A 115,343-nucleotide genomic window follows, 5' to 3' on the forward strand; every position below is an offset into this window, starting at 1 on the left:
GAAAAACCCTCGTGAATCTGGCATGATATCGGTGCCTCGACTCTGACGTAATTTTTCATGATCAAGACCAGTCTGTTTGCTGACCAAGAGCGCGAAGCCAAGCTGAACAAGCTCGGCGATGCACTGGTGGTGATGGAGCGGCATGTCGACTTCGCCGCCCTGGCTGCCGAGGTCGACCTTGCGGCACCACGCCCTAGCCGCGAGCGCGGCGGCCGTCCGCCTTTCCCCACCGAATTGATGGTGCGCGTACTGTTGATCCAACAGCTGTTCAACTTGAGCGATGAGCAGATGAAATTCCAGCTGCTCGATCGCTTGAGCTTCCAGCGCTTTGCCGGCTTGCGCGCGAGTAGTCAGATCCCGGATCGGACGACGATCTGGACTTTCAAGGAGCGCTTGATCCAGGCCGGCGCCAGCGAGAGCGTATTCGATGCGGTCAATCGCCAACTGTCCCAGCACGGCTACATTGCGCGCGGCGGGCAGATGATCGACGCGAGCATTGTGCAGGCGCCGAAACAGTCGCTGAACAAGGAAGAGAAAACCCTGGTCATGCAAGGCGCGATACCGGCCGGCTGGAAGCCGGCCAAGCGGCGTCAGAAGGATACGCAAGCGCGCTGGACGAAGAAACACGGCAAGTCCTACTTCGGCTATAAGGTCTCGGTCAACGCCGACAAACGCTACAAGCTGGTGCGCAAGATCAAGGTCAGCACGGCCAGCGAACATGACACCACGCATTTCGAGGAGGTGCTCGATCCCTCCAACACGAATCGCAACATCCTGGCCGACAAGGGTTACGTCGACGGCGAGCGCGAAGCGCGGTTGAACAAGCAGGGCTGGCGCATGCACATCCAGCGCAAAGGTAGCAAGGACAAGCCGATTTCCGATGCCCAGCAGCGCCGCAACCATCGCATCGCCAAGACACGCGCACGCGTCGAACACGTGTTCGCGGGCATGGCCCAGATGGGCGGCAAGGCGTTGCGCTCCATTGGCCTGGCGCGCGCCACGCTGCACCTGAACTGGAAGGTCGCTGCCTACAACTTGCAGCGCCTCGTCTACTTGAAGGAGGCAGGTATCGAGGCGTTCTAACGCCCGAGGTCCGTTCGGGCCGCCGAATTTGAGCAACGTAGCCTGAAAAAGAGGTCGGGAAACAACGTCGCTCGCGCAATGCGGGCCACATTCAAACACCCCCGTTCGCAGGCAACCGCGAAATCACGGGTTATTCGAGGTGCCCGACAGTTGATTGTTGCTTCCAAAACGAAAAGGGCTGGGTTCTCCCGGCCCTTTGCGTTTAGCTGCTCATCCCGCCCTACGGCTTCCGGTAGTCAATTACCATCCTGCCCTTTCCCATCACCACGCCAACTTCGTCAACTTCGCGTAGGACCTTGATTAATAAACTCATGGTCGGGCAATTGGCTGGGTTCCTCGGCGGTCAAGCACACATCAGATTGCCCATCGGTCCGGAACGCTGCACGAACGATTCGGCCACCTCGTGTATGTGAGCGGCGGCACGGTGCTGAGGATGATGAGCGCGGTCAGCCTTAACGGCAGGTTTAGCACCATCACGGTCGATGGCGTGACGGTCACGCCAAGCTATACCGACCGCGCCCCGCACCTGCGCGTGGATGGCTGAGATGCGATAATTTCCATCCACTCAGCAACCGGACAGGAACCGCACCGTGAATGCCACTCTGCACAAGCTGCTAAGCGACATCGAACGCTTCGGCGAGGAAAACGACGCCGCCAACGACGAGCGCGGGCGCCGCATGCTCAACATCACGCGCGGCACCGGGCAGTTCCTGGCGCACGTCATCGGCGTCATGGGCGCGCGCGACATCCTGGAAATCGGCACCTCGAACGGTTACTCGACCCTGTGGCTGGCCGATGCCGTGGCACCGAACGGCGGCAAGGTCACCACGGTCGAGATGGCGCCGGCGAAGCTGCGCATGGCGCGCGAGAATTTCGCGGCATCCGGCCTGGGCCGCTACATCGATCAGGTCGAGGGCGATGCCGGCCAGCTGCTGGCGCGCTCGGGCGACAGCAGCTGCGATGTGCTGTTCCTCGATTCCGAGCGCACCGAATATGTCGGCTGGTGGCCCGACATCCGGCGCGTGCTGCGCCCGCACGGCATGCTGATCGTCGACAACGCCACCTCGCACGCGGCGGAGATGGCGCCCTTCATGCAGGCCGTCGCGGCCGAACCGGGTTTTTCCACCAGTCTCGTGACCGTCGGCAAGGGGGAATTTTTGGCCAGCCGCGAGGCGGACATGGCGCGCTACTGGGCCGGCTGGCGCGAACGCTGATCGTCGGGCGCGACCAGCCCATGCCCGGACACGTAGTCGGCCACGCGGCGCCCCACCGCCGATCCGGCGCGCTTGTCGAACTGCCAGTGCACGTCCAGGACGACTTGCTTGCGCTGCCCGCCTTGCAGTTTGAGCTTCGCCCCACTTTCTTCTTCGGCGCGTCGATGGCGCCGTCTACTTTCGTTGTCATACTTTGTCACATAAGCTGTACATCATGTCTTGCGCGGCAGCTTCGACCAGCAGAAGCGGATCGACGAAAGCGCCTCCCTCGCGCGGATCATGCCGGGCTGATTTGCGCACACTTCTTTGCGCACCGCACAGAGCCCTTGACCACAGGCGTTTGCATGCACCGTACGTACGCATGCGGGCGTGTATCAAGGTCCTGATCCGGGTCTACATGCTGTAGTCGCACCGCCCCTGTTTCCGAGCACGCGGTTGCCGCCGATACTCCAAACAGAAGCAGTCGAGTGCGGGCTTGCCTGTCTGGCCCTGGCCGCATCCTGCCTTGGGTATCGTACCGACCTGTCCACCCTGCGCGGACGCTTCCCCATCTCCCTCAACGGCACCAGCATGGTGAACCTGGCGGAGTATGCCCGGCGGCTGCACCTCTCCCATGCGCCCCCCTCACGCTGGAGGAACTGCCACAACTCAAGACCCCCGCTATCGTGCACTGGAATCTGAACCACTTCGTCGTCCTCAGTCGGGCCACCGGGAAGGCAGCGGTGACTCACGACCGAGCGCTCGGTGTGCGCCACCTGTCCTACGCCGAGGTGAGCCGGGAATTCACGGGCAACGCCCTTCAGCTTGAGCGTGCTATAGATTTCACTCCGGCCGACGAGCGGCGCGAGGTGTCGGTCAAGGCGCTGATAGGCACGCTGGACGGCTGGCGGCAATCCTTCGCCTTCCCGTCTGCCATCGCACTCACACTCGAACTGATCACTCTGGCCGCCCCACGCGTCAGCCAATTCATGATCGCCAACGTACTCATGTCCAACGACACCAGCTTGCACAACGCCGGACAACATTCACCCTTAGTACCTGAGAACACATATCCGCCACGTCGCCATTCGCCACCGACGAGCGCGGGCGCCGCATGCTCAACATCACGCGCGTCACGGCGCAGTTCATGGCGCACATGATCGGCGCCGTGGGCGCGCGCGACATCCCGGAAACCGGCACCGCGAACGCTTGCTCGACCCTGTCGCTGGCCGATGCGGTGGCACTGAACGGCGGCCAGGCCAGCACGGTCGGGATGGCGCCCTTCATGCAGGCCGTTGCCGCCAAGCCAGGCATTAACCCCAGCCGGCCCCCCGTCTACTGATGCACCCCTTTTTTGTCGGAACGCAGGTGTCCGCTGCGGTGGTTGCGCAAAAAGGAGTCGACGATCTCGCGCAGGATGTGCTGCGTGGAAGCCGGCAAGGAAACGATATCCTTGATCAGGGCCAGATTGGCGGTCGACAACAGCACTTCCGGGATAACGGAAATGACCATGTCGGCGTTTTCGGCTTCGCCGTAGCGCAGCCAGGCGGCATGCACTCTGAGCCAATTGGCCAGGATCAGCACCTTTTCCTGGGTGGGAATGGCTTCACCGTTGAGCCATTTGCGCGCCGCGTGCACCGTCACCGCAGAGCCATCGGCACGCAAGTTAAACGCGTACACGAACGCTGCGGGTGCGGTCGGCACGCCTGCCGCCAGCAGCGCGGTTTTGAGCCGGTCGCTGAAATTGATGCGCTCGTCGTTGGCAATTTTTGAAGTCATTTCTCATCGTAATGGAACGTCGGCCGGCAGTGCGCACGATTGCCCCTTCATGACAGCACGGCGCGCACGATGGCGGAACCTCTGGCGGGGCGCTCTGTCCAATCAGGGAGCATGGCCGTGTAGGAGTTCCGCTTGCAGCGCAACGAGGGGGCAGGAGTCATGTCGCCAGCCAGGGAGCCGTGGAACCATCATGACCCGCCAGATTGCCATGCAACATCAATATTCTTACGCGGTTCTCACGGCCCACTGCGCGAACCAGATCGCGCAGTTCATGGCCGAGTCGCGCCGCCAGAGCGGCGCGGAATCACGCTACCGGCGCGAACGCGCTTACGGGCTCTATCTTGGCTGGCGCTCGCTGGCCGGAGGGCACGCCGACCATGCCCTCTTCCTGCGCGACGACCGGCGCCTTGAAGCCCTGCTGAGCATGAGGCAGGCGCGCCAGCCATGAGTGGCGACAGCGCGTCTGGCCGCTCATGGGCTGTTCGGCATGCCGGCTCGGGACGAAGGGGGCAGCAAGCCCTGGTCGTACACGTAGTCGGCCACGCGCCGCCCCACCGCCGATCCGGCGCGATTGTCGAACTGCCAGTGCACGCCCAGGTAAATGCGGCTCTGGCCGTTTTCTTCTTCGGCCTGGCTCAGGTTGGCGAAGCTGCGCACCAGGCGCGGGCGCACCTGGCCGCTATTGTCGCGCGTGATGCCATTGAATTCATCGGACATGAAACTGAAGGCGATCGCGTCGGTGCCGTAAAAGCGGCGCAGGGTCTGGAACAGCGCGCTGCCCAAGCTGGCGTGGCCGGACGGGTAGGCGGGAAACGGCGGCGTGAAATCCGGGGCCGAGGTGTTGCTCGCCGGCGCGCCCAGCGGCGTCCATTGCGGATCGCCCCTGGTGGCCGGATTGCCGTGGCCCAGGCCGCTCGGGCCGCTGCCGGCCGACGCTTCGCGGATGCCGGTCACCGGACGCCAGAATTGCTCGGTGTACTTGGTGCCCCACACCGTCAGGCAGGTATCGGCCAGCGCCACGTTGACCAGGGCCAGCATGCGCGCCATCCGCATGCCGCCCAGGGCGCGCCGCTCGCCGATCTCGAGCGCGATCTGGTTGTACAGGCGCGGAGCCGTGCCGATCCGGGGCGAGCCGTCGTACGACCAGAAAATGCCGGCCACGGTTTGCGCCGGGGTGCGCCGGGTGGGCGTGGTCACGCCATCGCCGCCGAGCTGCCTGACTTCCTCGAACGCGGCGGCGTAGGCGCTGCTGGTGAGCGGCGGCGGCGGGCCGGGCCGGAAAGCGAGGGCCGCGGGCAGCACGAATGGGCGCACCGGCTGCCATACGGCGCCCAGCGCCAGCGGGTCGCGGCTGACCGGGTCGGGCCGCCATTTGCCGGGCGCATTGCTCGGAAAAAAGTCGACGCCGACGCTGCGGTCTTCGTAGGTGGCCGTACGCGACGGGTGCAGCGCCAGCACGGCGGCGGCCGCACGCCGGCCCGTCTCGGCGCCGTTGTCGCGCGCGCGCCCCGCCTGCACCCGGGCCATGCCGCGCTCGTAAGCATGCTCGAAGGTCGCCGCTTGCGCCGGGTACAGTGCCGCCAGGGTATCGCGCGCGGCACGCGCCAGCGCGGCGTCGGGCGCGCTGGCGGCCGGCGCCGGATGCATGCCGGTGTAGCTCGGATAGGCGCGTCCGATGGCGTTGAGGGCTTCGTACAGGGCCAGATGGAAGATCGCCAGCGCCCGCGCACTGCGCGCCGGCCCAAATTGCTCACGGTACGCGCGCATGGAACCGGGCGGCGGCGGGGTGTGGTCGAGCGCATTGGCGCGCAGCGCCGCCTCGCTCCACTGGCGCACATGCAGCGCCAGCCCTAGCGAGCTAAGCTGAGCCAGATGCGCCGGATCCGCGCCCGGCTGCGCACGGGGCGCGGACACGGCGCGCGCGTCCGGCTGCGCGGGCGCGGCCGGCACATGCCAGGCCAGCGCGGCCGTGAGAACAGCGCACATGGTGCGCCTGAACAAGGGTTGCATGGTGTCCTCCTTGAAATGGGTATAGGGGCACACGAACGGGTCCGAGCCCGGCGACAGCGCCGCGCCGCCCGAACGCCTGACGAATCCGTCAATGGGCCGGCGCTAGTGGACCAGGCGCGGGACCGGCGAAAGCTGTGCAAGCCAGTCCAGCACGCGCGGCCACACGACCAGATGCGCGCTGTCGCCCACCAGCGGACCAACGTGCTGCAGCGCCACCCCGACATCACCCAGGTACGGCAGCAGCACCTTGTGCGCGCTGCCGGCGGCGCCATGGAAGCCGAGCACGGTATCGGGCGGCGCGAGTGAACTGAACGGGCGGTAGAGCGTCAACAGGGGGGCCGTGACCTGGTGCGGGGCCAGCCTGACCCCGCCGAGCACCAGTTCTCCACGCATGAAACTGTTTTGAGCGAACAGCAGCGCGACCGCCTCGTCGAACAAGAGGCGCGGCATGGGCAATTCATCGAGCGCCCAGCGCTGCACGCGCAGATGGGTCGCCAGATGGTTGGGAGAGACAGCGCTGGCCAGGAAGTCGATACCGGGACCGGCATAGAAGGCGCCCGGCGCGGCGTTGGCGAAGATGGCGCTCAGGACCGAACCCGGAATCCGGCGCGACCGGTCGCGCGGCACGCTGGCCAGCAACGCCGTCCCGGCGATGCGCCGCACGACCGGCGCGGTCGAATTGAAGTTGACGGGCGCCTCGAACAGGGCCAGCGCGGCCACGCGTTCCGGCCGCCAGGCACTGTACAGCGCGGCAAGGATGCCGCCCAGCGAGTGGCCGCACAGGAATACCCGGCGGCACGCGCTGATCCGGGCGATGGCGTCGACGCAGGCATCGATCATCGGTCCCGAATAATCTGCCAGCCCGAGCGTGCCGCCGGTGCGCGGCGGCGCGCTCCACTCGATCACGTACACGCCGAACCCTTGCGCGAGCGCCTTGCGCACCACGCTGCGCTCGGGCGAGAGGTCCCAGATGTACCAGCGCTTGATCGGCGCCGGCACGATCAGCAACGGCGGACAGTGCGCCGTGCCCGCGCCATAACAGCGCAGGCGCAGCCCGGGGGCGCTGGCGACGACGTGCGACGGCGTCACGCGCGCCCCGAGGCCGAGGCGGTCCATGGCATTTCCTTGCCGCTGACGCAGGCGGTCGATGCCTTCAAACCAGTCTGACGTATTCATGCTCGCGATCCTCCTCACGTGGTTGTCGCGCTGCGCGGCGTGGCCAGCGATGGGAACAGTACGACTCCGACCATAACGCCGCTGGCCCGCGGCGTCCCACGATCCCGTCAATGGCAGGAGGCCGCAATCCCGGCGGAAATAGTTACCCTGTTTGCAGAACTTATGCGCGGCATGCTTGTCCAAACTGTTTCCGCGATCGTATGAGAAGCCATGAACGAGCCACTACACAAGCCCGAAGCGCGCATTGCACGTTTCATTCGCACCAACCTGCCGGCCATCCTGCAGCATTGGGACGAGTTTGCACGCACCATTCCGGCGGCGCGCCACATGCCGGCGGAGCGCCTGCGCGACCACGCCGCCGGCATCCTGGCGGCCATCGCCGACGATCTCGACCAGCCCCAGTCCGCGTCCGAGCAGGCCGACAAGGCACGCGGCCACGCCAAGCTCCATCAAGCCGACACCCAGGCCGAGCTGCACGGCACCGGCCGCATGAACGACGGCTTCAGCGCCAACGACACCGTTGCCGAGTTCCGCGCGCTGCGCGCCAGCGTCATGCGCCTGTGGGCCGATGCCGATCATGCCGCGGCTGAACTGGCCAACGACGACCTGATCCGTTTCAACGAATCCATCGACCAGGCCCTGAGCGAGTCGCTGCAAGCGTATTTCATCGAAAAAGATGAAGTCACGCATCGCTTCGACACCCTGCTCTCGTCCACTCCCGACCTGCAATACATCGTCGATGTCGACGGCAATATCCTGTATGCCAACCAGGCGCTGGCCCGGCTGCTCGGCACGCCCGCGAGCGAGCATCGGCTGGCCGATTTCTGCCCCGGCTACGCGGCCCAGCTCGGGCGCGACCTGCACGCCGTGGCCGAGACGCGCGCGACCGGCCGCGGCGAACTGGAGTGCATCCTGGCCGACGGCACAACGCACACCTACCGCTACATCCTGATGCCGGTCATCAACCAGGATGGGACGGTCGATGCGCTCACCGGCACGGCGCGCAACATTTCCGAACTCAAGGCGTCGGAAGCGCAAATCCTGCGCAACGCCTATTACGACAGCCTGACCGGCCTGCCCAACCGCATCCTGTTCCGCGAACGGCTCGAGCACGACGTGCGGCGCGCGGCCCGCACCGAATTCGCGCTGGCCCTGCTCTTCATCGACCTCGACGGCTTCAAGGAAGTCAACGACCGCTTCGGCCACGATACCGGCGACCTGCTGCTGCAACAGTGCGCGCAGCGCCTGCAGGCGTGCGTGCGCGCGACCGACACGGTGGCGCGCATCGGCGGCGACGAATTTACCGTCATTCTCAATGAAGTGAGCCGGATCGCGTTTGTCGAGGTGCTGGTGTGCCAGATCCTGGCCGAGCTGGCGCGCCCCTTCTCCATCGCGGGCAAGGAGGTGCGCGTGTCGGGCAGCATCGGCATCACCGTCTGTCCGCAGGATGCGCACCAGAGCGAGGACCTGCTGCGCAATGCCGACCAGGCCATGTTCGTGGCCAAGCACGCCGGGCGCAACCGCTTCAGCTACTTCACGCCCGACATCCGCGACTCGGCCTGGGCCCGGCTGCGGGTGATCGACGAGCTGCGCCAGGCGCTGGCGCGCTGCGAGCTGCAGGTGCATTACCAGCCGATCGTGGACCTGGCCAGCAACGCGATCGTCAAGGCCGAGGCGCTGGTGCGCTGGCGCCGGCCGGACGGCACTCTGGTGCTGCCGCAGCAGTTCATCGGGGTGGCCGAGGAAACCGGGCTGATCGGCGAGATCGATGCCTGGGTACTGTCGCAGGCGGTCCCCTGCGCGATGCGCCTGGGCGAACTGACGGGCGCGCCCTTCCAGATCAGCGTGAACAAGTCGCCGGCCGGCTTCATGAGCCGCCTGATCGGGCATACCTGGGACGAGGACATGGCCCTGCTCGACCGCGTCGGCGCGCGTATCGCGGTCGAAATCACCGAGGGCGTCTTGCTGGACGACTCGCCCGGCGTGCGCGACAAGCTGGCCCGGCTGCAGCGGGCCGGGGTCCAGTTCACGATCGACGACTTCGGCATCGGTTACTCGTCGATGGCCTACCTGAACAAGTTCAAGGTCGACTTCCTGAAAATCGACCAATCCTTCGTCAAGGACATGCTCACCACCAACCCCAACAGCCAGATCTTCGCCGAAACCATCATCGCGATGGCCCACAGGCTGGGCCTGAAAGTGATTGCCGAAGGCGTCGAGACGGTCGGCCAGCGCGACTGGCTCAGGCAAGCCGGCTGCGACTACGCGCAGGGTTTCCTGTTCTCGCCGGCCACCACCGAAGAGCGTTTCGCGCAGCTGCTGCAAGCCGGCGCGGCGTGAACCCGGCGCGCCGTCAGTGGACCGCTGGCAGCGGGTCGTGGCCGTGCTGCTGCGCGTGCGCAAGGGCCAGGTCGAGCGCCTCCATGAATTCGGCGATCTGGATGGGTTTGGTCAGATAGCGGAAAAATCCGGCATCCATGCCGCGCGCGATATCGCGCGGCATGGCATTGGCCGACAGGGCCAGCACCGGAATATGCGCGGTCTCGGGGTAGCCGCGCAACATGCGCAGGGCGCCGAAGCCGCTCAGATTGGGCAGGTTGATGTCCATCAGGATCACCGAGGGCTGGTAGGCGCGCGCCAGGGCAATGCCCAGATGGGCGTCGATGGCGGTGAGCAGTTTCAGGTCGGGACGGCGATCCATCAGCTGCTCGACCAGCAGCAGGTTGGCGGGATTGTCTTCCACATACAGCAGGGTGCGCAGCGCCACGCCGGGCGCCGGGCGGGCGCGCGCCAGCGCGGCGGCGTCGGACGCCGACAGCGGCGGCATGGCCGCGGGCGCGGCGCAGGCGGCGAACTCGACCCAAAAGCGCGAGCCGCGCCCGGGATCGCTCTCGACCCCGATGGTGCCGCCCATCAGCTCGACCAGCTGCTTGGTCACGACCAGGCCGATGCCGGTGCCCTCTTCCGCCCCGCTTTCCTGCCCCAGGCGATTAAACGGCTGGAACAGTTGCGCCATCTGTTCGCGGCCCAGCCCGGCGCCGGTATCGGTCACGGCAACCCTCACCATGCCGCCGGCGCGCGAGGAACAGTCCACATGGACCGAGCCCTCGGCGCTGTTGTACTTGATCGCGTTCGACAGCAGATTGATCAGCACCTGCTTGACGCGCACCCGGTCGGCGTTGATGTAGAACGGCGTGCCGGGCGTGGGGAACAGCAGGAAGATGCCGCGCGCGGCCGCTTGCGGCCCGACCAGCTCGTAGCAATCGTCGAGTACGTCGGTGAGCGACATCGGCTCGGTCGAAATCGATACCTTGCCCGACTCGATCTGGGCCAGGTCGAGGATTTCATTGATCAAGCGCAGCAGATACCAGCCACCCTTGAGGATCTGGTTGATCGAGCGCTGCTGCTTGACCGAGGGTGCCGGATCGTCCGAGGCCATCAGCTGGGCAAACCCGAGCACGCCGTTGAGCGGGGTGCGCAGTTCGTGGCTCATGCTCGACAGGAAATCGGATTTGGCCTGGTTGGCTTTTTCGGCGGCGGCCCTGGCCGCTTCCAGTTCGACATTGTTGGCCTGCATGGCTTGCTCGAAATGCTGGCGCTCGGTGACGTCGCGCGCGGCGGCGAACACGCCGCGCAGCTTGCGGTCGCGGTCGTGGAAGGTGGTGGCGTTGTACGATACCACCGTTTCCTTGCCGTCGCGGGCGCGCGCGGTCAGTTCGTAGTTAGTGACCTTGCCGGCCGCCAGCACCCGCTTGATGCCGGCCTCGGCGCGTCCCGGATCGGTGAAATAGTTCTTGAACGGCGCGCCGATCAGCTCGTCGCGGGTGCAGCCAGTCAATTTTTCCATTTGATGGTTCACATCGCTGATGATGCCGTGCGGATCGGTGGTCATCAGGGCATCGATATTCGATTCGATCAGCGAACGGGTGTAGAACTGCTGGTCGCGCAGGCTCTGGTCGAGCAGCGCCTGTTCGGCTTCGACCCGCTTGCGCGCGGTATTGTCGGTGCCGATCAGCAGATAGCCGATGATGGCGCCGTCGGCGTCGCGCAGGGCCGTCACCGACACCACGGCCGGGAAGCGGCTGCCATCCTTGCGGATGTAGGTCAGTTCGTAAATATCCTCGATCCCACGCGAGGCCTTGAACACCAGCGCCTCGAAACCGGGGGCGATCGGGGTGTCGAGTTCGTCGCTGAGGCTGGCGGCACGCGCCACCACTTCGTCCGGCTCGGAAATATCGGCCGGGGTGATGCGGTCGACCACGTCGGCGGCGGCGTAGCCGAGCATCTTTTCGGCACCGACATTGAAAATCTGGATCACGCCGCGCGCATCGGTGGCGATGCTGGAAAAATTGGCACTGTTAAAAATGGCGGCCTGCAGGGCGCCCGCCCGCACCAGGGCCTGCTCGGCATTCTTGCGCGCCGTATTGTCGGTACCGATCAGCAAATAGCCGATGATGGCGCCGCCGGCGTCGCGCAGGGCGGTCACCGACACCACCGCCGGCTGGCGGTTGCCGTTCTTGCAGATGTAGGTCAGCTCGTAAATGTCTTCGATGCCGCGCGAGGCCTTGAACACCAGGGCCTCGAAGCCGGGCGCGATCGGGGTGTCGAGCTCGGCGCTGAGGGCGGCGGCGCGCGCGATCACTTCCTGCGGATCGGAAAACGCGGCCGGGGTGATCAGATCGACCACGTCGGCCGCCGCGTAACCGAGCATGCGCTCGGCGCCGACATTGAAAATCTGGATCACGCCCTGGGCATCGGTGGCGATGCTGGAAAAATTGGCGCTGTTGAAAATGGCGTCCTGCAGCGCTTCCGACTTGATCAGGCGCTGCACCAGCGCGCGGCCGCTGTCGGGCCCAGGCTTGAGCACGGGCGGAAGGACGCGGCTGGGCCGGCGGCACAGCCACAGGCACAGCATCGTGAGCAGCGCGGCCGGGCCGAAGATCATGGCCGGATCGATCGACCGGGTCGGGCTGGCCAGCGCCAGCGCCCCGGCCGTGTACAAGGTCAGCAGCGCGAAACCGAAGCCGGTCAGCGCCAGATGGCGCTGCCATGCGGAAGGAGGAGAGAACATGATGACACCTTGAGCAAAAAACTATGAGCGCAAAACCCGGCTCATCAAGGTAGCGGCGAAGCCGCTGTGGTAGTTGCGCGCCGCCCTGGCCTAGCGCGGCCGCGCGGCGGCGGCGATGAAGCGGGAGACGGCGCTTGATGACACCAGCGCCAGCAAGGCGTCGGCGTCGAGCGGCTTGACCAGATACTGGCCGAAGCCGGCCGCGATGGCGCGCATGCGGTCTTCCACCTGGCCATAGCCGGAAATGGCGATGGCGAAGGGAATGTGCGCGCCCGAGGTCTTGCGCAGTTGCGTGATCAGCTGGTAGCCGTCCAGCCCGGGCAAGCCGATGTCGCAGATGAGCACGTCGAAGGCGCTCGCGCGCGCCAGCGCCAGCCCGGCCACGCCATCGTAGGCCGAGGTCACCAGGTGGCCCTCGCCCAGCAGCAGGCGGGTGAGCGTGTCGTTGGCGTCCGGATTATCTTCCACCAGCAGGATGCGGCGGCTGGCCGGCATCGGGCTGGGGCCCGGCAGCACGGCCACGACACCGTCCTCGGCCGCCAGCGGCAACGTCACGGTAAACACGCTGCCCAGTCCCAGGCCATCGCTGCTGCCGACCACCGTGCCGCCATGCAGCTCGACGATGTTGCGCACCACGTTCAGGCCGACCCCGAGCCCGCCCTCGGCCCGTGCCAGCGCGCGCGGCCCCTGGGTAAACAAGTCGAATACGCTGGCCAGCACGTCGGCGTCCATGCCGGCGCCATTGTCGCTGACGGTGACCACCGCAACACCGTCGTGGGCGCGCGCTGCCACCCGGATCAGGCCATGGTCGCCCGTGTACTTGGAGGCGTTGACCAGCAGGTTGGAAAACACTTGCGCCAGGCGCACCGCGTCGCCATCGACGATCAGTTGTTCCGGCAAGTCCAGCTGCACCTGCTGGTGCCGTTCCAGCAGCCTGACCTGGACCGTCTGCACGGAACGGCGCAGCAAGTCGACCAGCGGCGTCGGGCTGCGCAGCAGCGAAATCTTGCCGCTGCTGATGCGCGCCGCGTCGAGCAAGTCGTCCAGCAGGCGGGTCAGGTGCAGCACCTGGCGCTGGATGATCGCATGCAGGTTCAGCAGTTCGATGGATGGTTCGGGCAGCCGCACCAGCATGGCGTTGGCCAGGCTGATGGGCGCCAGCGGATTGCGCAACTCGTGCGCCAGCATGGCCAGGAATTCATTCTGGCGCCGGTGCGCTCCCTCGGCCGCGTCGCGCAGGGTGCGCGCCTCGAGCGTGGCCAGCACCAGGCTGCCGTTCGCTTCGCGCAGTTCATCGCCCAAGGCGGTCTGGACCAGCACAGCGGCGCGCAGGCTGGCCATCTCGCCGCTCAGTTGCGCCAGCATCGCGCGCAGGGTCGCCGGGTCGGCGCAATCGCCGTGCAGCGCCGCCTCAATGGTTGGCAGCAATGTCGGCGATCCTTCGGTACTGTCATGAATCGCCATCTGTCCCCCTATCCGGGTGGCATGATTGCCACGGCACATCCCGACAAGGAACCCTTGTACGGCAGCGCGCCGGGCTCGATGCGCAAGCCGCCGGCGTCGATGGTGTAGCGGCGCAGGTCGGTGCTGTGGGCGCTGCCGCGCACCTTGACTACCGTCATCACCTTGGCCAGGGTACCGTCCAGCTCCACATAACGCATGGCGACGATGGCATCGGCCAGGAACGCGGTGTCGGCCTGGCTGAAGCGCAGCTCGGTGAAGCGGTCGTCCAGACCCATCGTCACCACCACCGTCACGCCCAGGCGCGCCAGGCCGGCCAGGATGCGGAACACAGAGGACCGGTAGTCACTCTGGAACTCGGGCGCCAGATACAGGCCGACCTCGGACAGCGAATCGATCACCACGCGCGTGGCGCCGCTGCGTTCGACCGCGGCGATGAGGTCGTCCAGCACTTCCTCGACCGACAGGTCGAGCGAGCGGCTCTGGACCAGGGTCACGTCGCCGTTGCGGATCAGGGTATCGAGTTCGGCGTTGCGCAAATGCGCCGCCCCCTTCTCGAAGCAGGCGATCACGCCGCGTTCGCCCTGGCGCGCGCCGTGCGCCAGGAACGCCGTGCCGAGGATGGTCTTGCCCGAGCCGGAGGGACCGACCACCATCGCCGCGTGTCCGCGCGGCAAGCCGCCGCCCAGCAGGGCGTCGAGTTCCGCATTCCCCATGGCGACCCGTTCCCCTGCGCTGGCCTGGGCCGGCGTGGCGGCCAGCGGCGGCAGCATGCGCGGATAGACTTTCAGCCCGCGAGCGTCGATGCGGAAGGTGTGCGCGCCCAGCAAGTGCGCCTGGCCACGCATCTTGACCACGCGGATCTTGCGCACCGACGAGTTGCCGGCGATGTCGTTGCTCAGCGAAAGCATGCCATCGGCCACCGTCATGATCGGATTGGCTTCGATCTCGGCGTTGGCGTATTCGCCGATCAGAAACGTGGTCGCCTGCCAGCTGGTCATGCGGGTGCCAAGTTCCTGGATGAAATACTGAAGGTCGCTGACACCCTCATTGCCGTTTTTCGCCATCTGCACCACCGAGCGGAACGAATCGACGAACACCAGGCCGGGCGAAAACGCTTCGACTTCGCGCGTGATGCGTTCGAGCACGCCGCTGAAGTCGCCGGCGCGCAGGTCGTCGGCCAGGTTCACATAGCGGATGCTGTCGTCGATCTTGTCGATATCGAAAAAGTCGTACTGCTGCTGGTAGCGCAGCATTTTCAGGGGCGGTTCGCCAAGCACGGTGAAGAACAGGGCTTTTTTGTGCGGGCCGGCCAGCGCGAACATCATCTGATGGGCGAGCGTGGTTTTGCCGCTCCCCGGCGCGCCGGCGATGACGTTGAAGGAAAACTCGCTCAGCCCCCCGCCCAGCAGGGTGTCGAGCCCGGGCACGCCGGTCGGCTGGAGGCCCAGCTGCACTTTCAGATTCATGTACTCTTTCCGCCGGACCGCTCGGTCCATGCTGTATTCATCAGACGGACCGTGAGGGCCTCGCCTATCAGGCCCGACAGCAGCCTGGTAAAACTCTGGAGCATCGCCCGGTTGAAATCGGCACCCGCCTGGGGCGCCATCGATGCCAGCTGCGTGGCGAGTTGATCGAGCAGGTGGGCGGTCGAGCGCAACTCGTGCATGGCCGGGCTCGGATGCATGTCGGGAAACGTCACATGCCGGGCGCGGGCGTACATCGCGCACAGCGCGGTTTCGCCGATCAAGGGGCTGAGGTGGTTCGCCAGCCGCTCCCAGGCGCGCAGCGCAGCCTCGCGCGCCACGGCATCGCCGCCTGGCGGCGCGGCAAGCACCTCATCGATCATTTTTTGCCGCATCGCGTCGCTGGTTTCCATCGAAGGCCGAGTAAGTATTGGTAGTGTGCACATTTACGACTGGGCGTGACGCAGTATGGACGTTTCTGGGTTTCCGCGCAGGTTTATTAAGTTGCCTTATTCATATGCCATAAAAACAACAATGGCAAGCGCCGCTGTACGGTGCATGGCGCCGCCGCGCATTGTGCTAGGCTCGGACAGGCACCCGGAGGTCGCAACCCGGTGACGCGCCCGTGCCCGCCCTGCACCAGCCGGCGCCCCGCGCGCCGGCGCGACAGCACGGTCTTCCCGACTCACCGAAAGGACATTCCATGACATCACTTCCCCCCGGAGCGCAAGAACTGGCCGGCAAGATCCTTGCCGCCGCGACCGACCTGACCCTGGCCTCGATCCGCGACGATGGGTCGCCGCACGCCTCCACGGTGAGCTTCGCCGCCGATGGGCTGGTGCTGTACGTCGCCATTGCGCTCGACAGCCAGAAGGCGCACAACCTGCGCACCCATCCGCGCGTGGCGCTGACGGTCAACGCGCCCTATCGCAGCTGGAACGAGATCCGGGGCTTGTCGATCGATGCCGTGGCCGAGATGATTCACGAACCGGTGGAGGCGCAGCGCGCCGCTGCCGCCCTGCTCGCCAGATTCCCGGCATTCGCCAACGTGGTGGCCGATACGGCCGCGCTGCCGTGGCCGGGCATGCTGTTCGTGCGCATCACGCCGCTGGTGGTCGGCCTGCTCGACTACACGAAGGGATTCGGCCATACCGACTTTTTCGACCTGCGCGACGTACGCGACAAGGCGGGCAGCGCCTGAGCCAGGGGCGCCACCCCGGCCCTTGCGCGCGCGCCTACCTGGCGTTGCCGGCGGCCGCGATGAAGCGCGTGACCGCCTCCGAGGCGACCAGCGCCAGCAAGGCGTCGATGTCGAGCGGCTTGACCACGTACTGGCCGAAGCCGGCCGCGATGGCGCGCGTGCGGTTGTCCGGCCGGGCATAGCCGGAAATGGCGATCGCAAACGGGATGTGCGCCCCCGCCGTGCGGCGCAGCTGCGTGATCAGCTCGTAACCGTCCAGGCCGGGCAGGTTGATGTCGCAGATCAGCACATCGAAGACCTGGGTGCGCGCCAGCGACAGCCCGGCGATGCCGTCGTACGCGGCGGTGACGCTGTGGCCTTCGGCCAGCAGCAGCTGGCCCAGGGTATCGTTGGCGTCGAGATTGTCTTCGACCAGCAGGATGCGGCGGCTGGGCGGTGCCGCACGGCCGGCCGCCGCGGCCGTCCCGTCGGCGCCGCTCCACAGCGGCAGCGACACGGTAAACACGCTGCCCCGTCCCGGCCCGTCGCTGGCGCCCACGATCTTGCCTCCATGCAACTCCACGATATTGCGGGCCACGTTCAGGCCCACGCCCAGCCCGCCTTCGGCGCGGGCCGGCGCGCGCGCTCCCTGGGTGAACAGATCGAACATGGCGGCCAGTACTTCCGGCGCCATGCCGGCGCCGTTGTCGGCCACGGTCACCACGGCCCTGCCCTCATGGGCGCGCGCGGCCATGCGGATGATGCCGCCGTCGGCGGTGTACCTGGACGCGTTGACCAGCAGATTGGCGAACGCCTGCGCCAGCCGCGCCGGATCGGCGTGGACCGTGAGTTCTTCCGGCATGTCCAGCTGCAGCTGCTGGTGCCGTTCCAGGATGCGCACCTGCACCGTCTGCAGCGCGCGCCGCAGCAGCGCCACCAGCGGCGCCGGGCTGCGCGCGAGCGTCATGGTGCCGTCATTGAGGCTGGCGGCATCGAGCAGTTCGTCGAGCAGGTGGCTCAGGTGCTGTACCTGGCGGTGGATCACCGCGTGCACATTGAGCAGCCCGGCCGACGGCTCGGGCAGCTTGGCCAGCATGGTGTTGGCCAGGCTGACGGGGGCGAGCGGATTGCGCAGTTCGCGCACCAGCAGGGCCAGGAAGGTGTGCTGGCGCGCCGCGGCGCGCGCGGCCTCATCGCGCATGGTGGCGATCTCGGCGTCGCGCTGGCCCAGCAGAAGGCGCAAGTCGGCCACCTCGGCGGCAAGGGAGTGTGCCGCGGGTAGGGGCGATTCTGTGGTGCTGTGCTGCTTCGCCATGGCGTCCTTTTTTGCAAGCCGACATTGACGGCGGCAAGTCCGAGCAGTATGGCGGCAAAACGCCAAGCGCGTCGGCTTAATTGCACTATGCGGTGCGAACGCGGCGGGAATGACACCGCGCTCGCAGCCGGCGCCGACCTTAGGGATTTTTCCTGGCGGGACTGAGCGTTGGAAACAACTTGCCGAAGATGCCGTTCAAGACCTTGTCCGCACCCATGTCCTCGGCGGCGTTGGCGACCACCAGCGCGCCGCTGCCCCGCTCCGGGAACAGCACGGCGATGGCCAGCCAGTTGCCGTCCGAGCCCTGGTGGACCAGCGCCGGGCCCTGGCGGCCGGCGATCGACGCTTGCACGCCCCAGTCCAGGCCGGCGGGGCTGTCCGGCTGCGCGGTTTGCATCAGCTGGTAGGATGCGGGCGCAAGCAGCTTGCCCTGCCCCCTGGCGCCGGCCAGCTGGTCGAGATTGAAGCGTGCCCAGTCGGCCAGGCTCATATGCAGGAAACCGGCCGGCGCGAACATGGCCGGTGCGCCGTCATCGAACTTGGCCATGTCGAGCATCGGCTTGCCGTGCCGGTGGCCGCGGTTCTGGCCATTGCCGGTGTTGCCGAAGCCGGCGTGCCGCATCGCCAGCGGATCAAACACTTCCTTGCGCATCAGCGCTTCGTAGGTCTCGCCGGTGACTTTTTCAGCGATCGCGGCGGCAATCAGAAAGCCGGTATTGCTGTAAGCGAAGGCGGTGCCCGGGGCGGCTTCCGGTTTGTCCCTGAGCGCTTCGGCGATGTAGGCAAGGCGTTGTTGCCCGCTCGGGCGGGTGTCGGTGAAGAAATGTTCCACCCCTTTGAGATTGAGCAGGTCGCGCGGCAATCCGGCGCGATGGGACAGCAATTGCAGCAGCGTGACCTGGCGGTAGTCGGGCAGCATGTCCGCGGCCAGATCGGGCAGCATCTTCTCGAGCGGCGCATCCCACGCCAGCACGGCGCGCTCGGCCAGCCGCGCGATCATGGCCACCGTCATGACCTTGCCGGTGGAGCCGATCAGCCAGACATCGTCGGTGCCGGCGCGGCGCTGCCGGTCGTTGCGCTGCCGGCCGTGCACCGTTTGCGCGCTGATGGCGCAGTCGCGCAGGATGACGGCGCCGACCGCCGGCACCTTGCTGCCGGCCATGGCCGACTTGACGATGGCGTCGAGCTTGTCGGGCGCGGCCGCGCAAGCCGCGCTGGCGAGGGTCAATGCGGCGATAACGGCAATTTGTCGAAACAGCATAGGAGGCTCCACATTCTGGTGCGCCGCCGCGATGGGCCGCGCAGGGTGTTGATATCTGCCTGCCATGCAGGAGGAGTACGCAGATTACATTGCCACGAAGGAAATGGGCGGTGGCGGGCGACAGGCTGCTGTTTCAGAGGAACAGAGCGTCACGACGGCGCCGTGGAAATGGCCCCTTGGCCTGCCGGCCGGCGCCGCCATCGGTTAAACTGCGGGCATGAAAAATTTTGAACTCCGGCGCGACCGCTATGAGGTTTTCCGCCAATTCGACAATCCCCTGCTCAATATCAGCCTGACGCTGGAACTGCCGGATTTCCGTCCGTTTTGCAAACAGCGCGGCCTGCCGCCGTTTCACTTCTTCCTGTATTGCGTGCTGTCCGCGATCGAGACGGTCGATAACTTCATGTACCGCGTGCATGAAGATCAGGTCATCAAGATCGACGATTTCATCGGCTCGTTCACGGTGATCAATGAGGACAACAATCTCAATTTCGCGCGCTTTACCCGAAGCACCGACCTGCGCGAATTCATCGCGCGCAGCGTACGCGCCGGCCAGGAAGCGAAGGCCAGCCGCGCCTTGATCAATACCAACGCCGACCTGACCCCGCGCCAGGCCAGGGACAATATTTATATCACCTGCATGCCATGGTTCGAGATGCGCGCGATCGAGCATCCGATTTTCTGCCATCGCAGCACCGATATTCCCTCGCTCGCCTGGGGCAAGTTCAGCGCGCCGGCGGGAGACACGATGACGATGCCGTTTTCGGTGCAGGCGCATCACGGCTTTGTCGACGGCTATCACGTGCATGTGCTGGCGCAGGCCATCGCGAGCCGGGTTGCGGCGGTGATGGCCGCCGACGCAGGGGCGTGAGCACTTGGGACAATAAGGCGCCTGGACATCAGAGTTGAAGATGCCACCGAACGGGAATTCGCCACCCGCGCAGCAGGAGGCCATCGCCAGCCGATGGCCTCTTGAACCGCCAGGCTGTTACAGCTTGGTGTTGCCGCGATACCAGTCAAATCCGACCAGCCGCAGATCGGCCGTCTGCACCGCGCCCAGCGCGCCCGAACCGCTGCGGCTTTCGTCGATACTCTGGATGTTATCGATCGCCACAGTGTTATCGCGGTTATACACCGTGCTATGCAGGAGCACCGTGCCCGTATTCCAGTCGACACTGGTCAGGGTTCCCTGCTCGATCCTGTAGTTGCTCGAACCATACGGCACATAGATCATCAGGTATTTGCCTTTCTGGATCTGCAGCAGCTGGCGCCGGATTTGCTCTTTCCAGCCATCGAAAGGCGGTTCGGCATTCAGGTTGGCGCTTTCAGTTTTACTCCATTCCTCGGCCGCCGATAGCATGCCGGCATATTTGGAGCGGTCGATCGTGCGCAGCACTTCATCGGCAATGCGCACCTGCTCCGTGTAGGGCAGGTAGGGGGGAATATTGAACTCGTTGCGCCACTGCTCGGTGCGCACAATGTAATCGGCGTGCGTGCTGAACGTCGGCAGCGCTTCGCCCAGGCGGGTACGTTCCTGTTCGATCCAGTCCTCGGCTTCCTCGGCGATCTGCTCGTATTGATCGGTACCGGTATCGAACAGGGCGCGGTCCGCGATCTCCACCTTCAAATCGTAGGGAAAGTCTTCCGGAATATTGAACTCCGCGCACCACCTGGCCGACTGCGCCACGAAATCAGAAACCGACAGATCGAATGGATTGATATTCATGTACATGCTCTCCTGTTAGTGTAGTCAGTGTCATTTACCTGCTTCTACCCTTGTTTGACGCCGAGCTGTCATATCAGCTTCTTCCGTACTTGAAAAACTGCCGTAGATCGATTTACATTAAAAACAAGCTTACTCTTGAATTAACAATAAAACAAAGGCAATTTAACAAGCGGCCGGGCCAGCGCTTACAATCGCGCAAACCTCCTGGAGTCCCCTGAGGAATTGACCTGCAAGCTGTGCCGCCCGGCCCTGGCCTTGGCACTGGCCCTGCCGTCCGCGATGGCCACGGAAATAGCGTCGCCGGCCGGCGGATGGAACCGCTCGGGACTGGTAGACAAGAGCGATCAGGCAACGGTGGCCTACCCCAACTCACCCATCGACCGCGGCGCCCAGAGCAAACGCGGCATGATCAAGGGGCGCATCGCGGCCGCCGCCGGCAAGCGCGAGGCGCACCAGCGGGTGGTCAACGGCAATCCCCTGCGCCTGATGACGGATGAGCAGGGCCATTACGCGCGCCCTTACCTGTTCGGCGCCGGGTCGAACAGCGTGGAAGTCAAATCGCCCCAGGGCAAATCGTTCAGGCGCGTGCAGTTCTACGACATCAGCTCGGGCCGGCCCCTGCCGGCGTGCGCATTATCTGCGCCTGGGACGATACCGAAGCCGAGATCGACATGCACATCGTCACGCCCGACGGCCAGCACGCTTACTTCGGCCACCCGGTATTGACCAACGGCGGCGGCCTGGACGTCGACAGCGTGGATGGCCCCGGCCCCGAGATGTACACCATGACCGCGCCCTTGCGCGGGAACTACGACGTATATATCAATTACTGGGGCAAGCTGGGCGCGAACGGCTACCACTTCGACGAAAGCAAGCGCCAGATGCAGATGATCACCGCGCGCGTGACGCTGGTGTATAACGAAAACACCCCGCGCGAGAAACGCGAAGAGTTCGTGCTGCCCATGCGCAGCATCGGCGAACTGACGCTGGTCAAGTCGTTCAGAGCCTGATCTCGGTCCCGAGCAGCCTGAGAAATTGCGCCAGCCACTGCGGGTGCGCCGGCCATGCTGGCGCCGTGACGAAATTACCGTCCGTGACCGCCTGGTCGACCTCGATCTGCGCATACTCGCCGCCGGCCATGCGCACTTCCGGCGAACATGCGGGATAGGCGGAAATGCGCTTGCCGCGAATCACATCCGCGGCCGCCAGCAACTGCGCCCCATGGCAGACCGCCGCGATCGGCTTGTTCGCCTGCGCGAACTGCCTGACCAGTTCGATCACCCGCTCATTGAGGCGCAGGTATTCCGGGGCGCGTCCGCCGGCGATCATCAAGGCATCATAGTTGCCGGCGTCGGCCTCATCGAAGCTGGCGTTGAGCGCGAACAGATGGCCGGGTTTTTCCGTGTAGGTCTGGTCGCCCTCGAAATCGTGGATCGCGGTCTTGATCTTCTCGCCCGCTTTCTTGCCCGGACAAACCGCGTGCACGGTATGGCCGACCATCTGCAGCGCCTGGAACGGCACCATGGTCTCGTAATCTTCCGCAAAATCGCCCGTCAGAAACAAAATCTTCTTTCCAGCCATGCTTGTTCTCCTTGGTCAGTGGTGAAGTGATGTCTTGCCTGCTGTTTGCTTAATATCCAGATAATACGCCGGAATGCTGTGGTCTAATTTGCCCGGACACCTCAATAGGTGGAAAATCCACCATCTGAGGAGTAATACATGGCAACAAGAAAACGGAAGACATTCGATCCCAGCCTGAAGCTGGAAGTGGTTCGAATGATCAAAGAGCAGGGACAGAGCATTCAGAACGTCAGCGAGAGCATGAGCATCGGCCAGACCGCGATTCGCCGCTGGCTGACCCAGTACGGTGCTGAGCAGAGCGGCCAGCCGGGCATCGGCAAGCCACTCACTGCCGAGCAGCAGAGGATCCGGCAATTGGAGGCGGAAAATCTGCAGCTGAGACAGGATGTGACTATCTTAAAAAAGGCCTCGGCCTTCTTTGCCCGCGAAATGAAATGATGCATCAGCTCATTGTTCAACTGCAAAAGGAGGCCATTCCGGTTCAGAGCAGCTGCCGCATCCTCGACGTCAGCCGGTCCGGTTTTTACGCGTCGCAGCGCCGCTCCATCAAGCCAGTCGTCTGCAAGGAAACCGTGCACCTGAAGGCTTTGTTCATGGCAAGCCATCAGAGCTACGGCAGCCGTCGGTTGGTCACGGCCATGGCTGGCGAAGGCTTCCAAATCGGGCGTTACAAGGTGCGCAGTTTGATGCGTAAGGCGGCCTTGAAGCCCGTCTGGAAGCGAAAATTCGTTCACACGACAGACAGCAAGCACGACCTGCCTATTGCCGCCAATGTGCTCAATCGGCAGTTCAATCCAACGGCCCCAAATCTGGCATACGTCAGCGATATCACGTACATTCGCACCGCCGCAGGATGGTTGTACCTGGCCACAGTCCTGGACTTGTACGCGCGCAAGGTGGTCGGCTGGGCCATGGCACCGAGCATGCCTGCTAAGCTGGTCTGCGACGCATTGAACATGGCCATTCAACAGCGGCAACCGGCACCGGGACTCGTCGTCCATTCGGACCGAGGCAGCCAGTACGCGAGCGAGCTTTACCAGGATCTGCTGGCAGAACACGGCTTCGTTTGCAGCATGAGTCGTAAGGGAAATTGTTGGGACAACGCCGTTGCAGAGCGCTTCTTCTTGAACCTCAAGATGGAGCGTGTCTGGCAGCGCCAATATGCCAATCATGCCGAGGCCAAGGCCGACATCACCGACTACATCGTCGGCTTTTACAACTGCAAACGCATCAATTCAGCATTGGGCAATCTGTCGCCCGCCGTCTACGAACGGAAAATGGCAGTACGCGAACCTATCGTTGTGTCCGAAATAACTTGACCACAGCAGAATTCGATACGGCGCGGATGCTCAAGTGGCCCCATACTCCGGTATCGCCGCCGACATCGGCACAGCGGCGAGCTACGTGGCCGGCACCCTCCCATCGAATGAAGTGCTACAGTAAAATACGATATTCTGTTCAAGAGAGAATCCCATGACCCACCCAACTTCGTCGCCCACCAGCGGCACGCTCTCCCAAAGCGAACTCGCGGCCTTTGCCGACCGCGTCTGGGATGAAGAAATCGTTCCGGCTCTGGTCTCGTACATCGCCGTGCCGGCCAAAAGCCCCGCCTTCGATGCCCAGTGGGAAGCCAACGGCTATCTCGATCGGGTCGTGCGCGATGCCGAAGAGTGGATCAGGAGCAAAAAGATTCCAGGGCTGAAACTCGAAGTGCTGCGTGCGCCGAATCGCTCGCCCGTCATTTTCTTCGAGCTGCCGGCCACCAAGGCCGCTTCCAACGACACCATCCTGATCTACGGCCACCTCGACAAGCAGCCCGAATTCGACGGCTGGCGCGGCGACCTGGGTCCATGGACGCCCAAGTACGAAGACGGCAAGCTGTACGGACGCGGCGGTGCCGATGACGGCTACGCCGTATATGCCTCGCTCACGGCGATCATGGCGCTGGACCGTCAGAACATTCCTCGCCCGCGCTGCGTGGGCCTGATCGAAACCTGCGAGGAAAGCGGCTCGTACGACTTGCCGCCCTACCTCGAGATGCTGGGCGACCGCCTGGGCCAGGTGTCGCTGGTGGTCTGCCTCGATTCGGGCGCGGGCAACTACGACCAGTTGTGGCTGACCACGTCGCTGCGCGGCATGGTTTCGGGCACGCTCAAGGTGGAAGTGCTGACCGAGGGTATCCACTCGGGCGCCCATTCGGGTGTGGTGCCGTCGAGTTTCCGCGTCCTGCGCCATCTGCTGGACCGGCTCGAAGATGCGAAGACCGGGCGCCTGCTGCCGGAAAGCTTTCATTGCGAAATTCCGCACGTGCGCATCGAGGAAGCCAAAGCGACCGCCGCCATCTTGAAGGAAGAAGTGTACAAGCGCATGCCGTGGGCCTGCGGCGCCGATGGCGGCTCGGTGCTGCCGGTGACGACCGATCCGCTGGAAGCGATCTTGAACCGCACCTGGCGGCCGACCTTGTCGGTGGTGGGCGCGGAAGGCTTTCCGGAGTTCGCCAATGCCGGCAATGTGCTGCGCCCCTACTCCGCCTTCAAGCTGTCGCTGCGCATTCCGCCCCTGCTCGACGGCAATGCCGCCGCGCTGCAATTGAAAGCCTTGCTGGAGGATAACGCGCCCTACAATGCGCGCGTGTCGTTCGTGCCGGATGGCACGCCGGGATCGTACGGCGCCAGCGGCTGGAATACGCCGGAACTGAGCCCGTGGCTGTCCACCGCCGTGAACGCGGCCAGCGAAAGCCATTTCGGCACGCCGGTCGGCTATCTGGGCGAAGGCGGCACCATTCCACTGATGGGCTTGCTGCAGAAGAGCTTCCCGAAAGCCCAGATGATGGTGTGCGGCGTGTTGGGACCGAAGAGCAATGCGCACGGGCCGAACGAGTTCCTGCATGTGCCGTATGGAAAACGACTGACGGCGGCGGTGGCGCAGGTCATTGCGGCACATCCCTGAATCGTCGCGACGCGCCGGACAATGCGCCGGCGCGTCGTTCTTCCGAAGGCATATCACGGACAATATCGAGTGCGTGACCACGCGCGATCCGGATTGCGAGGTGCATGCCTCCTTCTCGACCGAGTAGACATCAAACCCGCCGGCAGCGAGCCGGCGGAGTCAAAGGCCAGCCCCCGCGGCCAGCGCATGGTGCATGACGCTGGCCGCGGCGATGCGGCTGCCGGGGCGATTAATGCATCGGCCCTGCCCCGCTCTCTTTCGATATCGTGCCGCGCCACGCGCCGGTTTCGCTGCCGCGCTTCTCCAGCATGTCCTTGAAGCGCTGCAGGTTGGAACGCGCCTGCATGCGAACGGCCCCGACCATGTCGCCCATGGTTTCCACCGCATCTTGCGGTTCGTAGTACATCTCGAGCGTGACGTTGGTGCGCCCGCCCGACAGCTCCTTGAACGTCACCGCGCCACCGTTCGGCGTGCCGGAGGTGCTGCGCCAGGCGATTTTTTTGTCCGGAATCTGCTCGGTGATTTCGGCATCCCACTCGATGACCTTGCCGAACACGTCCGCCTTCCAGTGCAGGCGCTTGTCGTCGAGCTGGCGCACTTCATGCACACTTTCCATAAACTGAGGAAATTGCTCGAACTGCGTGAACTGGTCGTAGACAGTGCGCACCGGAAGATCGACATCGATACTGACACGCGATTCACTGCCCTTGCCGCCAGACTTTTGCATTTGCTTGGCCAGCAACGTTCCACCGACCGCAACAGCCACCAACCCGAGAATACGGCTCAACATGGTTTTCCTCCTGATTGTCGATTGAGATAGTCAGCGCAGCCGGAGCAGCGTGTCACCAGGCGTCCTCTTGCGGACGACGCTCGCTGCTGCCAACTTGCGACGACCTTCCATGTTAATCCTGTCACCGGCGCGCATGAATAGGCGTTATCGCAGAACTGGTGTAGGAATACGCCTGCCTCCACTGTTTCATTTTATGCAGCAAGGCACGCCGGCCTAGGCGATGTCGGCGGTAATTTTTTCCGCAAGCAAGGGCATGTCCGGGCGAATCGCTTCGATCAGTTCGCTCAATGACGAACCGCAACCGAAAATGAGCATGTCGCCCGGGCTGCACATGCGCAAGGCAAAGCGGATCGCTTCGTGCGCGTCGAGCTTGCAATGGAGGCGGCCAGGCTCGGGCGACGCGCTCTGTGCGCCCTCCGAAATCAGGCGCGCCGTCTCGCCTTCCGGCCTGCCGCGGCTTTCGGACTCGTACACGACCACCGTATCGAAGCCTGCCGCGCAAACCTGGCCGATCTCGCGCAGGTCCTGGTCGCGCCGGTCGCCCGGCGCCGACACCACGCCCACGATCTGTCCGGCCGCCATGCCGCGCGCCATTTCGGACAAGGCGCCGTAAGCGGCGCAGTTGTGCGCGAAGTCGACTACGACCTGCACGCCGCCGATGTCGAACACGTTCGAGCGCAAGGGATTGTTTTTGCCATCGGATACGAAACTCGACAGGCCGGCGACGATGGTACTGTTGTCGAAGCCGGCAGCGGCGAGCGCGGCGGCGGCGGCGAGCGCATTGGCCACGTTGTAGCGCGCCACGCCGTTCATCGACACCGGCATGGCGCGTTCATCGAGCAGGCGCTGCTCTTCGCCCCCGTTGGCCAGCACCACGCTGCGCTGATGCAGGTACACGGCGCGGCCGCCATCGGCCAGATGCTTGCGCAGCACCGGATGGCTGTCGTCGAGCGAAAAGTACAGGATTTCGACGCTTGGAGCGATGCGGCTGGCCATGTCCACGCACAAAGGATCATGCGCGTTGAGCACCACGGCGCGCGAGGCGACGCGCGCCACCACCTCCTTGACCATGGCCAGCTCGTCCAGCGTGTCCACGCCGTCCAGGCCCAGATGGTCGGCCGAGACATTGAGCACCACGCTGATGTCGCAGCGGTCGAACGCCAGCCCGCGCTTGAGGATGCCGCCGCGCGCCGTTTCCAGCACCGCCAGGTCGACATCGGGCGCGCTCAGGAGCGACAGCGCCGAATGGTAGCCCGTGCAGTCCCCTTCCATGGTCAGCTCGCCGTTGATGTACACGCCTTCGGTCGTGGTCATGCCGGTGGTGAGGCCGGTCTTGCGCGCCGCGTGTTCGATCAGGCGCGTGGTGGTGGTCTTGCCGTTGGTGCCGGTGACGGCGATCAGGGGAATGCGGCCGTCGCTGCCGGCGAACATCGATTCGACGATGGCGTCGCCGGCGTCGCGCGGCGTGCCGGCCGATGGATACTGGTGCATGCGGATGCCGGGCGCGGCGTTGACTTCGATGATGCCGCCGCCCTGCGCGGCCAGCGGCTTGGCGATGTCTTCGCACACGATGTCGATGCCGGCCACGTCCAGGCCAATCGTCCTGGCGGCGCGGATGCAGATCTGGACCGTGGAGCGCGGCAGCAGGTCGGTCACGTCTTCGGCCGTTCCGCCGGTCGACAGATTGGCGTTGCCGCGAAGCTCGACCACGGTGCCGGCGGGGACCACCGAGTCGGCGTCCATGCCCTGCTTGTGCAGGACTTCAAGCGCGATGTCGTCGAGCGGAATCGTGGTCAGGATATTGGTGTGGCCCTCGCCGCGCGCCGGGCTGCTGTTTTCGACAGCGACCAGTTGGCGGATGGTCGACTCGCCGTCGCCCGTGACGTGCGGAGGGCGGCGCCATGAGGCCGCGGCGACCTTGTTGCCGGTCACGAGCACGCGGTAGTCGCGTCCCTTGAGGAAGCGCTCCACGATCACCGTGCGCGCATGTTCACGTGCATGGGCGAATGCCGTGCGTATCTCCTCTTCATTGCAGCAGCGCGTGGTAACGCCCTTGCCCTGATTGGCGTCGAGCGGCTTGACGGTGACCGGGCCCTCGATCCGGCTGGCCACGCGCACGGCGTCGTCGGCGCTGCGCACAGTGTCGCCTTCCGGCACCGGCAGGCCGGCCTGCTCCAGCAAGGTCTTGGTCAGCTGCTTGTCGCTGGCGATATCGACGGCAATGTAGTTGGTGCGGCCCGTGACCGTGGCCTGCAAGCGCTTCTGGCGGCTGCCCCAGCCAAGCTGGAACAGGTTGGCGGTATCAAGCAGGCGGATCAGCGGGATGCCGCGCCGCCTCGCCGCGGCCAGCACGGCGCCGGTACTGGTGCCGATCGCGCAGTCGGCCACGGTGTCCTTCAGTCCGGCCAGGCCGGCCTCGACATCCACGGCCGTCCGATTGAGCAGCGCATCGACCACGCGCAGGGCCAGGTCGAACGCCTGGCTGGCGACGCGCTCGAACTGGTAGCTGCAAACCACGCGGCACTGGCCCGGCTCCTTGCGCACGTTGCGCTTCTCCACGCTGCCGACCTCGCTGCCGGCCAGGCTTTGCAACTCAAGGGTAAGGTGCTCAAGCAGGTCGCCCAGATCGCCGTCCGCCGAATCGCGATAGTCGCGCAGCGATGGCAGCGGCGCCGTCAAGCGCTCATGCAGGCCGGCCATGGCGGCAGGGACGATATTCGCCAGCGGCCCCAGGTCGACCAGGGTGAGCATGCAGGGCGTGTCGGCAAACAGGTTGGGGCCGCGCAGGAAACGTTGTCGCAAAATGGTCATCATGATGGTTCTCGTTGTTCTGGTTGTATAAGGGCGTCGAAGAAATCTTGAAAAGGTGGGGGTACGCGGGTGCCTTCATCGGCTGCCGCATCGAAACGGGTGCCGGCGGGCAGCAGGTGCAGGCGCACGTCGATCAGCCTGGGCACGTCGCCGGTGTCCAGTTCGTCGATATTGCTGATCATGTTCAGGCCGTCGATCAAGGTCACCGCGCCATCGCCGATCACTTCCATGCCGATGCCGGGGCTGATCAGCAGCGCGGTGTCTTCATCGATGCCGACGCCGTACAGATCGGGACGCTCGGCAATGATCGACAGCAGGCGCGGCAGGCGCTTGCGCTGGGCAAAATGCTGGTCGATCACGATGCGCTCGACGAAACCTAGGCCCTCGCCGAGGCGGATCGCCCCTTTTTCGGGTGCGAGCTCGGCCTTGCCTTCGGCCAGCATGAAGCGCGACATGGCCGAGGCCCCGGCGCTGGTGCCGGCGATGCAGGCGCCCCGCGCGAAGGCTGTGGCGATTTCAGTGTGGATAGGCGTGCCGCCGATCATTTCCAACAGGCGTTTCTGGTCGCCGCCGGTCATGAAGATGCCCTTCGCTTCGCGGATGCGCGACAGCAGTTTTTCACTGGCGGCTTCCTTGGGAGAATCGAGATGCACGTGCGTCATGTGCGTCACGCCCAGTTCGGCGAAGGCGGCCCGGTACATCTCGAAGACCTGATCGCCGATCTCGCTGGCCGCCGTCATCACGGCCACTGGCCGCTCGACGCCGCCGCACAGCTCGACGAAGCGCGTGAGCACGCGCATGTCGTGCTGGCGGTCCTCGCTGCCGCCGACGATCAGGAGGTGGCCATGATGCGGCATGTTGGTGGCGTCATCCATGGCGCACCACCGCTTGCGGCATGGGCGCATTGCTGAACGCGCCGGCATCGGTGCGGCTGACCGCAATCAGTCCGACGCTGACATCGTCCGGAAACAGGCCGACCCCGCGCCGCAGCGCTTCGTCCAGCGTGGTACCGGAGGCGATCCAGTGGTAGACCGTGCTGGCCAGCATGTGACGCATGATGTGCTCACCGATGCCGGTGGCCGCCACCGCGCCATGCGGACCGGCGTAGAAGCCGCTGCCGATGATCGGGGTGTCGCCCACCCGCCCGAGCAGCGACGGCGCCGAGCCGCCGGTGGAGCCGGCCACGGCGAAGTGGCCATCCTGGTCGCGCACCACGGCGCCCACCGTGTCGCAACCGCTCCTGGCGGCGAATGCCGGCGAACAGGCATAGTTCCAGAAGCGCGCAAAATCGTTGTTGTCGACGCCGGGCATGGCTTGTCCATCGCCGGCGAGCTGGTCGACCATTTTTTTGTGGGCACGCCGCGCCGTGTCGCTGACCTCGCGATACGGCGCGTGACCCATGGCCCGTGCGAAGCGCTCGGCGCCCTCCCCGCTCAGCAGGCAATGCGGCGTGCGCGCCACGTCGCGCGCGACCAGCACGGGGTTCTTGACCGCGCGCAAGCCGGCCACGGCGCCGAGGCGGCCGCGTGTGTCCATCACGCAGGCGTCCATTTCGATGGTCGTGCCGTCAAGGCCAAGTGCGGCGCCCGTTCCGGCGTTGAAGCGGCTGTCGTTTTCCAGCGAGAGGACGGCGGCGATGGCGGCATCGAGCGCGTCGCCGTCCTGATCAAGCTGTTCGCGCGCAGCCTGGGCTGCCTGTACGCAGCCGTCGTCGAGTTCGCGTCCGGCACCCGCGCCACCGTGGACCACGATGGCACTGCCAGTGTTGATTGCGTTCATGGCTTCCTTTGTCATTTCATCATGTTCAGTTGTTTAACATTATGCAAATGACAAACTGCCGAGCGAAGTGGACGATGACGCGTGCGCATGTAAGAGCATTCCTACAGGCCATCTGGATCGCATGAGCGCGGGCGCTTTGGCGCGGATGAAAGCGGCCTAGGCAGGATGCTCGCGATCTGCGCCGATGCGCACGCGGGTATCGCTCAGGTACTCGTGAGGGGGGATTTCCAGATTGGTGGGCGCGGGAACGTTCTTGAACACGCGGCCCGCAAGGTCGAATCGGGAGCCGTGGCAGGGACAATAAAACCCGCCGTTCCAGCCGCTGCCCAGGTCCGCCGGCGCGACCTCGGGGCGGTACACGGGCACGCAACCGAGGTGGGTACAGATGCCGGTCGCAACCAGGAATGCGGGGCGGATCGAGCGGGTCGGGTTGGCCGCGTACGGCGGTTGCTATGGCCGCTCGGAGCGGGGATCGGCCACGCGCTCATCGTTGCCACGCAGCAGAGTGAGCATGGGCTTGGCCCGGTGCAGTATCCACACCGGCCGGCCGCGCCACTCGGTGGTGAACAAGGCGCCCGGGGCGATCTGCTTAATATCGACCTCGACCGGCGCGCCAGCGGCCTTGGCCGCTTCGCTCGGCGCCAGGCTTTCCATGAAGGGAACCGCGGCGGCAGCCAGCACGGCGCCGCCGCTCACGCCTGTCGCCCTGAGCAGCCATTTTCGACGGTACAGGTTCGCTATCGTCTGCTCGCGCATGGGCCTGGCTGTCGTACCTGCAACGCTTGAGCGTGGATGCGGCGAATCGGCCCACTCACATCCATGCAGCGAGTTGCTGCCTGATCTTCTCGAACCAGCCCATGCCGGACTTGCCGCCAGCGGTTTTCTTCTCAAGTTCGTCGATCTGCTGATACATGGGCTTGTAGTCCTTTTTATCGCCGTAACCAAGCAGCTCGGCAATTTTCAACTGGTCGCGCGCGGCCGCGATGCTCTGGGCGAGCTTGTCGTTTTCTTCCTTGCTGCGGTTGGCTTTTTCGGCAAGCGCCTGGGCGGTCTTGATCTGTTCTTCCGCGCGCAGCTTGGGCAGCGGCACCACCTCGGTGGTGATCACCAAGGTGTTGAGCATGGTGCGCAGCGCCGTTTTTGCTTCCTCGATCTTGCCGGCATCGATCAGTGGCGTGATGGCCTTGATCGCGGCCGGATAGGTTTCGAGGGGGATGTTCAGCGTACGGAACTCGACCTCGCTCGCGAGGCCCTGCATCAGTTGCCGCGCCTTTTGCACCTCGCCATCGCGCAACCGGTCACGCACCTCCTTCACGGCCGCCTTGACGGTGTCGTTCCTGGCCAGCAGATCGTGCGTGAGCACATCGGTGCGGATGGGCGCAAGGGCCAATTTGGGACTGCGCGCCAGGAGCAGCTCCAGCGTGCCGGTGGCGGACGCCAGTGCGGCGAGCGCATCCCGGTTGCGTTTCTCGTCCAGCGCCTTCAGGGCTTTTTCAGTTTGCGCAATCGCGGACTGGGCTTCCGCCATCAGCTCGCGCTGCTTTTGCAGGGCCGCGTCGGCGGTGCGTTTGTCGACCTGCGGCTGCACGGATTGGCTTGCCTGGGTCTGCGGTTCGGCCTTCGGCGGCGGTGCTTGGTTAGCGGCATGGATATACAAAGGAATTAACAGCCCGGCGACCAGCGTTGAGCCGCGCCGGGCAGGTCGATTCTGCGGGTCCATTTTCTCCTCCTTTCTGGAAAAGTGGGCGGATCGGTCGTTTCCGATCCTGGCTAGGTTTAGACCGCAGCGGCGCCCATCGGTTCCAGTCGCAGCATCGGAAAGGCGACGGCGCAGGATACTTTCCTGACAAATGATTGCGTAGAACGGCGCGGCGTTCGAACGGCAACCGAAGGCATGTGGCGAACCACCCGGGCAAATTCCCCGAGCGAGGTCGCTGCCCCGCGAGCGTGGACATTACGATGCCATTGAAATTAGCTAAAGATAACGACTGGCGTCTCGGGCTCAAAGCCCATACGGGATCGATGCGGCATCGGCCTGACGTACACCGACGTCGTCATTGAAGGTAACGTGAGCACGGAGCGTGTCAATGATTTTGAAACACCATATTGAACTTGTGAGAGTCTAAATCTCGGGTTTCAGGCGGCCTTTTTCTCAGTGGCCGGTGGGTTGATCCAGGCTGCAGTTGGCAGTCTTTGCGTCTGCGGCATGCGGTGCTTGAAACGATTCGGCGTGCGCTGGAAGGCGTCCGCCAGAGTGGCTTGGCGTTGTTTGCCCACTTCGGCCGCGCGGCCCGTGTGGACGCTCTCAGGCGTCATCATGGCGATGCCGGAATGGCGATGCTGGTGGTTGTACCACGTAAAGAACGTGGCGCAGTGAACGCGCGCATCGGCCAGCGATCCGAAGCGTGCAGGAAACCCCGGCTGGTACTTCATGGTCTTGAACTGCGCCTCCGAGTACGGATTGTCGTCGGAGACGTAGGGCCTGCTGTGGGACTTGACGATGCCCAGGTCTGACAGCAGCGTCGCTACCGGCTTGGAACGCATGCTGCTGCCCCGGTCGGCATGCAAGGTCAGCGTGCCTGGCATGATGTCTTCCTTCGCGGCGGTGTCGGCAATGAGTTGCTCTGCCAGTTCGGCGGTTTCCTGCTCGGCCACCATCCAGCCGACGACGTAGCGGCTGAAGATGTCGAGGATGACATACAGATGGAAACACGTTCCTCTGACCGGGCCCTTCAGTTTGGTGATATCCCAGCTCCAGACTTGATTGGGCACCACGGCCAGCAGCTCCGGTTTGGCGTATTCAGGATGACGCAACTGGTTGCGGCGCTCGCGCACGGCAGCACATCCTTGCAGCAAGCGGTACATGGTGCGCACCGAAGCCACGTAGCGTCCTTCGTCGAGCAACTGGGCGTGGATCGCTGCCGGCGCGCAATTGGCGAAACGAGGGCTGTTGAGCACGTCGAGCACGACGCGGCGCTCCAGCTCCGATAGCGCCAGCGGTGGCCGCCGCGCGGGTGCTGCGACGCAAGCAAGCGGCAGCGTGCAGACGCGGCGCGCGGCGCGGTCCCGATACAGGGCGCTGCGTGGCAAACGCAAGGCCCGACAGGCAGCGGCGACGCCGACGCGATCAGCCAGGTTGTTGGCGGCGTCGATCACTTCGGCTCGCTCAGTCTGTCGCTGGTACTCAGTCCCAGCAGAGTGGAAAGTTTTTTTTGGACGTCGATGATCAGGTCCGCCTTGACCAGTTTGGCACGCAGGCGCTCGACCTCTTTTTCCAGTTCCAGCACGCGCCGCGTTTGCGCGGCGGCGGGATCTGCTTTCGGCCCGCGCTTGCGCTCCAGTGCTGCCGCTTCTCCGACGGCTTGACGCTGCTTGCGCCATGTCGCCAAATGCGACGAGTAGATGCCCTCACGCCTGAGCAATGCGCCGATGTCACCTGGTGCCGCGCAGGCATCGGCGGCGGCCAGAATGCGCAATTTCTCGGCTGCGGAAAAGGCACGCCGCTTGGCCGTCGGGACTACCTCCGGATCGGGGCGCTGCACTTCGGAGGACGCTACGTCTTTCCTGTCATGGGAAGTTGCTGGGGTGCTGATTTTTTGCTTTCTGTTGTGCATGTTGGGAACCTACCGCTGTACTTTAAATTAATCGGGTAGGTGTCTCAAGTTATATTGACACAGGGGGGCAGCGGCGTGCACGCGCACGAATCGGCACAGTTAAAGCCGGCGATGACCCGGGCATGCGTGCGCACTATGGATGAGATGCCAGCTTGAGATCTTGCGCGAAGTGATAAAACCCTTGCGTGGCATACATTTTTAAGAGCCATTCAATCGGCAAGGCCGTCTCGCCGAAATAGGCTCCGGCCAGTTGCCCGAACACCGCGCCCACTGTATCGGAATCGTCGGCCAGGTTGACCGCGGCGAGAACCCCGTCACCGAAGGTGTCATGGTGGTGGAATGCCCAAAGCGCAGCTTCCAATGTGTGCACAACATATCCGCTGGATGAAATCTCGTTTCTTGACTTGATTTTATATGAACCTAAGGCTACCGCCTCGATGCTGGCTGTTAATGGATGGGCCTCCCAATAACCTTTAACGGGTGAATACAGACCAGTCAGCAAGCGTTCTTTGCTAACACCGTGCAAAGCACCATGAATCAAGGCGCCGAGATAGCGGCAGGCATCAATGGTCTCGGTGGCTTTATGCGTCGTCTGACTGCTCAATCCTGAGTAGTGGACTGCTTTTTCGAAGGAATCGAAATAGAATACCGGCACCGGCGCCAGCCGCATCAGGGAGCCGTTGCCAGCTGACTGGGCGGCGTCGCTGCCCGCATAGGCTTCTCCTGTTTGCAAAAAACGCTCGAGCGCTGCCCTGGTCGCATTTCCAATATCGAAGCAATTACCGGTCGGGCTGTAAGCGCCGTAGCGATACCAATAACTATAGCATTGCATCTGGTGCGCCGGATCGAATCCACGGCACGTAATCAGACTATATGCCAGGCAGCATGCCATGCTCGTATCATCTGTCCAATATCCAGGTGCCAGCTTGAATGGACCGCCGCCTTCTATTCCGCTGACAGTTTTCACATCCCGCTGGGAAAACTCGAGCGGCACACCGAGCGTGTCCCCTAAGGCTAAACCTAACAGCGCGCCACGGCAACGATCGGCCTGATCGCTTGAGTCTGCGCCATCAGCCGCAAGGTAGTCGAGAAATTGTGTGCGAGTTAAATTCTCTTCTCCATGGACATCGCGATAACTTAAGTAATGTGCCAGCCATGGCGCCTTTACTTTAGCGCCTTCGCAAAATTTATCCTGTAACGGGGAAAACCCCATGTCCGACGGGTATTTTTGCTGACGGGCCAGGAGGGCTTCTACTTCGCTTACCAATCTGGCCGATCTTTCCTCCTCTTCCGGCGATTTTAATGTAGTGTTTTTGGTCATTTTAGTATCTCTTCAAGAATGATTGTTGTGTTAGTCCGGGGACGGCATCGATTACCTTGGTTATCGCAAATTTTGTGCCTGGTTTAAACAGCACCTCGGCCTCACTCGCATATTGTGAGAGGGAGTTTACCAAGATGCCTGATTTCCCCTGTAAATAAATGGTTGTATTTCCAGGAAATACCCCAGAGAGTTCCTTCGACGTCGACAAAAAGGCCGGATCCGAAAACTCTCCAGTGCTTTTGAACAATCGATCGATATCCGCTCCGCTGAGCGTCAAATCCCGCCTGACCGTCCCTGCGAATTCATATCCGTTGTGAGCCATCTTGTCCATTCCTTTAGATGCCTCTTCCACGAGCGCTTCCCATTCCCCCGCCACGCCGCTGCGCAGCGCAGGGTTAATCTCGCTGTACAGATGAGAAGTATAGGCACGTATCGATAGATATTCATCATCAGTGAGCAACGCATCAAGCTTTGGATCTGCGCGCTTGGCGTTGAGAGCCTTGTCAACTTCCGCCTTGCCCCATTTACGTTCAAGAAGTTCTCTGAGCATCGCTGAGCGGGATGCTGTCGCTGCCACATGCACGCCACCATCCACAGGTCCGGCAGCAGAGCCGCCCGCTTTTCCCGCACCCGCCGCTTTGGCGGCATTCGCGGCCTTGGCGGCATCAGCGGCCTTGGCGGCATGAGCGGCCTTGGCGGCATGAGCGGCCTTGGCAGCATCGGCCGCCTTGGCGGCTTCAGCTGCCTTCGTTGCTTCGGCAGCCTTGAGCGCTTTGCTGCCCTTGATCCATCCCAGCGCCAGGGTACCGATCTCCGCCACCGCCCGCGTGCCGGCCTCCACATACTGCCCCTTGCCCCAGGGGTCCGTCACCGGCTTGACCATCGCCTCGCCTAAATTCAGCGCCCCCTCCCCCAGTATCCCCGGCGTGACATTGCCCAGTTTAATATTCTCAACCAGAATTTGCGCATCGAGCTGCGTGAGCAGTTTGCCGGCGTCAGTGTGGGTTAGCCGGATCAGCTTGGGGACCGCCTTGACGCCTTCATAGGCGAGCTCGCCGACGCTCATGACGAAATCCTTGCCAAAACCCAATATGCCCCGCGTTGCTTGCGCTGCGTAGTCGCCGACCGTGCCGGGCGTACCGCCGATTTTACCAATGAGGCCGTCCAATCCCGTATTGGCATCTTGGAAATTGACGTACTCGTCCAGTGCATTAAGATCGAGCTGCCCCGACGCAACCTGCGCTCGCGCCGCCTTGAGCTTTTCCAGTTTCTCGCTGGTGCGCTGACCCGGCTGCGCACCTGGATTCGATGCCACACTGCCGCTGCCCGGCGCCATACTCTTTTGCTCGGTGATGAGCTTGCCCATCGCGCCGCCTTTGCCCGATGCGTCGCAATTGATCGTGCAGCGGCTGTCGTGACGCGCGACCGGGATGTTGTTGACCTTGACATTGTCGTGCCCGTCCAGAATCTTGACGTGGCCACTGCCGAGCGAGGTGCCAGCTTCGATGTGTTTGCCCGCGTCGGATTGCACGGTCTTGAACACGTCGCCTAGGCGGTAGACCGGCGTGCTCCGGGCTTTGACATTGGGCGAGGCGTGCAGCTTGTCGTCGAGCGTGGCGAAACTGTCGAAGGCGACGATGGATTTGCCGACCTTGCATAAATCAGGCTCGGTGCAGACTGCTTTCCAGCCTTGCGCATGCGCTACATGACGGGTATGGCCTTGCGCTGCGCTCTTGTCCGGCGTCTTGTTACTTTTTTGTTTTAGCCTTTCCTGGTCGGCGATAAGTTTTTCCAAGTCGGCCTGGTTTTTTTCCAACTCCTTGATGCGCTTTTTGTTTTCGGCCAGTGCTCGGCCTTGAGCAATCTTATCCTCGACGCTGGTTTCTAATGCGGAATTCCCCTTGGGATCCTTGCCGTTGGGTTTCGATAGTTTAAGAACATCTCCGCTCATGCGTCTACCTCCGCTTTCGCAAAATGGCCAGTGAGCGTGCGGATTGTCGCAGCCAGCGAGATTTCCAAGGCGGCATCATCGCGCCGGAAGTGCGCGCGCCAAACCAGCGATGCCTGGCGACGGTCCAAGTCAAAGCGCACCGTGTCCAGTACCGGAAGGCTGACGCTATGTTCGCCACTGGCATAGCGAACCGCAGCCAAAATCTGCCAGCCCGGCAGGCGCATCTCCGCTCTCTCGGGCAACAGTCCCAGCAAGGTCACGCTCTCATCGCCGCGCAGATGCGGCGTCGCAACCAAGTCGGGGTGCGCGCTCTGGTAGTAGCGCGTATCGAAATCGGCCGGCAGCAGCGGATAGCGGGTGCGTCGCCAGAGGTCGTCGTAACGCCCTTGGTAGGCGGCTCTGGGCATCCACCAGCGGGCAAGCGGGCCGAATCCCTGTGCTGCGATGTGCTGTTGGGGATGCTTGATGGGCGCAGTTGCCGATTCGATCTGTGGTGCCTGCAATGTCTGTTGGGCGGCAATCCAGGCGTTGACATGACGCCTGGCCGGCTGGGAGAGATGTTTGAGCAAGGTTGTGTCCGGCAAGCCAGCCGCAACCGGCCGGGTTATCCGGGTGTTTGACGGCATCGGTCTCGCCATCTGGCGTCAGTTCAGCCGGAATATCGATGCATCCGCCATATGCCAGACGGTAGTCCAGCGGTACGTGCGCTACTAGCGTGGCAGTGTCGAGACGCCAGCCGAGCCAGCCCTTCCGGAATTGCCTCGGCCCATGCAAGCGCAGCATTTTGCGCACATGCCCCACTCGCAGGCCGGCAAGCCAGTCAGCTTGGGGGCGTCCGCCGGGTGCGTGCGCGTTGCCCAGAACGAGCAGGTCTGTGCCGGGCTTATAGGGCAGTAAATCGCCGTCTTCCTTGACGATGGCGTGCAGGGGATTGCTTTGCACCGGGCCGGCGAATGCGTCGCCGAAAACGATGGGACCTTGCACGTCGGCCAGGGACATTGCATCGCCGTTGGAAGCCAAGTCGAATGTAGCGCGGATAATAAGGATATCCAGCGGCTGGCCTTCGGGGCCTGTCTTTTCAAACCACAAATGGGGCACGCCGGTATGGTTGTTAATGATGGTCATGGCCATCCCGCTTGCTTTGTCATGTCATACGCCGGGCGTGCTGCGCCTTCCTTGATGGGCTTCATTGGCTTTTGGCCGGCTCGGCGTGAAACAAGACGTTCTCGAACGCCGTCTGACAGCCAGTCTGAGTCTCGCGGGCCAGTTCGTTCGATTGGGAGGTCGGCTATCATCACGGGAAGAAACTCCTTGATTAATACTTAAAATGAGACGAATCAACGTGCGTTGGATGGCACGAGGCGCTCTACAGAGCAAGGATGGCCCTACGAAACGGCGACGCATCCGTTCAATTTCTAATGCAGGTCATCATCCATGACCAAAGGATTGGAGTATTGCTTTTAAGCAAAATGATCAGATTTGTGTTGGGCTCTTGTGACGGCCGATAAATTGCGGCACAAAAAATATGAGCAGGAGAAAAAGGCTGACGTTCTAGGGAGATGATGACGATGACGACAGCTTTCCACGTAGTGATGGAAGGTCGCAAGACCGTCACGGCAGAGAACGTTACGGCGTATTACTAACCATATGGCGATTACGCGACGGAAGTTATACGTTTGGCGACATGATCGAAGTCTACGAAATTGAAGTATTGGCTGCGTTGCAGCCTTAAAGTCACCAAGGTGTGTGTCATTCGGTTTAGTGACATACCTGAAGAGGTATGACGTGGTGAAATTTTTGCCTGTCCCGAGGAATTCAGGGAATGCCACGTGCAGTGTCTGCCGCACCTTGACCTCCACCCCAACATGGAGTTCGTCACTCTGCATTTCCGATTCGTCAACGTTACTGCGGCGCAGCACGAGGATGGCGTGCATGGCAGTCGAGCAAATGGATAGTCAGCTCTGAGGCTGCTAGGTTGACACGGTACTGCCGCGATTTTGTCTGATGACCAACGAAAATGGGACACCTCCGATCTGAGACACTGCCAGCAGTACATTATAAAAAGCAACTTTTCACGATGCACCTCATGTGGTCTAATACTGCATGAGCCCACATCTAGGGAAGCGCTGATCTATTGACGATTCTGGCTGGCGGTGCAAAGTTTTTGATGCCGCGTTTCTGACGAGCCGCATCGGCGATATCTACACAGTTGAGGCGGCCAATTCTTCCGTTTCAAGGGCGTTTTTCTCGCCCTTTCATTGTCAGGACGGAGTTCGGGTTTCCGAGACCGTAAATTGCCGGCCCGCGAGTATCAAGTTCGCGAAGCCGAACAGGGTGAACAGTTGGGCAGTGTTTTTCTTCAAGCCGCGGTAGCGCGCTTTCCGATGACGAAAGAGGTTCTTGACGACATGGAACGGATGCTCAACTTTGGCCCGCACGCTTGCCTTCAAGTGCTCCAGCTTTTCCGTCATGCGGCCGAGTTTGTTGGCAGGCAGCGCCTTGCGTTTGGTTCTCTTCATTGCGACGTGCCAAGTCACTTTCGTTTCAAGATTCTCTTCGCGTTTTTCAACGCCCTGGTATCCCGCATCGCCCAGTACCGCCACTTCATCGCCGTGCAGCAATGCATGTGCCTGCGTCACATCAGCCACATTGGCGGCAGTGGCCACCACCGTGTGTACCAGTCCCGACTTCGCGTCAACACCAATATGCGCTTTGAGCCCGAAGTGCCAGTCGTTCCCCTTCTTCGTCTGGTGCATTTCGGGATCACGTTTTTTGTCCTTGTTCTTGGTCGATGGCGGCGCCGCTATCAGCGTGGCGTCCAGAATCGTGCCTTCGCGCATCATCAAACCCTGGGCCGCCAAATGCCCGTTGATCGTTTCGAAGATCTTGCGTGTGAGCTCGTTCTTCTCCAGCAAGCGGCGAAATTTCAACAGCGTCGTGGCGTCCGGCGCCTGCTCGCGACTGAGGTCGATACCGACGAAGCCACGAATCGCCTGGCTGTCATAGACCGCGTCCTCGATCCCCTCATCGGACAAACCGAAGCACTGCTGGACCACGTACATCCGCAACATGCGCGCCAAGCCGATCGGCGGGCGGCCAGCACCTACAACCTTGGGATAGAACGGTTCGATCAGCGCATGCAACTGCGACCATGGCGTCACACTGTCTATCTTTGCCAGGAACACGTCACGACGTGTCAACTTCTTCTTGGCGGCGTATTCGAGATCGGAAAAACTCTTCTGCATGATCGATTGAGCGGTCGTGGAGGCGCTGTTATTGTCTCAGGTATCGCCCGAGCCCGGCACGGTGTTGGATGAATAAATCAGTGATTCCCTAGTTGAGAGAACACTTCAATTTACCGACGCGCACGGTCCGAATCAAATCCAACAAAGCCAATTGCGAGGTCTGGATAGGCCGCTTGTCATTCTCGGAGAGGCTGGAATGGGTAAGTCAACCTTGCTTGAATGGCTGGCTACTGACCGCTTATACGCACTATGTACCGCCCGCAAACTCATTAATCGCAGCGATCCGCATTCATTGCTTGGCAACGCTACCGTGCTTGTAGTGGATTCATTGGATGAGGTAAACGCTCAGCGCGATGGCGATGCGGTCGATCACGTTCTACGCAAGCTTGGGGAACTGGACTACCCGCTGTTCGTGCTTGCATGCCGAGTGGCCGACTGGCGCAGCGCTACTGGCCGGGAAGCCATTTACGAGCAATACGAACAGGAACCGTACGAACTGCACCTTGATCCACTGCGTGAAGCCGATGCATTTGCACTGCTTCAACAAAACGTTGGCATGGAGCACGCTCGTAGCATCGTCAAGCACTTAAATGAGCGAGGGCTGCAAGGATTTCTCGGAAACCCACAGACGCTGAACCTGGTATCGGAGATCGCCAAGAACGGTCGGCTACCAGACACGAAAGGCGAGCTCTTCGAACAGGCCGTTAATGTGCTTCGCGAGGAGACGCGAGCTTCAAAATCCTCGAAACAGCCGGCCAAGAAGGATATTCTAGACGCGGCTGGGGCTGCATTTGCCTCTATGATCCTGACCGGAAGCGAGGCTATTAGTCGTGTTTCCGGCTCCTTCTCTTCAGAAACGACAATATCAATCACGGAGATTTGCAAACTTCCTGGCGGTGAGTTTCTCGCACAGGCGCTCGACAAAAGACTTTTCAATGGGGCCGGAATTGACCGCTTCACCTATGCGCACCGGAGTATCGGCGAGTTCCTTGGCGCTCGCTGGTTATCCAGTCGTAAGCGTCCGGCCCCTCCACCTATGAATTCCTGATCGCCCAAGCCAAACTATCCGCTCATTCTTTCAGGAGGTGATAGTGTCAAATTCGGAACGTGAGAAGGTATGGGAAGAGCGCGTCGCGCAGTGGCAGGCCAGCGGCCTTTCGCAGCGGGCCTACGCAATCGAGCAAGGCTTTCCGGTACGCCAGGTTGGCTACTGGGTACGGCGTTTGACCAAGCGGGAAGCGATGCCTACACTGCTCCCGGTGCGGGTGGCACAGGCGGGTCCGGTGGCGGTTGCGATCAGCTTGCGCAACGAGCACGGTTGGACCTTGAGCTTGCCGACCGATATGCGGGCCAGTTGGCTGGCGGAATTGATGCGTGCGTTGTGATGCAGCTGTCGGCCGATACGATCTGGCTGGCGACGGCGGCGGTGGACATGCGCACGGGCATCGACGGACTCTCCCTGCACGTGCAGCAGGCGTTAGGGCGAGCGCCGTGCGACGGCACGGCCTACGTGTTTGCCAATCGCCGCCGGACGCGCATGAAGCTGGTGTGCTGGGACGGCACCGGCGTCTGGATGTGCTTGCGCCGGCTGCACCGTGGCCAGTTCGTCTGGCCGCAGGCAGACGAGGCAAGTTGGCAGATGAGTGCCGAGCAATGGCAGTGGTTGGTGGCCGGTGTGGACTGGCAGCGCTTGTCGGCCACAGCGCCGGTGCAGTGGCGCCTGTGAGGACGTAAACTGTTTCGCTTGTAACCATTATCCATGCTCGGTAAACTACCGAGCCATGGATCTGCTTAACGAACTTGCCCTCACTAACATCGACCCAGCTATGCTGGCGCAGGTGCGGGCCTTGTTCGAACAGCAGCGGACGAAGCTGGCCGAGAACGACTTTAAGATCAAGGCGCTGACGTTCGAGCTGGCCTATTACAAACGGGTCCGCTTCGGCAAGGCCAGCGAAGCGCTGGTCGGCGAACAGCGCATGCTATTTGACGAGGCAGTCGATATGGACCTCGCCGCCATCGACGAGGAACTCCACAGTCAGGCGCCGACCAAGCAAGCGCGCAAGCGTGCCGGCCGTCAGCCACTGCCGCCGGAACTGCCGCGCATCGAGCACCGCCATGAGCCGGAATCGTGCCAGTGCGGGCAATGCGGCGCAGGCCTGGTCAAGATCGGCGAGGACGTCAGCGAACAGCTGGACGTGGAACCGGCGCGCTTCTTCGTGCATCGCCATATCAGGCCGCAGTACGCCTGCAGGCCTTGCGAAACGGTGACGGCAGCGCCAATCCCGTCGGCCGTCATCGACGGCGGCCTGGCTGCAGTCGGTCTGCTGGCGTGGATCGCCGTCTGCAAGTACTTGGACCATCTGCCGCTATACCGGATCGAACAGATCGCCGCGCGCCAGGGCGTGCCGCTGGCACGCTCTACGCTGGGCGAATGGATCGGCCGCATCGGCGTGGCCCTGCAGCCGCTGGCCGACCGGCTGGCCGAACTGCTCAGGGAGCGAAGTTGCCTGCATGCTGACGAAACACCAGTACGCCAGCTTGATCCCGGCAGCGGCAAGACCAAGCACGCCTATCTGTGGGCCTACCGTTCGAACGCGCTCGACGACGGGCCGTCAGTGGTCGTGTTTGACTACCGGACGAGTCGTGCTGGCGCGCATGCGCGCGCCTTCCTGCAGGACTGGCGCGGTCACCTGATGGTCGACGACTACGCCGGCTACAAGGCAATGTTTGCCACGGGTCCGACCGAACTCGCATGCCTGGCCCACATCCGCCGCAAGTTCTTCGACGTGCACGCCGCCAGCGGCAGTCCGGTGGCTGAGGAAGCGTTGCGCCGTATCGCCCAGCTGTACGCCATCGAGCAGCAGACAACAGGCATGACGTCGTCGCAGCGCCTCGCCTTGCGCGAGCAGCATGCCATCCCGGCCTTGGCCGAGATGCATACCTGGTTACTGACTACGCAGCGCAGCGTCGCCGCCGGCAGCGGCACTGCCAAGGCCATTGAACATGCCCTCAAACGCTGGCCAGCGCTGCAGCGCTACGCCAGTTCGGGCAGCCTGCCCATCGATAACAACCCGGTCGAGAACGCGATACGGCCGATCGCTATCGGCAAGAAGAACTGGCTGTTTGCCGGGTCGGAACGGGCCGGCCGCCGCGCCGCTGCCATCCAAAGCCTGTTCGCGACCGCCAAACTGAATGGACTCGATCCTGCGCGCTGGCTAGCCGACACACTTGAAAAACTTCCAACCTGCCCGAACAGCAGGATCGACTCGCTGCTACCGTTCGCAAACTCTACACAGGCCTAAGCGCTTACGGAAGGTGGGGCCGCTGGCTGCTTACATCCAGTCTCGCTGTTACGCATAGCAAACGCAGTCGCATCCTATCGCTTTTTCATTGTGGAGGTTTGGTTCCCTCGAGCTTGAGAGGCATGCACGCTTGGCTGGCACGTGATCCGGCTTTTGCGAGCAAGGTGATTGCTGCCGATCCGATGGGGGTGATCGAATATGGTGAAGCCGATAGTTTGTCGTTAGTACAGGCGCACGACGTACTGAACGCGTTGAAATCTGTAGCATCAGTTAATCCGAGATTCAGCAAGTGGGAGCGGTATTCTCCAAAAGGAATCGCGCATCCTGCACTGATTGGCGCATTACGGGAAATCATCGTTACATCCCAAACTCCTGTGGCACTGCGCGTGTTGGTACTCGAAGCAATGAAAGGTTCAGCGATTGCTGCTGACCTATCACACGAATTACACGCCATACTGATCGACGACGAAGCGGCCTACATTGTCCGATATGCTGCAGGTAAGGCACTGACAGCGATACCCAAATGGGATGAATGGCTGACACTCATGCCGACTTGGTTAGAGCGCGGCGACGAAACGTCCGTTCGACTGGCAATCGAATTAATGGACCGGATTGGATATGAACGGTTTGACGACTGCTTAATCGCCCATTTAGTGCTAGCCCACCTCGGCGAAAAAAACCACATCGGAGGCGTATTAATGAATCTGGAGCGAAATCTTCCATTTCATCGCCTTCACCCTGTCTTGGACGTTCTTGCCGATGCCGCTGGCAGTGGTGGAGAAACGACTTTCGAATCCAGCAGTGAACTGGACGACTTTGCCTATAGGCTAGTTGTACGTAGGCTTTCAACTGCCGACGTGACGCCCAACCAACTTTGGTCCTGGCTAGTGCCTTTCAAAAGCCGTGATGGCATCAGCGTCGCAACGGCGGAGCTGGCGCAGTATCTTCGGGCACAGGAATCGCTGCGCAGAGCAATACAACGGCATGCATTATTCGAAGCATCCGGGGATCAATCCCTTTGGGAGCGCGCAATGTTTATGTCCGATCGGTCCGGCGGGCTACGACCTAGCCCGGATATTTCGTGAGTAGAGGTCGGCGATCCCGTGCCGAAGCGCGTTGTTACTGGTATCTGACGCCAATCACAACCGGGGACCGCCGATGCCAAATTGTACCAATGAACCGATCAAGTTGGGGAGGGTTGGACGGCGCGTCGTTGAGGCGTCATTCGACGGCGGCGACATCGTCAGCGACGGCGGGGTTCTGCTGCTGCGCCAAGTGGATCAGCGCATCGGCTTAAGCAAAGCGATTGCGCGCGTATTCGAGGATCGACGCCGTCGTGCCAGCGTTTCGCACAGCATGCGCGACTTGCTCGCGCAGCGCGTGTACGGCCTGTGCTGTGGCTGGGAGGACGTCTGTGACCACAATGTGCTGCGCCGCGACTTGGCCATGCAAACGGCAGTGGGCCGGGCCGATGACTTGGCCTCGGCGCCGACGCTGAGCCGGCTTGAAACGTCCTCCACGCGCGCGCAGGCGGCCGCCCTGCATGGCGTTCTGCTCGATCAGTTCATCGCCAGCAAAGCTAAGCGGCCCAAGGAACTGGTGCTCGACATCGATGCCACCCACATGCCGCTGCATGGAGAGCAAGAGAAGTCCCACTTCCACCGCTACTACGACAATTACTGTTACTTGCCGCTGTACGTCTTTTGTGGCCAGGATATCCTCGCCTGCGTCTTGCGGCCCAGCAGCCGCGATCCGGCCGGTATCCTCAGCGCATTAATCAAATTGATCTCCCGGCGCTTGCGCCAGGCTTGGCCACGCATCCGCATCATCGTGCGCGGCGATTCCGGGTTCTGCCGTCATCAAGCTCTGCGCCGCTTCGAGAAATGGGGGCTGCACTATATCGTCGGCTTGCAAAAGAACTCAGCGTTGCTGCAACGAGTAGAGTTGGCCGAACTGGCACTGGCCGAGATGTATCAGAAGGCCGGTTCCAAGCAGCGCATGATTGGAGAATTCACTTATGCGGCGGGGACGTGGGATCGGCAACGGCGCGTCATCGCGCGGCTGGAACACGATGCGCGCGGCGCCAACCCGCGTTTCATCGTCACCAACCTGACTGGGGGTCCCAAGGCACTGTACGAACGCGTGTATTGCGCCCGTGGCGAAGCAGAGAACCGTATCAAGGAGGCGCAGCTCGATTTGTTCGGACGCCGTGCGAGCTGCCATAAATTCCAGGCCAACCAACTGCGGCTGCTACTGGCAGCGTTCGCCTATACCCTGATGATCAATTTGCGCCGCCTGGCTTTGGTTGGCACGGAACTGGCACGCGCCTGCACGGCGACGATCCGCATCAAACTGCTCAAGATCGGCGCGGCCGTCGTGCGCAACACGCGGCGCGTGCGCGTCATGCTCGCATCCCAACATCCACTCAAGCACGTCTTCCTCACTGCCGCCCGCGCGCTGGCACCATAAGCCCGCCAAGTGCTGTCCCCGGCACGCTATAAAGCAACGGGGGTAGGGGGAGTTACGTCTGCAATCAGGCCGCGCGGCAGAACCGACACCAGGAAGCGAGCAATCAACATGCCGCAGCCATGTTCGGCGCACCCCGGCCCTCAGATTGGCAGACTCATGAAATATCCGGGCTAGCCCATCCGATGTTATCTGTTTGCTCAATTCTCTGCCACCCACATGCACCGACGAGCAATGGCGCGATCTTGTACAGCTCTCACGTCACGATCACATATCGGGGGCCGACGTCCGCATAGCTGCGCGCGTCTATTCACAAGGGCGTGACGACCTGAACAATTGGCTGGACCGCCTCCAGGAGCCTCCCGAATGGCGCACACTGCTTGACTTAGATCTGATTAAGGAACGTGAAGCGCGCATGATACGGCGCGCAGATCATCGAGCGAACTTCACTAGCTACATCGATGCAATACGCGCTGGCGATTACGGGATGGTACAGCTTGCGATGGGCTATCTCGGTCGAAATCAAGACGCAAGTGTCGACGGGGAAAATGCTACCGACCATCTGTCGACGTGGGTGGGTGAAGACGTAGCAAATGCGTCACTAATCGGATTCGAAAACTATCTGAATCGTCCCGATACGCCCCCAACCTGCGATCAGATCGCAAACAGCGCCGCGGAGGGGAGGCACTGGCCCACGGCATATGTGGTGGTGGTCGCACTCGCGGAGCGGTACCGAAACAAGGTTGGTTTTAGCGATGTGGACAGCGAAAGACTCCTCACAGCTCTTTTTCAACTTTGGTATACCCACATTGACGCGCAAGCAAAACTGGATGGGTTGGAGCAAGCAGTCACTGCAGAAATTTGTACCCGTGGACTATGGCCGGAATCAATACAGCGTTTTTACGAACCACAATTGCAAGGTTCAAAAGCCAGTCAAGTAAACTTTTACTGGATGACACGCGAAACATCGCCCGCAACAACGATCCAAAGTTCATGCTTCGCGTCCAAGTGGCTCCAGCAATTTCCAGACCTGTCCGAGCACTCCGAATCTGAATTAATCGTCCAGTTGCTAAAGGCACGTCGTCACGATGAGCTACAATGCCTTGCCGCAAGTAAAATACAAGCTTTGCCTAAGAACCGACGCCCTATCTGGGATGCGGTGTGTCTCATTACAGACTTTAACATCACGACAGCGCGGATTGACGCATCTCCGATTGAACCTGGCCTCCTGTGGCCCGTAAAGGAAGTCCTTACGGAACATCTGGTTGACAACCATGGGCAACTGCTCGTGCCGCAATACGAGTGGCTTATTGCCACTTTTCGGCGAATATGGCTGGCTGCGCAATCCCCTCACGACGGATGGTGCGGAGACAGAAACCCGTGGGATGCCTTTAGCTACATCCTCCATCTGATCAACCGACTCGGCAACGACGCCAGGGACTCTGCAGCTGCCGCCCTTTCGCGTCTCTCAAATTTTCCGCCGGACGAGTCCACCGACCATATTAGGGCGGTTGCTGCGGAACAGCGCAGAATTCGAGTGGAGTCAAATTTTGCGCTTCCTACGCTAGACGCAATTGAAGCAATAATGCGGGACCGCGTCCCCCAAAATGGGGCTGATCTTCAGGTAGTAATCGAGGATGAGCTACAGATAGTTCAGGCGAAAATTCGAAGCGACGATGTCGAATCCTGGCGTGGTTTCTATAGCGAAGAAGGAGAACCTTACGATGAGGAGCGCTGCCGAAACATTCTGTTGGGGCTCTTACGTCAGGGCACCGCAGGCATCACCTACGACTTAGAAACGCACGTCTACGAGGAAAAGAAGGTGGACATTACTTGCTCCGCTGGGCAATTACGGCTCCCCGTCGAGGTCAAGGGCCAATGGCATCGTGACCTCTGGAACGCAGCGGATCAACAACTTGATCGCCTTTACACACCAGACTGGCGTGCAGCAGGACGCGGAATCTACCTTGTACTTTGGTTTGGCCCTCATGTAGCCGAGAATAAGCGGCTGCGCACAGCCGGGCGCGGAGTTGCTTTGCCTCAAACTGCCGCCGATTTGCGCTCCATGCTGTCAGCCAATAGCGCGGCGATTCGCGATGGACGAGTGGTGGCGGTGGTAATGGATATTGAACGTACTCGATAAGCGAAATTTACTAGCTAGACGGTCTGCATGGCAAGTGCTATTGCGCTTACACGGTGCCGGCTCCAAGAAACACCGTTCAAGCCCATTTGGAGTTTCAGATGTGCTAACCTAAGTGGGCCAGCCGATGGCCTAAACGAACAAAAAACCCGCAGCCTCGTGAAGAGCGCTGCGGGTTTTTTGACAGTCCGGGAGCAACCTGGACAGAATTTTGGCGGAGACGGTGAGATTCGAACTCACGATACAGGTTACCCCATATGCGTCCTTAGCAGGGACGTGCCTTCGGCCACTCGGCCACGTCTCCATTCTGGCCTACACGATATTGCTAAGCCAGAAGATCAAGATCATACCGGATTCCAGCGGCGGCGAACAGGGCCGCAGCACCCTTCCCACCGAAAAATTAACGCTTCACCGAAGCATGCCGGGAAGAAAAAACAAAAAACCCGCAGTCTCATGACGAGCGCTGCGGGTTCTTGTCAGTCCAGGAGCAACCTGGACAGGATTCTGGCGGAGATGGTGAGATTCGAACTCACGATACAGGTTACCCCATATGCGTCCTTAGCAGGGACGTGCCTTCGGCCACTCGGCCACATCTCCATTCTGCCCAGTAGGTTTCACCAGATCAGAAGACCAGGATCATACCGGCTGGGCGTGGATTTTGCAATGATGCGCATCCACTTTTTGGAAATATTATGCTTTTTCCAAATCGAACGCCTTATGCAGCGCGCGCACGGCCAGTTCCATGTACTTTTCATCGATCAGCACCGAGATCTTGATCTCCGAGGTCGAGATCATCAGGATGTTGATGCCCTCTTCCGACAGGGTGCGGAACATCTGCGAGGCCACGCCCACGTGGCTGCGCATGCCCACCCCGACGACCGACACTTTCGACACCTTGGCGTCGCCCGAAATGCTGGCCGCGCCGATATCGTTCTTGACGCCTTCGAGCACGCCCATCGCCTTCGCATACTCGCCGCGCGTCACCGTGAACGTGAAGTCGGTCTTGCCTTCCACCGACTGGTTCTGGATGATCATGTCGACTTCGATGTTGGCATCGGCCACCGGCCCCAGGATGTGGTACGCCACGCCCGGCTTGTCCGGCACGCCCAGGATGGTGATTTTGGCCTCATCGCGGTTGAATGCGATGCCGGAGATGACGGCTTGTTCCATATTTGTATCTTCCTCAAACGAAATCAGGGTGCCCGAGTTGGCTTCTTCTTCGAGCGGCATCAGGGGATCGGTCAGCGACGACAACACGCGGGTCGGAACACGGTAATTGCCAGCGAATTCTACGGAGCGGCTCTGCAGCACTTTCGAGCCCAGCGAGGCCAGCTCCAGCATTTCTTCAAACGTAATCGTTTTCAGGCGGCGCGCTTCCGACACCACGCGCGGATCGGTCGTGTAGACGCCGTCGACGTCGGTGTAGATCAGGCATTCCTGCGCCTTCATCGCCGCCGCGATCGCCACCGCCGAGGTATCCGAGCCGCCGCGGCCAAGCGTGGCAATGTTGCCGTTCGCATCGACACCCTGGAAACCGGTGATGATGACGATCTTGCCGGCATCGAGGTCGGCCTTGACCTTGACGTCGTCGATCGACTCGATGCGCGCCTTGGTAAAGGCCGAGTCGGTCTTGATAGCGACTTGCCAGCCTGCATACGAAACAGCCGGCTTGCCGATGGCCAGCAAGGCCATCGCCAGCAAGCCGACGGAAACCTGTTCACCGGTGGAGGCAATCATGTCCAGTTCGCGCGGATCAGGCTGTTCCATCAGTTGCTTTGCCAGGCCGATCAGGCGATTGGTTTCGCCGGACATTGCCGAAGGCACAACAATAATCTGGTGCCCCGCGTCATGCCACTTGGCGACGCGTGCCGCAACGTTCTTGATGCGGTCGGTCGAGCCCATCGACGTTCCGCCATATTTGTGGACGATTAAAGCCATAAGAGTGAAGTTTCCGCTCGGTTAAATGAAAAAGGAGGGCTTTACTCTACATGCTGCGATGCAAAAAAACAAGGCAGTCGGCGGCCAAACCTATACGTAATTGCTATATCGAAATTACTTTTCCGGGTAGTCCTCAGGCCTGACGTGCTTCCCAGCGCAGGCTGATCAGGGAGCCGGGAGCGGCCCCGAAATGATGGCAATCCATGCCGATGCCGGCCGCGAACAGCAAATCCTTGCCGCTGGTCACGACCGGCAAGCGTTCGCGCTCCCAGGCGGGCACGTTGCAGGCCTGGTAGTGATACTTGAGCGGGCGCGTGGGCCGGTTGGCGGCCGGTTTCAGGCGCTCGCCGCCCTTCCGGAAGTCGATCTGCAAGGCTTGCGCGCGCAGCCAGGCGGCATCGAAGCCCTGCTCCGCCACGTCGAAATGCAGCACGCCGCCGTAAGCCGGGAATGCCATGCTCGCTTCACCGGTCCAGGTGAAATGCTCGCCTTCCTTCACAAAAATGCCTTCGTCGTCCGGATCGCGCTGGCCGGCCAGGTCGGCCAGCTTGGGCGTGATGTACAGGCGGTCGCGGTGGCGCCGGATGTGGCAGTCGGGATGCGTCACCAGCAGCTGCGCGTCGTGGCGCGCTTCGACCAGCTGGGTCACCATTTCGGTCAGCCAGGCGGTCGACGGCATGCGCAGCGCGCGCAGGCCGAACCAGTAGCGCAGCATGTTGTAGGCGCGGTCCAGGCTCATCGTGCGCAGCTTGGCGACATCGATGCAATCCTCGATCAGGCAGCCGGCAAGGTCTTGCACGGCCAGTTCGGTCAACAGGCGCTGGGCCGACTGCGCGTGCGCGGCGCTGCGCGCAAAGCGTTCCTGGTAGCCGGGAAAGGCCGTGGCCAGGGCCGGCATCACCTGGTGGCGCAGGGCATTGCGCGCATAGCGCGGGTGGGTGTTCGATTCGTCCTCGACGTAGGCCACCTCGTGCGCGGCCACGTACGCCTCGAGCTGCTGGCGCGAGACCGGCAGCAAGGGACGCGCCATCACCAGGCCGGGATTGCCCAGCAGCTCGGGCGCGGCGTTGGCCGCATCCATGCCGGACAAGCCGGCCGTGCCGGAGCCGCGCAGCAGTTGCAGCAGCACCGTTTCGGCCTGGTCATCGAGATGGTGGGCGGTCAGCATCAGGCGCACGCCGTGCTCAAGGCACAGGGCACCCAGGGCGGCGTAGCGCAGCTTGCGGGCGGCCGCTTCGACACCGGACTTGGTTTTTTCCAGCACCACGCGGCGCGCGGCGAAGCACACGCCGAGACGGGCGCAGGCCGCTTCGCAATGCGCCAGCCAGGCATCGGCGTTGGGGCTGATGCCATGGTGAACGTGGAAAGCAAACAGTTGGACATCATGGGCGGACGCGTACTGGGCCGCCAGGTGCAGCAGGGCCGAGGAATCGAGCCCGCCGCTGTAGGCGATCGCCACCGAAGGGCGGTCGCCTTGCGCACGCAACGCGTCAAGCGCTTGCGCAAACTGCGCTGCAAGCGCTGCGTTGGTGGTCGGGTTCACTCTTCGGCCGGCGTCGTTTCTTTGAATTTGCCGTAGCTCATCAACTTGTTGTGACGGGCTTCGATCAGATCCTTGGTTTTCATGCCCTGGAACTGGCGCAGGGTGTCGGCCAGCGCGCGCTTGAGCATGACGGCCATGTTCTTCGGATCGCGGTGGGCGCCGCCGAGCGGCTCGTTGATGATCTTGTCGATCAGGCCCATCGCTTTCAGGCGGTGCGCGGTCAGGCCCAGCGCATCGGCCGCGTCGGACGCGCGCTCGGAGGTCTTCCAGAGGATCGATGCGCAGCCTTCCGGCGAAATCACCGAGTAGGTCGCGTATTGCAGCATCAGCACGGCGTCGCCCACGGCAATCGCCAGCGCGCCGCCGGAGCCGCCTTCGCCGATGATGGTGGCGATCAGCGGCACTTTGAGTTCGGCCATCACGTACAGATTGTGGCCGATGGCTTCGGACTGGCCACGCTCTTCGGCGTCGATGCCTGGGAACGCGCCCGGGGTGTCGACGAAGGTGAAGATCGGCAAGCCGAATTTTTCGGCCAGCTTCATCAGGCGCATGGCCTTGCGGTAGCCTTCGGGCTTCGGCATGCCGAAGTTGCGCATCGCGCGTTCCTTGGTGTCGCGGCCCTTCTGGTGGCCGATGACCATGCAGGCCTGGCCGTTGAAGCGGGCCAGGCCGCCGACGATCGACAGGTCGTCCGCGTAGGTGCGGTCGCCGTGCAGTTCGTGGAAGTCGGTAAAGATTTCGTTCACGTAGTCCATGGTGTACGGACGCTGCTGATGGCGCGCAATCTGCGACACCTGCCATGGCGTGAGCTTGGCGTAGATATCTTTGGTCAGTTGCTGGCTCTTCTTGGCCAGGCGGTCGATTTCTTCGGAGATGTCGACCGCCGAATCGTCCTGGACGAAGCGCAGCTCTTCAATTTTGGCATCAAGCTCTGCGATTGGCTGCTCAAAACTGAGGAAAGTTTGTTTAATCATTATACCTCCGGGTAAATTCTGGCCGCAGCATACCCCACCGCACGGCCACTTCAGGCGCTATTCTACCGGAACCGGATCGAGGCTACGCCACAAATACCACGTAGCGACCGTTCTCCACGGCTCCCAATTAGCCGATACCTCGCGCGCATCGCTGCGCGATACCGGTTCACCGGAAAAGTAGTTCTGGCTGATACCTTGAATAAGGCCAGGATCGTCGAGCGGCAAGACATTGGGACGCAGCAGATTGAATATCAGAAACATTTCCGCTGTCCAGCGTCCAATGCCGCGAATCTGGACCAGTTCCGCGATGACGGCTTCGTCATCCATTTCGGCCCACTGGTTCGCGTGCACGCGCTTGGCCTTGAAATGGTCGGCCAGGTCGAGGATATACTCGGTCTTGCGCTTGGACAGCCCGCAGGCCGACAATTGCTCGGCGCCGGCCTTGATCACCTGTGCCGGCGTGATCCTGGGACAGGCCGTGAGCAGCTTGTTCCATGCCGCATCGGCAGCCTTGGTGGTGACCTGCTGGCCCACCACCGAGCGCGCCAGCGTCGTAAACGGGTCGCCATGGCCGACCAGATGCAGGTCGCCGAACTGCGGGATCAGCTTTTTCATGATGCGGTCGCGCTTCATGAGTTCGATCTTGGCTTGTTCCCAGTACGCAGGCACCTCTAGCGGCGGCGGAGTGGTCCCCGCCGTTTCCCTGGTTGGCGCCATCATGCGCGGCGCCAGTTGGTCGTGCCGTCCGGCTTGTCCTCGAGGACGATGCCGGCCGCCAGCAACTCGGCGCGAATGGTGTCGGACTCGGCGAAGTTGCGCGCTTTTTTCGCTTCACTGCGCCTTGTGATGGCCGCCACGATTGCCGCTTCGTCCAGACCGCCCTCCTCGCCCCCGGCCTGCAGGAATTCCTGCGGCGCGCGTTCGAGCAGGCCCAGCACGGCAGCGAGCGCCTTGAACTGGCGCGCGTGGGCGACCGACTTGCTTTTGTTCAGCTCAGTGACGAGGTCGAACAGCACGGCGATCGCGATCGGCGTGTTGAAGTCGTCGTCCATCGCTTCGCGGAAACGGATTGCGTGCGCTTCGTTCCAGTCGACTTCCAGCGCATCGGCACCCGAGTCGACACCGGCCAGCGCCGTGTACAGGCGTGTCAGCGCCGCCTTGGCGTCGTCGAGATTGGCGGCGCCATAGTTCAGCGGACTGCGGTAATGCCCGCGCAAGATAAAGAAGCGGATCACTTCGGCGTCGTACAGCTTGAGCACGTCGCGAATCGTGAAGAAATTGTTCAGCGACTTCGACATCTTTTCGGCGACATTGGTCTTTTCGTCGACCACGCGCACGAAGCCGTTATGCACCCAGTAGTTGGCCATCGGATGGCCGAACGCGCCTTCGGACTGGGCGATCTCGTTCTCGTGGTGCGGGAACTGCAGGTCGGCGCCGCCGCCGTGGATGTCGAAGTGTTCGCCCAGGGTCGCGCACGACATGGCCGAGCATTCGATATGCCAGCCCGGGCGGCCGCTGCCCCAGGTCGATTCCCATTTGACTTCGTCCGGCTCGGATTCCTTGGAAGCCTTCCACAGCACGAAGTCGAGCGGATCGCGCTTGCCGGTATTGACGTCAACCCGTTCGCCCGCGCGCAGGTCGTCGAGCGACTTGCCGGAAAGCTTTCCGTATCCGGGAAAATTGCGCACCGCATAGTTCACGTCGCCATCGTCGGACTTGTAGGCCAGGCCCTTTTGTTCGAGCTGCGCGATGATCGACAGCATCTGCGGCACGTAGGCGGTCGCGTGCGGCACCACGTCGGGCGGCAGAATGCCGAGCGCGGTGGTGTCTTCGTCCATATACTTTTCGAAGCGCGAGGTCAGCGAGAAAATCGACTCGCCGTTCTCGACGGCGCGCTTGATGATCTTGTCTTCGATATCGGTAATGTTGCGCACGTACGTGACCTGGTAGCCCGATACCTTGAGCCAGCGATAGATGACGTCGAACGCCATCATCATGCGCGCATGGCCGATATGGCAGTAGTCGTAGATCGTCATCCCGCACACGTACATGCCGGCTTTGCCGGGCTCGATCGGGGTGAATACCTGCTTTTCACGCGCAAGCGTGTTGTAGATCTTTAATTGGCTCATCGGATTCTTACTCGTTACAGCGCGCGCCGCGCTCGGGCAAAACGACAACCGGGCGCGATCGCCGCGGTGGGCGCGCGCCGGTCAGGCGTGGTTTGCATCGAGATCGTCGGAGCCCTCTGTCTTGTTCTTCTTTGATAGAATGGGACGTTCTGTACAAAGTATAGCATTGTTAAAATCCCGGCTGGCCGCATATGGATCAGGTTTATTTTTGCGGTAAAGGCTTGACAGCCTCGCCTCCATATAACAACAAGCACCTCACGTCAAGGATTCTAAATGCAAGATTCGTTATTGTTCCGCATGCCCCTGGTCGCACGTTTTCTCACCCTGTTCTGCGGCCTGACCCTCAGTACCGCCGTTCTCGCCAGCGATACGCCGCAGGTCTCGCTCAAGACCAGCATGGGCGAAATCGTCCTTGAACTGGACCAGGAAAAAGCGCCGAAAACGGTCGCCAATTTCCTGCAGTACGTTAAAAGCGGCCATTACAAGGGATTGATTTTCCACCGCGTCATCAACGACTTCATGATCCAGGGCGGCGGCATGGATGAAAAAATGATCCCGCGCCGCACCAACAAACCGGTCCAGAACGAAGCCAAGAATGGCTTGCTGAACGTGCCCTACTCGGTCGCCATGGCGCGCACCCAGGATCCGAACTCGGCCACCTCGCAATTCTTCATCAACGTCGCCGAAAACACCAATCTCGACTATCCGGGCCGCGACGGCTTCGGCTACACCGTGTTCGGCAAGGTCATTTCGGGTCAGGAAGTGGTCGACAAAATCAAGGGCGTGATGGTCGACGACGTGCGCGGCAACCAGAACGTGCCTGTGATGCCTATCGTCATCAAGTCGGCAACCATCGTGAAGCAGTAAAATAGCGGGCGCCTTTCGTAGCAAACTGAAAGCACCCACACAACAACCTAACCAACAGGACACCAACATGGCCGTACTCATCACCACCAACATGGGCAACATCACCGTCGAACTCGACGCCGAAAAAGCACCGAAATCGGTTGCCAACTTCCTCGACTACGTGGCCAAGGGCCACTACGACAACACGATTTTCCACCGCGTCATCGGCGACTTCATGGTCCAGGGCGGCGGTTTCGAGCCAGGCATGAAGCAAAAGCCAGCCGAACAGACCGTGGAAAACGAAGGCAAGAACGGCCTCAAGAACGAAATGTACACCCTGGCCATGGCCCGCACTTCGGCGCCGCACTCGGCATCGGCCCAGTTCTTCATCAACGTCAAGAACAACAGCTTCCTCGACTATCCAGGCCAGGACGGCTGGGGCTACGCCGTGTTCGGCAAGGTCAGCGAAGGCACCGACGTGGTCGACAAGATCCGCAAGGTCAAGACCGCCAACAGCGGCATGTTCGCCGACGTGCCGGTCGAGCCGGTGATCATCGAAAAAATCACCGTCATCTGAGCATGATGCGCGGGCAAACCACACCGGCAGTGCAGCGATGACCCTGCCCGCGCGAACGCTCGCGCTGTTTATCTCCGACCTGCACTTGCAGGCCGCGCATGCGCGCACCGTGGACGCCTTCTTCGCCTTCCTGGAAGAACGCGCCATGGCCGCGCGCGCGCTGTACATTCTCGGCGACCTGTTCGAGTACTGGGCGGGCGACGACGACCTCGACGCACCCCTGCACCGCCGGATCGCCACGGCCATCCGCGCGGTGAGCGAGGCCGGCATTCCGGTCTACTGGATCGCCGGCAACCGCGACTTTCTGGTCGGCCAGGCTTTCGCCGACGCCGCCGGCATGCAATTGCTGGCCGAGCCGCACATCGCCGACATCGGTGGTCAGAAAATTACGCTCGTGCACGGCGACGCCGAATGCACCGACGACATCAACTACATGGCATTTCGCAAGCAGGTACGCCAGCCGGCGTGGCAGGCGCAATTTCTCGCCATGCCGCTGGCCCAGCGCAAGGCGATCATCGCCAACCTGCGCGAAGGCAGCAAGGAAGCGCACAGCACCAAGACCATGGAAATCATGGACGTCACGCCGCAGGCGATCGACGCGCTGTTCGCCGCCACCGGCACCGACGTGCTGATCCACGGCCACACGCACCGCCCGGCGCTGCACGAGAAGGACGGCAAGCGCCGCTACGTGCTGCCGGACTGGGAACCGGATGGCGAGCCGCCGCGCGGCGGCTGGATCGCCATCGGCGAGGACGGCGCCATCACGCGCCACGACCTCGACGGCAAATTGCTCGGCTGAACCGCCCGGGCGGTCAGTCCGCCGGCAGCGGCGTGTGCAGCACGGCGTAGCCCGTCATGCCGATCAGCATCCCGTTGCCGATGGCGATACCGCCGAGCACGGGTTTCCCCCAGGCCAGCGCCGGGGTCGATACCGTGCCGTCCGGCCTGACCTTGCGCAGCAAGCCCTGCCCGCTCAGATACATGTCGCCATTCGGCGCAAACGCCATTTCCACGGTCCCGTGAAAGCCCAGCATGGCGGTGCGGACCGGGCCGTCACGGTCGCCCATCCAGCCGGGCGAGCCGGCGAACAAGGTCAGCTTGCCGTCCTTGCTGTATTTGTACACGGCCTTGCTGTCGCTGTCGGCCACGTACAGATTGCCAAGGCGGTCATAGGCAATGCTGGCCGGCCGGAAGGAAAAGTCGTTCGGGTCGCGCGGGCCATAGCCGACATCGGTGATCAATTGGGTCACCTTGCCCGAAGACGACACCTGGCTGACAGAATAGTAGCCGGCAATGGCCAGGTTGCCTTCGGCGTCCACAGCAATATCGTACACATCGCTGTCGCCGCCGGCCGGATGCGCCAGCACCGTGGTGGTCGCGCCGCCGTCGATCCGGGAAATCCTCTCGCTATCGACCACATACACGGTGCCGTTCGGGCCTACCGCAATGCTGTAGGGATGCGTGAAGACGGCGCCCTTGACGCCATGGCCTGCAAACACGCTCACGACGCCGTCCGGGCTGACCATGCGCACCAGGTTGGTCTGGTAATCGGCGATGTACAGATTGCCGGCGGCATCGGCGGCGGTGCCATCGCGCCGGTTGAAGCGCGCCGCGCCGCCCTTGCCGTCCACGCTCGCGCTGGTTACCGGCGTGGCGGCCGACGTGGTGACCACCCCGGCCGGCGTGATCGTCCGGATCGCCGGGGCACCGGTATCGAGCGCCAGCACGTTGCCCGATGAATTGATCATCAGCTGGCTGATGAACGAGAAGCGCGCCTGCGCTCCCGTGCCATCGCGTACGTCCCCGTCCTTGCCGTCGCCCGCTACCGTGCTGACCACGCCGCCTGGCGTCATCTTGCGCAAGGTCTTGTAATCGCCGATGTGGACATCGCCCGCCGCATCGACCGCGAGGGCGCGTGGCGACCTGAAAATCACCTCGGCTCCGGTGCCGTCACGCACGCTATCGTCGCTGGCGGCGTTGCCACCGCCGGCGACAAAACTGGCCAGGCCACCGGCGATGCGGTAAATGCGCGCCAGTTGAACCACGTAGAGCGAGCCGTCGCCGGCCACGGCCATGCGTGAGGGCAAGATCAGTGCCTGCTTATTCGCGGGGTCGTTGGCCCAGGTAATACGGCTCACCACGCCGGCCGGGGTCACGCGGCGGATGGCGCGCTGTTCGATCACCAGGTAGTCGCCATTGACGTCGAGCGCAATCTCGGCCGGACGGTTGAACAGCGCTTGCGCGCCCAAGCCGTCACGCGAGATTCCCGTGCCGTTATCGCCCTCGCACGCCGGCTCGGTGACGCCGGCCAGCGTGCTGACGACGCCGCCCGGGGTAATCTTGCGCAGCGTGTTGTTGCACGTATCGGTCACGATCAGGTTGCCCGCCGTGTCGACAATGATGCGCGACTGGTAGTTGAAGTTGAAGCTGGCCGCGCCGCCGGCGCCATCCTGGCTGCCGTAGTTGCCGATCGAACCGGCCAGCACCGACATCGCGCCCGCCGGCGTGAGCTTGAAGATGACCTGCTTGGCGCGGTCGAGGATATAGGTATTACCAGCCTTGTCGAGCGCCATGCCATGCGGGATCTGCAGCACGGTTTCCTTGCCGGCGCGCACGGACTGCACGCAGGTGATGCCGAGCGCGGCCATGTCATCGTCGCCCGCCGCCATGTAGTCGGCTGCGCCGGCGCCGCATGTGGATGCGGGTGGCGCCACGACCGTTGGCGGGGTCGGCGTGGACGAGCCGCCCGATCCCCCGCCGCCGCAGGCCGCGAAAAACAGGCATGCAAGCAGTGCAGCGCCGCGGCGCATGACCGTGGAAGGGGGAAATGGCAGTTGGTCGTGTCGCATTGGATCTTTTAACTATCTGGAAAATATCTGAGAAGGCGGAATATACCCATTTTGCTTGCGCAACACTACTCAAATGTTCGTACCGGGGCGCCGCGCATCCGCCAACAAGGCTGGCAGCGCGCGGCGATACTTACTGCGGCAGCGGGGTCTCGAGGACGGCGAAGGCAGTCATGCCCAGCAACCGTTTCTGGCTGTACACGATGCTGGCCAGGCTGGGGTAACCCCAGGCCAGCACGGGCGTCGATGCCGTGCCGTCCGGCGTGATCTTGCGTACCTTGCCCGAGCCGGTCGGCCAAGGCGGTCAATGCCCCGTTCGACATCGTCCATACCCGGATCGCCAAAGAAGGCAACACGGCGGTTTTCCACATCGCCGTCTCCGGCAAGGCGGGTCAGTCGCATCCTTCCGCGACCGGAAAACTGCCCGCCGGCAGCGTGTTTTCATATGTCTGGCCAACCACGCTCGACCCATCGGTGGTCGGCTTCGACAAGGGCGCCGGCATCCTGGCCCTTGCCGTGACCTCGCACCCCGATTTCGACGATACGCCCCTGTATGACGAAAATGGCGATGGCGACCTGAAAAACGATGGCGACCTCTGGCATTCGCACTGGGTGGTCCTGAAACCGGACGCCGCCTGCGGCAAGGGCGCGCTCAAGGTGGTCGACATTCCCGCCGGGACCACGCCGGCACTGCCGAAAACCTGGCGCGGGCTGCCGCTGCTGATCGATAGCCCGCGTTACAGTCCGGTGTTCAAGGACGCGACGCTGGAAGTGCGGGTGCCGTTCAACGACGCCGGCGTGCTGCCGGACGTCGGTTTCGACGGCGTGACGGCCGCGCTGCGGGTCAACGCCAGCATGCATAGCCCGCTGCTGTGCGTGGCGCACGTGTTCAAGGTCGCCTCGGGTTCGCTGAGCCTGCCCGGAAAGGTCGGCAAGTGGACTCTCCGGCGCGCCCCCCCTCAGGTGGGGTGCGCCGCGTGTCAGGCCCGCTCAGTTGGGCGGCAACACTGTCTGCATCACCGCACCGGCCGTCATGCCGTACAGTTTTCCCTGGCTGTAGACCATGCTGTGGATGTCCACATTGCCCCACCCTAACTGCGGTGTCGACAGCCAGCCATCCGGACTGATCTTGCGCACCTTGCCGTGCCCGCTCATATACAGATCGCCATTCGGCGCGAAGCTCATTTGCACCGGGGAGTAAAAGCCCAGCGCCGTCGAGCGCGCGGGGCCATCTGCACTCCCGTGCCGGCCCGGCACGCCGGCAAAGACCGACAGCACGTCCTGCTTGTCGAGCTTGAGGATGGTCGCACTGACTGTGTCCGCAATGTACAGGTTCCCCGCCGCGTCCAGCGTCAGGCCGGTCGGATTGAATCCATCCGACGGATCGGTCAGGCCGGTGGCTTTGAGCATGCGCTGGACGTCGACCAGCACGCTGACCTGGCCCGATGGCGTGATCCTGACCACTTTTTCCGGCATCGAGGCCAGCACGTTGCCCTGCGCATCGATCCGCATTTCCACGATCCGCGGCAGGGCCGGCGTGGGGGTGATCGCGGTCATTTTCCCGGCCACGATCTTGCCGATCCAGCGCGTGTCGGCCACATACACGGCGCCGGCCGCGTCGAGCGCGACCGCCCTTGGAAAGACGAACTGGATCGGATCGAGGCTGGCGCTCCACGATCCGCGCGAACCGGCGAACGTCGTGACGACACCTTCGGGAATAATCTTGCGCACGACCCTGTAATTGGAATCGGCGAAGTACAGGCTGCCGGCGGCGTCAACCGACAGGCGCGCGGTTTGCAGGAACCTCGCATTCGAGCCCGCGCCGTCGCTGCTACCCATGTAGTACGGCGTTGCAGCCGAGGTAGTCACGACGCCCGACCTGGTGATAGTCTGTAACACATCATCGTCGCCCAGGCGTGCGATATTCCCCGCCGGATCGAATGCCAGCATTCCTGAGAAAGCAAGGCGGGGCCCATTGCCATAGCCCGGTGGTCCGATATTCGAGTCCGCGCCACCGGCCAGCGTACTGACCAGGCCAGCGGGCGTCATCTTGCGTACCATTCCCACATCCGAGAGAAACAGGTCGCCGACCGCATCGACCTTCATCGACGACAGAGCACCGAACACCGCCGACCTGCCCATGCCATCGCTCAACTGTTTCGTATCGTCGCCGTCGCCCGCCAGCAGGGTCGCCACGCCGCCCGCGATCGTGTAGACCTTGCTGTAGTCGGCGGCGTACAGCGTGCCATCTTTTCCCATCGCCACGAGGTGCGGCTGGGTCAGCGGCGCCGCACTGCCGGCCGGGTTGGTCCAGCCGACCGTGGTGACGACGCCGGCCGGGGTCACGCGCCGATAACGCGCGCCCTGCTCCAGCACCAGATAGTCGCCGTTGGTCGCGAGCGCCAGTTCGAAAGGCTGGTCGAACAGCGCCGCCGCGCCGGCACCGTCGCGTATCTCGACCGCTTTTTTGGCGTAGACGCAGACCCGGCGTGGCGTGCCCGCGATCGTGCTGACCAAGCCCGCCGGCGTGATCTTGCGCAGCGTATTGTTACAGGTATCGGCCAGGATCAGGTTACCGACGCCATCGACGATCATGCGCGAGCGGCGGTCGAAATGAAAACTGGCCGCGCCGGCGGCCCCATCCTGGGCGCCGAACACACTGGCCGAACCGGCCAGGGTGGAGATGGCGCCGGCCGGCGTGATTCTGAGCACGACCTGACGCCCGAGATCCATGATGAAGGTATTGCCCGACTTGTCCATCGACATGCCGGACGAGGTGTGCAGCGGCACCGCCGTGCCGGCCAGGATGAGCGGGAAGCAATTGACCCTGATGTTGCTCACGGCGCCCTTGCCGACCGTACCGGCGCCATCGGTGACGCTGCACGAACGCCCCGCAGGCGCGGTCACGGCAACCGCATACGGCGCACCCTCGCGTCCCCGCTGACGAAATTGGAACGTTCCATCGCGGTCCACCACGACGCTGTCGCCACCGTTCGCCAGCGACAGCGGGACGCCCCACTCCAGGCCGGCGACCGTGCCGCCTATCTCGTAGCTCTGGACGCTTGTCGGCGGCGCGGGATTGCCGCCCCCACCACCGCCGCCGCAGGCGGCCAGGGCGGCGCACAGTGCCAGCGAGAGCGAATGGTTCAGGATGACCTGACGGCCCGGTGTAGAAGGTTTGCTTGTCATGGATGGTACGAAGGAAAGTCAGGTTGGTCGGAGAAGCACTCACGCGAGCACGGCGGGCTGCGGCGCGCGGCGAAGCGCGTCATGCGCAGTGGCGGCGGCGCGCAATGACAGCCGTTTTTTCGGAAGGAAAACGCCCGTGAATATAACAGAACACCACTGAATATTTACACAAGGAAAATAATATAGTCACTTTCGGGCAGTACCTGCTCAGTGGCAGCCTGGGTCATTGCTCCTTATTTATTTCACATGCATACGCTTGTCGGCAACAGGATCAGTGTTATAGTTCACTACATCACCAAATCATCACCTCACCAACAGGGAGGACACATGTCTCACCAGGCAGCACCACACCACCGGAAGGGCCCGCCATGACAATCGGCTGGAACGACAACACGCCCATCTACCGCCAGCTCAAGGACAAGGTCATCGGCATGATGCTCGATGGCGCCCTGAAAGCCGGCGACGCCCTGCCCTCGGTCCGCCAGGTGGCGGCCGAATACCAGCTCAATCCGATCACGGTTTCGCGCGCCTACCAGGAATTGGTGGACGAGAACCTTGTAGAAAAACGAAGGGGAATTGGCATGTATGTGACTGAAGGCGCGAGCGAAAAACTGCTCGCCAGCGAACGCGAGCGCTTCGTGCGTGAAGAATGGCCGGCCATGCTCGAACGCATCCGCCGCCTCGGCCTCGACGTCGACCAGCTGCCGCGCGCGCAAGACGGAGGCAAATCATGAGCGCCGTGGCGAAGCCCGTCATGAGCGCGCGCGGCTTGAGCAAGCGCTACGGCAAGTCGGTGGCGATCGACAACATCAGCTTCGATATCCCGGCCGGCAAGATCGTCGGCCTGATCGGCCCCAACGGCTCCGGCAAGACTACTACCCTCAAGGCCGCGCTCGGCCTGACCGCCTTCGAGGGCGAACTGTCGGTGCTCGGCTTGGACCCGCGCACCGAGCGCGATGAACTGATGCAGCAAGTGTGCTTCATCGCCGACGTGGCGATCTTGCCGCGCTGGCTGCGCGTGTCGGAAGCCATCGACTTCGTCGCCGGCGTGCATCCCCGCTTCGACCGCGCCAAGGCCGAACACTATCTGGCCGCGACCAAGCTCAAGCCGGATATGCAGGTCAAGTCCATGTCCAAGGGCATGATCGTGCAGCTGCACCTGGCGCTGGTGATGGCCATCGACGCCAAATTGCTGGTGCTCGACGAACCGACCCTGGGCCTGGACATTTTGTACCGCAAGCAGTTCTACCAAAACTTGCTGGAAGACTATTTTGACGAGAACAAGACCATCATCATCACCACCCACCAGGTCGAGGAAGTCGAGCACATCCTCACCGACCTGATGTTCATCCGCGACGGCAAGATCGTGCTGGCGGCCTCGATGGACGAGGTCGGCGAACGCTTCGTCGAGGTGATGGTCGCGCCCGACAAAGTCATCGCCGCCAATGCCTTGCAGCCGATCGACCAGCGCACCGTGTTCGGCAAGGCCGTCATGCTGTTCGACGGCGTGGCGCGCGAGCAGCTCGCCGTCCTCGGCGAAACCCGCAACCCCAGCGTCGCCGACCTGTTCGTCGCGACCATGAAAGGAAGCTACGCATGAACACACTGACTTGGCTGCTCAAGCGCGAGTACTGGGAGCACAAGGGATCGTTCCTGCGCGCGCCCGCCATTCTGGCCATCGTGATGGTCGCCGTCACGGTCCTGACGGTCGGCTTCGGCATCGGCTCGTCGGACTCGCCGTTCCGGCGCCTGCTGACCGGCACCTTGCAGGGCCAGGCGCTGGTGCCCGGTGCCCTCAAGGGCGTGGCCGACGTCTGGCCATGCTCAGCCTGGTCGGCACCCTGCCGCTGCTGCTGATGCTGACCGCCACCACGTTCTTCTACTGCCTGGGCGCGCTGTACGACGAGCGGCGCGACCGCAGCATCCTGTTCTGGAAGTCGCTGCCGCTCTCGGACACGCACACGGTGCTGTCGAAAGTGATCACGGTGACCATCGTGGCGCCCCTGATCGTCATCGGCGTGAGCACGGCAACCGCGGTGCTGCTGGTGCTGTTCGCCGGCGTGATCGCCGCCCTGAACGGTGTGAACGTGTTCGGCGCCCTGCTGACCAACCCGATTATCCTGCTGGCGCCGCTGCGGGCGCTGGGCATGCTGCCGGTGTACCTGATCTGGGCGCTGCCGACGGTCGGCTGGCTGCTGATGGTGTCGGCCTGGGCCAGGTCCAAGGTGTTTCTGTGGGCGGTGGGCGTGCCGGTGATTGCGCTGGTGCTCGTCAAGTGGATCGTGTACGTGCTGGGCGCCGGGCACGCCGCACTAACGCTGATGGAAACGGTAGTGGTGCGCATCCTGTTCGGCCTGGTGCCCGGCAGCTGGCTGGGCGGTGAGGCGAGCGCCATGGATGGGCGCGGCGGACAGATCACAATCGAACGCGTGAGCAGTCTGCTGTCCGAATCATGGACCAGCCTGGCGACACCGGGCGTGTGGGTCGGGGCGGTTGCGGGGATGGCGATGATTTACGCGGCGATCCGGCTGCGCCGGTTCCGGGACGAAGGCTGACACCCGGGGCCACTGCTGACGTTTCTGCGAGGGCAGAAACGTCAGCGCCAGTTACTCGAACTGCGTCTTGAAGGCGATGAACTGCAGCTTGAGGTCGTCGACCTCGGCGCGCAGCGCTGCAACTTCCTGTTCCAGCTGCGCCACCCTGCTGCCCTGGGCCGGCGCGCTGACCACCCCGAACGACGATTCCTGCTGCGACAGCGCCGCGTCACCGCCCAGGAGCTGGCCATAGCGCGGCTCCTTGGTCCCCGGCGCGAGCGCCAGGCGTGCCACGATCGGCGGGTATTTATCGATCAAAAATTGCAGGCACGCCTCGACATCGGCCACCGACTTGAATTCGTGCAGGCGCCCGCTGCGGGTACGTATCTCGCCTGCCGTCTGCAAGCCGCGCAGCATCAGGATCGTCAGCACGGCCAGCTTGTCCTGCTCCAGCGACCATTTGATGCGCATGCGGTGCTCGTACTTGGTCACGCGCGCGCCGGCCTGGGTGATGCCGTTGACGAACTTGCGCTGCATCAGGCGCTGCAGCACGTCCTGCACCGTTTCGTCGGACAGCTGCATCACCGGATCGCGGCTCGAGAGCTGGTTGCAGCCGTTGGTGATGGCGTTGAGCGACATCGGATAATTGTCCGGCGTGAGGCCTTCTTTTTCGGCCAGCACCGCCAGCACGCGGATTTCGAACGGGTCCAGCAAGGCAGCGCCGTCGGCGCCGCCCGTTGTTTCTAGTGTCATGCGTATGTCCTTACTCGACCAGTTTATTGAGCTTTACCGAATCCAATTTATCACACTCGGGCGTGCTCGGGCAGGCGATTCCGGCCGTCTTCATCAGGGCCATCAGCCGGTCGAGCTGTTCGTCCTGGCGCGCCGCGTGATTGATCAGGCCATGCAAGGCCTTCGAGAGCGGATCGTCGCCGTTCGGGGTAACCCCATAGGCCGAGAACAGATGCGCGCTCGAGCGCGTATCGGCCTCTTTCTGCACGATGTGAGCCGGGTTGCCGACCGCCGTGGCGCCGGCCGGCACCGGCTTGATCACCACCGCGTTCGAGCCGACCTTGGCGTACTCGCCCACCGTAAACGAACCGAGCACCTTGGCGCCGGCGCCGATGATGACGCCGCGTTCCAGCGTCGGATGGCGCTTGGTGCCGCTGTTGAGCGAGGTCCCGCCCAGGGTCACGCCCTGGTAGATGGTGCAGTCGTCGCCGACGATGGCGGTCTCGCCGATGACCACGCCGAAGCCGTGGTCGATGAAGACGCGGCGGCCGATGGTCGCACCCGGGTGGATCTCGATGCCGGTGAGAATGCGCGCCAAATAAGAGATGAAGCGCCCGATCCACTTCAGGTTGCGGGTCCAGCAAGCCTGCGCCCAGCGATGCATCATGATGGCCTGAAAGCCAGGATAACAAGTGAGCACTTCCCATCCGTTACGGGCGGCCGGGTCGCGTTCAATGATGCTCTTGATATCTTCGCGCAGGTGTAAAAACATAAACAGGGACGTGGGGACAGTTGCGATACAGGCATGGTAGCGTATCCGACCGTCTCCCGCTTATGTACGGTCAATTTGCCCGATCCGCATAAACATGCTTGCGAGAATCGCGCACGATGGAAGTGGACTACATTGCCGCGTATACGGACGTGACGGATGCCGGCAAGTTCACGACGGACAGCAGCAACAAGATGAAAACTTGCAAGTGAGAACATGCAAGTAAGGAGGAGATGACACGCCGGCAGGATGTTGCGCGCCGTCGTGCCCGGGTAGTAGCTTTAGCCTTCGCGCGCGATGCGCTGGCGGCGTGCTTCGTACAGGCACACGCCCGATGCGACCGAGACGTTCAGACTCTCGACGGAGCCGAACATCGGGATGCCGACGAGCACGTCGCAGGTTTCGCGGGTGAGGCGGCGCATGCCCTCGCCTTCCGAACCCATGACGAGCGCGGCCGGGCCACTGAAATCGGCTTCGTACAAGCCCTTGTCCGCGTCGTCGGTGGTGCCGATCAGCAGGATGTCGCGCTCTTTGAGCTCGCGCATGGTGCGCGCCAGGTTCGTGACCGTGATGTACGGCACGGTTTCGGCCGCACCGCTGGCGACCTTGGCCGCCGTGGCATTCAAGCCGACCGCGCGGTCCTTCGGCACGATGACCGCGTGCGCGCCGACACCGTCGGCCACGCGCAGGCAGGCGCCCAGGTTGTGCGGATCGGTGATGCCGTCGAGGATCAGCAGCAGCGGCGGACCTTCGATGGCGTCGAGCAGTTCATCCAGGTTGCGCGCCAGCGCCAGCTGGCTGGCAAAGGCAATCACGCCCTGGTGGCGCCGGGTTCCGACGATCTTGTCGAGGCGGGCCGAATCGACCGGCATGACGCGCACGCCCAATGCCTTGGCATTGGCGACGAGATCGTGCATGCGGCGATCCTGGCGGGTCGCATCGACAAAAATTTCTTCCACCGACGAGGCCTCGTGACGCAGACGCGAGGTCACCGCGTGGAACCCGAAAATCATTTTATTCTTCATGTGTTATCGCTTGCTCTTGTTCGATTTGCTTGTTGATTTTGCTGCTGGTTTTGCGGAACGGCTCGGCGCCTTGCTGGCCGTCGAACCGGACTTGCTGCGTTTTGGCTTGCTGCCCGATGCTTCGGCGCCGACGCTCTCGTCGAGTTCGTAGCGCGATGGCGTATTACCCGCGCCGCCGCCCGACGTGCGGCCCGACTTGCCCGACTTGGCCGGCTTGGCATCGAGCGCCTTGTGCGCGGCGCTTTTCGGCTTGCCCGCGCCGCTATCGGCCTGCACGCTGCTACCAGCGAGCACCAGGTCGATCTTGCGCGCTTCCAGATCGACGCGCGAGACTTGCACCGTCACGCGGTCGGTCAGCTGGTAGCGCTTGCCGGTGCGTTCGCCGCGCAGTTCGTGGCGCGCGTCGTCGTACTGGAAGTAATCGGTACCCAGTTCGGTGATGTGCACCAGGCCTTCGACGAACAGCGCGTCGAGCTGCACGAAGATGCCGAAGGTGGTCACGCCCGAGACCACGCCGGTGAATTCTTCACCGAGCTTGTCCTTGATGAAGTAGCACTTGAGCCAGGCTTCGACGTCGCGCGAGGCTTCGTCGGCGCGGCGCTCGTTGGCCGAGCAGTGCACGCCCAGGGCATCCCAGATGGTCAGGTCTTTTTCGTTCTTTTGCTTGCCGTCCGCCTTGTCCTTGGCCTGCTGCTTGCGCGCGGCGTTCGACACGGTCGAATTCAAACCGGTCAGGTCGATGCCCTTCGGCTCATATTTTTTACCGAGCAGGATCGCCTTGATGGCGCGGTGCGTCAGCAAGTCGGGATAGCGGCGGATCGGGCTGGTGAAGTGGGCATAGGCCTCGTACGCCAGGCCGAAGTGGCCGATATTGTCGGGGCTGTAGACCGCTTGCTGCATCGAACGCAGCAGCATGGTTTGCAGCAGCGACGCGTCCGGACGGTCCTTGATCTGCTTCATCAGTTCGGCGTAATCGTTGGCGGTCGGCTTGTCGCCGCCGTTCAGATTCAAGCCGACCTGCTTGAGGAAGGTGCGCACTTGCGTGAGCTTTTCCTTGGTCGGCGAAGCGTGGATGCGGTAGGTGCCCGGATGCTTGTGGCGGATCAGGAGGTCGGCCGCGCAGACGTTGGCGGCCAGCATGCATTCCTCGATCACCTTGTGCGCATCGTTGCGGGTGCGCGGAATGATCTTTTCGATCTTGCCCAGCGCATTGCAGACGATATAGGTTTCGGTGGTTTCGAAGTCGATCGCACCGCGTACCTGGCGCGCCTTGTGCAGCGCGTGGTACACATCGTACAGATTGAGCAGGTGCGGCACGATGGCCGGGCGGCGCGCCGCTTCGGGACCGGCGGTGTTGCCGAGGATATCGGCCACTTCGTTATAGGTCAGGCGCGCAGCCGAGTGGATCACGGCCGGATAGAACTGGTAAGCCTTGATCTCGCCCTTGTCCGAAATGACGGCGTCGCACACCAGCGTGAGGCGGTCGACGGCCGGGTTCAGCGAACACAGGCCGTTCGAGAGCTTCTCGGGCAGCATGGGAATCACGCGGCGCGGGAAATACACCGAAGTGCTGCGTTCGAGCGCATCGGCGTCGAGCGCATCGTTCGGCTTGACATAGTGGCTGACGTCGGCAATGGCCACGATCAGGCGGAAGCAGTTGGCCTTGCCGACCTTGACCGGCTCGCAGTACACCGCATCGTCGAAGTCGCGCGCGTCTTCGCCGTCGATGGTGACCAGCGGCACATCGCGCAGGTCGACCCGGTCTTGCAGGTCGGCTTCGCGTACTTCGCCGGGCAGCTTGGCAGCCGATTTGAGCGCGGCGGCGGAAAAGATATGCGGCACGCCGAACTTGCGCACGGCAATTTCGATTTCCATGCCGGGATCGTCCAGGTCGCCGAGCACTTCGACCACGCGGCCGGCCGGCTGCTTGAAGCGCGACGGCTGCTCGCTCAGCTCGACGCTGACGATCTGCCCTGCCTTGGCCTTGCCCGGCGAACCGGCAACCAGGATGTCCTGGCCGATGCGCTTGTCTTCGGGAGCGACGATCCAGACGCCGTTCTCGTTGAGCAGGCGGCCGATCACATGACTGTTTCCGCGCGTGACGACTTCGACGATGGTGCCTTCAAGGCGGCCGCGGCGATCGGTTCCTGTGACTTTGGCGAGTACACGGTCGCCATGCAGAACTTTCTGCATCTCTTTGTCGGACAGGAACAGGTCTTCGCCCGGTTCGTCGGGAATGACGAAGCCGAAACCGTCGCGGTGCGCGCTGACCTTACCGGCGATAAAGCCGGAATGGTCGGCCAGGGCGTAATTGCCATCGGCGTCGGCATGAATCTGGCCGTCGCGCTGCATGGCATTCAAGCGCCTGGTTAACACCTCCAGCGCGGCTGGCTTGACCTTGAGCGTGCGCGCGATGGCTTCAAGATCAAGCGTCGTGCCCGCGTTGCGGAAAATGCCGAGAATGTCCTCGCGGCTGGGAATGGTATGAGTAATTTGGTTCAAATGGTTTTCTATATTTGTTTTTGGCAGCGCTCACGGGAAATGCCTGACCGGATAGCTGACACAGTGATTATTGACACGGTGATAGGCGTAGTGTAACGGAGTACGGTCCGATTCGCCTAACGAAGCGTGCTTTGAAAGATTCTTCGGCCAGGGCTGTGACATTTCCAAATCTTCGGCTATAATTTTGGTCTTTCGCGGAAACGTAACGTCGAGGCGGAAGAAAAAAGCAGCATATTCGCATGGTGTGGAGCAAAAAGAGTAACGAAAGTTAGTCTGGCGCAAAACTCCGAAAGCGAGTATGATAGCAGAAGTCGGCGGCAACGCCGGTTTGCAGTAAAGAAGCAGGCAACACAATGCCCACGTGGCGGAATTGGTAGACGCGCATGGTTCAGGTCCATGTGCCGCGAGGTGTGGGGGTTCGAGTCCCTCCGTGGGCACCACTCCATGGAAGAGTTTTTCCTAAGAGTACCAAGTAGCAAAGTAGTTGTTGTAGCAGCTGTATCAATGCCCACGTGGCGGAATTGGTAGACGCGCATGGTTCAGGTCCATGTGCCGCGAGGTGTGGGGGTTCGAGTCCCTCCGTGGGCACCACTCCCTGGAAGATGTTTTCCGAGAGTACCAAGTAGTCGGTAGTAACTGTTGTAGTAGCTGTATCAGTGCCCACGTGGCGGAATTGGTAGACGCGCATGGTTCAGGTCCATGTGCCGCGAGGTGTGGGGGTTCGAGTCCCTCCGTGGGCACCACTCTACCGGGTTAGCATATTCCCGCAAAATTCCACAAGCGCCGCAGTCCTTGCATAAAGGCTGCGGCGTTTTGCGTTGTGCGGCCGCTTTCATGCAGCGCACAGATGCTTCATTCAGAAAGACGCCATGCGCTCTCGTTTTCTCGGCCCCCTGTTGGCCGTTGCCGTGTTTGCCTTGTCCGGCGCCGTGCGCGCCGACCCCGTCGACGATATCGTCAACGCCGAAATCGCGCGCCAGCAGATTCCCGGCGCCAGCATTGCCGTCATCAAGAACGGCCAAGTCATCAAGCAAGCCGGTTACGGCATGGCCAACCTGGAGCACCAGGTTGCCGTCACGCCCGACACCGTGTTCCAATCCGGCTCGGTCGGCAAGCAATTTACCGCCGCGCTGGTCTTGCTGCTGGCCGCGGACGGCAAACTGCGGCTCGACGATCCCATCTCGCGCCACCTTGCGGGCACGCCGCCGGCCTGGAAAAAGATCACGGTGCGCCATTTGCTCAATCACACCGCCGGCTTGCGCGATCCGGACGACATCCTCAAGATGAACCAGGATTACACCGATACGCAGTTGCAACGCGCGGGCAGTACGCTGCCGCTGCAGTGGGCGCCGGGCACGAAATGGGCTTACAGTAATTTCGGCTACCAGTTGCTGGGCATCCTGTGCACCCGGGTTGGCGGCAAGTTTTACGGCGAGCAGCTGCGCGAGCGCATCTTTGCACCGGCGGGCATGCAGGCGCGCGTCATCAGCGAACGCGACATCGTGCCGCACCGCGCCGCCGGCTATGACGTGGTCAAGGGCGAATTCAAGAACCAGCAATGGGTGTCGCCCACGCTCAACACCACCGCCGACGGGAGCTTGTACCTGACCGTGCGCGACCTGGCCAAGTGGCATATCGCGCTCGATGGCGACCAGCTGCTGGGCGCGGCAATCAAGCAAGCCATGTGGACGCCCCCCACGCTCAAGAATGGCAGCACGGTGCCCTATGGCTTCGGCTGGGAGACGTCGCCGACCCTGGAGCGGCGCTCGCTCTGGCACGATGGCGCGTGGCAGGGCTTTACCACGCAAGGCACGCGCTTCGTCGACGATGGCCTGGCGGTGGTGGTGCTGACCAACCGCTCGGAAGCGAATGTCGACAAGCTGCTCGAACTGGTCGCCGCACACTACCTGCGCGCGCCGCGCTGACATTTGCGCTGGCGGCGCGGCTTGACTACACTGACAGTCTGTCCGGATGCCATGGTCTGGGTCTGTATGGTGAAGTCGCCGTCCGAAACCGAGTGCAGCAACGTCCCCGTTCCGCCGCCCGATGCGCGCGAGAGCGCCGAATTGCATGTCAACTACCGCGCCATGCTCGCGCGCTTGCCCGATAATGTCATCCTCATCGACGTGGCCAGCGGCTGCCTGGTCGATGCCAATCACGGTGCGTACGAGCTGTTCGGCATGAGCGAACAGATGCTGCTGACGCGCGCATTCGTCGAATTGTGCCCGCCATGCCAGCCGGACGGGCAAGCGTCGGCGCAGCTGCTGGCCACGCAGATCGAACGCGCGCTGGCCGGCCAGGCGGTCCTGTTCGAGGCCCATTTTCTCCCCGCCGACGGGCGCGAGATGAGGTGCGAAGTGCGGCGGCTGCCGCTGCCGCCGCCGCACGCGCACCTGGTGCACGCGCGCTTTGTCGACGTCACGCGCCGCGTTCTCGACGAGGAACTGCGGCGCGGCCAGAATCGCCTGCTCGACATGATCGCGCGCGGCGCCCCGCTCAAGGACATTCTCGACAGCCTGATGCTGCTGATCGAGCGCCAGTGCGACGGCGTGCTGTGCTCGGTGATGCTGCTCGACGACGACAGCGTGACGGTTCATCCGGCATCCGGCCCCAGCCTGCCGGCGGACTACCTGGCCGCGCTCGACGGCGCCATGATCGGGCCCAGCGCGGGTTCCTGCGGCACCGCCATCTACCGCGGGGAAACGGTGATCGTCACCGACGTGATGAGCGCTCCCCTGTGGGACGATTACCGCGCGCTGATCGCGCCGCATGGCTTGCGGGCATGCTGGTCGACCCCGATCCGCCTCGACCGGGACCGGATCCTCGGCTCCTTCACCATGTATTACCGCGATGTGCGCGCCCCCGGCCAGGACGAGCTGCGCCTGATCGGCGTGGCGACCCACCTGGCGGCGATTGCCATCGAACGCACGCGGCGCGAAGCGGAACTGTCCCGGCACCGCGACCACCTGCAGGAACTGGAAGTGCTGACCCATCTGGTGGACAATTGCCTGGTGCATGCTTTTGCCGACGATGCGCGCGGCACCATCGTGATCGGCGCGAGCGCCGGGCCGGAGGCGAGCGTGGTCGTGTCGGTCGCCGACAATGGCGCCGGCATCGCCCCGCCGCTGCTGCCGCGCGTGTACGATCCCTTCGTTACCACCAGGCTCGGCTCGGGCGGATCGGGACTGGGACTGGGACTGCATGTGGTGCACAACATCGTCAGCGGCGTGCTGGGCGGCACCATCGAACTCGATAGCGAACTGGACAAAGGTTCCACCTTCCGCCTGCGCCTGCCTGTGATCGCACCCGCCATGAGCAGGCAGGACAGCGACTGACGGCCGGGTCCGGCACGCGGCACGCTTGACTTGCGGCGCGAAGAGACTATGCTCGCTCTGGCATATGATAACTTTCCGCAAACTCGGTGTAACCGCCCTGCTCGCCTGCGCCTGCGCAGCGCTGCTTGCCGCGCCCGCACCCTGGTTCACCTGGCGCAGCAAGGCCGACGGCAAACTGGTCTGTCACCAGACGCCGCTCGGACCCGGCTGGGAAAAAGCCGGCGGCCCCTATCGAGATAGCCATTGCATGAAGTTGCTTATTGCTAAATAATAGCCAAATGATAGGTAAAAAAACACAGAGGAGAAGACTGAAAGCTGTCCGTTGCATCCATTCCAACTGAGGAGAAGTCAATGTTTACGAATCCCGAACAATTTGCATCCGCCACCAAGACGCTTTTTGAACTCCAGATGATGACCTTTAACGCCCTGACCAGCAAAGCGGTACAGGGCGTGGAACAGGTTGTCTCGCTGAACATGACGACTGCAAAAAATTCGGTGCAAGGCACCATGGCCATGGGCAAGGAAATGAGCCAGGCCAAGGACCCGAAAGCGGCGATGGACGTGGCGGCGGCCCACGCCAAGCCGATGGCGGGCGCGGTGGTGTACGGCGAACAGCTCAAGGTGATCATCGACGACATCCACAGCGAATTCACGCAGGCCGCCGATGCCCATATCGCCGAAGCCAAAAGCACCCTCACGGCGCTGATCTACGACGTGACGCAGAACGTCAAGCCCGGCAGCGAAAATGCGGTGGAAATCATCAAGACCGCGATCGACAATGCGTTCCAGGGCTACGAACAGGTAACCAAGGCAACGCGCCAGGCGGTGCAGGTGGTGGAAGACCAGATTGCCAAGGCCACCGCCCAGGTGGCGCCGGCGGAAAAGAACGCGGCGTAACTAACCTCATTCCGGCCTGTCAATAAAAAAACCGTCGTTGCCGCACTTGCGGTAACGACGGTTTTTTTGTCCGGCAGCGCGTCAGGCCACAACGCCCCCGCATACCACCAAAACCAGCACCAGCAAGGTAATGCGCTTGCGTGTGGCGAGGCGGTCGACCGCCTTGTGTGCAAAATTTCTCAATGTGTTCTCCTGGTGGTGCCGCGCCCTGCGCCGCGGCATGTGCGTGCAAACACCATTATTGGATCAGCGACGCAACCATCGGTTGCGCTTGATCAAGCCACTATTGGTTCCCTTCACAGTGTTGCAAAATCTGCCGACGTTTGATGCAGCTCAAAGGGCATGGCCGCTGGACCCGAAAGCACGACAAATATCAGAAGCATTCCGACCAGAATTGTTTCTAATCGGAATGTCCGTGTTCTCACCTCCAGGAGTTGTCCGTGTCCATTCCCGCCCAAAACAGCAATTCCAACACCGTGTCCGACCAGCGCCTGAGCACCCGGCGGGCCTACGATATCGAGCAGCGAGCCTATGCCGCTGTCGGGCGCAGCTTCGCCGCCGGCAGCGAGGCAAGGAGCCGCCATCTGCGCATCGTCTTCGCCTCGGTGGCGGTGGTGACGATCATGATCCTGATTGCAATGCTGGCCATGCTCACCCAGGAAAACATCAGCTCGCCCCATGCGCTCAAGATCGCCGCCGCCGGCAAAGCCGCGCCCGAGCCGGCCAAGGGCAAGCCGGTGGTGATCATCGATGAAAAGGACGATGCGCCCAAGCGGCCGGTGGTTGCCTCCGGGCCGATTCCACCGCTGGTACTGCTCACGCCCGCCGAGGCGCGCCCTGCCCCGGCGATGGTCCAGGCGCGGCCGGCCGCGGTGGTCAAAACGAGCGTCAAGGTACGCGAACGCGGCAAGCTGGCCGCCGCGACGCTCAAGCATGCCGCCTTGAAGGCGGGAAAAACGGCACATCCGCAGGCCGCGAACAGCGTGGCGGCGCGCAAGGCCGCGCGCAAGACATCCGCACCAGCCCCGGTGAAGCGCAGGGTGTCGGCCTCCGCTGCCGCCAGCCCGGTGCAGCAAGCCCGGCATGCCGACACCGGTGCGCTCGACACCCTGTTCTCCTTCGCCAGCCTGCCGCGGCGCTACCTGGGCCAACCGGTGCCGGTGATGGCGTCCCGGCAGACGCTGTCGCGCCGGCACTACCTGAGCAAACCCTGAAAACCACGGCCAGACGCACGCGAACCGATTTTGCTGGGGTTTGACGGTCACTGACGATATACTGTACATAATTACAGGTATCGGTCGATTGCCCGCAGTGCGATGCGCAAAGTTCTTGAGAATGAGTTCTACTACCTGGACAACTTCCATCAGGTATTGGAATGGATTGCCGGGCGTTACAGCGACTTGCTCACCGATGAGGAGCAAGCGTTCATCGCCACGTTCCCGTCGCTGCCGCAAGCATCGCGCGCGCTGCTGGTGCGCATGGTCATGCGCAAGGGCATGGTCTTCCGCGCGAGCAAGCTGAATTATGCGGAAATCGGCTGCGCGGTCGAGGCCGCGCGCCACCTGCTGCCCACCGGCTGGGTCCAGTGCGACCCGGTGATCACGCTCGACGAACTGTTCGAGCTGCTGCTCAAGGCCGAAATCGGGACCATTTTCAGCCTGTCCCTGCACGAGAAAAACGCGCGCAAGGCCGAGCAGCTGGCCGCCCTGCGCGAGGCGTTCGGCGATGCCCGCGCGTTTTCGGCGTGGTACCGCGATTCGCCCGACACCGTCTACAGCATCCCCGTCAAGGCCCTGTGCGACCGCCTGCGCCTGATCTTCTTCGGCAACCTGCGCCAGGACTGGACCGAATTCGTGCTGTCCGACCTCGGCTTCTTCCAGTACGAAAAGGTCGAGTTTTCGGCCTCCTCGCGCGGATTTCGCACCCGGCGCGATGTCGACGACTACCTGGCGCTACACCAGTGCAAGGAGCGCTTTCGCGCCGGCGACGCCCTGCCCGAGGTGCTGGCCAGCCTGCCGCGCGACCAATTCGACAACGAATGGATCGACAGCCGGCGCGAACGGCTGATGTTCCAGATCGCCCAGCATGTGGAAAAGCAAAAAGACTGGGGCCAGGCGTTCGAGCTCTACGCCTGCTGCAACTATCCCGGTGCGCGGGCGCGCGCCATCCGCGTACTGGAAAAGCACGAGCGCCATGCCGAGGCGCATGCGCTGCTCGAACGGGCCCAGGCCGCCCCCGAAAGCGACGCCGAGCGCCAGCAACTGCTGCGCATCGCGCCGCGCCTGCGCCGCAAACTCGGTCACCAGCCGCTGCCGTCGCGCCGCAATCCGTTCGTCGCGCGGCTCGACCTGAGCCTGCCGATGCCGCCTGAACCCGGCTGGTGGGTCGAAGGCATCGTGCGCGACCACCTGGCGCGCGCCGACGCGCCCGTGTACTACGTCGAGAATGCGCTGATCAATTCCCTGTTCGGCCTGCTGTGCTGGCGCCCGATCTTCAGCGCCATTCCCGGGGCGTTTTTCCACCCGTTCCACCGCGGCCCGGCCGACCTGCACAGCGCCGATTTTTACCGCCGGCGCGAGCGCGAGTTCCGCGCCTGCCTCGACCAGCTCGACGACGGCCGCTACCAGGACACGATCCGCGCCAACTACGACAGCAAGCGCGGTATCCAGTCGCCGTTCGTGGCGTGGGAAGCGCTCAGCGCCGAACTGCTGGACATGGCGCTGGCCTGCATCCCCGCACTGCACCTGAAAAAATGGTGCGAGCGCATCCTGCTCGACATCAAGGCCAACCGCAACGGCTTCCCCGACCTGATCCAGTTCTGGCCCGTCGAGCGGCGCTACAACATGATCGAAGTGAAGGGCCCGGGCGACCGCCTGCAGGACAACCAGCTGCGCTGGATCGAATACTGCGCCGCGCACCAGATGCCCATTTCGGTATGCTACCTGCAGTGGGCGCAGCCGTGTTCGTGAGGCGCGCGTGAGCTACGTTGTGGCGGTGCGCGCCCTGTGCGAATTTTCAGCCAAGCAGGGCGACCTCGATCTGCGCTTCACGCCCTCGCCCACGGCCCAGGAAGGCATCACCGGCCATGCCATGGTGGCCGAGCGGCGCGGCCCGGGCTACCAGAAAGAGGTCAGCCTGTCCGGCGAATACGGCCCGCTGCTGGTGCGCGGACGGGCCGACGGCTACGATCCGGCCCAGAACCTGATCGAAGAAATCAAGACTTACCGCGGCGACCTTGAGCGGATGCCGGCCAACCACCGCCACCTGCACTGGGCGCAGGTGCGCGTGTACGGGCACCTGCTGTGCGCGCAGCTCGGTCTGGACGAGGTGTCGCTGGCCCTGGTGTATTTCGACATCGGCAAGCAGACCGAAACCGTGCTGCGCGAAACCCGCAGCGCCGTCGACCTGCGCACGATGTTCGCCGAACAGTGCGAGCGCTTCGTGGCGTGGGCCGCGCAGGAACTGGCGCACCGCGCAGCGCGCGACGCGGCGCTGGGCGCGCTGCGGTTCCCGCATCCGGATTTTCGTCCAGGCCAGCGCGACTTGGCCGAAACCATCTTCCGCGCCAACAGCAGCGCGCGCTGCGTGCTGGCGCAGGCCCCGACCGGCATCGGCAAGACCGTCGGCACCCTGTTCCCGGTGCTCAAAGCGGCGCCGCTGCATCGCCTGGACAAGGTGTTTTACCTCGCAGCCAAAACCCCCGGGCGCAAGCTGGCGCTCGACGCGGCGCAGGCGATCAAGCGCAGCGCGCCCGGCATGCCGCTGCGCGTACTCGAACTGGTCGCGCGCGACAAGGCGTGCGAGCATCCCGACAAAGCCTGTCACGGCGACTCCTGCCCACTGGCCAAGGGCTTCTACGACCGGCTGCCCGCGGCGCGCAGCGCGGCGCGCGAGGTAACGCTGCTCGACCGCGAAGGCCTGCGCGAAGTCGCGCTGGCGCACCAGGTGTGCCCGTACTACCTGGGCAGCGAAATGGCGCGCTGGAGCGACGTGGTGGTGGGCGACTACAACTACTACTTCGACATGGGCGCGATGCTGTACGGGCTCGCGCTGGCCAACCAGTGGCGGGTCAGCGTGCTGGTGGACGAGGCGCACAACATGGTGTCGCGCGCGCGCAAGATGTATTCGGCCGACCTGGAACGCGGCGCGTTGCGGGCCGCACGCGCGGTAGCACCGGCGCACCTGAAAAAGGCGCTCGACAAGGTGGGCCGCAGCTGGCCGTCCAAGGATGGCGCGGACTACGAGGTGCTTGACGCGCCCCCCGAGAAGCTGCTCGATGCGCTGCAGGGCGCATCGAGCGCGATCACCGATTTTTTGGCGGCGAACCCGGGGCCGATGGAGCCGGACCTGCAGCGCTTTTACTTCAACGCCCTGCACTTCGCCCGGCTGGCCGAGACCTTTGCCGAGCACTCCATGGTCGACTGCACGCGCGATGGTGCGCACGCATCCACGCTCGCGATCCGCAACATCGTGCCGGCGCCGTTTCTGAAACCGCGCTTTGCGCTGGCCCACGCGACGGCCCTGTTTTCGGCCACGCTCAGTCCCTGGAACTATTACAGCGATGCGCTTGGCCTGCCGCCGGACACGGCCTGGGTCGACATCGACTCGCCCTTCGTGGCCGATCAGTTAAGCGTGCATGTGGTGCGCGACATCTCCACGCGCTTTACCCACCGCGCCAGATCGGTGGAGCCGATTGCGGCGCTGATCGCGCGCCAGTACGCGCAGGAACCGGGCAATTACCTGGCGTTTTTCAGCAGCTTCGATTACCTCGACCAGGTGGCCGACCGCGTGGAACGCGATTTTCCCGACATTCCCGTGTTCCGCCAGCCGCGCCGCATGGCCGAAACGGAGCGCGACGCTTTTCTGGGACGCTTCACGCTCGAGAGCCGCGGGGTCGGCTTTGCGGTGCTGGGCGGCTCCTTCGGCGAAGGCATCGACCTGCCGGGTGCGCGCCTGATCGGCGCCTTCATCGCCACGCTCGGGCTGCCGCAAATGAATCCGGTCAATGAGCAGATACGCCAGCGCATGCAGGCGACGTTCGGTGCTGGCTACGACTACACCTATCTGTATCCGGGCATGCAGAAGGTGGTGCAGGCAGCCGGCCGCGTGATCCGCACCGAGGGCGACCGCGGCGTGGTGTACCTGATCGACGACCGTTTCGCCCAGCCCGAGGTGCGCGCACTGCTGCCGCGCTGGTGGCATGTGGACCAGAGCCGCATTGCGTTGACTTGAAAATTCACCCTCGTCGTTTCTGCGCAGGTCCCAGTTTCTAAGAAACTCCTCCAATTCCGTGGAACAAGGCAAGTCCAGGGGTAAATTCCGATAACGCAAGCTCCGTCATTCCTGCCATTGGCAGAAATGACTTCCCGCGCCAAGGCGGCACTCGGCGGGAATCCAAGTTCAATGAGGCGCCTGCAACTGCGCTACGGAATTGGATTCCCGCCTCTCCAGGAGCTGGCCTCTGGACTCGATGGCGTTAGGCTCAGCGTTATTCTGACCACAAACTTCAAAACCGTCTTTCCCGCGCAGGCGGGAATCCAATTTCCCCCGCGTAACTGAGAAACCTTGGATTCCCGCCTGCGCGGGAATGACGGAGCTTAAATCATCGGCATTTTCATCTGGACTTGGCTCGTTCCAAGGAACTGGAGGAGTTTCTGAGAAACTGGAGGCTGCGCGGGAATGACGGTTTTGAAGTTTATGGTCAGAAACCGCTGAGCCTAACGCCATCGAATCGAGCGGCCAGTCCCTGGAGAGGCGGGAAGTCGTTTCTGGCAATGCCAGGAACGACGGGGGCTCAGCCGATCAGCGCCCTGACCTTCTGGTAGCCGCTGCGGCTGACCGGCAGGCGGGTGCCGTCCCTGAGGATCGCGGTGTGGCTGTCCCTGCCCTGCTCGATGCGCTCGATGGCGCCGAGGTTGAGCAGCCGGGAACGGTGGATGCGCACGAAGAGGGCCGGATCGAGCTGGCTTTCGAGTTCCGACAGGCGCTGGTTTTTCAGATAATGCTTGCCTTCCGCGCTGATGCGCACGTAGTCATCCTGCGCTTCGATATAGTCGATCTGGCCGGCGGCGATGATGTGGACGCGCGCTCCGTCGCGAATCAGGACCCGCTCCAGCGGCTTGCTGCGCTGCGCGGCCTCGCGCAGCACGGCGTCGACCCCGACTTTGGCGACACTGGTGCGCGCATGCGCCAGCGCGGCGTCGAGGCGCTGCTGGCTGAAGGGTTTGAGCAGGTAGTCGACGGCGTGGATATCGAAGGCCTTGAGCGCGTACTGGTCGAAAGCGGTAACAAATATATAGCGTGCCTTGGCGCCGGCCAGTTCCACGACCTCGAAACCATTCAGCTTGGGCATCTGGATATCGAGGAAAACCAGGTCCGGTTCCAGTTCGGTAATGGCCTTGACAGCGTCGAAGCCGTTCGCGCATTCGGCCACGATGTCGATATCGGCATGCTTACCCAAAAACTCGCGCACCAGAGCGCGCGCGAGGTCTTCATCGTCGACGATTATGACGCGCATGATGGTTCCAGTTCTTTCGTAAGGGCGGGCAGCGACAGCGCGACCCGGAACAGGCGCGCCTCGCGCGTCCAGTGGATGCCGGCCTCGTGGCCGTAGGCGACGGCGAGGCGCTGGCGTACGTTGGCCAGTCCAATCCCCTTTCCTGCGACCGGCGGATCGTCGTCGATGTCATTTTCCACGACGATTTTCAGGACCGAGCCGGCGCGCTGCGCCGCGATGCGGATGGTGCCGCCGCCGGTCAGGTTGGCGATGCCATGCTTGACCGCGTTTTCGACCAGCGGCTGCAGGATCATTGGCGGCAGCAGGCAATCGAGCGCGCCGGCGTCGATGGCCTGCTCGACGTTCAGGCGCGCGCCGAAGCGCACTTTTTCGATGGCGATGAAGTGCATCACCAACGTCACTTCCGCTTCCAGGGTAACTTTGCGGTTCGCTTCCAGTCCCAGGCTGTGACGGAAAAAGTCCGCAAGGCGCAAGGTCATGTCGCGCGCGCGGGCAGGGTCGATGGACGTGAGTGCGCTGATCGAATTGAGGCTGTTGAACAGAAAGTGCGGATCGATCTGGGTGCGCAGCATGCGCAGCTCGGCGTCCTGCGCCATCAGCGCCGCTTCGAGTCCGCGCCGTTCGGCAGCGCGCGCGCGTTGGAATTCGAGCGCCAGGTAGTGCGCCACCGCGGCCATCGCGTACAAAATCACCCCCAGGCCAACGATCATCGCCTGTAAGGGGGCGGTCATGGGAACGCCGGCCCAGAGCAGGCCAAGCGATTCGCAGGCGCTGTTCCACCCGGCGCACAGCATGGTCCACAGCAAACCGGCAAATAGCGATGCCACGAAAAAGACCAGCAGCACGGAGATGGCGCTGCGTTCGCCCAGCGGATAGGCGCGGCACAGGTAATAGCTGGAAAAGCCGGTGGCACAGGCATATACCAGCGTCACCGGTACAGCAAAGAGCAAGCCGTTGGTCCACGCGGCGCCGGTGGCGGCCACGATCAGGCCCGCGAACACAATCGCCAGCAGCAGCCACGCGAGCAGGTACAGGCCCGCGCCGCGCCGCGTGGAAAACGGCCCCTGCATCAGTTGCGCACTTCCACGCCACCCATGATCGCGTAGCCCCGGATGGTGAGGCGCTTGCCGGTGCCTGGCGCGGGCGAGGTTTTTTCCTCGAAGCCGCCGAGAATCGGCACCCCTTCGAGCACGATGCTCCAGTCAGGCGGGCACTTGATGGTGATGCCGCCCATGACGGCGAACACATTCAGTTCGGCCTCGCCGACGATGGACGATTCGCGCAGGTCCAGCACGCAGTCGCCCATGATGGCGCTGACGTTGCCGCCGCGAAAGGCCGGGGTGCTGATGCGACGCTGGAAGGCGCCCAGAATGGCCGTGATGTCGACGACTGAGTCGGCATCGGCGTCGGCATCCGGCGCGGCCGCGCCGCCGGCCTTGAGCGGTGTGCCCGGCGGCGCGACGCGCTTGCGCATGGCTTTGTGGATCACACCGATGCCGAACAAGATGATCAGCACCGGCCACAGGGTGCGGACGTTGAAAAAGTAACCGTAGCCGAGCCGGTTGAGGGTGAGGACGGCGCCGGCGGCGGCGATCAGGCCGAACACCAGGCGTTCGTGGCGCGATTCGGCGCCGGCAAACTTGACCAGTCCGGCGATGACGACCAGCACCGGCCAGAAGTACAGTACGCGGTGGCGGTCGATGATGTTCAGGTTATCGAGCAGGAACAGCAAGCCGAAGCCGATCACCGCCAGGCCAATCCAGACCTGGTTGGGCACGCCGGAGGTGCGGGGATCATTTTTCATCGTGGGTCTCCTGCTCGGGCGCGAGGCGGCGTTCGATGAACGGTTCGAGGATCATGGTGACGCCGCAGAAAATGACCGGGATCGGCCAGCCGTTGCTGAAGGTCAGTCCGAACAGGTTTTCGAACGTGGACAGCAGCCACAGGCTCAGGAACACCATCCACAGCCCGGTGGTGAAGTCTTTCGCGGTCGGAAAGCCGATCATTTTGTTCAGGCCCATGACCGTCAGCACCAGCGGTGCGTAATGCCAAAGGCCGTCGACGTGAATCACGTCCATCTGCTCGAGCAGGACGATGGTGCCGAAGCCGATCAGCAGCAAGCCCCACATCAATTGCTTGCGCCACTCGTAAGAGGATTTATTGGACACGTTTGCTCCTGTAGTCAGTTCAGGCGCAACGATACAACGGCGCGGCGGCGATGCCCAGCGGATTTCGGCGAATGGCGTATGGCGGCCGGTGAATGACGCTGCCGGCCGTCAGGCGCCGAAGGCAATCGAGGCGGACAGCGCCAGCATCATGGTGCCGGTCAGACCGTCGATCCACTTCCACGCGGCGGGACGGGCAAACAGGCCGGACAGCCGCGTGGCGCCATAACCGAGCGCGCAGAACCACACGGCCGAAGCGCTCATCGCCCCCAGCGCAAAGGCCGGGCGTTCTGGCGGAGTAAAGTTGCCGCCGATGGCACCGAGCAGCACCACCGTATCGAGATAGACATGCGGATTGAGCAGCGACAGCGCCACCACGCTGACCAGGGCCTGGCGCGCGCCGGTGCGGGCAGCCTCGGGCGCCACCGTCAGCGCGGCGCTCGCGAACACGGCGCGCCAGCTGCGCAGGCCGTACCAGAGCAGAAACGCCGCCCCGCCCCAGCGCGCCGCACCCAGGAGCAGCGGCGACGATTGCACCAGGGTCCCGACGCCGGCCACGCCAAGCCCGATCAGCACGGCATCGATGACGATGCAGGCAGCCACGGTCAGACCCACGTGTTCGCGCTTGAGGCCGGTGCGCAGGACGTGCGCGTTCTGCGATCCGATGGCGACGATCAGCCCGGAACACAAGACGAGGCCGTTGAAAAAAGGGGATACGTAGGACATGCACACTCCTGGCGGTAGCTGGATGAGCTGGAAGTTTGCAGCAGAGAAACCCGCAGGTGAAGCAGATTTAATCCAATTACGTATAATTGAATGTTTCTAATCTAGGAGAGGCGTATGCTCGATGCGCGCAAAGGGGAAGCGCTGCTGGCCGTCATCGACAGCGGCAGTTTCGAGCAGGCCGCCGCCCTGCTCCACCTCACGCCGTCGGCCGTATCGCAACGGGTCAGCGCCATGGAGAACGAACTGGGCACGCCGCTGCTGATCCGAAGCAAGCCCTGCCGCGCGACCCCGGCCGGCCAGCGCCTGGTGCAATACCTGCGCCGCAGCCGGCTGCTGGAGGCCGAATTCCTGGCCGAATCGGCCGACAGCGATGCGCATCCGCTGACGATCGCCCTGGCCGTCAACAACGATACCCTGGCCACCTGGCTGCTGCCGGGACTGGCGTCGTTCCTGATCGAGGAACAGATCCTGCTCGACATCGCGCTGGACGACCAGGATCACACCTATACCTTGTTGTCGCAGGGATCGGCGCTGGCCGGGGTGTCGAGCGAAGCGCAGCCGATGCGCGGCTGCACGGTGGAGCGGCTGGGCGCGATGCGCTACCGCCTGCTTGCCACGCCCGCGTTCGTGGCGCGCTGGTTTCCCGACGGCTTGCAGCGCGAGGCGGCGCGGCGCGCACCGCTGATGGTGTTCGACCGCAAGGATGCCTTGCAGTCGGCATTTCTGCTGCGCGAGCTGGGATTGCCGGCCGGGAGCTATCCCTGCCACTACATTCCGTCGAGCGACGCATTCACGCATGCTGTGCGGCTGGGGCTGGGGTATGGCATGGTGCCGGAACAGCAGTTTGGCGACGACATCGACAATGGCACGCTGATCGACCTGGCGCCCGGCAAGCCGACCGACGTGATGCTGTACTGGCATGCGTGGCGGGTTCAGTCGCCCAAGCTGGAGCGGCTCAGTGCGCGCCTGATCGCGGTCACACGGGCGGCCTTGCGGCAGCCTGCGTGAGCGGCGGCACCGGTGTGGCTTACGGGCTGACGTCGCACGCGAACGCCTTGTCGCCCTTGCCGTTCACCTGGAGATTGCTCACCTTACCCTGCGGGTCCAGAAAGACCATGATCGATCTTTCGTCCGGTGTCTGTCCAAGGTAGGACATACGCTTGTCGCTGCCAATGTTCACCGTTTCCATCTTCAGTGTGTTCAGATCATAAGTCTCATCACCGATCTTCAACACGCCTTTCGCCACCTGATAGGCGACGTCGTCGAAGCTGAACGTACCGCTGTTGAGGCACTTGATCGTGGTCTTGGCATCCATCAGGTAGGCATACGAGGCGTACAGACTCTGGCTGGACAGTTTGATCGGTTTGGTGACCTTGCACTGAGTCATGTTGGGTGGAATCCCGAACCCGGCTTGTTTTTTTCCGTCATCGTGCTCCATCAGCGAGAGCATGAATTTGTCATTCTGGACCGTCATCGCCAGCGTCGGGGCAGCGTTTCCCTCGCGCTGGCGCACCAACAGGACTTCCATGTCCGCCGTCAATTCTCCGGCGATACCGGCACCGCTGACCTTGCCATTCGCAGCGACCACGGCCGACCCACCGGCCTTCAAACCCGCTGCAGCCCCCCTACCGATCGCCTCGCACTCGCTGTACGTGCCCTCGGCCGTGGCCAGGATGGGTGCGAAGTAGTCGGCTGTCGGCAATGCCGGTTCATTGTCGGCCACTTCCTCGACGGCGGTCTCGGCCGCCTCCGTATTTTCCGACGCAACTTCCTTGGACTTGTCACTGCACGCGGACAATACCAACGTGGCCGTTAAAAACATCAACAGCGCATGGCGCTGGGGGGACTTGCTCATCGACTTGCTCCGGTTTAAGCTGCAAAATTAACAAATTTGCACTGGCGTGCCGGCGGATTGTACTTGATGAGTGACGGACAACAAAAAACCCGCAGCGTTGCCGGTGCGGGTTGTCGGTGCTGCGGTCAGGCGGCGATCAGGCAGGTGGCAGGAATGCCTCTGGCGCTGGCTGATTGCGGACCTGGTTGCGGTACTTGGAAGCGGCGATTGCTTTCTTGATGGCTTCACGCGCGATGTTGGTGCGCTTGATGTCTTTTTTCTCGGCTTTGCCACGATGCTGGGCTTCGTCTTTGTTACCGATTCGATTTGTCATGTGAGACTCCTGTGTTGATGTTTTTAGGATTATGGTAGAGCGGTGCTACAGAAAAAATAGGACAAAGTGCAAGATTCTTGTAGGACAGGAGGAGGTCAGCTGCGGCGCTGGGCCAGCTTGAAGCCTGGAAGCAGCAAAGACCATCCAAGCTCGCGCCGGATTTCTTCCGGCGATGGCGGCGGTTTGGGATCACACGAGCGGCGCTGAAGGTATTCGCGCACGAGGTGCTTGGGTGGCTGGATAATGGCAGGCATGATGACCTCCGCGTCGTTCTGTTGATCAAGGCCAGCGCGATACTTGGCGCAGGCATGAAGAATTGGTGCCGATCCTCGAGGCGACCGGCTAACCTGCTGAGGAGGTGTCACCTTTGGACTTTGCCGCTGGCCCCTCACTCACACAGCTTCATCTTAAGGGCTGGGCGGCAACTCAACCGTTCGTTGCCGCACACTTGCGCGAAAATTAGCATCAAGATCGTGGCGGCGAATCACAGAGCGCCCGTACCTGAAGGCGCCACGCGATGACGCACTGTTACCGGCTGCGCTATCGCTGCGCTGCAATGAACGGCGCGGGACGCCATTGGTCGCCTCATCCGCGCCATGGTGATGCCAGGTCTGGCGGGCGACGCGCATGATCGTGCGAGTCGATTCAGGCTTTTGCCGCCCCGCTGTCTGCGCCACGCGGTGTCAGCTGATGCCGACCGGTCCTTGCCACGCACCACCGCCGTGGACCCACATTACCTTCACGACGCCATTACCGTCCACGAAGAGCGCGTCGAGCTGATTCGTGCTGCCCTGATAATGCAGGGCCACTGGCGTACCCGGCCGCGCGGTGTCGGTGGGCGTCAGTCCGGCCGGTCCTTGCCACGCACCACCGCCGATCACCCACATCACGTTCACGACGCCATTGCGGTCCACGAACACGGCGTCGAGCTGATTGGCATCGACCTGATAATGCAAGGCCACTGGCGCGCCGGCTGGTGCGGTGTTGGGCGGCGTCAGTCCCACCGGCCCTTGCCACGTGCCACCGCCGATGACCCACATCACGCTCACGACGCCATTGCGGTCCACGAACACGGCGTCGAGCTGATTGCCATCGACCTGATGGTGCAAGGTCACTGGCGCACCCGGTGGGGCGGTGTCGGGAGGCGTCAGTCCCGCCGGTCCTTGCCACGCTCCGCCGCCGATCACCCACATCACGTTCACGACGCCATGGCGCTCCACGAACACGGCGTCGAGCTGATTGCCTCCACATCACGTAAACGGCGCCATCGGTGCCGACGAAGACGCAATCGACCTGCGTGTCGCCCTGGCGTTCGAAGGCCAGCCATGAACCCTCCGGCACGACGGGCGTGATGGGAAATTCGCATCCCACCATCTGCCGCCCTCCGACGCGGCCCACCGCGGAAAAGCATTCGTCGTTCCTGACATTGAAAATGAGGACGTCGTTTTCGTCTGTATGTTCCACGAAGCGCACCGGCGCCACATTGCTCCAGTGCGCCATCGCCGTGGTGATCTGTTGGCGCCCGATCTGGCTGATTGCAGCGTCGATGGAATATGGCACGACGCCATTCGGCCACCGCGTGATACGACGGTCATTACGGATATTTCCCATGATAATTCCTTTGTGTTATTTCCATCTGCAATGACGACGTCGTTCGGTGCGCCTGGATGGTCACTCCAACGTATCGAAGCCATCAGCGACATGCAAGGCAGACCTGAGCGCTAGTTGAGCGCTCTCTAGCGTGTTTCCGTTCTTTGCCGGGCTTTTTCGTTGTGGCATCGGCTTGCCCCATGTTGCGCAGCCGTGTTCCGACAATGACAGGCGGGCCACGACATCGCTGGTGTCATTTCATCTATCAAAGTGGGCAATGCCGGATCGGCAAGCCTGCAATTTCCTTGTGTTCGCGCAACACATTTCCATTGTCAAACACCGTGCCAGAGGTTAGCGTGTCGCTTTAGCGTTCAATATTGGTTTCCAATGCGTCTTGCTCCCCTCGTTTTGCTCAGTGCCGTCCTGGCTGGTTGCGCAAGCGCGCCACCCGCTCCCCCTGTCGTGGCGCCGGTTGCCGTGGCACCGCCGCCGGCTGCACCGGCACCGGTGGCGCTGCCAATACCCGAGCCTGTCGCTGCGGCGCCGCTGGCCCCTGCCGCAGCGCCGTTCGACCTCGCCACCTTGCAGCGCAAGCAGATTTATCAGATGACGCCGGCCGAAGTCGGGCGTTACATCGCTTATATGCATACCGCCGAACCGGACCTGCGCAAGCGCATTGCCGCGATCGGACGCAAGAATATCGGCCAGCCGTATGTGCTCAATCTGTTGGGCGAGTATCCCTATGAGCTGCACGACAACTTGCCGATGTTCAGCCTGCAGGCGAGCGACTGCGTGGTGTTCGCCGAGCACACGTACGCGATGGCGCTGAGCCAGTCGTGGGAAGAATTTTTCTGGATGCTGCAGCGCATCCGCTACAAGGATGGCGTGATCGGCGTGGCAACGCGCAATCATTACACCGAGGTGGACTGGAATATCAATAATGCCTGGCTGGTGTCCGACGTCAGCGTGCTGCTGGCCGGACCCGATGGCCCGGTGTATGACATGAAGATCGACCGCACGGCTTTTCTCAAGATGCGGCATAACACGGCCAGCAATATTCCCGTGCAGCTCAGTCAGGAAGCGTATGTGACCAAGGACAAGGTGGCAAGCGTGGTCGGGCAATTGCAGGATGGCGACCTGGTCAACGTGATATCCACGCGCGGGGGCAAGTTCTGGGCCTCGCACGTCGGCTTCATCGTGGTGGATGCCAGCGGGCAGCGCAATTTCCTGAACTCGGCCGAGCCGCAGGTACGCGAAGAAAGCTTCGAGGCATTTTTTGCGCGGACGGCGGCGCGCGAGGAGCGCAGTGGCAAGAATGGACAAAAGCTGGCGGGGTTCAAGTTCTTGCGCTTGAATGACCATATCGTGGTGCCGCCGGCCGCCCCCCAGCCACGTCCGGGCGCGCCGGTGGCGGCGGTGGCGACCGCCACAACGACGGCGGCCATCAAAGGCCAGCTGGCGCGGTGACGCGCTGATTGTAAAACCGGCGACAGACACGGATGGCCTTGCCGTAAGTGCCAGCGCCCCCGCGCCCGGAGCGTGTCAATGATTTTGAAACACCATATTGAACTTGTGAGAGTCTAAATCTCGGGTTTCAGGCGGCCTTTTTCTCAGTGGCCGGTGGGTTGATCCAGGCTGCAGTTGGCAGTCTTTGCGTCTGCGGCATGCGGTGCTTGAAACGATTCGGCGTGCGCTGGAAGGCGTCCGCCAGAGTGGCTTGGCGTTGTTTGCCCACTTCGGCCGCGCGGCCCGTGTGGACGCTCTCAGGCGTCATCATGGCGATGCCGGAATGGCGATGCTGGTGGTTGTACCACGTAAAGAACGTGGCGCAGTGAACGCGCGCATCGGCCAGCGATCCGAAGCGTGCAGGAAACCCCGGCTGGTACTTCATGGTCTTGAACTGCGCCTCCGAGTACGGATTGTCGTCGGAGACGTAGGGCCTGCTGTGGGACTTGACGATGCCCAGGTCTGACAGCAGCGTCGCTACCGGCTTGGAACGCATGCTGCTGCCCCGGTCGGCATGCAAGGTCAGCGTGCCTGGCATGATGTCTTCCTTCGCGGCGGTGTCGGCAATGAGTTGCTCTGCCAGTTCGGCGGTTTCCTGCTCGGCCACCATCCAGCCGACGACGTAGCGGCTGAAGATGTCGAGGATGACATACAGATGGAAACACGTTCCTCTGACCGGGCCCTTCAGTTTGGTGATATCCCAGCTCCAGACTTGATTGGGCACCACGGCCAGCAGCTCCGGTTTGGCGTATTCAGGATGACGCAACTGGTTGCGGCGCTCGCGCACGGCAGCACATCCTTGCAGCAAGCGGTACATGGTGCGCACCGAAGCCACGTAGCGTCCTTCGTCGAGCAACTGGGCGTGGATCGCTGCCGGCGCGCAATTGGCGAAACGAGGGCTGTTGAGCACGTCGAGCACGACGCGGCGCTCCAGCTCCGATAGCGCCAGCGGTGGCCGCCGCGCGGGTGCTGCGACGCAAGCAAGCGGCAGCGTGCAGACGCGGCGCGCGGCGCGGTCCCGATACAGGGCGCTGCGTGGCAAACGCAAGGCCCGACAGGCAGCGGCGACGCCGACGCGATCAGCCAGGTTGTTGGCGGCGTCGATCACTTCGGCTCGCTCAGTCTGTCGCTGGTACTCAGTCCCAGCAGAGTGGAAAGTTTTTTTTGGACGTCGATGATCAGGTCCGCCTTGACCAGTTTGGCACGCAGGCGCTCGACCTCTTTTTCCAGTTCCAGCACGCGCCGCGTTTGCGCGGCGGCGGGATCTGCTTTCGGCCCGCGCTTGCGCTCCAGTGCTGCCGCTTCTCCGACGGCTTGACGCTGCTTGCGCCATGTCGCCAAATGCGACGAGTAGATGCCCTCACGCCTGAGCAATGCGCCGATGTCACCTGGTGCCGCGCAGGCATCGGCGGCGGCCAGAATGCGCAATTTCTCGGCTGCGGAAAAGGCACGCCGCTTGGCCGTCGGGACTACCTCCGGATCGGGGCGCTGCACTTCGGAGGACGCTACGTCTTTCCTGTCATGGGAAGTTGCTGGGGTGCTGATTTTTTGCTTTCTGTTGTGCATGTTGGGAACCTACCGCTGTACTTTAAATTAATCGGGTAGGTGTCTCAAGTTATATTGACACAGGGGGGCCGAGGCCGCATTCAGCGGGGGCGGCGGCGCCGCGCTGGCGAAAGCCACACTCGGCTCCCGCCCCACTTCAGCCCCGCCACACTGCCCGCGTACGCGCCATCGAGCGGCGGCGCTCGGCCAGTCCCACCGTGCCGCCGTTGATGCGCGTCGTTATCTCCACGATTTAGAGTGCCTAACAAAACCGGTCACTTATCCTGAGAGCAACAACGGCGTACATTGAGCCACTGCGACCTGCCGCTTTCGCTCAGGAGCTGCCATTGCGCTGTTGGAGGCCAAGCCGGATCTCAACTTGGAACTGGAATGATATGACCCAACACATGGCGTGTTTCTCTCAGCATTGTCGCGTTGGACTCGAAGACACCCGACGAGTAATCGCCCCGCCCTTGCAATGCTGCGCAAACAAGGAAAAAAATAAGTGACCGAAGAACAAAATCGCTTGGCATCGCTGCGAGAAATTGTAGACCAACAACTTGAACTCGTTACGCTGAGCCTGCATGTCGCCACACAAGGGCCAACATCCTTCCGGGGTGAGTCATTGGAGTGCCACCTTGGTGAACTGAAGCTCACAACTTCCCAGCACATTGCCATGTGTGCTGGGCAATCCGTGACGACAATCCTGCGGTTTGAACGGGCGCTGGTCCAATGCGAACCTGGAAAAAATCCGCTATCGAGCAGGTATCAACCAACGCTACCCAATGGAGCACTTTCTCGAACTTGAAACATGAGGACAATGCGCTGAGCGGCCGGGTAACGATTCGGTGCTAGAGTGGCCTCCTTCACCACATTGCAAGCATGCGCGGCGCCGGTAAACAGCGCATCCTGCTTGCTACGCCCAATGTTTATGTCGACGACTCGCCGCACTTTCCTAGCCCAGGCATTAGGGTCTGCGGGGCTGCTCTCACTCTGCCACGTTTCGGTGCTGGCCCGTCCTACGTTCCGGATCTCCAATGTCAGCCAGCTGTACCCCGTCGAAGTAGCCCGCATCGTCGTCCCGTTGTCTACCGAAGAAGTGGCGCGTGAAGTCTTGGGATGGACAGGAAAAGTGGCAGTCGGCGGGGGACGATACAGCATGGGCGGCCAGACTGCTGTCGCCCTTGGGTTGCACCTCGACATGCGGCGGATGAATCGGTTACTGCACTTTGACCCGACAGCGCGCACGGCGCGGGTACAGGCAGGCATGACCTGGCGCGACCTGCAAGACACACTCGATCCCGCTGGACTGGCGGTGAAAAGCATGCAAAGCTTTTCGAACTTCACGATTGGCGGCGCCGTCTCCGTCAATGCGCATGGGCGATACACTGATACCGGTCCGGTAGGGAGCACGGTGCGATCGCTGCGCCTTGTGCTGGCCGATGGTTCGATCATCGACGCGAGTGCCAATGAAAACATCGAACTATTTCGCGCCGCTATCGGCGGATATGGCGCTGTCGGCGTCATCACTGAGATTGAACTTGAGTTGACGGAGAACTGCCGTATCGAACGCCTGGTTGTGCCGCTCAAGCTGGCAACCTATCGTGCGTACTTCACCCGTCACGTGCGCGATGCGGCCGATGTCATTATGCATAACGCAGACCTTCTACCGCCTCGTTTCGATCAACCAGTAGCCGTCTCGTGGCGCCGCACCGGCAAAGCGCTGACCGAATCGGCGCGCCTGGTCCCACGCGGCCTGTCCTATCGGCTTAGCCAAAGCGCGCTACAAGTGGCCACCGAGGTGCCGGGTGGTGATCTCTTGGTCCGACACGTATTGCATCCTCTGTTTCGCTCGCAAGGCACGGTAAAGTGGCGTAACCACGAGGCCAGCCTGGACGTGCGCGAACTAGAGCCACCATCCCGCGCAATTTCCACTTATGCCCTGCAGGAATACTTTATCCCAGTAGTTCATTTCGAGTCCTTTACCCGAGCAATGGCAGCGCTGATCCTTCAGCATCGTGCGCAAGTGTTGAGCGTATCTGTGCGACACGCAAACCCTGATCCAGTTCCACTTCTGCCATGGGCTAAAGAGGAAGTATTTTCGTTCGTGGTGTACTACAAGCAAAAGACCAATGCAGCTACATGTGCCGCCGTGGGTGAGTGGACGCGGGCAATGATCGAGATGGCATTGCGCTATGGCGGACGGTACTATCTCCCCTATCAGTTGCACGCTACGAGAGCCCAATTTGCACTCGCATATCCCGAAATTGAAGCGCTCCGACGCTTGAAGCGGACGGTGGACCCTGATGGAAAATTCTCAAACGCGATGTGGGCGAAATATCTCTGATTGGGCGCCGACCGAATCCCTACATATCTCGCTTAGCTTGAGCTATTCCAGCTTGACGATTGAAAGGTGAATTTCTGTTCAGGGCGGTATCGGCCGAGGCTGTCACCGCAGCGCAAGCGTCAAGTACAATTGGCAGGAATCGGCCAATAGAGGACGGTCGTGGGCCAGCGCCCGCTTACGCATCTTCGACAGGAAAACCGTAGTGCGGCAACCTGTCATCCGGCAACCAAGGCCAGTCCGAGCGCCTTGCAATAGCTTGCCTAGCAGCAATGAATTCCTGTTCGGTCAGGAACATCCCGAAAAGATCGTTGCCGCCATTGATTGCGTAAAAATGGTAAGTAGAAGCCTCGAGACTTGCATTCACGATCTGGAAAAAGGCAACCGTGGCACGCTCCCAGCCATCGTTGTTCTGCTTACCGCTCTCCAGCACCTCCCAGATTACAAATTGCCTGCCACCGGCTTCAACGGTGTACCCAAGACCATCGTTGCTTTGGACCTCAGTGACTTTAAGTGGTGCCGCAGAATACTCCTTAAGCCGGGGCAACAACTCACTATAAGAGGTCAGGATACCCTGCTCCGCCAAACTTTCCGCGTCCAAAGTTACTAGCTGCTCGTAGTCCAGTGGGTTTACTGACACAGGCGGGGATGCTGGCTGGCTGACGCCCCACAGGCTTTTCAGGAGATCGACAAGTCGTTTCATACTTTGATTATAACGGGGTGGTTTGCTTATCTGGGCATCGTCCGGCCAAGTAAAAGCCGCCCGAGCAATAGGACTGCTTTGGGGCGGAAACTGTCATACGTGCCCGCGGTCCGCGCTAAGATGACGGCCGTATTCCCAGACAGACGTCGCCTTCACGAATGGATGCGAGCAGGTGTTTGGCAGAGCGTCCACGAGGCGCTCCTGCGGCGGCTCCGAGAGTATGACCAGATGTGGGATCGAGCCTGCATTGACGCAGCCAGCGTGCCGGCACCGGCTGGTGGCGAACATACTGCCCGAAACCCGACTGATCGCGGCAAGCTCGGCTGCAAACACCATTTACTGGTAGATCAGCGTGGACTGCCGCTGGTAGCCCAAATCACAGGGGCGCAGGTCCATGATTCGCGCATGCTCATCCCTCTCCTGGAATCGATTCCGGCTGTTAAAGGGCTATCCGGCCGCGCGCGCAAACGTCCAAGTCAGCTACATGCTGATCGAGCCTACGCTTCAAGAGCACATCGGGCCTGGCTGCGCCGGCGAGGAATCTCAGCACGGATCGCACGCTACGGCGTCGAGTCACGCGAAGGGCTTGGCCGATGGCGTTGGGTTGTTGAACGCACCCTCGGGCGGCTACACCGTTTTTCGCAGACTGCGCATCCGTTATGAACGGCGAGCCGACATCCACCAGGCCTTTCGTTCGCTAGCCTGCTCACTCATCTGTTGGAGGTACGTCGAGAGGTTTTGTTAGGCGCTCTTAGCCCCGCCACACTGCCCGCGTACGCGCCAGCCAGCGGCGGCGCTCGGCCAGTCCCGCCGTGCCGCCGTTGATGCGCCTCGTTATCTCCACGACATCGTCGTCATCCGCCGCCTCGTTGCAGCCTTTCGCGACCCAGATGGCAGCCGCCGCGCCCAGGCACCAGCGGGCCGACAGCACCGCGTCGGGGTCGGCAACAAAATCCGGGGCCGACGGATAGCCCGTTCTCAACGTCGCCGTCGCCTGTGCATAGCTGTCCTTTCCAGTCAGCTGCAACAATCCGCGACCGCGGTACAGGTAGCCGTCGCCGGGAAGGTCGTTACCCAAACGGCCGCCGTACACCGCGTTGGCGAGCCGGACTTCATCGTTGGCGTACAAGGCCGGATCCAGCGGCCCACGCGGCAAGAAACGCTGCGGCCATACCTTGGGCAAACGCTGCGCGCTGTAGCGCAGGTTTTCCACCGCACGCGCGAGGGCGACGGTTTCATGCAGCACCTGCGCCATGAAATGGCTTACCCGCAATGCTGACGCGGCGATGCCGAAATGAACCAGGAAATGTTGCTCCATGCTGAAGGCGGTGCGGTAGACGGGGAGCGCGCGCGGGGCGAGCTGCTCGACCTGGCCGAGCGTGATAACGACGGGCTCGGCCATGGCGGGCTCCTTCGCGGTGCGGTAGCTCCCATCGTATTGACTCTGCCGCCGCCGGACACCAAGCGTATCAAATGATGGGACGTTAGCGCCCAGCCCTTCCTCATCGTCTTCAGCTCCCACCCACCTCCCGGAAATCGGCATCGACCACGTCGTCGCCCCGGCCCGCGCCCGCCTGCCCGGAACCGGCCTGCGCACCGCCCTGCTGTCCCTGCCCCGCCCCGTCGCCTTGCTGCTGGTACAGTTTTTCGCCAATGCCCTGCGCCGCGGTGGAGAAGGCTGCGATGCGTGTGTCTATCTCGTCCTTGCTGCCGGTAAGCAAGGCGGCGTCGAGGCGGTCGATGGCTGCCTGGATGCGCTCGCGCACCGGGGCGTCCAGGCCCGCGCCATGCTCGTCGAGTTGCTTGCGGGTTGCATGGACCAGCGCATCGCCACGGTTGCGGGCGTCGGCCAGTTCGCGCGCGCGGCGGTCTTCGTCGGCGTGGGCCAGCGCGTCCTGCACCATTTTCTGGATCTCGGCTTCGCTCAGCCCCGAATTGGCCTTGATGGTGACCTGGTTGGCCTTGCCGGTAGCCTTGTCCACCGCGCTGACGTGCAGGATGCCGTTGGCGTCGATATCGAAGCTGACCTCGATCTGCGGCATGCCGCGCGGCGCCGGCGCAATGCCGACCAGATTGAATTCGCCCAGCAACTTGTTGCCCGCGACAATTTCGCGTTCGCCCTGGTAGACCTTGACCGTCACGGCCGGCTGGTTGTCGTCGGCGGTCGAGAACACCTGGCTGAATTTGGTGGGAATGGTGGTGTTGCGGGGGATCATTTTGGTCATCACCCCACCCAGGGTTTCAATGCCGAGCGAGAGCGGAGTCACGTCCATCAGCAGCACGTCGGAGCGCTCGCCGGAGAGCACCGCGCCCTGGATGGCCGCGCCTACCGCCACCGCCTCGTCGGGATTGACATCCTTGCGGGCGTCGCGCCCGAAAAATTCGCGCACCTTTTCCTGCACCTTGGGCATGCGCGTCATGCCGCCTACCAGGATGACGTCGCCGATCTGCTCCCTGGCCAGGTTGGCATCCTTGAGCGCAAGCCGGCACGGCGCGATGGTGCGGTCGATCAGCTCGTCGACCAGGGCTTCCAGGGTCGCACGCGACAGACGCAGGTTGAGGTGGGCCGGGGCGCCGCTGGACATGGCAATGTAGGGCTCGTTGATGTCGGTCTGCTGGGTCGAGGACAGTTCGATCTTGGCGCGCTCGGCCGCGCTCTTAATGCGCTGCAATGCAATCGGGTCGCGCCCCAGGTCGATGCCGCTGTGCTTCTTGAATTCGGCGATGATGTGGTCGATCACGCGCTGGTCGAAATCTTCGCCGCCGAGGAAGGTGTCGCCATTGGTGGACAGCACCTCGAACTGCTTGTCGCCTTCCAGCTCGGCGATCTCGATGATGGAGATGTCGAAGGTGCCGCCGCCCAGGTCGTACACGGCCACCTTGCGGTCGCCGCGCGCGGCCTTGTCGAGGCCGAAGGCGAGCGCGGCGGCGGTCGGTTCGTTGATGATGCGGCGCACTTCCAGGCCGGCGATGCGGCCGGCATCTTTCGTGGCCTGGCGCTGGGCGTCATTGAAATAGGCGGGCACCGTGATGACGGCGTCGCCGACGGGCCCGCCCAGATAATCCTCGGCCGTCTTTTTCATCTTGCGCAGCACCTCGGCCGACACCTGCTGGGGCGCCAGGCGCTTGCCGCGCACTTCGACCCAGGCGTCGCCATTATCGGCGCGCACGATCTTGAAAGGCATCAGATGGATGTCTTTCTGCACTTCCGCCTCGTCGAACTTGCGCCCGATCAGGCGCTTGACGGCGAACAGCGTATTTTGCGGATTGGTCACCGCCTGGCGCCTGGCCGGCGCCCCCACCAGAATTTCGCCATGGTCCTGGTAGGCCACCACCGAGGGCGTGGTGCGCGCGCCCTCCGCGTTCTCGATCACCCGGGCCTGGCCGCCTTCCATCACGGCGACGCAGGAGTTGGTGGTGCCGAGATCGATACCGATGATCTTGCTCATGTCCTCCTCCGTGGATGAGTTTGCCAACGCGCCCCCCAGACGTGCGCGCGCGGTCACATATAAATAGACCGCGCGCCCGCCAAAACGCTCCCGCTAACGTTCGCGGACACGATCTATATCAAACTTAGCGGTTTTCACGATAGGCATCTCGGCCGAGTCCGATTGCCTTATGCCGCTCATTCTCGCGCGCTTTCCCACAGGTCGTCGGATAATCCTTCACTTCCCCCTCCAAGCCGCCATTAATAATATTTCCAATTGCAACTGATTCTAAATACCAATCAAATCCGGTTAGCAATTTTTACGCTAAGTCAGCCGTTGACGATTATCAAATCAACCACATCAAGCCGGCAGGATAATAAACTAACACGTGGAAAGTGCTCTAAGCCGCCGCGTGACGCTGATTATAAAGACGTGAATACGTGAATACGCAGCACCAGTATTTCATGATATTCGCCATCTAAACCCAAGCTATTTCATTCTTCAATCCCGCCATGCAGACCCCCATTACAAATCCGCTTAGCCAATTCTGTACCGGATTGGTCACCATGAACCGGACTGCCAAAATCGCGCTGATGGTCATGGTCGATCTGCTCGCCCTGCCGGCGTGCTTTCTGGTGGCCATGCTGCTGCGGCTGGGCGACACCGCATCGGCGCTGCAGTACCCGGCCGCCTATCTGCTGGTGCCGCTGCTGACGGTCGGCGCATTTTCGCTGTCGGACCTGTACCGCGCCGTCATCCGCTTTATCGACCAGCGCATGCTGGCCGTGACCGGCTTCACCCTGGCGCTGGCGACGCTGTCGGTGTACCTGATCATGGTCGGCATCAACTACGACACGTTCCCGCGCAGTGCGCTGGTCATTTACTGGTTTATCGCGTTTTCCTACGTGCTCACCTCGCGCATGACGGTGCGCAATTTCCTGCGCAAGCAGATGAACGACGCGCCCGCGGCCGACCACGCGGTGGCCATCTACGGCGCCGGCGAGCCGGGCGCACAGCTGGCGCTGACAATGCGTACCAGCAATCAATACCGCCCCGTATGCTTTTTCGACGACAAGCGCGCATTCAACGAGCGCACCATCGCCGGCCTGCGCGTGTTCCATACGGAACGCCTGGCGGACGCGGTGCGCAGCCTGGGCGTGCGTTCGGTGATCATCGCCCTGCCCTCGGTATCGCCCCAGCGCCTGCGCGACATCATGGAGCGCCTGGCGCTGGCCGGCGTGAACACGCGCATCCTGTGCCGCCTGCTCGACCTGGCCGACGGCGCCACGCCCCTGCAAGCGGTGCGCGACCTCAAGTTCGAGGACTTGCTGGGCCGCAAACCGGTGCCGCCGCGCACCGACCTGGTCGACCGCTGCGTGCGCGGCAAGCGCGTGCTGGTGACCGGCGCCGGCGGCTCCATCGGAAGCGAGCTGTGCCGCCAGATCGTCACCCTGGCCCCGGCCCACCTGCATCTGGTCGACCATTCCGAATTCGCGCTGTACACCATCCGCCAGGAATTGCTGGGCCGGCATCCGGAGATGCGCATCAGCGCGCACCTGGGCTCGGTATGCAGCGCGCGCCTGGTCGAGCGCATCCTGCAGGAAAACACCATCGACACCATCTACCACGCCGCCGCCTACAAGCATGTACCCCTGGTCGAAAGCAACATCGTCGCCGGCCTGCGCAACAACGTGCTCGGTTCACAAGTGATCGCGGCCGCCGCCGCCAAGTTCAAGGTGCGCACCTGCGTGCTCATTTCCAGCGACAAGGCGGTGCGCCCGACCAACATCATGGGGGCGAGCAAGCGTATCGCCGAACTGATCTTCCAGGCGGCCGCCACCACCCACGGGACGGACACCACCTTTTGCATGGTGCGTTTTGGCAACGTTCTAGGCTCGTCGGGCTCGGTGATTCCCCTGTTCCAGCGCCAGTTGGCGCATGGCGGACCGCTGACGATTACCCATCCGGACGTGTCGCGCTATTTCATGCTGATCGCCGAGGCGGCGCAACTGGTGATCCAGGCCGGCGCCATGGCCGAGGGCGGCGACGTGTTCGTGCTCGATATGGGCGAGCCGGTCCGCATCGTCGATCTGGCGCGCAGCATGATCATGATGTCGGGACTGACCGAAAAGACGGCGCAGAACCCCGAAGGCGACATCGGCCTCAAGTTCGTGGGCCTGTTTCCCGGCGAAAAACTGTACGAGGAATTGCTTACGGAGGGAAAGGTTTTTCCCAGCGACCATCCGCGCATCATGCGCATGAAAGAACACGCGCTCGATCCCGGCGTGCTCGACACTTATATTACCTGCCTGATGCTGGCTTGTAATACCCACGATCGCGGCATGATCGAATCGATGGTCAAGGCAATTGTGTCCGAATATACGCCGCAGCCGCATGGCGCGCCAGTCCAGCGTTCACCGGCGGCGGTGGCCCCGCCCGATAAAAACCGGCCCGCACTATTACGCAGTTTCTCGCCCGACCGCATCGAATAAATAAGGTCCGGCATAACCAAGATCGGCCCGTAACGCTTTCCGGCGCCTGATCCGGATTTACCCAATTTTCAGTACGGAGATAATATCCATGCGCGACCAACATGCAAGCCGCCATTTAGTGCAGTTAATCGAGAAACTCGATCAACGCAGCGCTGTCATCGGCATTATCGGGCTGGGCTATGTGGGCTTGCCGCTCAGCCTGCGCTATGCCCAGGCCGGCTTCCGGGTGCTCGGCATCGATATCGATCCGGCCAAGGTGGCGCGCCTGAACGCCGGCGCCAGCTACATCGAGCATATTTCCGCTACCGCCATCGGGGCGGCGCTGGCGGCCGGCTTCGAGGCCACCAGCGACTTTGCGCGCGCGGCCGAGGCCGACGCCCTGATCATCTGCGTACCGACCCCGCTCAACGCCTACCGCGAACCGGACCTGTCGTTCGTGCTGGCCACGGCCGACGCCCTGCTGCCCCACTTGCACGCCGGCCAGGTGGTTTCGCTCGAAAGCACCACCTACCCCGGCACCACCGACGAGGAACTGCGCCCGCGCATCGCTTCACGCGGCCTGACCGTCGGCGACGACATCTTCCTGGTGTTTTCGCCGGAGCGCGAAGACCCCGGCAACCCCGATTACGAAACGCGCACCATTCCCAAGGTCTGCGGCGGCGACACGCCGGACTGCCTGCGCGCCGGCATCGCGCTCTACAGCCCGGCAATCGACCAGGTGGTGCCGGTCAGTTCCACCCGCGCCGCCGAACTGACCAAGCTGCTCGAAAACATCCACCGCGCCGTCAACATCGGCCTGGTCAATGAAATGAAGATTATCGCCGACAAGATGGATATCGATATCCACGAGGTGATCCGCGCCGCCGCCACCAAGCCGTTCGGCTTCACGCCCTACTATCCGGGGCCCGGCCTGGGCGGGCACTGCATTCCGATCGACCCCTTTTACCTGACCTGGAAGGCGCGCCAGTACGGCCTGCACACCCGTTTCATCGAACTGGCCGGCGAAATCAACAGCGACATGCCGCATTGGGTCATCGGCAAGCTGGCCGACGCGCTCAACGAGCGGTCGCGCTCGATCCGCGGCAGCCGCGTGCTGGTGCTTGGCATCGCCTACAAGAAAAACGTCGAGGACATGCGCGAATCGCCGTCAGTCGAGCTGATGGAAATCCTGCGCGCCAAGGGTGCCCTGGTCGACTATTCCGATCCGCACGTGCCGGTGTTTCCGCCCATGCGAGAACACCATTTCGACCTCGCCAGCGTGCCTCTGACGCCAGCGTCGATCGCGTCCTACGACGTGCTGCTCTTGGCCACCAGCCACAGCGCCTTCGATTACGCGCTGATACAGCAGCACGCCGCCTTGATCATCGACACGCGCGGGGTCTACCTGGACCGGCTGCCGAATGTCGTCAAGGCTTGAACCTTCGATTTGGAGAGTGATCATGCACTATTTCCCGCCCCCCGTTCTCGACCGCCGCATCCGCTTTGCGCTGGTCGGTTGCGGCCGTATTGCCCACAACCATTTCAATGCCATCGTCCAGCACCAGGACCGTTGCGAGCTGACCGGCGTGTGCGACATCGACCCGGTGGCGCTGGCCGCGGCCAGCAAGCGCACCGGCGCGCGGCCCTACCGCGGCCTGGGCGAGATGCTGGCCAAGTGCAATGCCGACGCCTTCATCATCTGCACCCCGTCCGGCCTGCATCCGGAGCAGGCGGTGCAAATCGCCGCCAGCGGGCGCCACGTGATCACCGAAAAACCCATGGCCACGCGCTGGGAAGACGGCAAGCGCATGGTGGCCGCCTGCGACGCGGCGGGTGTGCGCATGTTCGTGGTCAAGCAGAACCGGCGCAACGCCACCTTGCAGCTGCTCAAAAGTGCGGTCGATAAAAGGCGTTTCGGGCGCATCTACATGGTCAACCTGAACGTGTTCTGGACCCGCCCGGACGACTATTACAACAGCGCCAAATGGCGCGGCACCTGGGAATACGATGGCGGCGCCTTCATGAACCAGGCCAGCCACTACGTCGACCTGATCGACTGGATCGTCGGCCCGGTCGAGAGCCTGCAAGCCTACACGGCGACCCTGGCGCGCGATATCGAGGTCGAGGACACCGGCGTCATCAGCCTGCGCTGGCGCAACGGCGCGCTGGGGTCGATGAACGTGACCATGCTGACTTATCCGCGCAACCTGGAAGGCTCGATCACCATCCTGGGCGAACGCGGCACGGTGCGCATCGGCGGCGTGGCGGTCAATGAGGTGCAGCAATGGGAGTTCGCCGAACCGGACGAGGACGATGCGCGGGTGCACGACGCCAGCTACCAGACCACCTCGGTCTACGGCTTCGGCCATCCGCTGTATTACGACAATGTGATCAAGGTGCTGCGCGGCGAAGCCGAGCCGGAAACCGATGGCCGCGAGGGACTCAAGTCGCTCGAAGTGCTTATTGCCGCCTACAAGTCGGCGCGCGACGGCAAGCGCGTGGCCTTGCCGCTGGAGTACTGAACATGGACCAGGCCATCATTGAAGCGAGCGCCATCGTCGACCCCGGCGCCACCCTGGGCGCGGGCACCCGAGTCTGGCACTTCTCCCACGTGTGCGGCGGCGCGCGCATCGGCGCGGGCTGCTCGCTGGGGCAGAACGTGTTCGTCGGTAACGACGTGCTGATCGGCGACCGGGTCAGGATCCAGAACAATGTGTCGGTGTACGACGCCGTAACCATCGAGGACGAGGTGTTCTGCGGCCCCAGCATGGTGTTTACCAACGTCTGGAATCCGCGCGCGGCCATCGTGCGCAAGGATGCCTACCGGCGCACCCTGGTGCGGCGCGGGGCCAGCATCGGCGCCAACGCCACCATCGTGTGCGGCGTCACCATCGGGCGCTATGCATTCATCGGCGCCGGGGCCGTGGTCACGCGCGACGTGCCCGATTTCGCGCTGATGGTGGGCGTGCCGGCGCGCCAGAGCGGCTGGATCGGGCGCCATGGCGAGCGCCTGGCCCTGCCCATGGGACAGGACGGCGAGGCCACCTGCCCCCATACGGGCGAACGCTACCGGGTGCGCGGCGGGGTGTGCACCCTGGCCGGCGAGCGCGCCTCTTTATTGATCGATTGACCTGCCAGCGAACGGACCGACCATCATGGAATTTATCGACCTCAAAGCGCAATACCAGGCTGGACGCGAAAACATCAATGCCCGCATCCAGGCCGTGCTCGACCACGGCCAGTACATCATGGGACCGGAAGTGGACGAGCTCGAAGCGCGCCTGGCCGCGTTTACCGGAGCCAGGCACTGCATCACGGTGTCGTCGGGCACCGAAGCGCTGCTCATTTCGCTGATGGCGCTCGGCGTCAAAGCCGGCGACGAAGTCATCACCACGCCGTTTTCCTTCATCGCCACGGCCGAAGCCATCGTGCTGCTGGGGGCCACGCCGGTGTTCGTGGACATCGATCCGGCCACCTGCAATATCGATCCTACCCTGATCGAAGAAAACATCACGCAGCGCACGCGCGCCATCATGCCGGTATCGCTGTACGGCCAGCCGGCCGACATGGAAGCGATCAATGCGATTGCGTACCGCCATGGCTTGAGCGTGATCGAAGACGCGGCCCAGAGCTTCGGCGCCACCTACGGCGGCAAGCGCAGCTGCAATCTGTCGGCCATCGGCTGCACCAGCTTTTTCCCCAGCAAGCCGCTCGGCTGCTACGGCGACGGCGGCGCCATCTTCACCAGCGATGCCGGGCTGGCCACGGCCATGCGCGAAATCCGCGTCCACGGACAGTCGCAGCGCTACGTGCATACGCGCATCGGCGTGGGCGGACGCATGGATACCTTGCAATGCGCCATCGTGCTGGCCAAGCTCGACAATTTCGACTGGGAACTGAAGCAACGCGCGCGCGCCGCCGCCAGCTACGATGCCCTGCTGTCGGGAAAAATCGGCAAGGTGGCGCGTCCGCGCGACCGCAGCAGCGTGTTTGCCCAGTACACGGTGGTGGTGGACGAGCGCGACCGGGTGCGCGCCGCACTGCACGAGGCCGGCATTCCGACCGCCGTGCATTATCCCGTGCCCATGCATCTGCAGCCGGCCTATGCGCGCTGGAGCGCCCCGGACAGCGCGCCAGTCGCGCAAGCCATGGCCGCCAGGGTGCTCAGCCTGCCGATGGGTCCCTACCTCGACGACGACAGCATCGGCCAGGTGTGCGCGGCGCTGCTGCGCGCCACGGGCAGCGGCGCGGCATCGTGCCGGCAGGATTGACGTGGACACGGCCATGACAGCGCGGCTACCGGCCTACTGGCGCAATGTGATGACCGTGCTCGGCGGCGCGCTCGGGGCCCAGGCCCTGCCGCTGCTGGCGGCGCCCCTCATCACCCGCCTGTGCACGCCGGCCGACGTGGGCGCGTTCAGCGTCTGGCTGGGCGTGGTGGCGGTGGCGGCCATCGGCGCCACGCTGCGGCTGGAAGCGGCGATGATCCTCGACCACGAAAGCGAGGCGCAGCGCACCTGTTTTTCGGTGGTGGCCTACAGCGCCAGCCTCACCGCCATCCTGATGAGCGCGTGCGCGGTACTGGCGCGCCTGCTGGAGCTGCCCATCGCCGCACACCTGTCGTGGCCGGCGCTACTGACCCTCGGCCTGGCCACCTGGATGACGGCCTACATGCAGACCACGTTGGCCTACGCCACCTCGCGCAATGCCTTCGGCAAGGCCGCGCGTGCGCGCATCTGGAGCGCGGGCGGGATCGCCCTGGCGCAGGTGGGCCTGCTGGCGGTGGGCGTGGGCGGCGTGGCCCTGATCGCCGGCCAGCTGATCGGGCTGGCGGCGGGCTTGCTGGCCGCCATCCTGCTGCTGGCGCCGCCCCAGGCATGGCCGGGCTGGCGCCTGGACGATGGGCAGCGCCGCTACCTGCGCCGCCACGACAAGTTCTGGCGCTTCTCGCTGCCCTCGAACCTGCTCAACGTGATCGTCGGACAATTGCCGCTGCTGATGATCGGCGCGCGCCACGGCGCCCTGGCGGCCGGCCTGTTCGCCCTCACCCAGCGCGTGCTGGGCGCGCCGATTGCGCTGCTGGCCTCATCCGTGCTGGAAGTGTTCAAGCGCCAGTCGGTGCATGACTTCCAGACCCAGGGCAATTGCCGCGATGCCTACCGTTACACCTTCAAGGCCCTCGTGCTGCTGGGCATCGGCCCCTCGCTGGTACTGCTGCTGTTCTCGCCGCAACTGTTCGCTTTCGTGTTCGGAGAAAACTGGCGCGCCGCCGGCGAGCTGGCGCAAATCCTGGCGCCGCTGTACTTCCTCAATTTCATCGCCAGCCCGCTGAGCTATGTGTTCTTTGTCGCCGGCAAGCAGAAGATCGACCTGCTGTGGCAGGTGGCGCTGTTCGTGATGACGGTGTCGGTATTCGCCACGCCCGGCACCTTGCAGCAAAGCGTGCTGTGGTATGCGGTCGGCTACTCCCTGCTCTATTTTGTCTACTTGCACATGTCGTACCAGTGCTCGCAAAACCGCATGGCGGCCCTATGAAACCGATCGCGCGCACCACGGGACACGAGCAGTGGGCCGGCATGCTGGCCTTCTTTGCGTTGTTTCCCGGCTTCTTCTTTTATCACACGGCACTGGGGCTGGGAAAGATTCCGGCCGTACTGGGCGGCTATTTCGCGTCGGTATCGCTGCTGCTCTTGCCCATGCTGTTTTTCTTTTACGCGGCCAAGGTCCGGCGCGACTGCGATTACCTGGGCAAGAGCGATGTCGCTTTCTTCCTGTACCTGGCCTACTTCGCGCTGATTGTCGCCGTCAATGCCGTGGCCGGCGGGAATACGCTGATCGTCACCAATCATGTGCTGGGGATCATCTTCATGTTGAACGTGTTCTTCGCCTTCCGCCTGTGCGACCCGGGCCGGCGGCGCTTTCGCCAGATGGCGCTGGGCAGCCTGCTGGGCATGTCGGCCATCGTGTTCACCTACGCCGTCGATGGATCGTTCTACCTGGCGCCGCTCGGCACGGCCAGGAACCCGGAGAGCCTGGCCTCGTACCAGGGGTTTTCGCGCTCGTATTTGTTTACCTTTGCGGTGGCCATCGCGTACACCCGCTCCTTGCCGCTGCGCGTGTTGCTGTATTGCCTGGCCGCGCTGACCCTGTTCATGAATACGGCGCGCAGCGAATTTGCCGCCATGCTGTTCATGATTCCCATCATCGAGCTGTATCACGCGCGCCAGAGGTTGTTAATGACCTGCGTTTTTATCATCCTGTTCCTTGTGATGTTCTCCAATCTGGAGCAACTATTGGCCATGCTGCCCAATAACCGGGTACTCGAACTGCTTGATTTATCACATTCGACCTCGGCCAACAAGCGCCATCATCTGAGCGCGTATGCGATGAATACGATCGCGCAGTTTCCGCTGTTCGGCGACTACGCCAGTTATTCGCCGGGCCTGTATTCGCACAATGTGCTGTCGGCCTGGGTCGATACCGGCCTGTTCGGATTTCTGTTTGTGCTGAGCATATTGATCGTGCCCGCGATTCCCATGTTTTTCAAAGGATATTTCGCACGCCAGCGCTCCGGCGAATTCATTCTGGGTTTTTCCTTTTGCTGCATCACGCTGCTGCTCCTGATTACCTCGCATTATTTTACCGACATGCTCATCGGCGCCACCATGGCGGCGTATTCATCCTACCGGTATGGAATGACACATGCTCTCAATCGCACATCTGACCTCGGCCCATCCGCGCCGTGACACCCGGATCTTCGTCAAGCAATGCCGGACGCTGGCGCGGCAAGGATATAAGGTCACCCTGGTCGTCGCGGACGGCCTCGGGGACGAACGCGACAGCGGCGTCCACATCACCGACGTCGGGCATCACCCGGGCCGCCTGGGACGCATGCTGCTCAGCACGCGCCGCGTCTTGCAGCGCGCGCGCCTGATCGATGCCGACGTTTATCACCTGCACGATCCGGAACTGATTCCCATCGGGCTGCGCCTCAAGCGCCAGGGCAAAATCGTCATTTTCGACGCCCATGAAGATTTGCCGCTGCAAATACTAAGCAAGCCCTACCTCGCGCCATCCCTGCGGGGCTTGCTCGCCAGCACATGCGCCGCCTATGAACGCCACGCCTGCCGCCGTTTCGATGCGATCGTTGCCGCAACGCCGTTTATCCGGGATAAGTTCTTGCAGATCAACCCGAACACGGTCGATGTCAACAATTACCCGATGCCCGCCGAATTCGACGCCGATGCCCCGTGGGGCGAAAAACAGCAGGAGGTGTGCTACGTCGGCGGCCTGTCCGCGATGCGCGGCATCGGCGAGCTGGTCAACGCAGCGCAGTTGCTGCAATCGCCTGCCCGCATCACCGTGGCCGGACGTTTTTCGGAGGAGACGCTGGAAAACGCCCTGAGCGCACTGCCCGGCTGGCAGCGCCTGAATCGTCCGGGCCACCTGGACCGCGACGGCGTGTGCGCGCTCATGGCGCGCAGCCTCGCCGGCCTGGTGACCCTGCATCCCGAACCCAATTACCTTGAGGCCCTGCCCGTCAAGATGTTCGAATATATGGCGGCTGGCATTCCCGTCATCGCCTCCGACATCCCCCTATGGCACGTAATTATCCAAAGTAATCAATGCGGCGTGTGTGTCGATCCGTTCGATCCGGCCGCCATTGCCGCCGCCATCGATTATTTCGTGCGCCATCCGCACATCGCCCGCCGCATGGGACGCAATGGCCGGCGCGCGATTCTCGAAAAATATAACTGGCCGGGCGAGGCGGAAAAACTGATCAGGCTTTATCAGGAGCTGCAAGCGCCGGCGGGGAATCGGCGCATTGCCGACCGCCACGGCGCATCCGGATAGCTCTGCGTGTCTTCACCGAAATAAGAACCTGCAGCACCCCTGATGAATAACAAAGAAGCGCGCTTGCGCCGTATCGACTTACGCAACTTCAAATACCCTCCCGCTTCATCTGGCTACAGTAAGAAAAGCCCGAACCATTTCCGGCCAGGAGGCGCAAGACTTAACGCGCCTGGCACTTAAATCAACCAACAAGAAAAGGCGGTTTCAAGCCGCGACGACTGCTATGAAAAGCCTACTCTCCACCGTTTCGAATCACGTTGCCACCGTCAGGCAAGTGCTGCGGCTTCCTGTCGCGCATTTATATTTCGACCTGGCCATCGCCCCCGTCAATGTGCGCTCGACCTACCGGTATTACACCAAGCGCCATCCACGCTACAAAATCATCCAGCACAAAAGCTGGGGCGCCGCGCTGATCGACCTGCAGCGTTTCCAGGGGCGCAGCGACTATGTCGACAGCATCAAAGGCAAGAACTGGGGCGCCCACCACATCAAGCGGGCGCGCTCGCGCGGCTACACCCTGGCGCGGATCGACCGCAACGACCATGTGGATGCCATCCACGCCATCAACACCTCGGTCGAGGCGCGCCAGGGGCGTCCCATGGACCAGCATTACCTTGCAAAACAGCGCTGCTACGACAAGCTGAGCAACTTCACCTACTACGGCGTGCTCGATTCCGACGGCAAGCTGGTGGCATACGCCAATGTCGGGCACTACGGCAATTTCCATGCATTCGAGCAGCTCATGGGTTACCGCAACAACGACGGCATCATGCATTTGCTGGTGGGCGACATTGCAGCCGAGCTGATCGACCAGGGCCTGGCGCGCTACCTGATGTACGACACCTACTACGGCGCCTTGCCCGGGCTGCGCCAGTTCAAGACCGTGCTCGGCTTCATTCCCCACCGCGCGATTTACCACCTCCGATGAACCAACGTGTCCGACGCCTGTACGGCGATTACCTGATGCCGTCGCGCCTGCCTGAGTCGAGGCCCTGCGCGCGCTGCGGCATCGCCTGCGAAACGCATGACAGTGGTCTCCTCGAACAGGTCGACATGGTCATCGGACCGCCCGCCGCCCCAGCTATGCCACCCGATGGCGCCACGGGGCGCGCTGGGGCGCTACCGCACCATGTGCCGGCTGGCCCATCCGGTCCAGTGGGAAACCAACTGGCGCGAAAACTCGCGCTGCAACATGCGCCGCCTGGCCGAGGGGCTGACATGGTAAGCGCGCACCACCTGTGGGAGATTCCAGCATGAACATTCTCCTCATCAACCACTACGCCGGCTCCCTGCGGCACGGCATGGAATACCGCCCCTTCTACCTGGCGCGCGAATGGGTACGGCTGGGACACACGGTGCGCATCATCGCCTCGTCCCAGTCGCACATCCGGGCCCAGGCGCCGCAGCTGCACGGCCAGCCCCGGCTGGACGAAACCATCGACGGCGTCGGCTACCGCTGGATCGCCACGCCCGCCTACCGCGGCAACGGCGCGGCGCGCGTGATCAATATGCTTGCCTTCGTCGCCCACCTGCAACGGCACGCGCGCCAGCTCGCCGCCGAGTTTGCGCCCGACGTCGTCATTGCCTCAAGTACCTATCCGCTCGACATCTGGCCGGCACACCGCATTGCCCGGCTGGCCGGCGCGCGCCTGCTGTTCGAGCTGCACGACCTGTGGCCGCTCTCGCCCATCGAACTGGGCGGCTATTCGCGCTGGCATCCTTTTATCATGTTGCTGCAGGCGGCAGAAAACTATGCTTGCCACCACGCCTGCGCCATCGTATCGATCCTGCCCAAGGTGCGCGATCATCTGGAAGCGCACGGCATGGCCCCGCATAAACTGCATATCGTGCCCAACGGCGCCGACCCGGCCGAATGGCTGGCCGAGCCGCCGGCCCTTTCGGGGCAGGCCGGCACCGTCCTGGCGGCGCTGCGGCACGAGGGCAAATTCGTCGTCGGCTATGCCGGCACGCATGGCGTCGCCAATGCCCTCGACACCCTGCTCGACGCCGCCGCCCTGGTGGCCGACCAGCGCATCGCCTTCATACTGGCCGGTGGCGGTCCCGACAAGCCCCGGCTGGTGCAACTGGCGCGCGAACGCGGCTTGTACAACATACATTTTCTCGATCCGGTACCCAAGGACCAGGTGCCGGCCTTGCTGGCCTGCTTCGACGTCGCCTACATTGGCTGGCAGCGCCAGCGCCTGTACCGGTATGGCATCGCGCCCAACAAACTGATCGACTACATGATGGCTGGCCGGCCCATCCTGCATTCGGTCGAGGCGGGCAACGATCCGGTGACCGACGCGCGCTGCGGCCTGACCGTTGCGCCGCAGGACCCCGCCGCCGTGGCGCACGGTCTGCTGGCCCTGTTCACGCTCGACCCGTACGAGCGCGAAGCGGCCGGACAACGCGGCCGCGCCTACGCCACGGCTAACCTGAGCTACCCGGTACTGGGGCGGCGCTTTTTGCAGGCGTGCGCATGATGGCTACCGTTCATTCCCAGCGACGATCACAAGACGGCGCTGCCATGTCCGATGCGGGCCGGCGCTGCAGCGCCAATCAGCCACCGCATCTGTGTGCGATGCGCCTGCACAAGCTGCGTGCACCCTCCACCCATACCCGCAGGACGCTGGGTAGTGCCATGTCAGCAGCCACGCGTGCCCTCCTTCCTGCACGATCTACCTGCGGCGCTGCAGCGCAAGGCAAGCAACGCATCGGCGCGCGGAGCACCCGCACGCGGCCACCAACTTCACGGAGCACCCATCATGCCTGAAGACCTGACACCCAAGCCGGACCCGGCCGTGCCCATTGCACCTCCCTTCCTGCCTTTCGCCCTGCCCGACATCGGCGACGAGGAAATCGCCGCCGTGGTCGAGTGCCTGCGCTCGGGCTGGGTCACGACCGGTCCGCGCACGCGCCAGTTCGAGCACGACTTCGCCGCCTACCTCGGCGACGGCGTAGACGCCATTTCGGTCAACTCCGCCACCGCCGGCCTGCACCTGGCGCTTGAAGCGCTCGGCATCGGCCCTGGCGACGAAGTCATCGTGCCGACCCTGACCTTTACCGCCACCGCCGAAGTCGTGCACTACCTCGGCGCGCACCCGGTCCTGGTCGACGCCGACCCGGATACCCTCAATCTCGACCTGGCAGCGGTCGAGGCCGCCATTGGGCCTCGCACCCGCGCCATCATTCCCGTGCATTACGCCGGCCTGGCCTGCGACATGGACGCCGTGCAGGCCCTGGCCGCTACCTACCAGCTCAAAGTCGTGGAAGACGCCGCGCACGCCTTCCCGACGCACTACAAGGGCCGGCTGGTCGGCACCCTGGCGAGCGACGCCACCGTATTCAGCTTCTACGCCAACAAGACCATGACCACCGGCGAAGGCGGCATGGTGGTCACCCGCGACGCCAATCTGGCGCGCCGCGTACGGCTGATGCGCATCCACGGCATCAGCCAGGACGCCTTCGACCGCTACACCTCGCGCACCCCGGCCTGGTTCTACGACGTGGTGGCCGCCGGCTTCAAGTACAACCTGACCGATCTGGCTTCCGCCATGGGCATCGAGCAGTTGCGCAAGATCGACCGTTTCCTTCTGCGCCGCCAGGAACTGGCGCAGGCCTACGCCATCGGCCTGCAAGGCTTGCCGCTGCGCCTGCCCTGCGTGCCCGGCCCGGGCAGCAGCCACGCCTGGCACCTGTACGTGGTGCGGCTGGAAGCTAACGCCCGGTTCGGCCGCGACGAACTGATCGCCCGCCTCTCCGAGCGCGGCATCGGTACCAGCGTGCACTTCATTCCACTGCACCGCCATCCGTTCTGGCGCGACAGCTGCCGCCTGAGCCCGGAACAGTTCCCCGTGGCGGAGGCCAGCTTTGCCTGCATGCTGTCGCTGCCCCTGTACACGCGCATGAGCGACGCCGACCAGCAGCGGATCATCGACACCCTGCGCGAGTTACTGACATGAGCAAGCGCCGTTTCGACATCGTGGCGGCGCTGGCCGGGCTGGTGGTGCTGGCCCCGCTGTTTGCCGTCATCGCCATCTGTATTCGATTGGACTCGCCAGGGCCGGCTTGGTTCCGTCAACAACGCGTCGGGCGTTTCGGCGTGCCGTTCGACATCATCAAATTCCGCACCATGCGCGTCGACAGCGGACACGGCTCCCAGCTCACCGTCGGCGCCGATGCGCGCATTACCCGCATTGGCAAGTTTTTGCGCCGCTACAAGATCGACGAATTGCCGCAGCTAATCAATGTGGTCCTGGGGAGCATGAGCCTGGTTGGGCCGCGTCCCGAAGTGCCGCGCTATGTCGCCTGCTATCCGGCTGAGGTGCGCGCTATCGTGCTCTCGGTCAAGCCTGGCATCACGGACTGGGCGTCGATCTGCTACAAGGACGAGAACGCCATCCTCGGACGCAGCGCCGACCCGGAACGGGCTTACCTCGACATCATCCTTCCGGCCAAGCTCGACTACAACGTGCGCTACGTGCGCGAACGCGGGTTCTGGACCGACCTGCGCATCATTTTCAGCACCTTGGCCGCGCTGACGCGCCAGCGACTGCCATGAACATGCTCACGCCCCTGCTGCACCTTGGCGATCCGCGCCTGGCCATCGCGCTCGGCGCCGCCCTGTTCGCCTGGCTGCTGGCTGCGCGCGCCTGGCGCATGGCATTGTGCTGGGGCGTGCTGCTGTGCGGCGGGCTGGGACTGGTCGCCGCCAGCAAGATCTTGTTTCTCGCCTGGGGAGGCGGTGTGCCGTCGCTCGGCTTCAAGGCGCTCAGCGGCCACGCGGCCGGGGCCAGCGCCGTCTTTCCGATGCTGTTCTGGATGCTCCTGCATGGATGCGCCGCCGGCTGGCGCCGCGCCGGGATCGCGCTCGGCCTCGCCCTCGGCGGCCTGGTCGGCGTGCTGCTGGTCGCCGATGGGCAGCACAGTCTGGCGGAAGCCGTGGCCGGCTGGGTGCTGGGCGCGGCGGTCGGCCTCGCCAGCATCCGGCTCGGCGCCGCCAGCGTGCCGGCCCTGCCGCTGCACGGCCTGCTGTGGGGCGTACTGGCCCTGCTCGCCGCGGCGTGGCTGATGAAGTTCGCCCACCTCGGCTACTGGATGATCCGCGCCGCGCGCCTGCTGTCCGGCAACGCGCGCCTTTATCCGCTCTCAATCGACTAATTCACCGGGATACCGCACCATGAACTCGCATCCGATGCCCAGCATCCGCTTCTTGAAGGAAAGCCAGCTGGGGGAAGATTCCTGGCATTCCTTGCTCATTTCGCTGTTGCGCGGCCTGGCGGCCATCCAGGTGGCCGCCGCCCACCTGCGCAGCGAATTTTTTCCCGGCCTGCGCACCCTGGAAAATCCCGCCTTGTGGTACCAGGGCCTGGCGTTCCTGACCGGCTTCGCGCACCAGGCCGTGGTCGTGTTTTTCCTGATCAGCGGCTGGCTGGTCGGCGGCAGCCTGCTCAACAAGCTGGGCCAGCCGCAAGCCATCAGGCTGTACGCGATCGACCGCATCACGCGCCTTTGGACGGTGCTGCTGCCCACGTTTGTGCTCATTCTTGCCGCCGGTATCGCCAGCGGCGTGATCGATCCGCGTGCGCCCGACTTTTCGCCAGCCAACGACTATTCGGTGGCCGCGCTGGCCGGCAATCTGGTCGGACTACAAACCATTGTCGTTCCTGAATTCGGAGGGAACTTCCCGCTCTGGAGCCTGTCGAACGAAACATGGTACTACGTGATGTTTCCACTGCTGCTCATGTGTGTGGCGGCCAGTTCGGGCGTGCGGCGGGCCCTGGCAGCAAGTTCCTTGCTGTTAGTGGGCGTGCTGTTGCCTGTCGAGATGGTGCTGTATTTTACGATCTGGCTGCTCGGTGCAGCGTTTTCGCGCGTGCGGGTGGAGTGCGGTACGCCCTTGCGCATGATGATGCTGGTGGTGCTGGTGATCGCATCGGTCGTCTTCAGGTTAAAGGGCAGCAATGACGATATGGTGTTCGCGTCGTACCCGCAGGATTTGCTGCTGAGCGTCTTGTTCCTGCTGTTTCTGTCGAGTACGGTGACCCCGCTTCCTAGGGCGCAAAAATTCGTCGGGCCGCTGCAGCGGGTGGCGGTGTTTTTCTCTAACTTTTCGTTCACGCTGTATGTGGTGCACGTGCCTGTACTCGGCATCATTGGCTACGTTGGCATGACCCTGTTCGGTTGCCGGCAGATGGCGGCGAACAGTCTGGCCGACCTGGGCGTTTACCTCGCCATGCTTGCCGTGGTGCTTGCTTCTGCGTACGGCTTTTACCTGATGTTCGAGGCGCGTACGTATGCGGTGCGGCGCTGGGTGAAGAACCTGTTGATGGGCAAGGAGGCGGTAGCGCAGAAAACGGCGCCAGCGAAGCAGTAAACGCCAGGTCGGATTATAACGATTCAATCCGGCCGGCCGATCTGTATGACGTGCGATGCCGAGCGGCGCGACGCTGGCCTGCGTCTTGGGGACGTGGCACGGGCCGTAGACGCTGCGCGGCCCGCGCATGCGGTGCATGTGGCGCAGGCGGCTGATGCAGTTGACTGGGGCCGTCGTCACGGCGTATGAGGAAATCCGACTGAGGAGCATGATCGGCTGTGCGGCAATATCGCGCATGCCGACAGGACGGGCGCAGAGTCGGACGGTCAGGATAACGTCAGGCCGGCTTGCGCGCCATGTAGATGAAGTGCGAGCGCAGCGGCGGCGCCAGCGTGGCAAGCAGTTCGGCCACGATGCGCGGGGCGCCCAGCAGCCGCCGCGCGATAGGCGGCGCCAGCAGCAGGCTGCGATAGTGGCTTTCCTCCCCCGGCCACATCCGGCGCAGTTCGTCGCGCGTCACGCGGCGCACGTTGGGGTTGCGTGGGTTGTTGTAGCGGAAGTCGAACAGCATGCACCAGCCACCGGGCGCCACGCTGCGCCACATGTCGCGCGCCAGCGCCGCTCTGAGGTCCGGGGCGAGGATCGATGAAAAGACGGTATTGGCCACGGCCAGGTCGAAGCTGCCCGGCTCTGCAAAGTCGAGGTCGCCAAGGTGCCAGTGGATGCCCGGCGCGCTGCGCATGCGCGCCAGCACCAGCCGCTGTTCCTGGTACTCGGTGCCCGCCAGCCTGCAGGGGTCGGCGCCCCAGTCGATCAGTTGACGCAGAAAGCCGCCCGAGCCGCAACCGACATCGACCACGCGCAGCTTGCCCAGTTCCGGCCCCAGCGTGCGCGCGAGCAAGGCGCCGGCCACGCGGCGCCGCGCCGCGTCCTGTTCCATGACGTCTTCCCGGTGCCAGGCGTACGAGGAAATGCGCTCGTCCGCCAGCCAGTCGCGGTAGACGGAACGGATACGTTCCTGTTCTGATGAGTGATCGTCAAGAGGGTCCATGTCCACCATCTTAGCCACGAAGGCATGGACCTCCTTGACGCCGACCGCAAGCCGGTCAGTGCTGGTATGCCCCCATGTCAAAGCCGGTGGTCGCATTGCGCGGCTTGCCGTCGAAATCGGTTGGCGGCGCGTTGGTGGGCGTGCCTTTCCCGATGGCGGGAGAGGTAGGCCGCAGATGCAAATCCGGCGTACCGGTGTGCGTATAGGCGACGAATTGCGGGTCGGCACTGATGGTGCCGCTGTGCGTCAATCCGTTCTTGAGGCTGAAGTTGTACGTCGTGTTATTGAACACGAGGTTATTCGTGTAGCGGTTGCGCGTGCCGGTCTGGCCCTGCTCCGAAATTCCCATCGCATTGTCGTACACGATGTTGTTGGCGACGATGGTGTCATTGTTGGGGCCGGTGGTGTGGTAGTAGTCGCCACCGCCGACAATGATGCCGGTGTGCGATGCGG

102 protein-coding genes, 5 tRNA genes and 4 pseudogenes (2 of these 111 running past the window's edge) are annotated in these 115,343 nt (G+C 62.9%); 58 read left to right on the forward strand and 53 right to left on the reverse strand.

What is annotated here, in order from left to right:
- From CR152_RS26855 to CR152_RS26865, 3 genes are all read left to right on the forward strand, one after another.
- On the forward strand, positions 1 to 26 hold the end of the coding sequence (locus CR152_RS26855; RefSeq protein WP_099880130.1) for a hypothetical protein. 184 nt of this gene lie to the left of the window's left edge; the window shows 26 of its 210 coding nt (coding positions 185–210); its start codon lies off the left edge, out of view; it ends in the stop codon at positions 24 to 26.
- Between the two features lie 31 nt (positions 27 to 57).
- A complete protein-coding gene (locus CR152_RS26860; protein WP_099880132.1) occupies positions 58 to 1,083 on the forward strand; it encodes an IS5 family transposase in 1,026 nt (341 codons plus the stop codon).
- Between the two features lie 590 nt (positions 1,084 to 1,673).
- On the forward strand, positions 1,674 to 2,297 hold the full coding sequence (locus CR152_RS26865) for an O-methyltransferase (protein ID WP_099880134.1): 624 nt from the start codon (positions 1,674 to 1,676) through the stop codon (positions 2,295 to 2,297).
- Here CR152_RS26865 and CR152_RS26870 read toward each other — a convergent pair.
- Complete coding sequence (locus CR152_RS26870; RefSeq protein ID WP_099880136.1) at positions 2,270 to 2,497, reverse strand: hypothetical protein; 228 nt, start codon at positions 2,495 to 2,497, stop codon at positions 2,270 to 2,272. The genes CR152_RS26865 and CR152_RS26870 overlap by 28 nt on opposite strands.
- Before the next feature lie 169 nt (positions 2,498 to 2,666).
- Here CR152_RS26870 and CR152_RS35105 point away from each other — a divergent pair, with 169 nt between their 5' ends.
- From CR152_RS35105 to CR152_RS26885, 3 genes are read left to right on the forward strand one after another with little or no spacing between them, the layout of a single operon-like run.
- Positions 2,667 to 2,978 (forward strand): cysteine peptidase family C39 domain-containing protein, encoded by a 312-nt coding sequence (locus CR152_RS35105; RefSeq protein ID WP_099880138.1) that lies wholly within the window; start codon positions 2,667 to 2,669, stop codon positions 2,976 to 2,978.
- Positions 2,936 to 3,436: a cysteine peptidase family C39 domain-containing protein gene (locus CR152_RS35110; protein ID WP_370663867.1), complete on the forward strand. Its 501-nt coding sequence runs from the start codon at positions 2,936 to 2,938 to the stop codon at positions 3,434 to 3,436. The genes CR152_RS35105 and CR152_RS35110 overlap by 43 nt, the downstream gene beginning before the upstream one ends.
- On the forward strand, positions 3,391 to 3,618 hold the full coding sequence (locus CR152_RS26885; RefSeq protein ID WP_099880140.1) for an O-methyltransferase: 228 nt from the start codon (positions 3,391 to 3,393) through the stop codon (positions 3,616 to 3,618). The genes CR152_RS35110 and CR152_RS26885 overlap by 46 nt, the downstream gene beginning before the upstream one ends.
- Here CR152_RS26885 and CR152_RS26890 read toward each other — a convergent pair.
- Positions 3,612 to 4,055 (reverse strand): hypothetical protein, encoded by a 444-nt coding sequence (locus tag CR152_RS26890; RefSeq protein ID WP_099880142.1) that lies wholly within the window; start codon positions 4,053 to 4,055, stop codon positions 3,612 to 3,614. The two genes, CR152_RS26885 and CR152_RS26890, sit on opposite strands and share 7 nt — an antisense overlap.
- Before the next feature lie 190 nt (positions 4,056 to 4,245).
- On the opposite strand from CR152_RS26890, the gene CR152_RS26895 reads away from it, so the two are divergent.
- A complete protein-coding gene (locus CR152_RS26895; RefSeq protein WP_099880144.1) occupies positions 4,246 to 4,503 on the forward strand; it encodes a hypothetical protein in 258 nt (85 codons plus the stop codon).
- Positions 4,504 to 4,526: 23 nt separating this feature from the next.
- Here CR152_RS26895 and CR152_RS26900 read toward each other — a convergent pair whose 3' ends face one another.
- Positions 4,527 to 6,065, reverse strand: a complete 1,539-nt coding sequence (locus CR152_RS26900) for a vanadium-dependent haloperoxidase (RefSeq protein ID WP_099880146.1) — start codon at positions 6,063 to 6,065, stop codon at positions 4,527 to 4,529.
- A 102-nt stretch (positions 6,066 to 6,167) separates the two neighbouring features.
- On the reverse strand, positions 6,168 to 7,241 hold the full coding sequence (locus CR152_RS26905) for an alpha/beta fold hydrolase (protein ID WP_099880147.1): 1,074 nt from the start codon (positions 7,239 to 7,241) through the stop codon (positions 6,168 to 6,170).
- A gap of 210 nt (positions 7,242 to 7,451) precedes the next feature.
- Between CR152_RS26905 and CR152_RS26910 the strand changes: the two genes are divergently transcribed.
- Positions 7,452 to 9,581 carry a putative bifunctional diguanylate cyclase/phosphodiesterase gene (locus CR152_RS26910; RefSeq protein ID WP_099880149.1) on the forward strand — a complete coding sequence of 710 codons (2,130 nt, stop codon included), beginning with the start codon at positions 7,452 to 7,454 and terminating at the stop codon, positions 9,579 to 9,581.
- Positions 9,582 to 9,594: 13 nt separating this feature from the next.
- Here CR152_RS26910 and CR152_RS26915 read toward each other — a convergent pair whose 3' ends face one another.
- The 4 genes from CR152_RS26915 to CR152_RS26930 form a co-directional block, all read right to left on the reverse strand.
- Entirely contained in the window at positions 9,595 to 12,312 is a 2,718-nt protein-coding gene (locus CR152_RS26915) for a hybrid sensor histidine kinase/response regulator (protein ID WP_229413628.1), read from the reverse strand.
- A gap of 90 nt (positions 12,313 to 12,402) precedes the next feature.
- The gene (locus CR152_RS26920; RefSeq protein ID WP_229413637.1) at positions 12,403 to 13,740 is read right to left on the reverse strand and encodes a hybrid sensor histidine kinase/response regulator; all 1,338 of its coding nucleotides are present in this window, start codon (positions 13,738 to 13,740) and stop codon (positions 12,403 to 12,405) included.
- Between the two features lie 44 nt (positions 13,741 to 13,784).
- Entirely contained in the window at positions 13,785 to 15,242 is a 1,458-nt protein-coding gene (locus CR152_RS26925) for an ATPase domain-containing protein (RefSeq protein ID WP_099880151.1), read from the reverse strand.
- Positions 15,239 to 15,652, reverse strand: a complete 414-nt coding sequence (locus CR152_RS26930) for a hypothetical protein (protein ID WP_157778761.1) — start codon at positions 15,650 to 15,652, stop codon at positions 15,239 to 15,241. Before CR152_RS26930 ends, CR152_RS26925 begins: the two co-directional genes overlap by 4 nt.
- 290 nt (positions 15,653 to 15,942) lie before the next feature.
- Between CR152_RS26930 and CR152_RS26935 the strand changes: the two genes are divergently transcribed.
- Complete coding sequence (locus CR152_RS26935) at positions 15,943 to 16,440, forward strand: pyridoxamine 5'-phosphate oxidase family protein (RefSeq protein WP_099880155.1); 498 nt, start codon at positions 15,943 to 15,945, stop codon at positions 16,438 to 16,440.
- A 34-nt stretch (positions 16,441 to 16,474) separates the two neighbouring features.
- On the opposite strand, the gene CR152_RS26940 is transcribed toward CR152_RS26935, so the two are convergent.
- Both CR152_RS26940 and CR152_RS26945 read right to left on the reverse strand, forming a co-directional pair.
- Positions 16,475 to 17,734 (reverse strand): hybrid sensor histidine kinase/response regulator, encoded by a 1,260-nt coding sequence (locus tag CR152_RS26940; RefSeq protein ID WP_099880157.1) that lies wholly within the window; start codon positions 17,732 to 17,734, stop codon positions 16,475 to 16,477.
- A 139-nt stretch (positions 17,735 to 17,873) separates the two neighbouring features.
- On the reverse strand, positions 17,874 to 18,995 hold the full coding sequence (locus CR152_RS26945; RefSeq protein ID WP_099880159.1) for a serine hydrolase domain-containing protein: 1,122 nt from the start codon (positions 18,993 to 18,995) through the stop codon (positions 17,874 to 17,876).
- A gap of 217 nt (positions 18,996 to 19,212) precedes the next feature.
- Here CR152_RS26945 and CR152_RS26950 point away from each other — a divergent pair, with 217 nt between their 5' ends.
- Entirely contained in the window at positions 19,213 to 19,866 is a 654-nt protein-coding gene (locus CR152_RS26950) for a CatA-like O-acetyltransferase (protein WP_099880161.1), read from the forward strand.
- A 117-nt stretch (positions 19,867 to 19,983) separates the two neighbouring features.
- Here the strand turns inward: CR152_RS26950 and CR152_RS26955 are convergent, their stop codons facing one another.
- A complete protein-coding gene (locus CR152_RS26955) occupies positions 19,984 to 20,721 on the reverse strand; it encodes a hypothetical protein (protein WP_157778762.1) in 738 nt (245 codons plus the stop codon).
- Between the two features lie 222 nt (positions 20,722 to 20,943).
- On the opposite strand from CR152_RS26955, the gene CR152_RS34425 reads away from it, so the two are divergent.
- Together CR152_RS34425 and CR152_RS34430 are read left to right on the forward strand one after the other, a co-directional pair.
- Positions 20,944 to 21,447 (forward strand): hypothetical protein, encoded by a 504-nt coding sequence (locus CR152_RS34425; protein WP_229413638.1) that lies wholly within the window; start codon positions 20,944 to 20,946, stop codon positions 21,445 to 21,447.
- Positions 21,393 to 21,731: a YfaP family protein gene (locus CR152_RS34430; RefSeq protein WP_229413640.1), complete on the forward strand. Its 339-nt coding sequence runs from the start codon at positions 21,393 to 21,395 to the stop codon at positions 21,729 to 21,731. The genes CR152_RS34425 and CR152_RS34430 overlap by 55 nt, the downstream gene beginning before the upstream one ends.
- Here CR152_RS34430 and CR152_RS26965 read toward each other — a convergent pair.
- Positions 21,721 to 22,302: a DJ-1/PfpI family protein gene (locus tag CR152_RS26965; protein WP_099880164.1), complete on the reverse strand. Its 582-nt coding sequence runs from the start codon at positions 22,300 to 22,302 to the stop codon at positions 21,721 to 21,723. The genes CR152_RS34430 and CR152_RS26965 overlap by 11 nt on opposite strands.
- Before the next feature lie 138 nt (positions 22,303 to 22,440).
- On the opposite strand from CR152_RS26965, the gene CR152_RS26970 reads away from it, so the two are divergent.
- Together CR152_RS26970 and CR152_RS26975 are read left to right on the forward strand one after the other, a co-directional pair.
- Positions 22,441 to 23,621 (forward strand): IS3 family transposase gene (locus tag CR152_RS26970; protein WP_208640109.1). Its coding sequence is split into 2 segments (ribosomal slippage): positions 22,441 to 22,690 and positions 22,690 to 23,621, totalling 1,182 coding nucleotides; the frame shifts between segments, so codons are not numbered across the junction.
- A gap of 154 nt (positions 23,622 to 23,775) precedes the next feature.
- On the forward strand, positions 23,776 to 25,251 hold the full coding sequence (locus CR152_RS26975; protein ID WP_099880166.1) for a M20 family metallopeptidase: 1,476 nt from the start codon (positions 23,776 to 23,778) through the stop codon (positions 25,249 to 25,251).
- Positions 25,252 to 25,480: 229 nt separating this feature from the next.
- On the opposite strand, the gene CR152_RS26980 is transcribed toward CR152_RS26975, so the two are convergent.
- The 12 genes and pseudogenes from CR152_RS26980 to CR152_RS27040 form a co-directional block, all read right to left on the reverse strand.
- Positions 25,481 to 26,041 (reverse strand): SRPBCC family protein, encoded by a 561-nt coding sequence (locus CR152_RS26980; RefSeq protein ID WP_099880168.1) that lies wholly within the window; start codon positions 26,039 to 26,041, stop codon positions 25,481 to 25,483.
- Between the two features lie 213 nt (positions 26,042 to 26,254).
- Positions 26,255 to 28,855 (reverse strand): cyanophycin synthetase, encoded by a 2,601-nt coding sequence (cphA, locus tag CR152_RS26985; RefSeq protein WP_229413641.1) that lies wholly within the window; start codon positions 28,853 to 28,855, stop codon positions 26,255 to 26,257.
- On the reverse strand, positions 28,852 to 29,727 hold the full coding sequence (locus CR152_RS26990; protein WP_229413643.1) for a cyanophycinase: 876 nt from the start codon (positions 29,725 to 29,727) through the stop codon (positions 28,852 to 28,854). The genes cphA and CR152_RS26990 overlap by 4 nt, the downstream gene beginning before the upstream one ends.
- Positions 29,720 to 30,631 (reverse strand): isoaspartyl peptidase/L-asparaginase, encoded by a 912-nt coding sequence (locus tag CR152_RS26995; RefSeq protein ID WP_099880169.1) that lies wholly within the window; start codon positions 30,629 to 30,631, stop codon positions 29,720 to 29,722. Before CR152_RS26995 ends, CR152_RS26990 begins: the two co-directional genes overlap by 8 nt.
- A gap of 156 nt (positions 30,632 to 30,787) precedes the next feature.
- A pseudogene (petA, locus tag CR152_RS27000) lies at positions 30,788 to 31,387 on the reverse strand (ubiquinol-cytochrome c reductase iron-sulfur subunit).
- Positions 31,388 to 31,442: 55 nt separating this feature from the next.
- Entirely contained in the window at positions 31,443 to 32,351 is a 909-nt protein-coding gene (locus CR152_RS27005) for a YfdX family protein (RefSeq protein WP_099880171.1), read from the reverse strand.
- A gap of 416 nt (positions 32,352 to 32,767) precedes the next feature.
- Positions 32,768 to 34,173, reverse strand: a protein-coding gene (locus CR152_RS27010) for an IS3 family transposase (protein WP_370663850.1) whose coding sequence is annotated in 2 segments (ribosomal slippage) — positions 32,768 to 33,799 and positions 33,802 to 34,173 — 1,404 coding nt in all. Because the reading frame shifts where the segments join, the coding sequence is not laid out codon by codon here.
- Between the two features lie 205 nt (positions 34,174 to 34,378).
- A complete protein-coding gene (locus CR152_RS27015; protein ID WP_208640209.1) occupies positions 34,379 to 35,566 on the reverse strand; it encodes an ADP-ribosylglycohydrolase family protein in 1,188 nt (395 codons plus the stop codon).
- Position 35,567: 1 nt separating this feature from the next.
- Positions 35,568 to 37,517: an ADP-ribosyltransferase gene (locus tag CR152_RS27020; protein WP_099880172.1), complete on the reverse strand. Its 1,950-nt coding sequence runs from the start codon at positions 37,515 to 37,517 to the stop codon at positions 35,568 to 35,570.
- The gene (locus tag CR152_RS34435; protein WP_229413645.1) at positions 37,514 to 38,086 is read right to left on the reverse strand and encodes a DUF2169 domain-containing protein; all 573 of its coding nucleotides are present in this window, start codon (positions 38,084 to 38,086) and stop codon (positions 37,514 to 37,516) included. Before CR152_RS34435 ends, CR152_RS27020 begins: the two co-directional genes overlap by 4 nt.
- Before the next feature lie 34 nt (positions 38,087 to 38,120).
- Positions 38,121 to 38,648, reverse strand: a pseudogene (locus CR152_RS35115) (DUF2169 domain-containing protein); the annotation flags it as partial.
- Positions 38,649 to 39,778: 1,130 nt separating this feature from the next.
- Positions 39,779 to 40,762: an IS5 family transposase gene (locus tag CR152_RS27040; RefSeq protein WP_099880176.1), complete on the reverse strand. Its 984-nt coding sequence runs from the start codon at positions 40,760 to 40,762 to the stop codon at positions 39,779 to 39,781.
- 196 nt (positions 40,763 to 40,958) lie between these two features.
- Here CR152_RS27040 and CR152_RS27045 point away from each other — a divergent pair, with 196 nt between their 5' ends.
- The 7 genes from CR152_RS27045 (at position 40,959) to CR152_RS27075 (ending at position 48,673) form a co-directional block, all read left to right on the forward strand.
- Complete coding sequence (locus tag CR152_RS27045) at positions 40,959 to 41,810, forward strand: NACHT domain-containing protein (RefSeq protein ID WP_099880178.1); 852 nt, start codon at positions 40,959 to 40,961, stop codon at positions 41,808 to 41,810.
- A gap of 43 nt (positions 41,811 to 41,853) precedes the next feature.
- On the forward strand, positions 41,854 to 42,147 hold the full coding sequence (gene tnpA, locus CR152_RS27050) for an IS66 family insertion sequence element accessory protein TnpA (RefSeq protein WP_099873747.1): 294 nt from the start codon (positions 41,854 to 41,856) through the stop codon (positions 42,145 to 42,147).
- A complete protein-coding gene (tnpB, locus tag CR152_RS27055; protein ID WP_208640063.1) occupies positions 42,117 to 42,488 on the forward strand; it encodes an IS66 family insertion sequence element accessory protein TnpB in 372 nt (123 codons plus the stop codon). The genes tnpA and tnpB overlap by 31 nt, the downstream gene beginning before the upstream one ends.
- Positions 42,489 to 42,543: 55 nt before the next feature.
- On the forward strand, positions 42,544 to 44,064 hold the full coding sequence (tnpC, locus tag CR152_RS27060; RefSeq protein ID WP_099880179.1) for an IS66 family transposase: 1,521 nt from the start codon (positions 42,544 to 42,546) through the stop codon (positions 44,062 to 44,064).
- Positions 44,065 to 44,186: 122 nt separating this feature from the next.
- The gene (locus CR152_RS27065) at positions 44,187 to 45,149 is read left to right on the forward strand and encodes a hypothetical protein (protein WP_099880181.1); all 963 of its coding nucleotides are present in this window, start codon (positions 44,187 to 44,189) and stop codon (positions 45,147 to 45,149) included.
- A gap of 73 nt (positions 45,150 to 45,222) precedes the next feature.
- Entirely contained in the window at positions 45,223 to 46,533 is a 1,311-nt protein-coding gene (locus CR152_RS27070) for an IS1380 family transposase (RefSeq protein ID WP_099875410.1), read from the forward strand.
- Positions 46,534 to 46,726: 193 nt separating this feature from the next.
- Entirely contained in the window at positions 46,727 to 48,673 is a 1,947-nt protein-coding gene (locus CR152_RS27075) for a DUF8371 domain-containing protein (RefSeq protein WP_099880183.1), read from the forward strand.
- A 209-nt stretch (positions 48,674 to 48,882) separates the two neighbouring features.
- On the opposite strand, the gene CR152_RS27080 is transcribed toward CR152_RS27075, so the two are convergent.
- The 7 genes from CR152_RS27080 to cysS form a co-directional block, all read right to left on the reverse strand.
- A tRNA-Ser gene (locus tag CR152_RS27080) sits at positions 48,883 to 48,974 on the reverse strand.
- Between the two features lie 201 nt (positions 48,975 to 49,175).
- Positions 49,176 to 49,267 (reverse strand) — tRNA-Ser (locus CR152_RS27085).
- Between the two features lie 93 nt (positions 49,268 to 49,360).
- The gene (locus CR152_RS27090; RefSeq protein WP_099880185.1) at positions 49,361 to 50,608 is read right to left on the reverse strand and encodes an aspartate kinase; all 1,248 of its coding nucleotides are present in this window, start codon (positions 50,606 to 50,608) and stop codon (positions 49,361 to 49,363) included.
- Between the two features lie 133 nt (positions 50,609 to 50,741).
- A complete protein-coding gene (gene tilS, locus CR152_RS27095; RefSeq protein ID WP_099880187.1) occupies positions 50,742 to 52,151 on the reverse strand; it encodes a tRNA lysidine(34) synthetase TilS in 1,410 nt (469 codons plus the stop codon).
- Entirely contained in the window at positions 52,148 to 53,125 is a 978-nt protein-coding gene (locus tag CR152_RS27100) for an acetyl-CoA carboxylase carboxyltransferase subunit alpha (protein WP_099880189.1), read from the reverse strand. The genes tilS and CR152_RS27100 overlap by 4 nt, the downstream gene beginning before the upstream one ends.
- Before the next feature lie 57 nt (positions 53,126 to 53,182).
- On the reverse strand, positions 53,183 to 53,842 hold the full coding sequence (locus tag CR152_RS27105; RefSeq protein WP_099882831.1) for a DNA-3-methyladenine glycosylase family protein: 660 nt from the start codon (positions 53,840 to 53,842) through the stop codon (positions 53,183 to 53,185).
- The gene (gene cysS / locus CR152_RS27110; protein WP_099880191.1) at positions 53,842 to 55,254 is read right to left on the reverse strand and encodes a cysteine--tRNA ligase; all 1,413 of its coding nucleotides are present in this window, start codon (positions 55,252 to 55,254) and stop codon (positions 53,842 to 53,844) included. The genes CR152_RS27105 and cysS overlap by 1 nt, the downstream gene beginning before the upstream one ends.
- 273 nt (positions 55,255 to 55,527) lie before the next feature.
- On the opposite strand from cysS, the gene CR152_RS27115 reads away from it, so the two are divergent.
- The 3 genes from CR152_RS27115 to CR152_RS27125 all read left to right on the forward strand — a co-directional run bounded on the left by CR152_RS27115 (position 55,528) and on the right by CR152_RS27125 (position 57,476).
- The gene (locus CR152_RS27115; protein ID WP_099880193.1) at positions 55,528 to 56,121 is read left to right on the forward strand and encodes a peptidylprolyl isomerase; all 594 of its coding nucleotides are present in this window, start codon (positions 55,528 to 55,530) and stop codon (positions 56,119 to 56,121) included.
- Positions 56,122 to 56,188: 67 nt separating this feature from the next.
- Positions 56,189 to 56,677: a peptidylprolyl isomerase gene (locus CR152_RS27120; protein ID WP_099880195.1), complete on the forward strand. Its 489-nt coding sequence runs from the start codon at positions 56,189 to 56,191 to the stop codon at positions 56,675 to 56,677.
- A 37-nt stretch (positions 56,678 to 56,714) separates the two neighbouring features.
- Positions 56,715 to 57,476 carry a UDP-2,3-diacylglucosamine diphosphatase gene (locus CR152_RS27125; protein ID WP_099880196.1) on the forward strand — a complete coding sequence of 254 codons (762 nt, stop codon included), beginning with the start codon at positions 56,715 to 56,717 and terminating at the stop codon, positions 57,474 to 57,476.
- Positions 57,477 to 57,489: 13 nt separating this feature from the next.
- On the opposite strand, the gene CR152_RS27130 is transcribed toward CR152_RS27125, so the two are convergent.
- Positions 57,490 to 59,526: an NHL repeat-containing protein gene (locus CR152_RS27130; protein ID WP_157778765.1), complete on the reverse strand. Its 2,037-nt coding sequence runs from the start codon at positions 59,524 to 59,526 to the stop codon at positions 57,490 to 57,492.
- A 432-nt stretch (positions 59,527 to 59,958) separates the two neighbouring features.
- Between CR152_RS27130 and CR152_RS27135 the strand changes: the two genes are divergently transcribed.
- Positions 59,959 to 60,618, forward strand: a complete 660-nt coding sequence (locus tag CR152_RS27135; protein ID WP_229413647.1) for a hypothetical protein — start codon at positions 59,959 to 59,961, stop codon at positions 60,616 to 60,618.
- On the opposite strand, the gene CR152_RS27140 is transcribed toward CR152_RS27135, so the two are convergent.
- Positions 60,514 to 62,712 (reverse strand): NHL repeat-containing protein, encoded by a 2,199-nt coding sequence (locus CR152_RS27140; RefSeq protein WP_099880199.1) that lies wholly within the window; start codon positions 62,710 to 62,712, stop codon positions 60,514 to 60,516. The two genes, CR152_RS27135 and CR152_RS27140, sit on opposite strands and share 105 nt — an antisense overlap.
- 368 nt (positions 62,713 to 63,080) lie before the next feature.
- On the opposite strand from CR152_RS27140, the gene CR152_RS27145 reads away from it, so the two are divergent.
- The 4 genes from CR152_RS27145 to CR152_RS27160 are packed head-to-tail and all read left to right on the forward strand — an operon-like array spanning position 63,081 to position 65,267.
- A complete protein-coding gene (locus CR152_RS27145; protein ID WP_099880201.1) occupies positions 63,081 to 63,446 on the forward strand; it encodes a GntR family transcriptional regulator in 366 nt (121 codons plus the stop codon).
- On the forward strand, positions 63,443 to 64,312 hold the full coding sequence (locus CR152_RS27150; RefSeq protein ID WP_099880203.1) for an ABC transporter ATP-binding protein: 870 nt from the start codon (positions 63,443 to 63,445) through the stop codon (positions 64,310 to 64,312). Before CR152_RS27145 ends, CR152_RS27150 begins: the two co-directional genes overlap by 4 nt.
- Complete coding sequence (locus CR152_RS27155) at positions 64,309 to 64,569, forward strand: hypothetical protein (protein ID WP_099880204.1); 261 nt, start codon at positions 64,309 to 64,311, stop codon at positions 64,567 to 64,569. Before CR152_RS27150 ends, CR152_RS27155 begins: the two co-directional genes overlap by 4 nt.
- The gene (locus CR152_RS27160; RefSeq protein WP_099880206.1) at positions 64,533 to 65,267 is read left to right on the forward strand and encodes a hypothetical protein; all 735 of its coding nucleotides are present in this window, start codon (positions 64,533 to 64,535) and stop codon (positions 65,265 to 65,267) included. Before CR152_RS27155 ends, CR152_RS27160 begins: the two co-directional genes overlap by 37 nt.
- Before the next feature lie 51 nt (positions 65,268 to 65,318).
- Here CR152_RS27160 and CR152_RS27165 read toward each other — a convergent pair whose 3' ends face one another.
- From CR152_RS27165 to rnr, 4 genes are all read right to left on the reverse strand, one after another.
- Positions 65,319 to 65,999: a YceH family protein gene (locus CR152_RS27165; RefSeq protein WP_099880208.1), complete on the reverse strand. Its 681-nt coding sequence runs from the start codon at positions 65,997 to 65,999 to the stop codon at positions 65,319 to 65,321.
- A gap of 10 nt (positions 66,000 to 66,009) precedes the next feature.
- Entirely contained in the window at positions 66,010 to 66,750 is a 741-nt protein-coding gene (cysE, locus tag CR152_RS27170) for a serine O-acetyltransferase (protein ID WP_099880209.1), read from the reverse strand.
- A 278-nt stretch (positions 66,751 to 67,028) separates the two neighbouring features.
- Entirely contained in the window at positions 67,029 to 67,772 is a 744-nt protein-coding gene (rlmB, locus tag CR152_RS27175) for a 23S rRNA (guanosine(2251)-2'-O)-methyltransferase RlmB (RefSeq protein WP_099880211.1), read from the reverse strand.
- Between the two features lie 3 nt (positions 67,773 to 67,775).
- The gene (gene rnr / locus CR152_RS27180; RefSeq protein ID WP_099880213.1) at positions 67,776 to 70,274 is read right to left on the reverse strand and encodes a ribonuclease R; all 2,499 of its coding nucleotides are present in this window, start codon (positions 70,272 to 70,274) and stop codon (positions 67,776 to 67,778) included.
- 355 nt (positions 70,275 to 70,629) lie between these two features.
- Here rnr and CR152_RS27185 point away from each other — a divergent pair.
- The 10 genes from CR152_RS27185 (at position 70,630) to CR152_RS27230 (ending at position 79,738) form a co-directional block, all read left to right on the forward strand.
- Positions 70,630 to 70,714: transfer RNA gene (locus CR152_RS27185), tRNA-Leu, on the forward strand.
- A gap of 66 nt (positions 70,715 to 70,780) precedes the next feature.
- Positions 70,781 to 70,865: transfer RNA gene (locus CR152_RS27190), tRNA-Leu, on the forward strand.
- Between the two features lie 67 nt (positions 70,866 to 70,932).
- Positions 70,933 to 71,017 (forward strand) — tRNA-Leu (locus CR152_RS27195).
- Between the two features lie 126 nt (positions 71,018 to 71,143).
- The gene (locus tag CR152_RS27200) at positions 71,144 to 72,199 is read left to right on the forward strand and encodes a serine hydrolase domain-containing protein (RefSeq protein WP_099880215.1); all 1,056 of its coding nucleotides are present in this window, start codon (positions 71,144 to 71,146) and stop codon (positions 72,197 to 72,199) included.
- 21 nt (positions 72,200 to 72,220) lie between these two features.
- Positions 72,221 to 73,609, forward strand: a complete 1,389-nt coding sequence (locus tag CR152_RS27205; protein ID WP_229413649.1) for an ATP-binding protein — start codon at positions 72,221 to 72,223, stop codon at positions 73,607 to 73,609.
- A gap of 64 nt (positions 73,610 to 73,673) precedes the next feature.
- Positions 73,674 to 73,880 carry a hypothetical protein gene (locus CR152_RS27210; protein ID WP_099880217.1) on the forward strand — a complete coding sequence of 69 codons (207 nt, stop codon included), beginning with the start codon at positions 73,674 to 73,676 and terminating at the stop codon, positions 73,878 to 73,880.
- An 80-nt stretch (positions 73,881 to 73,960) separates the two neighbouring features.
- On the forward strand, positions 73,961 to 74,506 hold the full coding sequence (phaP, locus tag CR152_RS27215; protein ID WP_099880219.1) for a TIGR01841 family phasin: 546 nt from the start codon (positions 73,961 to 73,963) through the stop codon (positions 74,504 to 74,506).
- Positions 74,507 to 74,946: 440 nt separating this feature from the next.
- Positions 74,947 to 75,720, forward strand: coding sequence for a hypothetical protein (locus CR152_RS27220; protein WP_099880220.1), 774 nt, complete (start codon positions 74,947 to 74,949; stop codon positions 75,718 to 75,720).
- A 102-nt stretch (positions 75,721 to 75,822) separates the two neighbouring features.
- Positions 75,823 to 77,475, forward strand: coding sequence for a VRR-NUC domain-containing protein (locus tag CR152_RS27225; protein ID WP_099880222.1), 1,653 nt, complete (start codon positions 75,823 to 75,825; stop codon positions 77,473 to 77,475).
- Between the two features lie 7 nt (positions 77,476 to 77,482).
- Complete coding sequence (locus tag CR152_RS27230) at positions 77,483 to 79,738, forward strand: ATP-dependent DNA helicase (protein WP_099880224.1); 2,256 nt, start codon at positions 77,483 to 77,485, stop codon at positions 79,736 to 79,738.
- A 562-nt stretch (positions 79,739 to 80,300) separates the two neighbouring features.
- Here CR152_RS27230 and CR152_RS27235 read toward each other — a convergent pair.
- The 5 genes from CR152_RS27235 to CR152_RS27255 form a co-directional block, all read right to left on the reverse strand.
- Complete coding sequence (locus CR152_RS27235) at positions 80,301 to 81,023, reverse strand: LytR/AlgR family response regulator transcription factor (protein WP_099880226.1); 723 nt, start codon at positions 81,021 to 81,023, stop codon at positions 80,301 to 80,303.
- Positions 81,011 to 82,093 carry a sensor histidine kinase gene (locus CR152_RS27240; RefSeq protein ID WP_099880228.1) on the reverse strand — a complete coding sequence of 361 codons (1,083 nt, stop codon included), beginning with the start codon at positions 82,091 to 82,093 and terminating at the stop codon, positions 81,011 to 81,013. The genes CR152_RS27235 and CR152_RS27240 overlap by 13 nt, the downstream gene beginning before the upstream one ends.
- Positions 82,093 to 82,827: a LiaI-LiaF-like domain-containing protein gene (locus CR152_RS27245; protein WP_099880230.1), complete on the reverse strand. Its 735-nt coding sequence runs from the start codon at positions 82,825 to 82,827 to the stop codon at positions 82,093 to 82,095. Before CR152_RS27245 ends, CR152_RS27240 begins: the two co-directional genes overlap by 1 nt.
- Entirely contained in the window at positions 82,817 to 83,191 is a 375-nt protein-coding gene (locus CR152_RS27250; protein ID WP_099880232.1) for a LiaF transmembrane domain-containing protein, read from the reverse strand. Before CR152_RS27250 ends, CR152_RS27245 begins: the two co-directional genes overlap by 11 nt.
- A gap of 108 nt (positions 83,192 to 83,299) precedes the next feature.
- The gene (locus tag CR152_RS27255; protein ID WP_099880234.1) at positions 83,300 to 83,914 is read right to left on the reverse strand and encodes a LysE/ArgO family amino acid transporter; all 615 of its coding nucleotides are present in this window, start codon (positions 83,912 to 83,914) and stop codon (positions 83,300 to 83,302) included.
- A gap of 114 nt (positions 83,915 to 84,028) precedes the next feature.
- Here CR152_RS27255 and CR152_RS27260 point away from each other — a divergent pair, with 114 nt between their 5' ends.
- Positions 84,029 to 84,922: a LysR family transcriptional regulator ArgP gene (locus tag CR152_RS27260; RefSeq protein ID WP_099880236.1), complete on the forward strand. Its 894-nt coding sequence runs from the start codon at positions 84,029 to 84,031 to the stop codon at positions 84,920 to 84,922.
- Between the two features lie 19 nt (positions 84,923 to 84,941).
- Here CR152_RS27260 and CR152_RS27265 read toward each other — a convergent pair whose 3' ends face one another.
- From CR152_RS27265 to CR152_RS35120, 5 genes and pseudogenes are all read right to left on the reverse strand, one after another.
- On the reverse strand, positions 84,942 to 85,769 hold the full coding sequence (locus tag CR152_RS27265; protein WP_099880237.1) for a hypothetical protein: 828 nt from the start codon (positions 85,767 to 85,769) through the stop codon (positions 84,942 to 84,944).
- A gap of 136 nt (positions 85,770 to 85,905) precedes the next feature.
- Positions 85,906 to 86,082, reverse strand: coding sequence for a hypothetical protein (locus tag CR152_RS33690; protein WP_167399956.1), 177 nt, complete (start codon positions 86,080 to 86,082; stop codon positions 85,906 to 85,908).
- A 95-nt stretch (positions 86,083 to 86,177) separates the two neighbouring features.
- Positions 86,178 to 86,336: a hypothetical protein gene (locus tag CR152_RS33695; protein WP_167399957.1), complete on the reverse strand. Its 159-nt coding sequence runs from the start codon at positions 86,334 to 86,336 to the stop codon at positions 86,178 to 86,180.
- A 429-nt stretch (positions 86,337 to 86,765) separates the two neighbouring features.
- Positions 86,766 to 87,278 (reverse strand): hypothetical protein, encoded by a 513-nt coding sequence (locus CR152_RS34440; protein WP_229413650.1) that lies wholly within the window; start codon positions 87,276 to 87,278, stop codon positions 86,766 to 86,768.
- Positions 87,279 to 87,462: 184 nt separating this feature from the next.
- A pseudogene (locus CR152_RS35120) lies at positions 87,463 to 87,693 on the reverse strand (M12 family metallopeptidase); the annotation flags it as partial.
- A gap of 366 nt (positions 87,694 to 88,059) precedes the next feature.
- On the opposite strand from CR152_RS35120, the gene CR152_RS27275 reads away from it, so the two are divergent.
- Positions 88,060 to 89,139: an N-acetylmuramoyl-L-alanine amidase-like domain-containing protein gene (locus CR152_RS27275; RefSeq protein ID WP_099880240.1), complete on the forward strand. Its 1,080-nt coding sequence runs from the start codon at positions 88,060 to 88,062 to the stop codon at positions 89,137 to 89,139.
- Positions 89,140 to 89,266: 127 nt separating this feature from the next.
- Here CR152_RS27275 and CR152_RS27280 read toward each other — a convergent pair.
- A protein-coding gene (locus tag CR152_RS27280; RefSeq protein ID WP_370663850.1) for an IS3 family transposase occupies positions 89,267 to 90,672 on the reverse strand; the annotation gives its coding sequence in 2 pieces (ribosomal slippage) (positions 89,267 to 90,298 and positions 90,301 to 90,672; 1,404 coding nt in all).
- Positions 90,673 to 91,654: 982 nt separating this feature from the next.
- Between CR152_RS27280 and CR152_RS27285 the strand changes: the two genes are divergently transcribed.
- Positions 91,655 to 93,070: an FAD-binding oxidoreductase gene (locus CR152_RS27285; RefSeq protein ID WP_099882835.1), complete on the forward strand. Its 1,416-nt coding sequence runs from the start codon at positions 91,655 to 91,657 to the stop codon at positions 93,068 to 93,070.
- A 175-nt stretch (positions 93,071 to 93,245) separates the two neighbouring features.
- On the opposite strand, the gene CR152_RS27290 is transcribed toward CR152_RS27285, so the two are convergent.
- Entirely contained in the window at positions 93,246 to 93,770 is a 525-nt protein-coding gene (locus tag CR152_RS27290) for a hypothetical protein (protein ID WP_099880242.1), read from the reverse strand.
- A gap of 144 nt (positions 93,771 to 93,914) precedes the next feature.
- Between CR152_RS27290 and CR152_RS27295 the strand changes: the two are divergent.
- Positions 93,915 to 94,515, forward strand: a pseudogene (locus CR152_RS27295) (IS5 family transposase); the annotation flags it as partial.
- 6 nt (positions 94,516 to 94,521) lie between these two features.
- Here the strand turns inward: CR152_RS27295 and CR152_RS27300 are convergent.
- Both CR152_RS27300 and dnaK read right to left on the reverse strand, forming a co-directional pair.
- Complete coding sequence (locus CR152_RS27300; RefSeq protein ID WP_099880245.1) at positions 94,522 to 95,172, reverse strand: glycoside hydrolase family 19 protein; 651 nt, start codon at positions 95,170 to 95,172, stop codon at positions 94,522 to 94,524.
- Between the two features lie 109 nt (positions 95,173 to 95,281).
- On the reverse strand, positions 95,282 to 97,219 hold the full coding sequence (gene dnaK / locus CR152_RS27305) for a molecular chaperone DnaK (RefSeq protein ID WP_099880247.1): 1,938 nt from the start codon (positions 97,217 to 97,219) through the stop codon (positions 95,282 to 95,284).
- Positions 97,220 to 97,764: 545 nt separating this feature from the next.
- Between dnaK and CR152_RS27310 the strand changes: the two genes are divergently transcribed.
- The 15 genes from CR152_RS27310 to CR152_RS27375 all read left to right on the forward strand — a co-directional run bounded on the left by CR152_RS27310 (position 97,765) and on the right by CR152_RS27375 (position 113,899).
- The gene (locus CR152_RS27310) at positions 97,765 to 99,690 is read left to right on the forward strand and encodes a polysaccharide biosynthesis protein (RefSeq protein WP_099880248.1); all 1,926 of its coding nucleotides are present in this window, start codon (positions 97,765 to 97,767) and stop codon (positions 99,688 to 99,690) included.
- An 88-nt stretch (positions 99,691 to 99,778) separates the two neighbouring features.
- Positions 99,779 to 101,107: a nucleotide sugar dehydrogenase gene (locus tag CR152_RS27315; RefSeq protein WP_099880250.1), complete on the forward strand. Its 1,329-nt coding sequence runs from the start codon at positions 99,779 to 99,781 to the stop codon at positions 101,105 to 101,107.
- Between the two features lie 22 nt (positions 101,108 to 101,129).
- Positions 101,130 to 102,191 (forward strand): Gfo/Idh/MocA family protein, encoded by a 1,062-nt coding sequence (locus CR152_RS27320; RefSeq protein ID WP_099880252.1) that lies wholly within the window; start codon positions 101,130 to 101,132, stop codon positions 102,189 to 102,191.
- A 2-nt stretch (positions 102,192 to 102,193) separates the two neighbouring features.
- A complete protein-coding gene (locus CR152_RS27325) occupies positions 102,194 to 102,799 on the forward strand; it encodes an acyltransferase (protein ID WP_099880254.1) in 606 nt (201 codons plus the stop codon).
- Positions 102,800 to 102,824: 25 nt separating this feature from the next.
- A complete protein-coding gene (locus CR152_RS27330; protein WP_099880256.1) occupies positions 102,825 to 103,940 on the forward strand; it encodes a DegT/DnrJ/EryC1/StrS family aminotransferase in 1,116 nt (371 codons plus the stop codon).
- Between the two features lie 13 nt (positions 103,941 to 103,953).
- Positions 103,954 to 105,204 carry a lipopolysaccharide biosynthesis protein gene (locus tag CR152_RS27335; RefSeq protein WP_099882837.1) on the forward strand — a complete coding sequence of 417 codons (1,251 nt, stop codon included), beginning with the start codon at positions 103,954 to 103,956 and terminating at the stop codon, positions 105,202 to 105,204.
- The gene (locus CR152_RS33325; protein WP_157778767.1) at positions 105,201 to 106,415 is read left to right on the forward strand and encodes an O-antigen ligase family protein; all 1,215 of its coding nucleotides are present in this window, start codon (positions 105,201 to 105,203) and stop codon (positions 106,413 to 106,415) included. Before CR152_RS27335 ends, CR152_RS33325 begins: the two co-directional genes overlap by 4 nt.
- Positions 106,372 to 107,523 carry a glycosyltransferase gene (locus tag CR152_RS27345; protein WP_099880259.1) on the forward strand — a complete coding sequence of 384 codons (1,152 nt, stop codon included), beginning with the start codon at positions 106,372 to 106,374 and terminating at the stop codon, positions 107,521 to 107,523. The genes CR152_RS33325 and CR152_RS27345 overlap by 44 nt, the downstream gene beginning before the upstream one ends.
- Before the next feature lie 223 nt (positions 107,524 to 107,746).
- Complete coding sequence (locus CR152_RS27350; protein WP_099880261.1) at positions 107,747 to 108,451, forward strand: hypothetical protein; 705 nt, start codon at positions 107,747 to 107,749, stop codon at positions 108,449 to 108,451.
- 96 nt (positions 108,452 to 108,547) lie between these two features.
- Positions 108,548 to 108,748, forward strand: coding sequence for a hypothetical protein (locus CR152_RS33330; RefSeq protein WP_157778768.1), 201 nt, complete (start codon positions 108,548 to 108,550; stop codon positions 108,746 to 108,748).
- A 28-nt stretch (positions 108,749 to 108,776) separates the two neighbouring features.
- On the forward strand, positions 108,777 to 110,006 hold the full coding sequence (locus CR152_RS27355) for a glycosyltransferase family 4 protein (RefSeq protein WP_099880263.1): 1,230 nt from the start codon (positions 108,777 to 108,779) through the stop codon (positions 110,004 to 110,006).
- A 282-nt stretch (positions 110,007 to 110,288) separates the two neighbouring features.
- Positions 110,289 to 111,485 carry a DegT/DnrJ/EryC1/StrS family aminotransferase gene (locus CR152_RS27360; protein WP_099880264.1) on the forward strand — a complete coding sequence of 399 codons (1,197 nt, stop codon included), beginning with the start codon at positions 110,289 to 110,291 and terminating at the stop codon, positions 111,483 to 111,485.
- Positions 111,482 to 112,084 (forward strand): sugar transferase, encoded by a 603-nt coding sequence (locus CR152_RS27365; RefSeq protein ID WP_099880266.1) that lies wholly within the window; start codon positions 111,482 to 111,484, stop codon positions 112,082 to 112,084. The genes CR152_RS27360 and CR152_RS27365 overlap by 4 nt, the downstream gene beginning before the upstream one ends.
- Positions 112,081 to 112,683 (forward strand): membrane-associated phospholipid phosphatase, encoded by a 603-nt coding sequence (locus tag CR152_RS27370; protein WP_157778769.1) that lies wholly within the window; start codon positions 112,081 to 112,083, stop codon positions 112,681 to 112,683. The genes CR152_RS27365 and CR152_RS27370 overlap by 4 nt, the downstream gene beginning before the upstream one ends.
- Positions 112,684 to 112,702: 19 nt before the next feature.
- Complete coding sequence (locus CR152_RS27375) at positions 112,703 to 113,899, forward strand: acyltransferase family protein (RefSeq protein ID WP_099880270.1); 1,197 nt, start codon at positions 112,703 to 112,705, stop codon at positions 113,897 to 113,899.
- Between the two features lie 277 nt (positions 113,900 to 114,176).
- On the opposite strand, the gene CR152_RS27380 is transcribed toward CR152_RS27375, so the two are convergent.
- Both CR152_RS27380 and CR152_RS27385 read right to left on the reverse strand, forming a co-directional pair.
- On the reverse strand, positions 114,177 to 114,890 hold the full coding sequence (locus CR152_RS27380; RefSeq protein ID WP_099882839.1) for a class I SAM-dependent methyltransferase: 714 nt from the start codon (positions 114,888 to 114,890) through the stop codon (positions 114,177 to 114,179).
- A 55-nt stretch (positions 114,891 to 114,945) separates the two neighbouring features.
- Positions 114,946 to 115,343: the 3' end of a right-handed parallel beta-helix repeat-containing protein gene (locus tag CR152_RS27385; protein ID WP_099880271.1), read on the reverse strand. 1,987 nt of this gene lie beyond the right edge of the window; the window shows 398 of its 2,385 coding nt (coding positions 1,988–2,385); the start codon falls outside the window, past its right edge; it ends in the stop codon at positions 114,946 to 114,948.

This window comes from Massilia violaceinigra (genome assembly GCF_002752675.1).
Taxonomy (GTDB): Bacteria; Pseudomonadota; Gammaproteobacteria; order Burkholderiales; family Burkholderiaceae_D; genus Telluria_A; species Telluria_A violaceinigra.

Coding starts and splice junctions, on each gene's coding strand:
- CR152_RS27235 (WP_099880226.1), bottom strand. CDS start 81,023: ATGCGCGTCATAATCGTCGACGATGAAGACCTCGCGCGCGCTCTGGTG.
- CR152_RS27310 (WP_099880248.1), top strand. CDS start 97,765: ATGAACCGGACTGCCAAAATCGCGCTGATGGTCATGGTCGATCTGCTC.
- CR152_RS27320 (WP_099880252.1), top strand. CDS start 101,130: ATGCACTATTTCCCGCCCCCCGTTCTCGACCGCCGCATCCGCTTTGCG.
- CR152_RS26945 (WP_099880159.1), bottom strand. CDS start 18,995: ATGCTGTTTCGACAAATTGCCGTTATCGCCGCATTGACCCTCGCCAGC.
- CR152_RS27100 (WP_099880189.1), bottom strand. CDS start 53,125: ATGATTAAACAAACTTTCCTCAGTTTTGAGCAGCCAATCGCAGAGCTT.
- CR152_RS27120 (WP_099880195.1), top strand. CDS start 56,189: ATGGCCGTACTCATCACCACCAACATGGGCAACATCACCGTCGAACTC.
- phaP (WP_099880219.1), top strand. CDS start 73,961: ATGTTTACGAATCCCGAACAATTTGCATCCGCCACCAAGACGCTTTTT.
- CR152_RS27245 (WP_099880230.1), bottom strand. CDS start 82,827: ATGAAAAATGATCCCCGCACCTCCGGCGTGCCCAACCAGGTCTGGATT.
- CR152_RS27350 (WP_099880261.1), top strand. CDS start 107,747: ATGAAAAGCCTACTCTCCACCGTTTCGAATCACGTTGCCACCGTCAGG.
- CR152_RS26910 (WP_099880149.1), top strand. CDS start 7,452: ATGAACGAGCCACTACACAAGCCCGAAGCGCGCATTGCACGTTTCATT.
- CR152_RS27020 (WP_099880172.1), bottom strand. CDS start 37,517: ATGAGCGGAGATGTTCTTAAACTATCGAAACCCAACGGCAAGGATCCC.
- CR152_RS27150 (WP_099880203.1), top strand. CDS start 63,443: ATGAGCGCCGTGGCGAAGCCCGTCATGAGCGCGCGCGGCTTGAGCAAG.
- CR152_RS26955 (WP_157778762.1), bottom strand. CDS start 20,721: ATGAATATCAATCCATTCGATCTGTCGGTTTCTGATTTCGTGGCGCAG.
- CR152_RS27380 (WP_099882839.1), bottom strand. CDS start 114,890: ATGGACCCTCTTGACGATCACTCATCAGAACAGGAACGTATCCGTTCC.
- CR152_RS26990 (WP_229413643.1), bottom strand. CDS start 29,727: ATGGATGACGCCACCAACATGCCGCATCATGGCCACCTCCTGATCGTC.
- CR152_RS26860 (WP_099880132.1), top strand. CDS start 58: ATGATCAAGACCAGTCTGTTTGCTGACCAAGAGCGCGAAGCCAAGCTG.
- CR152_RS27285 (WP_099882835.1), top strand. CDS start 91,655: ATGTCGACGACTCGCCGCACTTTCCTAGCCCAGGCATTAGGGTCTGCG.
- CR152_RS26965 (WP_099880164.1), bottom strand. CDS start 22,302: ATGGCTGGAAAGAAGATTTTGTTTCTGACGGGCGATTTTGCGGAAGAT.
- cysS (WP_099880191.1), bottom strand. CDS start 55,254: ATGAGCCAATTAAAGATCTACAACACGCTTGCGCGTGAAAAGCAGGTA.
- CR152_RS27260 (WP_099880236.1), top strand. CDS start 84,029: ATGCTCGATGCGCGCAAAGGGGAAGCGCTGCTGGCCGTCATCGACAGC.
- CR152_RS27370 (WP_157778769.1), top strand. CDS start 112,081: ATGAACATGCTCACGCCCCTGCTGCACCTTGGCGATCCGCGCCTGGCC.
- rlmB (WP_099880211.1), bottom strand. CDS start 67,772: ATGAAGAATAAAATGATTTTCGGGTTCCACGCGGTGACCTCGCGTCTG.
- CR152_RS27365 (WP_099880266.1), top strand. CDS start 111,482: ATGAGCAAGCGCCGTTTCGACATCGTGGCGGCGCTGGCCGGGCTGGTG.
- CR152_RS26895 (WP_099880144.1), top strand. CDS start 4,246: ATGACCCGCCAGATTGCCATGCAACATCAATATTCTTACGCGGTTCTC.
- CR152_RS27355 (WP_099880263.1), top strand. CDS start 108,777: ATGAACATTCTCCTCATCAACCACTACGCCGGCTCCCTGCGGCACGGC.
- CR152_RS27265 (WP_099880237.1), bottom strand. CDS start 85,769: ATGAGCAAGTCCCCCCAGCGCCATGCGCTGTTGATGTTTTTAACGGCC.
- CR152_RS26900 (WP_099880146.1), bottom strand. CDS start 6,065: ATGCAACCCTTGTTCAGGCGCACCATGTGCGCTGTTCTCACGGCCGCG.
- CR152_RS27255 (WP_099880234.1), bottom strand. CDS start 83,914: ATGTCCTACGTATCCCCTTTTTTCAACGGCCTCGTCTTGTGTTCCGGG.
- CR152_RS27115 (WP_099880193.1), top strand. CDS start 55,528: ATGCAAGATTCGTTATTGTTCCGCATGCCCCTGGTCGCACGTTTTCTC.
- CR152_RS26995 (WP_099880169.1), bottom strand. CDS start 30,631: ATGAACGCAATCAACACTGGCAGTGCCATCGTGGTCCACGGTGGCGCG.
- cphA (WP_229413641.1), bottom strand. CDS start 28,855: ATGATGACCATTTTGCGACAACGTTTCCTGCGCGGCCCCAACCTGTTT.
- CR152_RS27015 (WP_208640209.1), bottom strand. CDS start 35,566: ATGACCAAAAACACTACATTAAAATCGCCGGAAGAGGAGGAAAGATCG.
- CR152_RS27165 (WP_099880208.1), bottom strand. CDS start 65,999: ATGACACTAGAAACAACGGGCGGCGCCGACGGCGCTGCCTTGCTGGAC.
- CR152_RS27130 (WP_157778765.1), bottom strand. CDS start 59,526: ATGCGACACGACCAACTGCCATTTCCCCCTTCCACGGTCATGCGCCGC.
- CR152_RS26885 (WP_099880140.1), top strand. CDS start 3,391: ATGCTCAACATCACGCGCGTCACGGCGCAGTTCATGGCGCACATGATC.
- CR152_RS27300 (WP_099880245.1), bottom strand. CDS start 95,172: ATGGCCGAGCCCGTCGTTATCACGCTCGGCCAGGTCGAGCAGCTCGCC.
- CR152_RS27145 (WP_099880201.1), top strand. CDS start 63,081: ATGACAATCGGCTGGAACGACAACACGCCCATCTACCGCCAGCTCAAG.
- CR152_RS27105 (WP_099882831.1), bottom strand. CDS start 53,842: ATGGCGCCAACCAGGGAAACGGCGGGGACCACTCCGCCGCCGCTAGAG.
- CR152_RS27140 (WP_099880199.1), bottom strand. CDS start 62,712: ATGACAAGCAAACCTTCTACACCGGGCCGTCAGGTCATCCTGAACCAT.
- CR152_RS27045 (WP_099880178.1), top strand. CDS start 40,959: ATGGGTAAGTCAACCTTGCTTGAATGGCTGGCTACTGACCGCTTATAC.
- CR152_RS27240 (WP_099880228.1), bottom strand. CDS start 82,093: ATGCAGGGGCCGTTTTCCACGCGGCGCGGCGCGGGCCTGTACCTGCTC.
- CR152_RS26980 (WP_099880168.1), bottom strand. CDS start 26,041: ATGTTGAGCCGTATTCTCGGGTTGGTGGCTGTTGCGGTCGGTGGAACG.
- CR152_RS27375 (WP_099880270.1), top strand. CDS start 112,703: ATGAACTCGCATCCGATGCCCAGCATCCGCTTCTTGAAGGAAAGCCAG.
- CR152_RS27210 (WP_099880217.1), top strand. CDS start 73,674: ATGATAACTTTCCGCAAACTCGGTGTAACCGCCCTGCTCGCCTGCGCC.
- CR152_RS27070 (WP_099875410.1), top strand. CDS start 45,223: ATGCCAAATTGTACCAATGAACCGATCAAGTTGGGGAGGGTTGGACGG.
- CR152_RS27335 (WP_099882837.1), top strand. CDS start 103,954: ATGACAGCGCGGCTACCGGCCTACTGGCGCAATGTGATGACCGTGCTC.
- tnpC (WP_099880179.1), top strand. CDS start 42,544: ATGGATCTGCTTAACGAACTTGCCCTCACTAACATCGACCCAGCTATG.
- dnaK (WP_099880247.1), bottom strand. CDS start 97,219: ATGAGCAAGATCATCGGTATCGATCTCGGCACCACCAACTCCTGCGTC.
- CR152_RS27065 (WP_099880181.1), top strand. CDS start 44,187: ATGCACGCTTGGCTGGCACGTGATCCGGCTTTTGCGAGCAAGGTGATT.
- CR152_RS27345 (WP_099880259.1), top strand. CDS start 106,372: ATGCTCTCAATCGCACATCTGACCTCGGCCCATCCGCGCCGTGACACC.
- CR152_RS26915 (WP_229413628.1), bottom strand. CDS start 12,312: ATGTTCTCTCCTCCTTCCGCATGGCAGCGCCATCTGGCGCTGACCGGC.
- CR152_RS27290 (WP_099880242.1), bottom strand. CDS start 93,770: ATGAAACGACTTGTCGATCTCCTGAAAAGCCTGTGGGGCGTCAGCCAG.
- CR152_RS27315 (WP_099880250.1), top strand. CDS start 99,779: ATGCGCGACCAACATGCAAGCCGCCATTTAGTGCAGTTAATCGAGAAA.
- CR152_RS27330 (WP_099880256.1), top strand. CDS start 102,825: ATGGAATTTATCGACCTCAAAGCGCAATACCAGGCTGGACGCGAAAAC.
- CR152_RS27225 (WP_099880222.1), top strand. CDS start 75,823: ATGCGCAAAGTTCTTGAGAATGAGTTCTACTACCTGGACAACTTCCAT.
- CR152_RS27090 (WP_099880185.1), bottom strand. CDS start 50,608: ATGGCTTTAATCGTCCACAAATATGGCGGAACGTCGATGGGCTCGACC.
- CR152_RS27155 (WP_099880204.1), top strand. CDS start 64,309: ATGAACACACTGACTTGGCTGCTCAAGCGCGAGTACTGGGAGCACAAG.
- CR152_RS27125 (WP_099880196.1), top strand. CDS start 56,715: ATGACCCTGCCCGCGCGAACGCTCGCGCTGTTTATCTCCGACCTGCAC.
- CR152_RS26975 (WP_099880166.1), top strand. CDS start 23,776: ATGACCCACCCAACTTCGTCGCCCACCAGCGGCACGCTCTCCCAAAGC.
- cysE (WP_099880209.1), bottom strand. CDS start 66,750: ATGTTTTTACACCTGCGCGAAGATATCAAGAGCATCATTGAACGCGAC.
- CR152_RS26905 (WP_099880147.1), bottom strand. CDS start 7,241: ATGAATACGTCAGACTGGTTTGAAGGCATCGACCGCCTGCGTCAGCGG.
- CR152_RS34430 (WP_229413640.1), top strand. CDS start 21,393: ATGCACATCGTCACGCCCGACGGCCAGCACGCTTACTTCGGCCACCCG.
- CR152_RS26890 (WP_099880142.1), bottom strand. CDS start 4,055: ATGACTTCAAAAATTGCCAACGACGAGCGCATCAATTTCAGCGACCGG.
- CR152_RS33690 (WP_167399956.1), bottom strand. CDS start 86,082: ATGACAAATCGAATCGGTAACAAAGACGAAGCCCAGCATCGTGGCAAA.
- CR152_RS33695 (WP_167399957.1), bottom strand. CDS start 86,336: ATGCCTGCCATTATCCAGCCACCCAAGCACCTCGTGCGCGAATACCTT.
- CR152_RS27040 (WP_099880176.1), bottom strand. CDS start 40,762: ATGCAGAAGAGTTTTTCCGATCTCGAATACGCCGCCAAGAAGAAGTTG.
- CR152_RS26925 (WP_099880151.1), bottom strand. CDS start 15,242: ATGAATCTGAAAGTGCAGCTGGGCCTCCAGCCGACCGGCGTGCCCGGG.
- CR152_RS27275 (WP_099880240.1), top strand. CDS start 88,060: ATGCGTCTTGCTCCCCTCGTTTTGCTCAGTGCCGTCCTGGCTGGTTGC.
- CR152_RS26950 (WP_099880161.1), top strand. CDS start 19,213: ATGAAAAATTTTGAACTCCGGCGCGACCGCTATGAGGTTTTCCGCCAA.
- CR152_RS27160 (WP_099880206.1), top strand. CDS start 64,533: ATGCTCAGCCTGGTCGGCACCCTGCCGCTGCTGCTGATGCTGACCGCC.
- CR152_RS26930 (WP_157778761.1), bottom strand. CDS start 15,652: ATGGAAACCAGCGACGCGATGCGGCAAAAAATGATCGATGAGGTGCTT.
- CR152_RS26940 (WP_099880157.1), bottom strand. CDS start 17,734: ATGGCGAAGCAGCACAGCACCACAGAATCGCCCCTACCCGCGGCACAC.
- CR152_RS33325 (WP_157778767.1), top strand. CDS start 105,201: ATGAAACCGATCGCGCGCACCACGGGACACGAGCAGTGGGCCGGCATG.
- CR152_RS27005 (WP_099880171.1), bottom strand. CDS start 32,351: ATGGACCCGCAGAATCGACCTGCCCGGCGCGGCTCAACGCTGGTCGCC.
- CR152_RS27360 (WP_099880264.1), top strand. CDS start 110,289: ATGCCTGAAGACCTGACACCCAAGCCGGACCCGGCCGTGCCCATTGCA.
- CR152_RS26935 (WP_099880155.1), top strand. CDS start 15,943: ATGACATCACTTCCCCCCGGAGCGCAAGAACTGGCCGGCAAGATCCTT.
- CR152_RS27325 (WP_099880254.1), top strand. CDS start 102,194: ATGGACCAGGCCATCATTGAAGCGAGCGCCATCGTCGACCCCGGCGCC.
- CR152_RS33330 (WP_157778768.1), top strand. CDS start 108,548: ATGACAGTGGTCTCCTCGAACAGGTCGACATGGTCATCGGACCGCCCG.
- CR152_RS27200 (WP_099880215.1), top strand. CDS start 71,144: ATGCGCTCTCGTTTTCTCGGCCCCCTGTTGGCCGTTGCCGTGTTTGCC.